Raw genomic sequence first — 111,196 nt, 5'->3', positions numbered from 1 at the left:
GCGGACATATGGTCGAGGCGGGAAGCCTGCAGAACCGTTCGGTCGAATTCGTGCTGTTCCTGACATTGCCCGCAGCGGCCGCCCTTCTCGTCATGGCCGAGCCCATCGTGCGTTTTCTCTACGAGCGCGGCAATTTCTCGCCTTCGGCCACCATCACCGTTGCGCAAATCCTCGGCATATACGGTCTTGGCTTGCCGGCTTTCGTGTTGATAAAAGCATTTATTCCCGGTTTCTTCGCCCGCGAAGACACCCGCACGCCGATGATCTTTGCGGCAATTTCCGTGGTGGTGAACGTCTCGCTCGCGCTGACGCTTTTCCCGCGCCTTGGCGGTCCGGGCATCGCCATCGCTGAAATAACCGCCGGCTGGGTGAATGCCGCCCTGCTGTTCGGCATGCTCCTGTGGCGCGGGCACTGGCAGGTGGATATTCCGCTGCTGACCCGCATTCCGCGATTGCTTCTGGCCTCTGCACTCATGGCCGGCTTCGTGCACTATGCGCTGACCTATCTGAGCTTCGAGCTGTCTTCCGCCTCCTCGATTTTTGTTCGGGCAGGAACGATCATGGCTCTCGTATTCGCAGCCATGCTGGTCTATTTCGCGCTCGCCTTCGTGTCCGGCGGCGCTGATATCGGCATGGTGAAGAGAGCCATCCGCAAGCGCGGCAAGAAGAGCGTCGAAACGGAGGCTGGCTGATGTCCTTTGCTGAAAACCGGCGCATCGCTCTCGTCACCCTTGTTGTGGATGATTACGACCGGGCAAAGGCATTTTATTGCGAGGCTCTCGGGTTCGAGTGCCTTTCCGATCAACCGCTTGGCGATGGCAAGCGGTGGGTGGTGGTGAAGCCGCAAGGGACTGAAGGCGCCGCCCTGCTGCTTGCCCAGGCGGATGGTGAACCGCAGCGGTTTGCCGTCGGCAACCAGACCGGCGGACGGGTCGGATTTTTCCTCCACACCGACAATTTCCAAAGCGACTATGAGACCATGCTTGCGCGCGGCGTGCGCTTTCTGGAGGAACCGCGCCATGAGGTTTACGGTTCTGTCGCAGTCTTTTCCGACCCTTATGGAAATCGCTGGGATCTTCTGGAACCGCGCGGCTAAGATGCCCTGAAACCGCTTGATTGCGAGGGGCTGCGGGTGCATAAGCGCGCGTGCAATTCCAACCATGGGCGGGGCCCTCCACAAGCCTTTTCGAGGACGACAATGAACGCATTCAAGCCGCTGGTTTTCTCGGGCGTCCAGCCGACCGGCAATCTGCATCTCGGCAATTATCTCGGCGCGATCCGCAAGTTCGTGGCGCTGCAGGAAGATAACGACTGCATCTATTGCGTGGTCGATATGCACGCCATCACCGCCCAGCTCGTTCACTCCGACCTGAAGGCGCAGACCCGCTCCATCGCCGCCGCCTTCATCGCGTCGGGCATCGACCCCGTGAAGCATATTGTCTTCAACCAGTCGGCCGTGCCGCAGCATGCGGAACTGGCATGGGTGTTCAACTGCGTGGCGCGCATCGGCTGGATGGAGCGCATGACGCAGTTCAAGGACAAGTCCGGCAAGAATGCCGAGCAGGTCTCGCTCGGTCTGCTGGCCTATCCGAGCCTGATGGCCGCCGACATTCTCGTCTATCGCGCCACCCATGTGCCCGTTGGCGACGACCAGAAACAGCATCTGGAACTCGCCCGCGACATCGCCCAGAAATTCAACATCGATTTCGGCGACCATATCCGCAAGGCGGGTCTCGGGCTCGACATCACGGTGGGCGACGAGCCGGTGCATGCCTATTTCCCGATGGTGGAGCCGCTGATCGGCGGTCCGGCCCCGCGCGTGATGTCGTTGAAGGACGGCACCAAGAAGATGTCGAAGTCCGATCCATCCGACCTGTCGCGCATCAACCTGATGGACGATGTCGATGCCATCTCCAGAAAGATCAAGAAGGCAAAGACGGATCCGGATGCGTTGCCGAGCGAAGTCGAAGGCCTGAAGGGACGGCCCGAGGCTGAAAACCTCGTTGGCATCTATGCCGCGCTCTCCGACAAGACGAAGGCGGATGTTCTTTCCGAATTCGGCGGGCAGCAGTTCTCGGCCTTCAAGCCGGCTCTCGTCGAGCTTGCCGTCAATGTGCTGGCGCCTGTGAACAATGAGATGCGTCGCCTTCTCGACGACCCGACCCATATCGATGCCATCCTCAGCCAGGGTGGCGAACGGGCTCGCGCGATCGCTGAGAAGACGATGAACGAGGTGCGTGACATCATCGGCTTCCTGCGCTGACCACGCACCGCCTGCGAACAACGGCAGGCGGTTTGCGCCTGCCGTGATTTGATATAATCTCCGCCCGAACCGTCGGGCGGTTTCTCGGATCACGGCGGATTGAGGGAGTGCGGAATGGTTTCAACACGGCTGTCGCGTCTGGAAGGGCATCGTCGCAAGTTTCTCGCTGTTATCGATGACACACCGGAATGCGAAAGGGCCGTGCACTATGCCGGTCGTCGCGCCAAGAACTCCAATGGCGGGTTGGTTCTGCTCTATGTGATACCGGAAGGCGATTTCCAGCAATGGCTGGGTGTCGAGCAGATCATGCGGGCAGAAGCGCGCGAGGAAGCGGAAGCCACGCTCGCCAAGATCGCCCAGAAGGTGCGTGAAACAATCGGCATCGAGCCGGAAGCCGTGATCCGCGAAGGTAGCGCCACCGAGCAGATCCATGGGCTGATCGAAGAAGACCGCGATATCGCGATTCTGGTGCTGGCGGCGGGTTCGACGAAGGAAGGGCCGGGACCGCTCGTTTCCTCGATCGCCGGGCGCGGTGCAGCCTTCCCGATCCCCGTCACCGTGTTGCCGGATACACTGACGGATGAGGAAATCGACGCACTCTGCTGATCTGATCTTGGGGCAAGATCTAGGGGCTGACGATTTCTTGAATGTAATTATCATGTCAGGGCTTGAAGTGAAGCTTCGCCGGGCGTATTTTTTTGGAAGAATTCTAAATTACGGGGCGTGAACGGCGACCTCGAAGGAGAAGACGATGTTCATTCAGACGGAAGCCACGCCGAACCCCACGACGCTGAAGTTCCTGCCCGGCAAGGTGGTGCTGGAAAGCGGCACGGCGGAGTTCCTCAACCCCGCACAGGCGCAGGCCTCGCCGCTGGCAGAGCGCCTTTTCACCATTCCAGGTGTCACCGGCGTTTATTTCGGCTTCGATTTCATCACCGTCACCAAGGATGGCGCTGAATGGCAGCACCTGAAGCCCGCCATTCTGGGCTCGATCATGGAACATTTCATGTCCGGCCGCCCGATCATGGGCACCGCGATTGCCGCCGAAGTGTCGGATGAAGAAGGTGAGTTCTTCGAAGAGGGTGACGAAACCATCGTCGCCACCATCAAGGAACTGCTGGATACCCGCGTTCGCCCCGCTGTGGCGCAGGATGGCGGCGACATCACCTTCCGCGGCTTCCGCGACGGCACGGTGTTCCTGAACATGAAGGGTGCCTGCTCGGGTTGCCCGTCCTCCACGGCCACGCTGAAGCATGGCGTTCAGAACCTGCTTCGCCATTTCGTGCCGGAAGTGCGCGAAGTCGAAGCGGTATGACATTTCTAAGCCAGGCCACGCCATGATTGTTCTTTCACTCGACACATCAGGCGTGGACTGTTCTGCCTGCGTTTATGACAGTGCCTCCGACACGGTGCTTGGAGAAATATGCGAAACGATCGGCAAGGGACATGCCGAGCGGCTGATGGCCGTGATCGACGGTGCCTTGCACCAAGCGCATCTGCCGCTGCAAAAGGTGGAGCGCATAGCGGTGACGATCGGTCCTGGCTCCTTCACCGGTATCCGCGTCGGCGTCGCCGCCGCGCGCGGCTTTGCATTGTCGCTCGGCATTGAGGCCGTGGGCGTGACCACGCTTGAGACACTCGCCTTGCACCATCTGTTGGAAAATCCCGGTCGGCCTGTCGCTGTCGGGCTGGATGCCAAACGCGGCGAAACCTATCTCCAGATATTTGCAGTGGATGGATCGCCGCTTGGCGAGGCGGTACTCCTGTCGCTGGACGATGCCAAATCGGTTCTCTCGGGTTTCGGCGGCGCCATCATCGGTTCCGCTGCCCCTCTTTTTGCAGGATCCGAGGCGGGCTCCCGGCCGGATCACTTCCCGATCGCCACCGTTGCGCGCGTCGGCGCACGCAAGCCGGCGGGCCAGAAGAAACCCGCACCGCTTTATCTGCGGGGGCCGGATGCCCGGCCGCAAACCGGTTTTGCGCTGGCACGCCAGGACGTTGCCTGATAGGGCATTCGTCAATACGTGCCAATGATTCCTGTGATGCCCGATTGCTGTTATGTTTGACGAATACCTGAGCTGGAAGCCCTATTTCGAGATCGTGCCGATGCAGCATGAGGATTGCGCCGGCGTAGCGGAACTGCATGCGCTGCGCTTTCCGCGTCCCTGGAATGATGGGGAATTTTCCGGGCTTTTGACGCAAGGGTCGGTTTTCGGTGCTGTCGCCCGGCAGACGAACGCGTTTTTCAGCAGGCCGCTTGGCGGTTTCGTGCTGGCGCGGGAAGTGGCGGGCGAGGCGGAAATCCTGACAGTTGCCGTGGCCGACAAGTTTGCGCGCTCCGGTCTCGGCTGGCGTCTGATGCAATCGGCCGCCCGTGAGGCGATGATGCGCGGCGCCGAAACCATGTTCCTCGAGGTGGACAACAGCAACGCCTCCGCGCTCGGGCTCTACAAAAAGCTCGGCTTTAAAACGGTTGCGGAGCGCAAGGCCTATTACACGGCCAAGGATGGAACGAAGTCGACGGCGCTTGTCATGCGCCGCGATCTTCGCTAGTTCCCGTGCAACAGGCATTTTTCGGCGAAAGCCGCAGAAACCAACCGGAAGACTCAAAAGGCCAGAAGACGTGATAGACCTTTCGAAAACGCTGGAGGAGCTTTGTGCCGAGCGCGGCATGCGGATGACGGATCAACGCCGCGTCATCGCCCGTGTCCTGCAGGAATCCGCCGACCATCCCGATGTCGAGGAGCTTTACCGCCGCTCCTCCGCCGTGGATCCGCGCATATCAATTTCCACCGTCTACAGAACGGTGAAGCTGTTCGAGGATGCCGGCATCATCGAGCGTCATGATTTTCGTGATGGCCGCTCGCGTTACGAGACGGTGCCCGAGGAGCATCACGATCATCTGATCGACCTGAAAAACGGCGTCGTCATCGAGTTTCATTCGCCTGAGATCGAGGCCCTTCAGGAAAAGATCGCCCGGGAACACGGCTTCAAGCTCGTCGATCATCGGCTGGAACTTTACGGCGTGCCGTTGAAGCCCGGCGAACGCTGAGACGCCGGTGAACAGACGGGCGTTTCAATCATGATGTGGCTCCGGACAGCCTATATTGCGGTCGTTCTCCTGATCGTCACGCTCATATTGCTGCCGCTGCAACTCCTGGGCCTCGCCTTCGACTGGCGGCTTCGCCGCCGCATTCCGCGCATCTGGCACCGCATCGCCTGCCATGTTCTCGGCATCCGCGTCCATGTCCACGGAGAGGTGGAACGGGCAAAACCGCTGATGCTGGCGGTCAACCACGCCTCGTGGAAAGACATTCTCGTTCTCGGCAGCATTGCCGATGTCGTGTTCATCGCCAAGACGGAGGTGAGGGACTGGCCGGTTTTCGGCTGGCTTGCCAGGCTGCAGAAAAGCATCTTCGTCCAGCGTGAACAGAAGCGCAGCACGGGCGAGCAGGTGGGCGAGATTGCCGCCCGCATGGCCGACGGCGAGATCGTCGTCCTGTTTCCCGAAGGCACCACTTCGGACGGCAACCGCATGCTCGCCGTCAAATCCTCGCTGTTTGGGGCGGCTTCCACCGCGGCCGAGCAGGTTCCGGGCAAACTTGTTTACGTGCAGCCGGTCGCGATCGCCTATACGCGGGTGCACGGCATGGCCATGGGACGTTATCACCGGGTCATTGCGGCCTGGCCGGGCAGCATAACCCTGGTGCCGCATCTGCTCGGCATCATCAAAGCGGGCGCCATCGACGTCGACGTGACATTCGGTGACAGCGTTCCGTTTCACAACACGGATAACCGCAAGCGCCTTGCGACCGATATCGCCGCTTCAATCCGTTCCATGCTGGCCTTCAGCCTGCGCGGTGGCTGGCGGAAATAGCGGGATCATGGCTTTTCCGGCATTTTTCTGTTTAATCTGGTCGGGAAAAACACTAGATAGCCGCCATGACCCAGGAAACCATCAGCCTCGACGCTCCCGAAATGATCACCCGCGAGGGTTCGAACAGCCGCAAGGTTTTTATCAAGACCTATGGCTGTCAGATGAACGTTTACGATTCCGTCCGCATGAGCGATGCGCTGGCGAAGGATGGTTACGTTCAGACCGAGGATATGGGCGAGGCGGATCTGGTTCTGCTGAATACCTGTCACATCCGTGAAAAGGCGGCTGAAAAGGTCTATTCGGCGCTTGGACGCCTGCGCGACATGAAAAAATCGCGCGAAGAGCAGGGCCGCGAATTCATGATCGGCGTTGCCGGCTGTGTGGCGCAGGCGGAAGGCGAGGAAATCCTTCGCCGTGCGCCCGCTGTCGATGTCGTCATCGGCCCCCAGACCTATCACCGCCTGCCGGACGCCTTGAAGCGGGTGCGCGGTGGTGAACGCGTCATCGAGACCGAATATGCCGTCGAGGACAAGTTCGAGCATCTGCCGGTCGCCGAGAAGGCGACGCTGCGCACGCGCGGCGTGACCGCGTTTCTGACGGTGCAGGAAGGCTGCGACAAATTCTGCACCTTCTGTGTTGTGCCCTATACGCGTGGTTCGGAAGTGTCGCGTCCCGTGCGCCAGATCGTCGATGAGGCGATGAAGCTGGTGGATGCCGGCGTGCGTGAGATCACGCTGCTTGGCCAGAACGTCAACGCCTGGCAGGGTGAAGGCCCGAAGGGTGAAAAATGGGGCCTTGCCGAACTGCTTTACCGGCTGGCGGAAATCCCCGGCCTCGCGCGGCTGCGTTATACCACCAGCCACCCGCGAGACATGGATGATCGCCTGATTGGCGCCCATCGCGATCTGCGTATCCTGATGCCCTATCTGCATCTGCCGGTGCAATCAGGCTCGGACCGCATCCTGAAGGCGATGAACCGCCGCCATACGGGCGAGGAATATATCCAGCTTATCGAAAAAATCCGCGCCGCCCGCCCTGATATCGCCATGTCGGGGGACTTTATTGTCGGCTTCCCCGGTGAGACGGATCGCGATTTCGAAGATACGATGGCGATTGTCGAGCAGGTGAAATACGCGCAGGCCTTCTCTTTCAAATATTCCACCCGTCCCGGTACGCCGGGGCTGACCTTACGGATCAGGTTGCGGAAGAGGTGAAGGCCGAGCGGCTGGAAAGATTGCAGGCCCTGCTGCTGCGGCAGCAGAAGGAATTTGCGGAATCGCTGGTCGGAAAAACCATGGATGTGTTGCTGGAAAAGCCCGGCCGCATGCCTGAACAGTTGATAGGTCGCTCTCCCTGGCTGCAATCCGTGAATCTTGATGCAAAGACTTTGAAAATCGGTGACATTGTTAATGTACGAATCACCGCAACGGGTCCAAACAGCTTGTTTGCCGAGGTGGCAGAGAGTTAGAGTGAGGAGCCGACACTGATTGGGACAGGAGCCTGACCGCTTGAACGCACATGAATTGGTATCACCTTCATCGCGCCAGCCACGCCAAGCCGCGACCGACGCCAATCACTTTGTCCTCACGTTCGAGAATAACAGGATAGCGGGAGAGCTATTCGGTCAGTTCGATCAGAACCTGAAGCTCTTGGAACAGCGCCTCAACATCGATGCACGTCCGCGCGGCAATTCCGTAGCCATCACCGGCGATGTCGTTGCCACCAATCAGGCCCGCCGCGCACTGGATTTCCTTTATGAGCGCCTGCTCAAGGGCGGAACCGCCGAGGTTTCCGACGTGGAAGGCGCGATCCGCATGGCCATGGCCGCAGACGACCAGTTGACCTTGCCGACGATGGAGCGCAAGGCGAAGATTTCCATGGCGCAGATTTCCACCCGCAAGAAGACCATCGCTGCCCGCACGCCGACGCAGGATGTCTATATGCGGGCGCTGGAACAGTCCGAGCTGGTTTTCGGCGTCGGCCCTGCCGGCACCGGCAAGACCTATCTGGCTGTGGCGCATGCGGCGCAGCTGCTGGAGCGCGGCGCGGTCGACCGCATCATCCTGTCGCGTCCGGCGGTGGAAGCGGGCGAACGCCTGGGCTTCCTGCCGGGTGACATGAAGGAAAAGGTCGATCCCTATCTGCGCCCGCTTTACGACGCGCTTTATGACATGATGCCGGGTGACAAGGTAGAGCGCGCCATTCAGGCGGGCGTCATCGAAATCGCCCCGCTCGCCTTCATGCGCGGACGCACACTCGCCAACGCCGCCGTCATTCTGGACGAAGCCCAGAATACGACGACGATGCAAATGAAGATGTTCCTGACCCGTCTCGGCGAGAACGGCCGCATGATCGTGACCGGTGACCCAAGCCAGGTGGACCTTCCGCGCGGGGTGAAGTCCGGCCTTGTCGAAGCCCTGCAAATCCTCACCGATGTGGAGGGCGTGTCAGTCGTCCGCTTCAAGGATGTCGACGTCGTACGTCATCCGATGGTGGCGCGGATCGTCAGGGCTTACGAATCCCACACGGCGGTGCCGGATGAAAGCCTCGTGAAGGGCAGCTGACGCAAGACAATGACAGTTCTGGATATTCAAATCAGCGTCGAGACCGAAGGTTGGTCGTCGGAAGAGGACCTTCATGCCTTCGCCACCAAGGCGCTGGATGCGGCGGTTGATGTTCTGAAGCGGGAAGAGGAGCAACCCTTCCCGAAAATACCGGTGGAACTGTCGCTGGTCTTTACCGACGACGAAAATATTCGGGAAATCAACGCCGAGTGGCGCGACAAGGACAAGGCAACCAACGTCTTGTCTTTTCCTGCTTTTCCGCTGGAACCGGGTGGAATGCCCGGCCCGATGCTGGGTGATATCGTCATTGCCCGTGAGACGGTTGAACGTGAGGCTCTTGAACTTGAGAAGAGTTTCGGGGATCATCTGACCCATCTTCTCGTTCATGGGTTCCTGCATTTGTTCGGTTATGACCACATGGACGAGGAGGAAGCGGAAGAAATGGAGTCGCTTGAGACTCGCATTTTGGCGGTGCTTGGCCTATCTGATCCTTACGCGGGACAGGAACCGCTTTAAATATTGTCTGGAGCCATGAACGAACATTCTGCACGACCTGCCAATGAGGGCAGAGAAAACGGCGAGCAGTCCTCCTCGGAAGAGGGCAGTAGTCACTTACGTCAAGACCTCACTGCAAAGCCGAGATCGACGATCTGGTCGCGCATCGGACGGTTGCTGAAACCGTCACAGGGTGAGCGCCTGCGCGAAGATTTGACCGACGCGCTGATGGCCGACACTGAAATCGGTGCCGCCTTTTCGCCCGAAGAGCGGGCGATGCTGAACAATATCCTGCGTTTCCGGGAGGTTCGGGTCGAAGATATCATGATCCCGCGGGTCGATATTGACGGTCTCGATCAGAATATGACGATCGGCGATGCGCTGATCCTCTTCGAAGAAACGGGGCGTTCCCGCATGCCGGTCTACGAAGAGACGCTGGATGACCCCAAGGGCATGATCCATATCCGCGATCTCCTGGCCTATGTGGCCAAGCAGGCCCGCAACAAACGCCGCGCCGGATCGCGAAGCGTCGCCTATGGCGAGACGAAGGCGCCGCGTTCGCCGCGACCGAATTTCGACCTTGCGCGGGTCGATCTGGAACAGACGGTTGCCGATGCCGGGCTGGTACGTAAAATTCTTTTTGCGCCACCCTCGATGCTGGCCTCCGATCTCTTGAAGACCATGCAGGCGCAGCGGACGCAGCTCGCCCTCGTGATCGACGAATATGGCGGCACGGACGGCCTCGTCAGCCATGAGGACATCGTCGAGATGGTCGTGGGCGATATCGATGACGAGCATGACAAGGACGAAGCGATGTTTTCGCGTGTCTCTGCCGATGTGCTCGTGGCCGATGCCCGCGCCGAACTCACGGAACTTGCCGAGGCAATTGGCCCCGAATTCGATGTGCGTGAGCATCTGGAAGAAATCGATACACTCGGCGGTCTTATCTTCTTCGCGCTCGGCCGCATTCCGGCCAAGGGCGAGGTTGTCAGGGCCGTGCCGGGTTTCGAGTTCCAGATCCTCGATGCGGATACAAGGCGTATCAAGGGTGTCAGGATTGTCCGTGATCACGGTTCGGAAGGTCAGGATGACCGTGCGCCTGGCGAAGCCAATGAGGTGATTGCGCTGCCGGCGCCGGATGTCCGCCTCATCACGCACCAGCAGAACGCCGACTGAGGAGGGCCGACGGGGAGGGTCCCCGTCGCCGCCACCTTTGAATGCCTCAATCAAACAGGTTTGAAAGCCCTTGATGACTGGCGAAAACGCCACGAGATGCTTTGGCCGCCATCCCCCTGTGGACTGCGAATCTTTTTTCCTTTACGTCGAATTTGAGGGAAAATTCCTTTGTGCGGCCTTGCCGGAACGGGCTTTTCCGGACGCGCATAAAACGGAGATTGTATGGAGCGTCTTGCAGGCAGGGTAATGCTGGCCGGTGGCATGAGCCGCGCAGCAATGGCGGTTGCCGCAGGCGCGGTCGGGGCACTGGCCTTGCCTCCGTTCGGCTTTTTCGCGGCACTGTTTTTGTCTTTTACCCTGCTTGTCTGGCTTGTGGATGGCTGCACCGGCAAGCCGGGCGGCGGCATTTTCAGCCGTGTCATGCCGGCGTTCGGCATCGGCTGGTGTTTTGGGCTGGGCTATTTCGTGGCGGGCCTGTGGTGGCTGGGCAATGCGCTCCTGCTGGAAGCCGATGAGTTCGCCTGGGCGCTGCCGCTCGCCATACTCGGCCTCCCGGCGTTTCTGGCACTGTTTTACGGTTTTGCGGTCGCAGCCGCCAATGTCTTCTGGTCGGATGGTGTCGGTCGCATCGCCGCACTTGCCGCCGCATTCGGCTTTTCGGAATGGCTGCGCAGCTTCCTTGCGACCGGCTTTCCCTGGAATGCCATCGGTTACGGTATCATGCCCGTGCCGATCATGATGCAGTCGGCGCATCTGCTCGGCCTTTTTGCAGTGACCACGCTTGCCGTCTTCATCTTTGCGGCCCCCGCCCTGATTGGTACGAAAAAAGGCATGTGGCCCGGCCTGGTCCTGGCGGGTCTGCTGCTCGCCGGTCATTTCGGTTATGGCTTCTACCGCCTTCAGGCACCGGCCGAACCGCCGGCGGATGCGCTGACCGTCAGGATCGTGCAGCCGTCGATCGACCAGTCCCGCAAAATGCTGAATGATGACCGGGCGGAGATTTTCGCAGAGCATCTGCGGCTGACAGCCCTGCCGCCAAGTGAAGGAAAAAAACGACCGGACATCGTCGTCTGGCCGGAAACCTCCGTGCCCTTCATCCTGACGCAGAACCCGGACGCTCTGGCGGAAATCGCCAGGACACTCGAAGATGGGCAGGTGCTGTTCACCGGCGCCGTCAGAATGGAAGATCAGGGAGCCGGCCGGCCGCCGCGCTATTATAATTCGGTCTATGCGATCGACAGTCAGGGCGAGATCATCGGGGCGACCGACAAGGTCCATCTGACACCCTTTGGCGAGTACGTTCCCTTTGAAGGCATCCTGCGGGAATTCGGCATCGACAATGTCATCAGCCTGCCCGGAGGCTTCTCGGCCGCCTCTTCACGCACGCCTCTGACCCTTCCTTCCGGTAAGACCTTCTATCCGCTGATCTGTTACGAGATCATTTTTCCGGGCGAGATGACGCCGGGTCTGGCAGGGTCGGCAGCCATCCTGAACGTGACGAATGATGGCTGGTTCGGCGATACACCCGGCCCTTACCAGCATTTCCTACAGGCCAGAGTGCGCGCCGTTGAGACGGGAGTGCCGGTGATTCGCGGGGCAAATACCGGGATTTCCGCCGTCATTGACCCCTATGGCCGCATTATTGCCGGGTTGGACTACGGCCGGATCGGAATTGTTGACGCCACTTTGAGTGGTGGGTCAAACGACGCATTTACTTACGACACACATCGGACGTATTTCTGGTTGATTTTTTCAATCCTTTTGATGGTTGCGGTATCGACTGCCTGGAGTTTTGCGCGGCGCCAGAATTGACCAGCAACCCCCACAATTGCATAGTGAATACGTCAGTCGTAAAACAAGTTTGGACGCTGTCGAAATGCCGGCTCATTTTTTCGAATGAGTAATGAAGCGAGATATCAACCCTTTCCGAGTGTCAGGACCGCATGATGACCGAGAATAAGAAAAAGCCTAACCCCATCGACATTCATGTCGGAAGCCGAATTCGCCTTCGCAGAACCATGCTTGGCATGAGCCAGGAAAAGCTGGGTGAAAGTCTCGGAATTACCTTTCAGCAAATCCAGAAGTACGAAAAGGGCACGAACCGTGTCGGCGCCAGCCGCCTGCAGAACATATCGGGGATTTTGAACGTACCCGTTTCCTTCTTCTTCGAAGACGCGCCCGGCGATCAGGTTGGCGGCGCGCCCGGCATGGCGGAAGCATCCAGCTCCAACTACGTGGTGGATTTCCTGTCGTCGGCGGAAGGTCTGCAGCTGAACCGCGCATTTGTGAAGATTGCCGACCCAAAGGTTCGCCGTCGTCTCGTCGATCTCGTCAAGGCGCTCGCCGCCGAGGGAGATGCGGAGTAGGCCGCGCTGCGCAGTAAATTTCCGGCACGGGATGCCGGGCACTCAACGGTCCGCAAGGGCCGTTTTTTTGTGCCGAATTGGAAAGGAATTCTCACATAAAGATATATTTATGTGGTTGTGTCCTTGTTTTTCATGGCCGAAATGACTAACAAACTCCAAGACCGTTCTTTGAGGGGAATCCCGCATGCGTGCCAATTATCTGTTCACCAGCGAGTCCGTGGCCGAGGGTCATCCGGACAAGGTTTGTGATCGTATTTCCGATGAAATCGTGGATCTCATTTACCGTGAAGCGACCAAGACGGGTGTCGACCCCTGGACCGTGCGCATCGCATGCGAAACGCTTGCGACCACTAACCGCGTCGTTATCGCCGGTGAGGTGCGGGTTCCCGACACCCTGCTGAAGAAGGACAAGGACGGCAAGGTCCTGAAGGACGCCGCTGGCCATCCGGTCATCAACCCATCGAAATTCAAGTCCGCCGCCCGCAAGGCGATCCGTGACATCGGCTACGAGCAGGATGGTTTTCACTGGAAGACGGCCAAGATCGACGTTCTCCTGCATCCGCAGTCGGCGGACATCGCGCAGGGCGTGGACAATGCTTCCGACAAGCAGGGCGACGAGGGCGCCGGCGACCAGGGCATCATGTTCGGTTACGCCTGCAAGGAAACGCCGGACCTGATGCCGGCGCCGATCTATTATTCTCACCGTATCCTGCAGTTGCTCGCAACCGCCCGCAAAAGCGGTGAAGGCGAAGCTGCTAAACTCGGACCGGACGCCAAGAGCCAGGTGACTGTTCGTTACGTCGACGGCAAGGCTTCGGAAGCCGTATCCATCGTTCTGTCCACGCAGCATCTCGATGCAAGCTGGGACTCGAAGAAGGTGCGCGCCGTCGTCGAGCCCTATATCCGCGAAGCTCTGGGCGACCTGAAGATCGCCGACGATTGCCAGTGGTACATCAACCCGACTGGCAAGTTCGTCATCGGTGGTCCCGATGGTGATGCAGGCCTGACCGGCCGCAAGATCATCGTCGACACCTATGGCGGTGCTGCCCCCACGGTGGCGGTGCATTCTCCGGCAAGGACACGACCAAGGTCGACCGTTCCGCTGCCTATGCCGCCCGCTACCTTGCCAAGAACGTCGTGGCCGCCGGCTTTGCCGATCGTTGCACCATCCAGATCGCCTACGCGATCGGTATCGCCCAGCCTTTGTCGATCTATGTCGATCTGCACGGCACCGGCAAGGTCAGCGAAGATCAGGTCGAAGGCGCCATCCGCAAGGTCATGGACCTGTCGCCGTCGGGCATTCGCCGTCATCTCGATCTCAACAAGCCGATTTATGCCAAGACGTCCTCATACGGCCATTTCGGCCGCAAGGCTGGCCGTGACGGCTCCTTCTCCTGGGAGAAGCTTGATCTGGTGAAGCCGCTCAAGGAAGCTTTGAGCGCCTAACCCTTGTCATTTGACGGCGATTGAGAGATACCGTCACCAACCTTTTGTAACCCGCACAGCGCCTCATGTGGCACTGTGCGGGTTAAGTCTATTTGTTCTTGAGAGTATGACATGACGGAAGAACGGCGTTCGCGCGCGACGGAAGCGTTTTTTGGCAGACGCAAGGGCAAGCCCCTGCGCAATCAGCAAATCGACACGATCGAAAATCTGCTGCCCTTGCTGAAAATCGACCTGGAAAGCGCCCCGCCAAAAAATCTCGTTGCTCTCTTTCCGGCGGATGTGAAATCGGTCCGTCTGGAGATCGGTTTCGGCGGCGGCGAACATCTTGCCCATCGTGCTGTCGAAAACCCCGAGACCGGCTTCATCGGCGTCGAACCCTTCGTCAATTCCATGGCCAAGCTGCTGGCGACCGTGCGTGAAGGCGAGTTGATGAATATCCGCCTTTACGACGATGACGCGACGCAATTGCTCGACTGGCTGCCGGATGCATCGATCGATCACATCGATCTTCTCTATCCCGATCCCTGGCCCAAGAAGAAGCACTGGAAGCGACGCTTCGTTTCCGACGTCAACCTTGCCCGTTTCCATCGCGTGCTGAAACCCGGCGGCAAGTTCTGCTTCGCCTCCGATATCGATACCTACATCAACTGGACGCTGCAGCACTGCGCGCGCCATGGCGGTTTCGGGTGGACAGCGCAAAGCGCCGAGGACTGGCGCACACCCTACGCCACCTGGCCGGGCACGCGCTATGAGAACAAGGCGAAAAGAGAAGGCCGCAGTTCGGCCTACCTCACTTTCATTCGCACTTAACGGCTAGAACCGTCAGATGTTGGCGTCCACTTCGGCGGCAACCGGAATGGAAGGCTGGGCGCCGGCGCGCGTACAGGCGAGTGAGCCTGCTACAGCGGCGCGCTTCAGCGCCTTTTCGAAATCCATCCCCTGATCGAGGCTCGCGGCAAGATAGCCGCAGAAGGTATCGCCAGCGCCAACGGTGTCGACGGGCTCGATCTTGAGGCCGGAGGCCTTGAAGATCTTGCCGTTGCGAATGGCGATCACGCCGTCCGCACCAAGTGTGACGATCAATGTCTGGCCGGTCTTATCATGCAGGGCCTTGATTTCGTTTTCCCGCTCGGAGCCTGAAAGCCCGCTCTTGCCGATCAGCAGTTCAAACTCGGTTTCGTTGGCGATGGCGATATCGGCAAGGCCGGCAAGGCGCGGGCCGTCGGCGGTCAGCGGTGCGGTATTGATGACGGTGGTGATGCGTTTTGCCTTGGCGGCCGTAAGCGCCGCTTCAATGGCGGGCGCAGGCACTTCGAACTGAAGCATCAGAATATCGCCCGCCGACATCTCTGCCACCGCCTTGGCGGCATCGGCTGCGGAGACTTCACCATTGGCGGCGGGAATGACCGAGATCATGTTTTCCCCGCCTTCACCGATCAGGATCATGGCCGTTCCGGTCGGACCCGGTGCAGTCTTGACGAGCGACAGGTCGGTGCCGGCCTCACGCAGCAATGTCAGTGCCGGTGCGGCAAACGTATCGTCGCCCGCAGCGCCCGCCATTTTGACCGTTGCGCCCGCGCGTCGTGCGGCAAGCGCCTGATTGGCTCCCTTTCCGCCCGCCGCGGTGGCGAAGCTCTCCCCCGTCACGGTTTCACCGGGCTTGGGAAGACGTTTGGCGGTGGCGACGAGATCCATGTTGATGGAGCCGAAAACAGTAATCATGGGGGCATGTCCGTATACAATGTAAATAAGGCGGCGACTTTGCCCGAGGGGATCACTCGTCGTCAACCACCCGCAACTTGGTCGTTCCCGCCCTGTTCTCCGCAAAGCGCCGCGCCTGCTCGATTTCCCCATGTGAGGTCTCTTTTTCCGTCGGCGAAAAATCGAGACCCTCGATTTTCTGGCCACGCGCCAGCACCTTGTCGGAGGAGATCAGCATCATGTCGATGTCTTTCTGCGCCAGCCCGAAATGTGCTTGCAGCTTGCGTGTCCTGTCATCCAGCCGCCGCACATCGTCCATCAGGAGAGCGACTTCGCCCTGGATGAGATGCGCCTGCTCGCGCATGCGCTGGTCCTTCAGCACGGACTGGATGACCTGCACCGACAGCATCAGCAGCGATGGTGACACGATAACGACGCGCGCGCGGTGGGCGCGCTGCACCAGATATTCGAAATGCTGATGGATGTCAGCGAAGATCGATTCGGAAGGCACGAAGATGAAGGCCGTATCCTGTGTTTCACCACGGATCAGATATTTTTCCGCCACATCGCGGATGTGGACTTCCATATCCCGACGAAATTGCTGTGTGGCCGCCCGCTTCGCTTCCGGAGACTCGTCAGCCTTGATCGCGTTCCAGGCCTCCAGCGGAAATTTGGCGTCGATGACAAGCGACGGCGCGTTGTTCGGCATCCTGATGATGCAGTCCGGCCGGTAGCCGTTCGAAAGCGTCGGCTGCAGCTGAAAGGCGCCCGCGGGCAGGGCATCGGCAATCAGCGTTTCCATGCGCGCCTGTCCGAAGGCCCCGCGCGTCTGCTTGTTGGATAGGATTGCCTGAAGTCCGACGACGTCCTTGGCCAGATCCTGAATATTGCCCTGCGCGGCATCGATGACGGCCAGGCGCTCCTGCAGGCGGCTCAGATTTTCGTGCGTCGACCGGGTCTGTTCCGTCAGCGTTTCGCCCAGCCGCTGCGACATGCCGTCGAGACGCTGGTTTATCGTCTGGCCCATCTCGTTCTGGCGTGTGCCGAGCGTTTCCGCCATTGCGGCGATCCGGCCGTGCAACTCCGACTGTGTTTTCAGGAGATTGGAGATTTCACCGTCCGCCTCCGCTTTTTTTCCACGGCTTTTCGTGGTCATCCAGACGGCGGACAGGCCGAAAACCAGAGCCGCGAGAAGCGCGCCGAAGCTGATGTCGACGGAACCGGCCCGAAATGCTGGAGCGAGGAGAACGGAGAAATCTATGCTCATGGCTAAATCTATCAGATTTCCAGTGATTCGTAAGATCAAAACAAGAACATTCCTGCGGCGGAAATGAGTCCGATCTAACCGGCGACAGGTGCTGATTTCACCTGCGTGTTTTTTATTTCCTCCGCGCAAGAGATACGTTATGGGAAGCCATGACTATCAAACCGCTTATCATTTTGCCCGATCCCGTGCTGCGCCAGCAATCCAGGCCCATCGAACAGGTGGATGCCGAAGTGTTGCGCCTTGCCGACGATATGCTCGAAACCATGTATGATGCGCCGGGTATCGGCCTTGCCGCCATTCAGGTCGGCGTGCCGCGCCGGATGCTGGTGATCGATGTTTCGCGCGAGGACGAAGAAAAAAAGCCGGTCGTCTTCATCAATCCGGAAATCCTCAAAGTGTCGGACGATATTTCGACCTATGAGGAAGGGTGCCTGTCCATTCCCGATTATTATGCCGAGGTGGAGCGTCCCGCGTCCCTGACGGTGAGATATGTGGACCGTGATGGCAAGCAGCAGACCGTCGATGCGGACGGGCTTCTGGCGACGTGTCTGCAGCACGAGATCGACCACCTGAACGGCATTCTGTTCATCGACCATATTTCGCGGCTGAAGCGCGACATGGTCATCAAGAAATTCACGAAAGCGGCCCGCGCAAAGGTCTGATCCCTCCCTGTTTGGAGACGGAACGGCAAAAAGGACAGGGGGCGACGATGGCTCTTCGCATCATCTTCATGGGCACACCGGAGTTTTCCGTCCCCACGTTGCGCGCATTGGTGGAAGCGGGTCACGAGGTCGTTGCCGTTTATACGCAGCCGCCGCGTCCCGGCGGTCGCCGTGGCCTTGATCTGCAGAAATCGCCGGTGCATCAGGCGGCTGAACTGCTGGGCCTGCCCGTGCTGACGCCGGTGAATTTCAAGGCTGAGGAAGACCGGCAGGAATTCCGGGAGTTCAACGCCGATGTGGCGGTTGTTGTCGCTTATGGGCTGCTATTGCCCGAGGCGATCCTCTCCGGCACGCGTCTTGGCTGTTATAACGGTCACGCCTCGTTGCTGCCGCGCTGGCGCGGTGCGGCCCCCATTCAACGGGCAATCATGGCCGGCGATACCGAGACCGGCATGATGGTCATGAAAATGGAAAAGGGGCTGGATACCGGCCCGGTCGCGCTGACCGCAAAGATCCAGATCGGCGAGAATATGACCGCCGGCGAGTTGCATGACAGCCTGATGCTTGCCGGCGCGCGGCTGATGCGGCAGGCGATGGACAAACTGGAAGCAGACGACCTTCCTCTCACCACTCAGGTGGAAGAGGGCGTGGTATACGCTTCCAAGATCGACAAGGGTGAGACCCGGATTGATTTTTCCCGGCCCGCACAGGATGTGCATAACCACATTCGCGGCCTCTCGCCTTTTCCCGGCGCATGGCTCGAAATGGAAATTGGCGGCAAGGCGGAGCGCGTGAAGGTTCTGGCGTCCGAACTGGCGAGCGGCATGGGGGAGGCGGGCGCGGTGCTCGATGACGCCCTGACCGTCGCCTGCGGCAGTGGCGCCGTGCGGCTCACCCGCCTGCAGAAGGCAGGTGGCAAACCGCTGTCGGCTGCCGATTTCGTTCGCGGCACACCCGTTCCGGCCACAACGAGGCTCGGCTGATGCCGCGTTTCCGCATGACCGTCGAATATGACGGCACGCCTTACTTCGGCTGGCAGAGACAGGATAACGGCCCCTCTGTTCAGGGTGCGCTTGAAGCCGCTGTCCGGTCGCTGACAGGAGAGGGCATCTCCATTCGCGGCGCGGGCCGCACCGATTCCGGCGTGCATGCCGTGGGGCAGGTCATCCATGCCGATCTTTCCCGGGCGTGGGACCCGTACAAGCTGCGCAATGCATTGAACGCGCATCTGGCCATGGCGAAAGAGGCCGTGTCAGTGCTGGATGTAGCAGCGGTGACCGAGGATTTCGACGCCCGCTTCTCCGCGCTGCGCCGCCATTATCTCTACCGCATCATTTGCCGGAAATCCCGGCTGGCGCTGGAGCACAAGCGCGCATGGTGGGTGTCGAAGGACATGGATCACGAACGCATGCATGAAGCGGCCCAGATGCTCGTCGGCCGGCATGACTTCACAACCTTCCGCTCGGTCCATTGTCAGGCGAACAGCCCGGTCAGAACGCTCGACCGGCTGGATGTGACGCGCAACGGTGATCTCATCGAGATACGCGCCACTGCCCAGAGTTTTCTGCACAACCAGATCCGTTCTTTTGCGGGTACGCTGAAACTCGCGGGCGAGGGCACCATGACGCCGGAGGATGTGCGCGCGGCGCTGGAGGCGCGGGATCGCAAGGCCTGTGGGCCCGTCGCCCCGCCGGACGGTCTTTATTTCATGCAGGTCGATTATCCCGACGTCATTCCGCCGCGTGTATATTCAAAAGCCGAAACGGTCGAAGACACGGACTGAAAAGAGATATTTCTCGCTTCTCAGGCCGGATAAACGCCTAGAAAACGCTGCAGCGCCTCGGACAGAAGCATGCCCGGCACAAGCAGGGTCATGACGATCGCCGAGACGAGCAGCGACTGGTCGCGGATGAAGAACCTCACGATCCGCGAAAAGGCGAAGACCAGCGACAAAAGCAGTGCCAGCCAGAGGATGGCGATCAGCCCCTGCAAAGGCGGCAGGAAAAATGCGATCAGGATCAGAGCTGCATAGGCATAGGAAAACGGCAGCGACAGCCAGTTCATGGTGGTGACGAGGGGCACGAATTTTTCCCGTGCGCCGAAGGCGAACAGCAGCATACCGATCAAAAGCAGCGGCACGATCCAGCAGATGGCCTCGACCATGGCGAGGCGGAAGAAAAATATGAACCCCGTCCCGGTGCCAGGCGGATAGCTGGCGAGAAATGCGGCCCGCAGCCATAGCCAGGATACCAGCATGGCGGGCAGGCACCACAGCGCGGAATAGAAGGATCGCCACATGCCGCGCTCGGACAGGTCCAGATAACGCGCGCCGGTATGGTCGCCGAGCAGCAACAGCCAGAGGCCCTTCAGATAGAGCCTTATTTCACTTGCCGTCGGCATGGGCGAACCAGCGTTCGATAAAGGTTTCGTAGATGCGTGTCAGCGTCTCGAGATCGGCGACAGCCACGCGCTCATCGACCATGTGCATGGTCTGTCCGACGAGGCCGAATTCCACCACCGGGCAATAATCCTTGATGAAGCGGGCATCCGATGTGCCGCCGGTGGTCGAAAGCCTGGGTTCCCTGGCTGTCACGGCTTCCACGGCGCCGGAGAGCGACGAGATGAGAGCATTGTTCCGCGTCAGGAAAACATGGGCCGGGCGGTCTGCCCAGACGATGTCGTATTTGACCGGTGCGCGGTCAGGACGAAGCTCGCCTTCGGCTGCGGCTGCATCGAGGCGGCGGATGATTTCCGCACGCAGGCTTTCCACCGTCCAGCTGTCGTTGAAGCGGATATTGAAGGCCGCCGTCGCCCGTGCCGGAATGACATTGGTGGCGGCGTTGCCGGTATCGACAGTCGTCACTTCCAGATTGGAAGGCTGAAAATCATCCGTGCCATGATCGAAAGGCGGATGCATCAGCGCGTGCGTCAGTTGCAGCAGCCCGCGAATGGGGTTGTCGGCGAGATGCGGATAGGCGGCATGCCCCTGCACGCCGTGCACCGTGATGCGACCGGACAGTGATCCCCGGCGGCCGATCTTGATCATGTCACCCAGCTGGTCGGGATTGGTCGGCTCGCCCACCACGCAGGCATCCCATTTCTCGCCCCTGGTGGCGGCCCATTCCAGAAGCTTGGAGGTGCCGTTGATCGACGGGCCTTCCTCATCGCCGGTGATCAGGAAGGAAACGGAGCCCTCAGGCTTTCCATGTTTTTCGATGTATCGGGCAATGGCTGCAACGAAGCAGGCGATGCCGCCCTTCATATCAACAGCACCACGGCCGAACATTTCGCCGCCGGCGATTTCAGCCGAAAAGGGCGGATGGCTCCACGCGGCCTCGTCGCCCACCGGCACGACGTCCGTATGGCCCGCAAACATCAGGTGCGGACCTTCCGTGCCGAGCCGGGCGTAGAGGTTTTCCACGTCCGGGGTCCCCGCTTCGCTCGCCACCATTTTTTCCACCGCAAAGCCGAGCGGCGAAAGCAGGGTGTCGAGCAGGGACAGCGCGCCACCTTCGGCGGGCGTCACCGAAGGGCAACGGATGAGGGCGGTGAGATTGGCAACGGGATCGGTCGTGGTCATGTCAGCAGCTTTTTATCAGTCGCGCAGAAGCTCGTTGATGCCGGTCTTGGAGCGGGTCTTTTCATCGACGCGCTTGACGATGACGGCGCAATAGAGGCTCGGGCCCGGCTCGCCGTTCGGGAAAGGCTTGCCCGGCATGGTGCCGGCAACGACGACAGAATAGGGCGGCACTTCGCCATAGGTGATCTCGCCGGTGGCGCGATCGACGATCTTGGTCGACTTGCCGATAAAGACGCCCATGCCGAGAACGGCGCCCTCGCGCACGATGCAGCCTTCGACGACTTCCGAACGGGCGCCGATGAAGCAATTATCCTCGATGATGGTCGGGCCGGCCTGGAGCGGCTCCAGAACGCCGCCAATGCCGACACCGCCCGAAAGATGGACGTTCTTGCCGATCTGCGCGCAGGAGCCGACCGTCGCCCAGGTGTCGACCATCGTGCCTTCATCGACATAAGCGCCGAGATTGACGAAGGACGGCATCAGCACCACGTTCTTGGCCACATAGGCGGAGCGGCGCACCACGGCGTTCGGTACGGCGCGGAAGCCGGCGGCGCGGAACTGGTTTTCACCCCAGTTTTCGAATTTCGACGGCACCTTGTCCCACCAGGTGGATTCGCCCGGTCCGCCGGTCACGATCTCCATGTCGTTTAGACGGAAGGAGAGGAGCACGGCCTTTTTCAGCCACTGGTTCACCTTCCAGTTTCCATCCGCCTGCTTTTCGGCGACGCGAACCTTGCCGCTGTCGAGAAGTTGAAGAGATGTGTTCACCGCGTCGCGAACCTCGCCCTTCGTCGATACATTCACACCGTCGCGGTTGTCGAAGGCGGTTTCGATGATGGTTTCGAGGGAGGTGAGATCCGTAAGGCTCATGGAAAATTCCTTAAAGTCGCGTGTGTTCGTGGTCACGGATGGTCCCGCGCCGCTGGAAGGCTTTGGCCATTTGATCTAAGGGAGTGTTGGAAAGGCGTCAATGTGATTTGGGTGATTTGGCGCGTCAGACGAAAGGCATGGAAATGACACGACTGAAAAACGGCAAGTTGCGGCGCAAGGATGGGGTCTGGGACCCGTTGAAGCGTAGTGCTGTCGACAAGCAGCAGGCCGAAGTCGTTGAAAAGACGCCGCAGTCGGATTCCCCGTCCTACAGGCTTGCCTATGTGGACATGGATTTTCTCTGCCGCGAGGAGTTGCGCCCCGTCAGACTTCAATTGGAACTTCTGAAGACGGAAATGGCGCTCACCGAACGCGGGATCAAATCCACCGTCGTCATGTTCGGCGGCGCCCGTATTCCTGAACCGGGCGGCGAGGCCTGGGCGGCGCGCAACGAGACGCAAAAGCGCAATCTGGAGCAATCCTCGGTCTATTATGACGAGGCTCGCAAGTTCGCCCGGCTTTGCACCGAATATGCCGCCAAATCCGATCACCTCGAATATGTCGTGGTCACCGGTGGCGGTCCCGGTGTCATGGAAGCGGGCAACCGCGGCGCTGCCGACGTCGGAGGCCCGTCAATCGGCCTCAACATCGTCCTGCCGCACGAGCAGGCGCCGAACCCCTATGTCACGCCGGAATTGAGCTTCAACTTCCACTATTTCGCCATCCGCAAGATGCACTTCCTCATGCGGGCGAAGGCCGTGGTGATCTTCCCCGGCGGCTTCGGCACGCTCGATGAACTTTTCGAGGCGCTGACCCTGATCCAGACGAAGCGCATGGAACCCATTCCGCTCATCCTGTTCGGCGAGAAATTCTGGCGATCCGTGATCAATTTCGAGTTTCTGGCGGATTTCGGCACCATCGCACCGGAGGATATGAGTCTTCTGCATTTCGCTGAAACGGCTGATGACGCCTGGCGGGTCATTTCCGAACATTATGAACATTGAATTTTAGCTTGATGCGGCGCGGCGGTTTTAGGGCTTAATTAGCAAAGATATTCTAGTTTTCCCTCGTCGCGCTGCAGCGCACTGCCCATGCGGGCGGGCCTCCATGACGGAGATTTTTCATCCGTTGACGTCAGTCGTTCTGGCTGGCGATTTGATCGAGGCCAAAATGTTCAATCTCAAAGTGAAGTCGCTTGCGACCAAGCTGATCCTCGTAACCGGCTGTGCAATCACCACGGTTCTCGTCGCATCGAATTCCTTCCTCATTTCCAAGACCAGCGAACGCGTCCACGCGCTGACCATGGATCAGGCCAATACCGAGGCGCGCGCCATCGCCAACGTCATCGCCGCCGATGTGGGTGAACTGGGCAGCGCCGCGCGCTCCATGGCCGGTGTCATTGGCCGCGCGCATCAGGCCAAGTCGATGGATCGCCCCGGCATCGTCAATATTCTCAAGGCCAATGTCGAACAGAATGCCTTCGCTTTCGGAAGCTGGTTCTGCGAGCAGCTCGGCCTTTTCGACGGACAAAGCACGGAGATCGCCGGCAGGCTCGATCTCGGCACCAATGAAAACGGCGCTTTCGCACCCTACTGGTCGAAGACCCAGAAGGGCGACATCGAGTTCTCGACCTTCAAGAACGACTATGCTGCTGAATGGTATTCGCTTGCCGCCAAGTCCGGCAAGGGCGCCATTACCCAGCCCTATCTCGCCGAAGGCACCGAAGTGCCCACGACCATGACCTCGCTTGCCTATCCCGTCATGTCGGATGGCAAGATGATCGGCGTGGCGGGCGTCGATATTTCGCTCGCCTCGCTGTCGCAGAAGCTGCAGGCGCTGCATCCTTTCGAGACCGGCCGTGTGACGCTGGTGTCCCAGGGCGGTCAGTGGCTGGTGCCGCCGACGCCCGAGCAGAACATGAAGGCCTATGACGGAGATGGTGCGAGCACCGTTCAGGCGGCAATCACCTCCGGCAAGCAGGGTCTCATTGAAAATCTCGGTCTTGATAGCGATGCGCCCTATAACCGCCTCGTCTACCCATTCACGGTTCCGGGCCTGAATGCCACCTGGGTGGTTCTGGTGGATATTCCCCATCAGGCGCTGAATGCGCCGGTTGAGGAACAGACCTATCTGATGATCATCGGCGCAATCGTCATTCTCGCCGCCGTCATCACCGCACTTTATTTCGCTGTCCGCTATTTCGTCGGCAACCCGCTCGCCTCGCTGGTATCCGACGTCAGGACGCTGAGTGAGGGCCGTTACGACGTTCCGGTCTCCGGTCAGGACCGCAGGGATGAAACGGGCGCCGTCGCAACCGCACTGGAAGGTTTCAGGGCGAAGCTCGCCGGTATCCGCGAAATGGAAGCGGAAGCTGCTGTCCAGCGCGGCAATGCGGAAACGGAGCGTCAGCGGTCCGAGTTCGAGCGCACTGAGAACAGCCGCATGCAGCAGCACATCGTCGGCGTTCTCGGCGCCGGCCTCAATGCACTTTCGCAGGGCAACCTGACCTACCGGATAAACGACGAGTTCCCCGGTGAATATGCAAAGCTGCGTAGTGACTTCAACTCGGCGCTCGCAAGCCTTGAGGAAACCGTGTCCACGGTCAATGCAACGGTTGTCAGCATCGGCAACGGCACCGGCGAGATTACCCGCGCGGCGAGCGATCTTTCGCACCGTACCGAACAGCAGGCCGCAAGCCTGGAAGAAACCGCAGCCGCTCTCAACCAGCTGACCGCGCAGGTCAATTCCAGCGCGGAAAATGCGGCACAGGCGGCTGGCGCCGTCAGCCATGCCTGTGATGACGCCGGCAAGTCTGGCGAGGTCGTGCAGCAGGCGGTGAATTCCATGGAAGGCATCGCGCAATCCTCGGCGGAAATCTCCCGCATCATCGGCGTGATCGACGAGATCGCCTTCCAGACCAATCTTCTGGCGCTGAATGCGGGCGTTGAGGCTGCCCGTGCGGGTGATGCGGGCAAGGGCTTCGCCGTCGTCGCGCAGGAAGTTCGCGAACTGGCGCAACGCTCCGCGACCGCGGCCAAGGAAATCAAGGGTCTGATCAACACCTCTGCAAGGCAGGTGGGCGAAGGCGTCCAGCTGGTTGGCAAGGCCGGTGAGACGATGAAAAATATCGCCGATCAGGTCTTGCAGATCAACCAGCTGATCAGGCAGATTTCCGCTTCCGCCAGCGAACAGGCCGTCGGTCTGAAGGAAATCAATTCCGCCGTTACCCAGATGGATCAGGTTACCCAGCAGAATGCGGCCATGGTGGAGGAAACCACCGCGGCCAGCGTGACGCTGAACGGGGAGGCCGGGACGCTGAAATCGCTCGTCGCGGGCTTCTCCGTGTCCGGTGGCCATGCAAGCCAGCAATTGCGCGCCACTGCGGCGGCAATGCGCGCACCCGTCGCTCCGGCGCCCGCTGCCGCACCGCGTTCCCGTGCAAGAACCAGCGGCGCAAATGCGCTGGCGCAGGATGACTGGACGGAGTTCTGACGGGTATCTTCCGCTTCAAATGAAAAGGGCCGCTGGTTTTTCCAGCGGCCCTTTTTCCTTGTCCGTGTTCTGGTCAGAGCCGGGCAAAACGCTCGGTCAGCAATTCGAAGAAGCCGTCCGCATCCACATTGCGCATCACGCGGGCATTGGCGGGCCGTTCCGTCACGTGCCACCAGTCCACCACGGTCATGCCCATGGTCAGTTCGGAATTGACCTCGATTTCGACATTGCAGTCGCGGCCCTGAAACAGCTCGGGCTTGACGAGATAGGCAATGACGGATGGGTCATGCAGCGGTCCGCCGTCCGAACCGTATTTCTCGATGTCGAAGCGTTCGAAAAATTCCAGCATCTCCGCCATGGCGATTGCCGGGCGTGTGCCGATATCGCGAATGCGGCTGACACGTGCCTTGGTCGTCAGCAACTGGTGGGTCACGTCGAGCGGCATCACCACGATGGGCATGCCTGAGCGGAAGACGATATCGGCAGCCTGCGGATCGACATAGATGTTGAATTCAGCGGCTGGCGTGATGTTGCCGCCTTCGAAGAAGCCGCCGCCCATCATCACCAGTTCCTTGACGCGGCCGGCGATTTCGGGGGCTTTCTGCAATGCCAGCGCCACATTGGTCAGCGCGCCGAGCGTGCAGAGCGTCACGGTGCCGGCAGGCTCCCGCAACAGCGTTTCGATGATGAAATCGACCGCATGCTGCTTTTGCGCCTCCATCGTCGGCTCATCGAGAACCGGACCGTCGAGGCCGGTGCTGCCGTGAACATGCTCGGCGGTGATGGGCTTGCGCACCAGCGGCCGCTCGGCACCCTCATAGACGGGAATATCGGTGCGTCCGCACAATTCGCAGATGATGCGGATGTTGCGGCTGGTCAGTTTCAGCGGAACGTTGCCGGCAACGGCGCACAGTCCGAGGATGTCGATCTCCTCCGGGCTTGCGAAAGCAAGCATGATTGCCGCCGCGTCGTCCTGGCCCGGATCGGTGTCGATGATGATTTTTCTGCGTTCTGCCATGTCTTGCCCGCCGTTGAGATGAGCGCTTTTTTCGAGCGGCGGACGCTCACTTGTCAAGCCTCATTCCTCTGCGTCCCTTTGCCGGGTGCTTCCGCCTTGCGCATTGCGGTTTCGCTTCCCATATTGCTTGAGCCGGTAGAATTAACCGGTGAGGTTGCCGGAAGCGGGACCGCGAAACGTCGCTTGGTCGCAAGGACAGAGACAATATGAGCCGCATGACGCCATTCACCCACCCGCTTTTGCTGGGTTTTGATGCCATGGAAAAAACGCTGGAGCGTATGGCGAAGGCCAATGACGGCTATCCTCCCTACAATATTGAGCGCCTGCCCGGCGGGCAAGATGTACCGGAACGCCTGCGTATTACCATTGCAGTTGCGGGTTTTTCGGAGGATGATCTGGATGTGACGACGGCTGACAACCAGCTTGTCATTCGTGGTCGCCAGCAGGAGCAGGAAAAGCGGGATTTTCTCTACCGGGGTATCGCTGCCCGGCAATTCCAGCGGGTCTTCGTGCTTGCAGATGGCATGCAGGTCCGGGAAGCGCGCATGCGCAACGGCCTTCTTTCCATCGATCTGGTACGGCCTGAAATTTCAAACGTGGTGAAGAAAATTAATATTTCCGTCTCAGAGTAGAACGTGAACGCCGGAATCGGACATGAATCGCTCGGCGTGAAGAAGGAGGCTGAAATATGCTTTTGAAAGAAGCGCATGCGCGTCTCACCCGGTCCCAGCTCGCTCATATTGGCGAGGGAGAAGTGGGATATATCCGCAAGATCCGTGCGGAGGACGTCAGCCGATGTTTCCCGGAAGCGCCTGATCTCGATCCGCAACTGGATCTCTGGGCGCTGTTTGGCGCGGATGGCACGCCAATCCTCCTGACGGACAACCGCTCCAGTACGTTTTTCAAGGCTGCTGAAGACGATCTCAAGACCGTCAGCCTGCATTGAAGAAAAAAGCCCGCTTTTGAGCGGGCTTTTTCTTTAGCGGGTCAGAGGAATGGGCGGTCTGGCATGTCGTCGATCGAGATGACGCCGTCCTTGTTCTTGTCCAGCCGTTCGAACATTTTTTCACCGGCTGCGGTGAATTCGGCCTTGCTGACCTGACCGTTCTCGTCGGTATCGGCCCAGCGAAGCATCCCCAAGCCCGCACCCTTGCCGCCATGCTTGCCCCAGCCCTGATGGCCGGGACGGCCGCCATGTTCACGGTCAGCGTGTCTTTCGGCGCGCTTGCCTTCGGGGGCCTTGCCGTCTTCAGCCTTGGCATCCTCACGCTCGGGACGTGGATTGGCGGCGCGGAAAGCCTCCATTTTCGCCTGGCGATACTCGCGCATCTCCTTCGGCGTGATCGAACCGTCCTTGTCCTTGTCGATCTCGGTGAAAAGCGCGTCCTGACGGGCGGCAAATTCCTCCTTGGAAATCTTGCCGTCCTTGTTCGTGTCGGCAACCTTCAGCAGGTGGACGAAAGCAGCCTCCTGGCGGATCGGCATGCGATCCTTGGCGCCTTTGCCGGGTGCGGCAAAACTGGCCGTCGCGGCCGTGCTGAGCACAAGGGCCGCGCCAAGAGCAGAGAGGGCGATTTTTCGTGTGGTCATCGTCATTACCTTTCTTTGGTGTCCCTGAAGAAAAGATAGTGACCTCCACCGTGCCTCACCACTTAAACATCCGTAAGGTGGATGAAGCTTCGGTAATATTTGCTGCCCTTATTCCGGAATGAGGTTCAGCCGGCGATGGTTCTCGTCAGGAAGCCCGTGAGATCGTCGGTGATGTAATCGATATGCGCATCCGTCTCGACGGGAATTTCCCAGCGTTCCATGATGACGCCTTCGAGGTTCGACGGCACGAGGAGCACGGTCTTCATGCCGAGAGCCTTGGGTGCCGCAAGATTGCGTGGCAGGTCCTCGAACATGGCGGCTTTTTTTGTGTCGAGTTTTGCCAGCGCCGCGAACTTCTCGTAGGTCGCACTTGCCGGCTTCGGCAGGTAGCCTGCGGCGACGATATCGAAGATGTCCTCGAAATGATCGAGAATGCCAAGTGCACCGGCGGCGGCCTGCGCATGTTTGACGCTGCCATTGGTCAGGATGAATTTGCGGCCCGGCAGCGCCTTGATCGCCTCACCGAGTTCCGGATGCGGCTTCAGCGCCGAATAATCGATGGCGTGCGCGCGTTCCAGAAACTCGTCCGGACTGATGCCGTAGTGGATCATAAGGCCCTGAAGCGTGGTGCCATGCTCATGGTAATAGCGCTTCTGCAAGGCGCGTGCCTCATCGTGGTCGAGCTTTAGAAGCTCCGCCACATAGGCCGTCATGTTGCGGTCGATCTGGGAAAACAGATTGACGTGATGCGGATAGAGCGTGTTGTCGAGATCGAAGACCCATTCGCTCACATGGGCGAAATCGGCTGTCTCGGGCAGGTTTTTCGGCTTTGTGTCCATGGGCTGCTTTATGCCCGTTTCGAATGGCGAAGAAAATCGAAAAGACGACGACAGACGGGAAAATCGGGCTTGGCCTCGGCCTCCAGCGCATGATACCGCCAAGGCATGGAACTCTGGATAGGCATAACCTTCGCAAGCGCGTTCTTGCAGAACCTGCGCTCGACCCTGCAAAAGCACCTCAAGGGCATGATGGGGACCACGGGCGCAACCTTCGTGCGCTTCGTGTTCGGCATGCCTTTCGCTCTTGCCTATCTCGGCTTTATCCATGGCGTGCTTGGCCGGCCGCTGCCGGTGCCGAACATGTCCTTTGCAATCTGGGCGATGGTCGGGGCCATGGCGCAGATTGCCGCCACCTTCCTGCTGGTGCACCTGTTTTCCTTCCGCAATTTTGCAGTCGGCACGGCCTATTCCCGGACTGAGCCGGCACAGGCGGCACTGTTTGCGCTGATTTTCGTCGGTGAAAGCGTCAATGGCGGAACATTGGCGGCAATCGCAGTTTCGGTGGCCGGCGTCATGCTGATTTCGGTGGCGCGCACGGAAGTGACGCCCGCTTCCATTCTGACCTCGATCTTCAGCCGCACGGCGGGCATCGGCCTCGCCTCGGGCGCGTTCTTCGGCCTCTCATCGGTGGCCTATCGCTCCGCCTCGCTGGCGCTGGCACCCAGCCTGCCCGCCCCGGATGCCATGATGCAGGCCGGCTTTACCCTCGTCGTCGTTATCGTGACGCAGACCCTGTCGATGTTCCTGTGGATCGTCTGGCGGCAGAGGGGTGAATTGCAGCGAATTGCCAGAGCGTGGAAACCGTCGCTTGCGGTCGGTTTCGTCGGCGCCACGGCATCATTCGGCTGGTTCACGGCGATGACCTTGCAACAGGCCGCCGTGGTCAAGGCGCTGGCGCAGGTGGAAATGCTTTTCGCCTTCGCCTCGACCGTTTGTTCTTCAAGGAGAAGATCAACCGGCTTGAAATCGCCGGCTGCCTGCTGATCGTCGTCGGCGTATTGTCGCTTCTGGCATTCGGCTGAAAAAGCCGCCTGTGACGGACAGGCTTGCCCATCCGCCACATGAGCTCTATCAGGGCACGATAAGGGTGCCGGCGCCTTCCGTGAAGATTTCCAGAAGGACGGAATGGGCGGTCTTGCCATTGAGGATGACCACGCCCTGAACGCCGGCCTTGATGGCCTCGATGCAGGTCTCGACCTTCGGGATCATGCCGCCGGAAATCGTGCCGTCCTTGATAAGCGCGCGCGCCTGGGAGACCGTCAGCTCCTTGATGAGTTCCTTGTTCTTGTCGAGTACGCCTGGCACATCGGTGAGGAACAGGAGGCGGGTGGCGTTGAGCGCACCGGCAATGGCGCCGGCAAAGGTGTCGGCATTGATATTGTAGGTGGCACCGTCGCGACCGGGAGCGACGGGAGCGATGACCGGGATCATCTCTGACTTGGCGAGCAGGTCGAGCAGGGTCCGGTCGACTTCGACCACTTCACCGACAAAGCCGAGATCGAGAACACGCTCGATATTGCTGTCGGGATCAATCACGGTCTTTTTCGCCTTTTCGGCGAAGACCATGTTGCCGTCCTTGCCGCAAAGGCCGATGGCCCATTCGCCCGTCTGGTTGATGAGCGCGACGATCTCCTTGTTGATGGAGCCGGCCAGAACCATCTCGACGATCTCGACAGTCTTGGCGTCGGTGACGCGCAGGCCGCTTTCGAATTTCGATTCAATGCCCATCTTCGTCAGCATCGCGCCGATCTGGGGGCCGCCGCCGTGCACGACGATGGGATTGATGCCGGACTGCTTCAACAGGGCGATATCTTCCGCGAAAGCCTTTCCGAGTGTCGAATCCCCCATGGCGTGGCCACCGTATTTTACAACGATGGTCTTGTTCTCGTATTTCTGCATGAAGGGCAGAGCCTGTGCGAGCAGCCGCGCCTGAGTTTCGCTTTCGGAAGCAGTCATCTAAAAACCTCGGTCTGTGGTTGCGGCCCTGAAGAGCCTTTCATCGCTCTACAGCATCGGCGCAAAAATCGGAATCGATTTTTGCAGTGCAGGATGCACGGATTGGCCATGTCCAAGCGTTGGCAAGGACAGGTGAATGTCAGCTTTCGACGAATGAAATAACCTCCGGGCCATATTGTGTCGGCCCGTAGTAAAATTCCGCTTTTGGCCGCTTCAGAGCGCGTAATAAGATTGACATAAAGCAGCAATCGGACCAGCCTTGTGGGGAGCAGGGGAGGGGTTATTCAGCAGGGCGACTGCAAAGTCGTGATGCGTCGCGAAAGCGATTCTGGCCTGAACGACCGAGGAGTTTGAAGACCTATGACGGCACCGGATCGAGACAAGCAAAGCGGTTTGCGGGACGAAGTGCTCGCTGGCGAATATGTGCTGGGTGCCCTGCCGCCGGAAAGCATGGCGGAGCTTGCAAAGCGGATCAAGCGCGACCGTCAGTTCGCTGCCATGGTCAGGCGCTGGCGCGACAATCTGGCGGAAACCGAATATCGCGAAAGGGCGACCGTCGCCGCGCTGCTTGATCGGGATCCGGCCCGATCCGGTCTGCCCTTCAAGGGCCAGCCGCTGCGCAATGGCAGCATGTTCACCGCCATGGTGTCTGAGGTCTGGCATTCCGTGCGCTTCTGGCGTCTTCTGGCGTTGACGGCGATGCTCTGGACCGCCGTCCTGCTTTTCACGATCGCCTGAAGGCCTGCGGCCTTTTAGAGAGAAACCGTTCGTACGATTTCCGCGCGCAGGCTATCGAGCCCGAAGGATTTTTCCGAGGATGTGGCGAGAACTTCCGGATAGGCGGCAGGGCGCTTGCGGATTTTCTCCAGCGTTTCATTGATCAGCCGGGGAACGCCGACATCCTTGATCTTGTCTGTCTTCGTCAGCACGACCTGATAGGAAACGGCCGCCTTGTCGAGCAGGCTTAGAACCTCCTCGTCGTTCTTTTTTATGCCGTGGCGGGAATCGATCAGCACGTAAACGCGCTTCAGTGTCGCACGGCCGCGCAGATAATCGAAGACGAGCTTCGTCCAGGCATCGACGTGATCCTTGGGCGCCTGCGCATAACCGTAACCCGGCATGTCGACCAGCGCCATCGGGGGCAGGTCGCCTGCCTCACCGGAATAACCTTCGGGAACGAAGTAGTTCAGTTCCTGCGTGCGTCCGGGCGTGTTGGACGTGCGGGCAAGTCCCTTGTGGCCCACCAGCGCATTGATGAGCGAGGACTTGCCAACATTCGAACGTCCAGCGAAGGCAATCTCCGGCGGGCCTTCGGGCGGCAGGAACTTCATTGCGGGAACGCCGCGAATGAATATCCAGGGTCGCCCGAAAAGGGGCTTTTCGGTTGCCGTGCCGGTGTCACTCATTTCGATTGCACCGGCTTTCGCTTGAACAGCCCTTTGAGATTATCGAACAGTTCGATTTTGGCACCGTGACGCTTCATGATGAGGGCCTGCTGCGAGATCGACAGCGTGTTGTTCCATGCCCAGTAGATAACCAGACCGGCCGGGAAGGAAGCCAGCATGAAGGTGAAGATCAGCGGCATCCAGGTGAAGATCATCGCCTGTGTCGGATCGGGCGGCGTCGGGTTCATGCGCATCTGGAGGAACATGGTGATGCCCATGACCAGCGGCCAGACGCCGATCATCAGGAAGTGCGGCACGTCATAGGGCAGGAGGCCGAACAGGTTGAACAGCGACGTCGGATCGGGCGCGGAAAGGTCGTGAATCCAGCCGAAGAACGGTGCATGCCGCATTTCGATGGTGACGTAGATGACCTTGTAGAGCGCGAAGAAGACCGGAATCTGCAGCAGCATCGGCCAGCAGCCGGCAACCGGGTTGATCTTCTCTTCCTTGTAGAGCTGCATCATCGCCTGCTGCATGGCCATGCGGTCATCGCCATGCTTGGCCTTCAGCTCCTCCATCTTCGGCTGCACGCGCTTCATGTTCGCCATGGAAGCATATTGCTTGCTGGCGAGCGGGAAGAAGAGAAGCTTGACGACGATGGTGGTCAGCAGGATGGCCACGCCGAAGTTACCAAAATAACGGAAGAAGAAATCCATCATTTTGAACATCGGCTTGGTGATGAAGTAGAACCAGCCCCAGTCGATGAGAAGGTCGAACTTCGGAATGGAATATTCGGTCTCGTAGCGGTCAACCAGCGGCACTTCCTTCGCACCGGCGAAGACAAGGCTCTTCATCTCGATGGACTGGCCGGGTTCGACCGTCATCGGATCGCTCTTGAAATCGGCCTGATAGCTCGGCTGATTGCCCTGTATATGCGAATAGCGTGTTTCGAACGGCGTCGTCTGCGGCGGAACGATGGCCGCTGCCCAATATTTGTCAGTGATGCCGAGCCAGCCGCCGGTCGCCTTGGCAACCGTAACCGGTGCTTCCTCGACATCCTTGTACTTCTCTTCCGTCAGGCTGCCATCGCTGCCCGAGACGCCGAGAAAACCTTCATGGATGACGAAGACCGGGGGAACCGCCGGCTTGTTGTTGCGCGTCACGCGGCCATAGGTGGCAAACGAGATCGCCGCCTGCCCGGGGTTCTCGACCTTGTCGGCGACCGAGATCATGTAGTGATCGTCGATCGAAACCGTACGGGAGAAAATCACGCCCTTAGCATTGGTATAGGTGAGGGTAACCGGCGTGGTTTCCGTCAGCTTGTCACCGCTTGCCAGCGTCCAGACGGTCGTCGGACCGGGAACGCCGCCGACTTCCTGTGCAGCGACATAACCGAGTTCGGTGAAGTAACCGTCCTTGGTGTCAGAGGGCGAGAACAGTGTGATGATCGGGCTCGAGTCATCGACGGTCTCATGGTAGTCCTTGAGCCGGATGTCGTCGAAGCGGGCGCCGGTCAGATTGATCGAGCCGGCAATGGCGTTGGTGTCGATGGCAACGCGCTGGGTCTTGGCGATCGCTTCTTCCCGCGTCGCCGTAGCGGCGGCCTGCGGGGAGGATGCGGGCGGTGCGCCTTCCACGGCCACGCCGGGTGCTGCACCCGGTGCCGGCTGTTGCTGCGTCGTCTGCTGCTGCTGCGCCTGGCGGGCCTCTTCGGCGCGACGCTGCTGCTCGATGCGCGGATTCATGTACAGGAATTGCCAGGCTAGGACGATGACAACCGATAGGGCTATCGCGATGAAGTAATTGCGGTTCTTTTCCATCATTCTTTCCTGGAGCGGGTCTCCTGGGACCGTTTCGGTTTCGCCGTTCCTTCAATTCGCTCGATAAGGAGAGACTGAATTTTCGGGAAGGCCGTATCGAGCACATCCCTGCGGGCGACAATCACATAGTCATGGCCGGGCTTCATTGCGGCCCCGGCAGAAAGCCTGACGGCTTCCCTGAGACGGCGGCGCATGCGATTTCGCTCGACCGCGTTGCCTTGTCTTTTCGTTACGGTAAAACCGACCCGAGGTTCGGCCTCCGGGGTCTTTCGGTCAAGCACTTCCAGAAGAAAGGTGCTCCCCCGCCGTTTTTCCCCCGCCTGAACGGCAAGGAACTCCGACCGGTTTTTAAGCCGGCCGGGTCGTTTTTTTGTCTCACTCACGTGCCCGCGACTTTCATCGGGCCACAGAGGCGGCAATTAAGCCGACAGACGTGCGCGGCCGCGCGCACGGCGGGCTGCGAGAACCTTGCGGCCGCCGGCGGTAGCCATGCGGGCACGGAAACCATGACGACGCTTGCGAACAAGCTTGGACGGTTGGTAGGTACGCTTCGACATTTATTTAATACCGCGGTGTGCGGCCCTTCTTGAATTTGCAACTATTTGCAAGAGCGTTTCGTTTTTTGCACGGCTAACCCCGCCTGGGCGAGCTTTCAATGGCCGAGCGTGCGCGGCTTATAAGGGCATAGGCCGAACAAAGTCAATTGCCGAAGGGGTTTTCGCGCTTCACCTTTTGCGGAAAACGCACGGCCATGTCCCTCGCTGGCCGCCAATAGAGGCCGATTCCTACGCGCAATCGGTAAAATCCGAAATTCTTTCTTAACGCGGCATTGATAAATGTTGTGATGCGAAAAGTTATGCCAGCTTCCCATTTTTATCACGCGGCTGGCTTTTGTTGGGGGAACGAAGTTGAGAATTCGCGGTCGTATTAATCTTCTTGTCGGGCTGATGAGCCTTGTGGCCTGTACCATTGGCGCGCTGTCCATATACGCGGTCAGCGAATTCCAGGTGCGCACGATCGGATACGAAAAGGCAGCGGAACGCGCCTATAAGGGCGAGGCGCTCAACCGTCTTGTCACCGCGGTCGTCATGGAGGCGCGCGGGGTCTACGCTGCGCCCGATATCGAAAAGGCGGCACCTTTCGCCGACGGCATCGTGAAGAACCTCGACGCCATGGAAAAGCTGATCGCGACATGGACACCTCTCGTTCCGGCGGAACAGAAGGCGGCCTTCGACAATCTTTCCAGCCGCTTTAAGGAGTTCAAGGCCTTCCGTCTGGAAACCGCGAGGCTTGCCCGGGAAGCCGGCCCGCAGGCCGCCAACCAGCAGGGCAACAACGAGGCGAACCGGGCCAACCGTAAAGCCTATCAGGCCGAAATCGATGCCGTCGTGAAGAATGACATCGCCGGGCTGGAGGCTGTCAGGGCCGGCATAGACGATTTTGTAACAACCACCTTCTGGCTGGTCATCATCGTCACCGGCAGCGGTATATTGGCCGGTGCGGCGTTTGGTCTCTACATCGGAACGCGCCAGCTGAGCGCGCCCATCCGCAAGGTTTCGGAAGTGATGAACGCGGTTGCGGACGGAAATCTGGACGCAGATGTGCCTTATCTCGGCCAGAACGATGAAATCGGCGAAATGGCAGCGGCAGTCGAGGTCTTCAAGAAGAATGGCCGCGAAGTTCGCCGCATGAATGCCCAGGAAGCCGCCATGCGCGCCAAGAGCGATGACCTGCAGGCCGGCATGGCCGTCGTCGTCGACGCGGCAGCGGGGGGCGATTTCAGCCGCCGCATCAGCAAGGATTATGGTGACGAAAACCTCAATCGTTTCGCGGCGACCATCAATGCCCTGCTCACCGGGGTGGACAATGGCGTCTCCGAGACCAGCCGCGTCATCGAAGGTCTGGCGCGGGGCGATCTGACTGAAAAGATGGACGGCGATTTCCGCGGTGTCTTTGCCGAACTCCAGGCGAACGTGAACGAGACGCTGGCTAAGCTGCGCGAAACGATGCGGGAAGTGCGCAGCAGCACGGAAGGCATCAGCGGCAACGCCAACGAACTGCGCTCGGCGGCTGACGACCTGTCCAAGCGGACGGAACAGCAGGCGGCTGCGCTTGAGGAAACCTCCGCTGCGCTGGACGAGATCACCGCCGTCGTTCGCAATTCGACCGATCGCGCGCAGGAAGCCAGCACTATGGTGGCCGAGACCAAGCAGAAGACGGAGGAATCCGCCAATGTCGTGCGCGATGCCGTCTCCGCCATGGATCGCATCGAGCATGCGTCGCGCGAAATCAGCCAGATCATCAATGTCATTGACGAGATCGCCTTCCAGACCAACCTTCTGGCGCTGAATGCGGGCGTCGAGGCGGCGCGTGCAGGCGAAGCGGGCAAGGGCTTTGCCGTCGTCGCGCAGGAAGTGCGTGAGCTGGCGCAACGCTCGGCAACGGCTGCCAAGGACATCAAGGCGCTGATCACCAAATCCGGTGAGGAAGTCGGCCGCGGCGTATCGCTGGTGCAAAGAACCGGCAGCGCGTTGAGCGAGATCGAGACGCGTGTTCTGGCAATCAACGATCACATCCATTCGATCGCTACTGCTGCGCGGGAACAGTCCACCGGGCTGCACGAAGTAAACACGGCAATCAACCAGATGGACCAGGTGACGCAGCGCAATGCCGCCATGGTCGAGGAGACATCGGCCGCAACCCACAAGCTGAGCGGCGAGGCGGAGCATCTTGTGACGCTGGTCTCGCGCTTCAAGGTGGGCGTTGAAGACGTTCACGTCCGGCCGCGCACGGAACAGCCGATGCGGCCCATGGCGGTCTCCGCCAGAACAGCGCCGGTGACCTCCCCGGCGCGCAAATTGATGAACAGCGTTGGCCGCGCCCTCAATGCCCAGCCGGCCGCCGCACCGGCACAGGGAGACTGGCAGGAGTTCTGAGTGGACCCGGTTCACCGGTTCTCGCCAGACTAGCTCCGTTTCGAACGCCGCCCGCCCGGGCGGCGTTTGTTTTTCGTGCAATGAAAACGTTTGTTTCGCAGCGCATTGGAAAAAAATCAGTTAGGTCCTATTATTATACGTGCATATAAACCGAGCCGTTCAACCGAAGCGGCGGCGCGCATACAGGATCAGGGCCCGGTGTTTTCTAAAGGCGTAGACAGCTTGGACCGCACGGAGGACAATCCGGTGCACTGCATGCCGGGATTGACCGCAGGTCTTTCAGGACGCCTGCTGCTGCTGACGGTCATTTTCGTGATGATCGCCGAGGTGCTGATCTTCGTGCCTTCGGTCGCCAACATGCGCCTTTCCTGGCTGCGGGACCGTCTGAACACGGCAGCCGCTGCCGGTGCGGTGATTGACGGGCTGCAGGCCGAATTGCCGCGAAGCGTGCAGAACGATACGCTGATGGCAACGGGGGCAAAGCTTATCGCGCTGCGCAAGGACGGCACGTCGCGTCTGCTCGCCGTGGCGGAAACGCCGCCAGGGGTCGACGAACAATATGATCTTTCCGATGTCTCGCAACTGGCGGCGGTGCGGGATGCCTTTTCCACATTGCTGTTCGGTGGCAACCGCGTCATTCGCGTTTTCGATGTCGTCGGCGACAGCGACACCATCATCGAACTCGTTCTCGGCGAAAACAAGCTGCGGGCGGCGATGCTGGCCTATGCCCGAAACGTTTTCCTGATTTCCATCGTCCTGTCGCTGATCACCGCCGGGCTCATTTTCATCTCCATCAACCGCATCATGATCCGGCCCATCCGTCGCCTGACGCTCGGTATGCAGCATTTCTCCGAAGACCCCGGCAATCCGGAGCGGATTTTCGTGGCCGAGGACGGAACCGATGAACTGGCGGTTGCGGGCCGGCACCTGGCCGACATGCAGACCGAATTGCAGAAAACGCTCAGGCAGCAGAAGAACCTAGTGGATCTCGGCCTTGCTGTCTCGAAGATCAACCATGACATGCGCAACATCCTGTCATCCGCGCAGCTGATGTCTGACCGCCTGGTGGACGCAAAGGACCCGATGGTCAGAAGTTTCGCGCCAAAACTGCTGCGCACCATCGACCGCGCGGTGGCCTATACGGGCGAAGTTCTGGCCTATGGGCAGGCGACGGAAGGCGCGCCGAAACGCAAGACGGTGCATTTAAGCCTTCTGGTCAGGGATGTGCGTGACATTCTGGCGCTCGAGCCGGAAAGCGGTATAGAGTTTCAGGACAGCGTGCCCACCGACCTAACGGTCGATGCGGATGCCGAGCAGCTGTTCCGGGTGATCCACAATCTCTGTCGCAATGCCGTTCAGGCTCTGCAATCGGATGTCGCCAACGCGGCACCCCGATATCTTTCGATCTCGGCCCAGAGGGCCGGCAGCGTTGTCAGCATCGTCATAGATGACAATGGACCGGGAATGCCGCGCAAGGCAAAAGAGAACCTGTTCTCCGCTTTCAGGGGCTCGGCCCGTTCCGGCGGCACCGGCCTCGGCCTCGTCATTGCGCGGGAACTGGTGCTTGCCCATGGCGGCACGATCGCGCTTGTTGAAAAGCCCGGTCCGGGGACGCAGTTCCGCATAGAGATCGCCGACCGTGCAGCCTCCGTACACGCGGCAAGAACCGCCTGAACATCGCACTCCGGGGCAGGCTGATGCGATCGCCGCATCAGCGTGAATATGGACGAGCAGGAGCGCCTTTAAAACAGGCTCCATGGAATTTCTTTTATAATCAATATGATGCGTGAATTGCTGCGGAAAAATGACAATTTCGAAACGAAATCGCTTGCAATCGGAATGAGGACGTTTTAGAGGATCGCCACGCCACCGGAAACGACCGGAACGGCACGCACCCGTAGCTCAGCTGGATAGAGCACCAGACTACGAATCTGGGGGTCAGGAGTTCGAATCTCTTCGGGTGCGCCATTTCTCTTCCCTTAAAAATACAATGATACGCGCCGTGCGCTCCATGATTTTATCGTGCGTTTGAGACCGGCATCTTTGTCGCTGTCTAGAGAGCCGGCAAGGCGGAACAGATTCCCGAACTTCCCCAATATGTGTTAAAGTCCCCGGGTCATTGGATGACCTCAGGTGAAAACCATGCGGGAAACGGACAAGGTATTTGCCGGCTCCATTCCGGAAAACTACGACCGCTACATGGTGCCGTTGATTTTCGAGCCGTTCGCCCATGATCTGGCACGGCGTGCGGCGTCATTGATGCCGATCGATGTTCTGGAGATCGCCGCAGGCACCGGGGTCGTCACCCGTGAGCTGGCACCTAAACTGCCGCCCGCCGCGCACTATGTCGTGACCGACCTCAACCAGCCGATGCTTGATTTCGCCGCGGCGCGACAGACGCCCGACAATCGCATTCATTGGCGTCAGGCAGATGCCCAGGTGCTGCCATTTGAGAATGCGGCTTTCGACCTCGTCTTCTGCCAGTTTGGTGCGATGTTTTTTACCGACCGCCTTGCCGCCTACCGCGAAGCAAGGAGGGTGCTGAAACCCGGCGGACACTATTTATTCAACGTGTGGGATCGCATCGAAGAAAATCACTTCGCAGATGACGTAACGAATGCCCTTGCGCACCTGTTTCCAGATGATCCGCCACGCTTCATGGCCCGCACCCCGCACGGCTATCACGATACGGCCTTGATTCGCAGCGAGCTGGAAAGTGCCGGTTTTTCCCGCGTGGTGATCGAGACGATAGCAGCACAAAGCCGTACATCGTCACCGCGCATTCCCGCCGTCGCCTATTGTCACGGAACTGTTCTTCGAACTGAAATCGAAACGAGAGCGCCGGGAAAGCTCGACGCGGCGACAGACTGCGCCGCATCCGCGATTGAAGCAAGGCACGGCAGCGGTGAGGTTGCCGCCAAAATTCAGGCTCATGTGATTCTGGCTACCGCTTGAAACAACGGCGCCGCGGGCGCAGCCAAGGCCGGTGAATAGGCCTCATATCCGGACATGAGAGACCACCCCCTCATATTAGTGGTTTTTCATGAAGGTCGGTATCGCAGGGCTTGCCGACAAGCCGAGATTGCCGGGCCTTCCGGTGTCACCGAACTTTCCGCAAACCTTCGTCATATTGTCATACAATATAAGCATATGCGCTCCAGAAAAGGAGCGCAGAATGACGCCACAATCTCTTGAACTTTCGGGTATCGGCAAAGGCTTCGGGGCTGACGATGTTCTGAAAGAGATCGAACTCTCCATCCGTCCCGGAGAGTTTTTATCCCTCGTCGGCATGTCGGGCTGCGGCAAGTCAACACTTCTGCGCATCATCGCAGGACTGGAAACGCCAGATCGCGGCTCGGTTTCGATCGGTGGTCAGGATGTGACGGAGCTCGATCCGAGCGACCGCAATCTGGCAATGGTATTCCAGTCCTACGCGCTTTATCCGCACATGAATGTCCGCCAGAACATCGCAACGCCGCTCAGGATGCGACGCCTGCCCTTTGCTGCGCGTCTGCCGCTGATCGGGCGGATGATGGCGCCAGCTGAAACGCTTCGCGAGATCGACGCTGCGGTTGAACAGGCGGCCGAGACCCTGCAGATCGCGCATTTGCTGGATCGCAAGCCGGCACAGCTTTCCGGTGGCCAGCGCCAGCGCGTGGCGCTTGCCCGGGCGCTGGTGCGCTCCCCGGCGGCCTTCCTGATGGACGAGCCGCTCTCCAACCTTGATGCCAAGCTTCGCGCCCATATGCGTGAGGAACTCGCGGGGCTGCACCGCCGGCTGGGGGCGACCTTCATCTACGTCACGCATGACCAGATCGAGGCCATGACCATGTCCGACCGCATTGCGCTGATGTCGGAAGGCCGCATCGAACAGCTCGGCACGCCGGATGAGCTTTACCGCAAGCCGGCGACACTGACGGTCGCGCGCTTTATCGGCACGCCGTCGATCAATCTGCTGCCGGTCGAAATCGATGCGCAGGGCAAGGTAACGGCTTTCGGACGCGATCTTGGCGTGGATGCGTCGGGCCGCGATGCCGGTCCGGCGACGCTTGGTCTTCGCGCCGAAGATTTGCGTCCGGGTGCCGAAGGTTTCTCGGTGCGTGTAGTGCGCACCGAAACTCACGGGGCTGACCGTTTCGTTAACTGCCGCCTTCTGAGCGATGAGACAGTGGCCGTCACCTTGCGCCAGGGCGCGGGAGAGGCGCTGGGTGCCGACGCGGATGGCGTGATGAACCTCGGTTTTGCGCCGGAACGTGTCCATCTCTTCGCCGCCGACGGCCTGCGTCGCAAAACGACAGTGCGTGAACGGGTGCCGGCATGACGGCGGTCGATTTCTCCACGCCCGCGCCTGCAAAGGCCCGGCGACGCCTGTCGAAGGCGGACCGGCGCATGATCCGGCGCGGCCTGATGTTCGCAGCCCCCGCAAGCCTGCTGCTGCTGGCGATCTATATCATTCCAATGCTTGTTCTCGCCGGTTTTTCCGTCACCGATTATCAGCTTGGCGCGCTCTCCACGCAATTCGTCGGCGTCGGAAATTTCATCAAGGCGTTTGGGGACCCGGTTTTCCTGCGCGCGCTGATGAATACCGCCATCTACGCCATCATCGTCATTCCCTTCGGTGTGTTTCTGGCGCTCGGCGTCGCCCTTCTCGTCTACAATCGCAAACGCAGCCGGGCTTTCTGGGAAGTGGCCTATTTCCTCCCCGTCACCGCAACCCTCGTCGCCATGGCAACCGTGTGGCAGTTCCTGCTGCATCCTTCGCTCGGCCCGGTGAATGCGGCGATCAAATGGCTGGGTTTTGAGCCCGTCGCTTTCCTCTCCAACCCTGTTCTGCTTATTCCTACCATGGCGCTGATAGGCATCTGGCAGGTTCTGGGTTTCAACATGGTGCTGTTCCTTGCGGGCCTCACCGCCATTTCGAAGGATCTGCATGAGGCCGCACGGCTCGACGGCGCCAAGAACCCGCTTGACCGGTTCCTGACGGTGACGTGGCCGATGCTCGGACCGACGACGATGTTCGTGGTGGTCACCACCTCCATCTCGGCCTTCAAGGTGTTCGAGACGGTCGCGGTGTTGACCAAGGGCCGATTCGGTTCGGAAACCCTGCTCTACGTTCTTTATCTTGAAGGTTTTGAATATTCCAACACGGGCTACGCAGCAGCGCTGACCCTTATTTTTCTCGCGATCGTGTTGATCCTGTCGATCGGCCAGACGCTGCATATGGACCGGAAGGTGCACTACTGATGTTCGGGTTCCGGAAATACTTCCCGCATCTTGTGCTCGCGCTCGGTGCTTTCGTCATGCTTCTGCCGTTCTACTGGATGCTATTGACCTCCATCCGCTCACCGTCAGAGGTTTTCAGCGTCTCGTTCTGGCCGATCCCCGAGAAGTTCGACGCTGTTGAGAGTTACTCCCGCGCAGCGGGCCAGGTGCCCATGGCGCGCTTCATGCTGAACGGCGTCATCGTATGTTTCGGCATCCTGTTCGTGCAGATCCTGACGTCGGTTCCTGCGGCCTATGCGCTGGCGAAGCTTCGTTTTCCAGGGCGCAAGCTGTTGCTGGCGCTGATCGTCGCCGCGCTCTCCGTGCCCATCCAGGCGCTGGCGCTGCCGCTGTTCGTCGGTCTGGCGAAGGCGCAGTTGCTGAATACCTACTTCGCGATGATGATGCCGTTCTTCCTGTCGGTCTTTGCCATCTTCATGTTCAACCAGTCTTTCCGCAGCTATCCCGATGAAATCATCGAGGCGGCGCGCATGGATGGCTTCTCCGAGATGGAAATCTGCTGGGGACTGGTTCTGCGCGGCTCTCTTCCCTCGCTGGCTGCATTTTCAGTCTTTTCGCTGGTGGCGCACTGGAACGATCTCTACTGGCCGATGATCGTTATTTCGGACACCAGATTGGCCCCTCCGCCTCTCGGTATGATGTTCTTCGCGGATATCGAATCCGGCGCGAACTACGGCGCGCTGATGGCGGGCGCCACACTCATTACCGCGCCGATGGTGCTGTGCTTCCTCCTCGCACGGCGGCATTTCATCGCCGGTATTACCATGACCGGCGTCAAGTGACGCCGTTCACACTCCTCCTACTCCCAACCCATTTCTGGAGACTGACATGAAAATCAACCGACGCGCTGTGATGAGCGGTCTGGCACTCGGCATGGCTTTTGCGGGCTTCGCAAAGCCGGTTCTGGCCAACGAAATCACGCTCAACGTTCTCTACAACCTGCCGGGCTTCACGAAGTTCCATCAGCCGCTGGCCGATGAATTCATGAAGAAAAACCCTGATGTGAAGATCAATTTCCTCGCTCCGGCAGAAGGTTACAACCAGGGCCAGCAGCAGGTGCTGCGCTCAGCCGTCACCGGCAATCTGCCGGACGTTTATTTCTCGGGCTACAACCTGACGGCGGAACTCGTTCACGCGCTGGCGCCCCGCAACCAGATCACCGATCTCGGCCCGTTCATCCAGGCTGAAGGCGGTCAGGCTTTCCTCGACAAGAACTACAGCCCGAAGATGGCGGCACTCGGCCAGATCGACGGCAAGCAGTATGGTCTGCCGGTCAACGCGTCCTCGCCGATCATCTACATCAACTCCGAACTCGTGACCAAGGCTGGTGGCGACCCGGACAAGATGCCGACGACCTTCCCGGAACTCATTGCTCTTGCCAAGAAGATCAAGGCTCTCGACCCGAAGCTGGCCGGCATGAGCTATGACATCAATGGCTGGGGTGACGACTGGTTGTGGCAGGCGCTCGTCTTCGAACAGGGCGGCAAGCTCGTTGATGACAAGACGAAGACCGTTGCCTTCGACAATGAAATCGGCCTCAACGCTCTGAAGATGGCGCGCCAGTTCGTCACCGAAGGTGGCCAGAACCTGCTCGACTGGGACCAGTCCCGCCAGCAGTTCGGTGCAGGTCTCACCGGCTTCATCTTCTCGACCCCGGCTCACGTGCAGACGATCCAGGGTCTGGTTGGCGACCGCTTCAAGCTGAAGACGGCGACCTTCCCGCTCGACAACAAGGAAAAGGGCGGCGTTCCGACGGGTGGCAACTCTGCCGTCATCCTGACGCAGGAAAAGGCCAAGCAGGATGCAGCCTGGAAATACCTGAAGTGGATCACCGGCCCCGAGGCGCAGAACACCATCGTTCGCATCACCGGCTACCTGCCTACGAACAAGCTCGCAACCGGCCCTGACTTCCTGGCTCCTTATTACGCCGAGAACCCGAACGTAAAGACCGCTTCGCTGCAGGCTGACCGGTCCTTGCCCTGGGGCGCTTATCCGGGTGGTGAATCCGTCCGCATCTGGCGCACACAGCGCGACATCATCGGCACCGTAATGCGCGGCGAAGTGACGCCGGAAGCCGGGCTCAAGCAGATCGTCGAGCAGACCAACGCCCTGATGAAATAAGAAAAACCATCGAAAAGGCTGCGGGGAAATTCGTTCCCGCAGCCATTTTGCGCAGAAAGACTGACGATGAAGATCATCCAGATCACTGATACCCATCTTGTGCCGCCGGGCATTGCGGTGAACCGCGTGGACCCTGAAAAGCAGCTGCGCGCGGCGATTGCCGATATTGTCGAAAAACACGCCAATGCCGACCTTCTGGTCATGACGGGCGATCTCTGCAATCACGGTGAACCCGAGGCCTATGAACTGCTGCGTGACATTCTCGCGCCCGTATCCTTGCCGGTGCGGCTGATGCTCGGCAACCACGATCGCCGTCCGGAATTTACGGCGGCCTTTCCGGAACAACCCCGGGATGACAACGGCTATATCCAGTCCTTCATCGATACGGACTTCGGCCGCCTGCTGTTTCTAGACAGCCATGAGCCCGATGTGATCGGCGGGATGTATGGCGCGGATCGTCTGACATGGCTGGACAATACGCTTGAGAGCGCTGGCGAGCTGCCTGTGACGGTTTTTATCCATCACCCACCCATGGATTGCGGCATCAGGCATTTCGAAAACATCGGCATGCATGACGACGGTGCGGTCATGCGTCGCCTCGCCGCCCATCAGGCCGGCGTGCGCCATATTGTTTTTGGTCACATACACGTCCCAATGGCGGGTACCAGCGCGGAAGGCATTGCCTATAGTTCCGGTCAGGCCTGTTCGCATCGGTTCATCACCGATGTTGACGCTCTCGAACCGCTGTGGACGGGCGGCAACCCCTGTTATCGGGTCATCAATCTAGGTGCTTTTGGCTTGCGTGCCTATGATGCCGAGGTAGGGCAGTTCGTGCTCGGTCAGGCCCTCGTCTGTGAAGGCCCCTGAACCCAGGCAATAGCCGAGACAGTTCTCCCGATGTGATGAGGCGGTCCGCGCGCCTCATCACCTGTTGCCGGCGGCGATGCTTGGCAGGCATCGTTCGTCCAGAATGCTGTGAATGCTGTAAATATCCCGCAGCCTGTCGCGCCGATGCGCCACTTGCGGTCTGTTGAGCAGGATTTGATGCGTCAAGGCCATAGTCCCTGTCGCACCCTTGATCTATGTCAGTTTCATCGTTGAAAGTACGCGCCATAGTCACTGGAGAGGTGGCAAGTCTGGTGACGTGCCATCGTGAGTTCAGATCATGGAGAAGTGCATGCTTGAAAAGCGTATCCGCAACGCATCCCTCTTGAACAGGATCGTCAGCGCCGAAGAGGCCGCCAGTCTCATTCAGGATGGCATGACGGTGGGCATGAGCGGTTTTACGCGGGCCGGCGAAGCAAAGGCGGTGCCGCTGGCGCTGGCCGAACGCGCCAAGACGAACCCCATGAAAATCACCCTGATGACCGGCGCTTCCCTCGGCAACGATCTCGACAAGACCATGGTCGAGGCCGGTATGCTGGCCCGCCGCATGCCGTTCCAGTCCGATCCGGCTTTGCGCAAGGCGATCAATGACGGCAGGGTGATGTTCATCGACCAGCATCTTTCCGAAACGGTCGAGCAATTGCGCGGCGGCCAGATCCACGGGGTGGATATCGCGATCGTCGAAGCGGTGGCGATTACGGCGGATGGCGGCATCGTGCCCACGACATCCGTCGGCAATTCGGCAAGCTTCGCCATTCTGGCCGACAAGGTCATCGTCGAGATCAACCTGTCGCAGCCCGAGGTGCTGGAGGGATTGCACGACATTTTCATTCCCGCCAAACGCCCGACCCGCATGCCCATTCCGGTGGTGGCAACCGATAGCCGTGTTGGCCTGCCGTTCATTCCGGTGCCGCCGGAAAAAATCGCCGCCATCGTCCTGAGTGATAAGAGCGACAGTTTTTCAACGGTGCTGCCGCCGGATGACGAGACCAAGGCCATTGCCGGTCATCTCACCGAATTCCTGCTGAACGAGGTGCGTCATGGCCGCATGACCCATGAACTCCAGCCGCTCCAGGCCGGCATTGGCACCATCGCCAATGCCGTGATGCATGGTTTCATCGATACGCCGTTTCACGATCTCAAAATGTATTCCGAGGTCCTGCAGGACTCGACCTTCGAGCTTTTTGACGCAGGCAAGCTGGTTTTCGCCTCCGGTTCGTCGATCACGCTCTCCTCCGCCATGAATGAACGGGTCATGCCGCGACTGGCGGACTACAAGAGCAGGCTGATCCTGCGTCCGCAGGAGGTCAGCAACCATCCGGAAGTCATCCGCCGCCTCGGTATCATCGGCATCAATACGGCGCTGGAATTCGATATTTACGGAAACGTCAATTCCACCCATGTCGGCGGCACGCATATGATGAACGGCATCGGCGGTTCGGGCGATTTTGCCCGCAACGCCTATATGTCCATCTTCGTCACCAAGTCGATCGCCAAGGGCGGCGCCATTTCCAGCGTCGTGCCCATGGTCAGCCATGTCGACCATACAGAGCACGATGTGGATATTCTCGTCACGGAAATCGGGCTGGCTGATCTGCGCGGTCTCGCTCCACGCGAACGCGCGGCTGTCATCATCGCCAATTGCGTGCATCCGCATTATCGCGATGCGCTGACGGATTATTACCAGCGTGCGGTAGCACGCGGCGGTCATACGCCGCACCTCATCGAAGAGGCGCTGTCATGGCACAATGCCCTTCGTGAGAAGGGCACAATGCTGCCGCAGCGATAAGGCCCGTGCATTTCCATCGCGATGCTTGTCTGTTTACCGTGAGAGGGCGGATTGGGTCCGTTTGGACACACCGGGGCGGAAACTGGCAATGATTACGCGATGGTTGCTGGCGCAGCGGTTCCGCCTTCGGTAGAAAAACGTCTCCCCCGGCTGTTATCGGGCTGCCTCTGGGTTGTAGGAGAGTGACGTGATGCCCATCCGCTTCGTGGCCGTAATCGCCATTGTCGCCCTGCTTGCCGGGTGCGGCGGGCGTCCCATCGGGGTCATGACGCCGACCGGGCAGACCGTGGCGGGAACAACGCCTGTCAATCTGCTGGTTGCCACGACGCGCGCTCCATCGGAAAACGCCGCCGTGCTTTTCGGCGGCGAGCGCGGAACGGGCCTGAAGGTCGATGCCGTCACCATCTCCATTCCGCCCAATGCAAACCGCAAGGTCGGACAGGTGCAATGGCCCAAAAAGCTGCCGCCCAACCCGCTGAAGGATTTCACCACGGTGGCGGTGGAGCCAATTCGCTCCGAAGCCGAAACAAGAAGCTGGATCAGCAAACACATCCAGAAGGACCGGCGGGTGCTGGTTTTCGTGCACGGTTTCAATAATCGTTACGAAGAATCCGTCTATCGTTTTGCCCAGATCGTCCATGATTCCGGCACGGATGTCGTCCCGGTCGTCTTCACCTGGCCATCGCGGGCGAGCATTTTCGACTATAATTACGACAAGGAAAGCACCAATTACTCGCGCGATGCGCTTGAGGAAATGCTGACCCGGCTTGCGAAGGACAGGTCCATCAGCGAAGTCACCGTCATGGCGCACTCGATGGGCACATGGCTTGCGGTGGAAGCGCTGCGCCAGATGGCAATCCGCAACGGTCGGGTCGATCCGAAGATCAGCAATGTCATTCTGGCCGCACCGGATCTCGATGTGGACGTGTTCAGCCGGCAATTTACAAGCCTTGGCAAGACGCCGCCGAAATTCACTCTGTTCGTTTCGCAGGATGACCGCGCACTCAGCCTGTCGCGGCGCATCTCCGGCAATGTCGACCGGCTGGGCCAGATCGACCCATCGGTCGAGCCCTATCGCAGCCAGCTTGAAAAAGCCGGGATTACCGTTCTGGATTTGACCAAGCTGCAATCCGGCGACCGGTTGAACCATGGCAAATTTGCCGAAAGCCCGGAGGTTGTGCGCCTGATCGGCGACCGCCTCATCGCCGGGCAGACGGTGACGGATTCCGATGTCGGTCTGGGCGAGGCGCTGGGTGCCGTTAGCATCGGCGCTGCGCAAACGGTTGGAACGGCCGCGAGTGTCGTGGTCAGCGCACCGATTGCGGTGTTCGATCCGCGCACGCGTGAGAATTACGGCAGGCAGGTGGAAAGGCTCGGCCGCTCCGTTGAAAACACCGTCGGGTCGGTGGGAGATACGGCCGGTTCCGTGGTGGATGATCAGGCGCTTCAGTCATCGCGAGTGAATTGCGAAGCCGCCGCCAATCGCAACCGGGCGGAATGCCGTCACCGTTAGATCGTGACTAAGAACGGGATTGCGAAAAACGCTTAGGGTTTTCGCCATCTCATCTCCTCAGATTTGTATACAACTTGTATTTTTATCTGTATGGTCCGGTTAACAGCTCAACTTCCGGAGTAATATCCCATGCGTTGGAAACGCACCCTGCAGCTTCTCGATGTCCATTGCGAAGGCGAAATCGGCCGTGTTGTTACCGGTGGCGCGCCGAAAATTCCCGGCAATACCGTCGCAGAGCAGCTTCACTGGATGAACACCGATCCGAAAGGCGAGGCCTTGCGCCGCTTCCTGACGCTGGAGCCGCGTGGCACACCCATGGGGTCGGTCAATCTTCTCTTGCCGCCGAAGCATCCGGATGCGCATGCCGCTTTCGTCATTCTCCAGCCTGATCAGGCGCATGCGAGCTCCGGTTCCAATTCCATCTGCGCCACGACAGCGCTTCTGGAAAGCGGCATGGTGGAGATGCAGGAGCCGGAAACCGTCATCATCCTGGAGACGGCCGCCGGTCTGGTGAAAGCCACTGCCACCTGCCGCGACGGGCGTTGCGAAAAGGTCAAACTGACCATGGTGCCGTCCTTCGTGCATGAGCTGGATGTGACTATCGACACGCCCGAATGGGGCAAGGTGACGATGGACATTTCCTATGGCGGAATCTTTTACGCGCTGGTCGATGTGCGTCAGATTGGCTTGACCATCGACAAGGCCAATGCGGCGAAGCTGGTTGCGGCCGGTATGATTTTGAAAGATCTCGTCAACCGCGAAATGACCGTCGTTCATCCGGAAATCCCTGCCATTTCCGGTGTGGCCTATGTGATGTTCCGCGATGTGGATGCGGATGGCTCCATCCGCACCTGCACGACCATGTGGCCGGGCCGGGCGGATCGTTCGCCCTGCGGCACCGGTAATTCCGCCAATCTTGCAACGCTTTACGCGCGCGGCAAGGTAAAGGTGGGAGACGAGTACAAGTCTCGTTCGATTATCGGTTCGGAATTCGATGTCGGCCTTTCCGCCGTAACGGAAGTCGCGGGCCGTCCGGCCGTCATTCCCACCATTGCCGGGCGTGGTTTCACCTTCGGCCTGCACCAGGTGGGTCTCGATCCCTTCGACCCCTTGGCTGATGGCTTCGCCATGACCGATGTCTGGGGGCCGGAAGCCGGCAACATCTGAGGCAGGCTTTAAAAAAATGACATTTACAGCCGCCCGATGACCTCTGGCGGCTGTTTTCCCGCGACGAAAGATGCTAAGCGGGCGCAATTCCATCATGCTCCGAGGTATCCCGATGAAGTCGCTCACCCTGCGCCGCCCTGATGACTGGCACCTGCACCTGCGTGATGGGGCAATGCTGGAAGGCGTGATCGGGGATACGAGCCGCCATTTCGCCCGCGCCATCATCATGCCGAACCTCGTGCCGCCCGTCGTCACCACGGCCGATGCCCGCGCCTATCGCGACCGCATCGTCAAGGCCATTCCGGCGGGCGATCGCTTCGAACCGCTGATGACGCTTTATCTGACCGAGGACACGCAGGCCGACGACGTGGAAGAGGGCAAAAAAAGCGGTCTCATCACCGCCGTCAAGCTTTACCCGGCGGGTGCGACGACCAATTCCCACGGCGGTGTGCGCGATTTCAACAAGGCCATGCCGGTGCTGGAACGCATGGCGAAGATCGGCCTGCCGCTGTGCGTGCATGGCGAGGTGACGACGCCAGAGGTTGACATTTTCGACCGCGAGAAGGCATTCATCGATACGGTTCTGGAGCCTCTGCGCCAGCGTCTGCCTGAGCTCAAGGTGACGATGGAGCACATCACCACCCGCGATGGCGTCGACTACATCAGGTCGTCCAAGGCCAATCTGGCCGGTTCCATCACCACCCATCATCTCATCATCAACCGCAACGCCATTCTGGTCGGCGGTATCAAGCCGCATTATTACTGCCTGCCCGTCGCCAAGCGCGAAGAACACCGGCTGGCGCTGCGGGCTGCCGCGACTTCGGGCGATGCGCGCTTCTTCCTCGGCACGGATTCCGCTCCGCATGTGGATCCGCTGAAGGAATGCGCCTGCGGCTGCGCCGGCATCTATACCTCGATCAATACCATGAGCTGTCTTGCCCATGTCTTCGAGCAGGAAAACGCCCTCGACAGACTGGAAGCCTTCGCTTCCCTCAACGGTCCCGCCTGGTACGGGCTGGCGCCGAACGAGGAGACGATCACGCTGGTGAAGCGCGAGGAGCCGGTGTCGTTTCCCGAGAAGATCGAGACGGGCGCCGGGCCGGTGACCGTATTTGATCCGATGTTCCCGCTTCATTGGGACGTGAGCTGATTTTTTTGACCGCCGGCAATGCCGGCGGTTTTGTTATGATCCACAGGCATCCGCCCATAAATTACGGTGCCGCCTGCGGATGCCTGCAATGCTGAACCGAGATGTTGTGCTTTCCGAAAACCGGCCCCGGTTTTCGGAGCGATAAACCAAGGCCGAAAAAGGAGAACGCCTATGAACCATTTCACATTCACTGACCGCGCCGTTGTTGCAGAGCTGGTTGCGAAGATGTTGTGGGAAATCAAGGCGGTCCATTTCAATTCCGAAAGCCCCTACACCTTCGCGTCCGGCATGAAGAGCCCTGTTTACATCGACATGCGCAAGCTCATCTCCTTCCCGCGCATTCGCTCCGCTGCGATGGATTTTGCCGCAGCGGCGGTGATGCGCGAGGCCGGCTTCGAGAAATTCGACTGTGTGGCAGGGGGGGAAACAGCTGGCATTCCTTTCGCCGCTTTCCTCGCCGAGCGCCTTGGCCTGCCGATGATCTATTGCCGCAAGAAGCCGAAGGGCCATGGCCGCAACGCCCAGATCGAAGGTCACATGCCGGAAGGCGCGCGCGTTCTCGTCATCGAGGATCTGACGACGGCCGGCGGCTCGATGTTTACCTTTATCGACGCCATCCGCGCGGCGGGCGGTATCGTCGATCACGGCATCGCACTGTTTTATTACGGCATCTTCGAAGAGGCTGAAGCGCGCTTCGCCAACGGCAATGTCAAGCTGCATTACCTCACCACCTGGCGCGATGTTCTGGCTGTCGCCCGCGCTGAAAAACTGTTCGATGAAAAGACGCTATCTGGCGTAGAGGCCTTCCTCGATAACCCGTTGCCATGGTCGGCGAAACACGGCGGTGTCAGCGAATTGCCGCAATCCTGATTTCGGATGTGGCCAGCCCGGCTTTGTGGCTGGCCTTCCGATCGATCTTCGTCTAAATCGATTTAAGTCCATTTGATTTGCTGTTTGAGGAGGACCGTAATGATCCTGTGTTGTGGTGAAGCCCTGATCGACATGCTGCCCCGGCAGACGACGCTGGGTGAGGCGGGTTTTGCCCCCTATGCAGGTGGAGCGGTCTTCAACACGGCAATTGCACTCGGCCGTCTCGGCGTCCCGTCCGCATTCTTCACGGGTCTTTCCGACGACATGATGGGCGATATCCTGCGGGAAACCCTGCGCGCGAGCAATGTCGACTTCAGCTATTGCGCAACGCTTTCGCGGCCGACCACCATCGCTTTCGTCAAGCTCATCGATGGCCACGCGACCTACGCCTTTTATGACGAGAACACCGCCGGCCGGATGATCACCGAGGCCGAGCTTCCGGCACTGGGTGCGGATTGCGAAGCGTTGCATTTCGGCGCCATCAGCCTCATTCCGGAACCCTGCGGCAGTACCTATGAGGCGCTGCTGATGCGCGAGCATCAAAGCCGCGTCATTTCGCTCGATCCGAATATCCGCCCCGGTTTCATCAAGGACAAGCAGGCGCATATGGCCCGCATCCTGCGTATGGCGGCGAAGTCTGACATCGTAAAATTCTCCGATGAAGACCTTGAATGGTTTGGAGTGGAAGGCGACGAGGAGACGCTCGCACGCCACTGGTTGCATCATGGCGCAAAACTCGTCGTCGTCACCCGTGGAGCCAAGGGTGCCGTTGGTTATTCCGCCAATTTCAAGGTGGAAGTGGCTTCCGAGCGGGTGGAAGTGGTCGATACGGTGGGTGCTGGCGACACCTTCGACGCCGGCATTCTCGCTTCGCTGAAAATGCAGGGGCTTCTGACGAAGGCGCAGGTCGCTTCGCTGACGGAAGAGCAGATCAGAAAGGCTTTGGCGCTTGGCGCAAAGGCTGCTGCGGTCACCGTGTCGCGAGCAGGCGCGAACCCGCCTTTCGCGCATGAAATCGGATTGTAAAGGGCAGGGTTGAACCGCTTTGAAAAGGTGGTTCAACACTCTTGGCGGCGCAAGGGCCGTAAAAAACCGTTATTTGGATATCAAGAAGCTTGTGTCCGCCGGTTTTTCACGAAACAAGCATCGCATGAGCGTTCCGACAACCCATCCTTTCGATTTCGACCCGACCTATGGCATGCAGCGCGAGCAGCTGCTGGCGATTACCCCGCCTGAAGCGCCGCCCGGCTTCGATGATTTCTGGAAGAAGCGCTATCGCCGCGCACTCGCCACGGATCCGCGGCCGGTGCTGCGCAAGAGCAGGCTCAGCCATCCCCGCTGGCATGTTCTCGATATTACCTACACCTCGACTGGTGGCTTCCGCATCGGCGGATGGATGCTTCTGCCGCGTGAGGGGCAGGTGCGTCGCGGCCTCGTCGTCGGCCACGGTTATGGCGGGCGCGGAGAGCCCGATTTTGATGTGCCGGTGGAAGAAACTGCCGTGCTGTTTCCCTGCTTTCGCGGCATTTCCCTGAGCGCCTGCCCGCCGATTTCGTCCGATCCCGCCCTTCATGTCCTCTACAACATCGACAGGAAAGACGACTATATCATCGGCGGCTGTGTCGATGATCTGTGGATCGCCGTTTCCACTCTTGTCACGCTTTATCCCTGGCTGGAAGGGCAGGTGGGATATAGCGGCATCAGCTTCGGCGGCGGCATTGGTGCCCTGGCGATCCCATATGACGAGCGCATTGACCGGGGCCATCTGGTGGTGCCGACATTCGGACACCGGCCGTTCTGGCTGACGCTGCCCACCGTCGGCAGCGCGGATGCGGTCCAGACCTATCAGAAGACCCATGCCAATGTGCTCGAGACGCTGCGCCTGTTCGACGCCGCCTGTGCCGCGTCGCGCATAAAAGTGCCGATGCTGGTCGTACCCGCTCTTTTCGATCCGGCAGTGGCGCCGCCCTGCCAGTTTGCGGTGGCCAATGCTCTGCCGCAATCAAAATTTAATGAAATCTTCATCCTCGATGCCGGCCATTTCGATTACCCTGACAGCGCATCGCAAGATGCGGTCCATAAGGACAAGGTCAGACGGTTTTTCAAGGTGCCATGAAACGCGAATATCTCCGCTGGTATAGTCAAAGGCTCCATCGCGACATGGAGCTGTTAATATTCGGACACTCTGGCGCCAAGGTGCTGATGTTTCCCACCCGGGACGGGCGCTTCTTCGAATATGAGGAACTGGGCCTTGTCGGTAGTCTGGCCGACAAGTTGGAGGCGGGTCAACTTCAGCTCTATTGTATAGAGGGGCTGGCCAGAGAGACCTTCTATGCGGCCGGGCACCATCCCGCCGATCGCATTCGCCGGCATGCCGCTTTCGAAGAGTATATTCTGAACGAAGTGCTGCCGCTGATGGCCGAGAAAAACCCGAATAGTGACACGATCGTGCAGGGCTGCAGTCTCGGTGCATTTCAGGCCGCCAGCCTCGTCTTTCGCCATCCGCATCTTTTCCGCAAGCTCGTCGCCTTTTCCGGTCGTTACGACCTGACGATGAAGGTGGAATCCTTCGGTGATCTGTTCGACGGTTATTACGATGACGATGTCTATTTCCACATGCCGAGCCATTTCCTGCCCGGCCTTGCCTGCCCATGGCGGCTTGATCACCTGCGTCGTATGGACATGGTCTTCACCATCGGCGATGCCGACCCGTTTCTCGACAATAATCATCATCTGAGCCGGGTGCTTGCGGACAAGCAGGTGGGCCATCAGATGCATATCTGGGACGGGCGTGCGCATCGGGCAGGCGCATGGCGCAAGATGGCGGCGCTGTATATTTGAGCGCACGCTTTGCTTCTAGGTCGCTGGTTTAAGTCCAAGCGCGTGTATTGGTGACTTCGCCTCAAACGCGACGTCATCCTCGGGTCAAGCCCGAGGATGACGGAAGTGGCTGTTTTGGCTTTATTCTCAGCCGGAGAAGGTGGCTGGGGCGAGGACGTTACCCCACCAGTCCCGCCAGCGCTTTCACCAGCCCCTGCGTCGAGCTGTCATGGCCGGCAGCACTCTCATTGCCTTCAACGACGGGAAGCAGGCCGGTCGCCAGTTCCTTGCCAAGCTCCACGCCCCACTGGTCGAAGGAGTTGATGCGAAACAGCACGCCTTCCACGAAGACGCGGTGTTCGTAGAGCGCGATCAGGCGGCCGAGCGCAAATGGCGTCAGCTTGTCGTAGACGAAGGTGATGGACGGACGGTTGCCGGTGAAAACGCGGTGCGGCGCGATGAAATCGGCGAATTTGTCTTCCATGCCCTTGGAGGTGAGCTGGGCTTTCGCCTCGGCGAGCGTGCGGCCTTTCATCAGGGCTTCCGATTGTGCCAGGCAATTGGCGATGAGAAGCTGGTGCTGATGGCGCAGTTCGGGCTCAAAACCGTTGGCGGCGATCATGAATTCCGCCGGTATGACGCTCGTGCCCTGATGGATGAGCTGGTAGAAGGCGTGCTGACCGTTGGTGCCGGGTTCGCCCCAGACGACCGGACCGGACTGGCCTTCAACAGGCGTGCCGTCGATCGTCACGCCCTTGCCGTTCGATTCCATGTCGAGCTGCTGCAGATAAGCGGGGAAACGCGACAGGCGCTGGTCATAGGGCAGGATCGCCCGCGTGGAATAGTTCAGCACGTTGCGGTGATAAAAACCGATGAGGCCGAGCAGCATCGGCAGGTTTTCACGGATCGGCGCTTCGCGGAAGTGCTTGTCCATGGCATGCGCACCATCCAGGAACTTGCCGAAATTATCCGGCCCGATGGCGATCATCAGCGGCAGGCCGATGGCCGACCAGATCGAATAACGTCCGCCCACCCAGTCCCAGAAACCGAAGATGCGGTCGCTTTCGATGCCGAAGGCGGCGACCTTGTCCAGCGCGGTCGAAACGGCGGCGAAATGGTGCTTGACGGCGCCTTCACCCAGCTTTTCGGCGATGAAGCGGCGCGCGGTGGCGGCATTCGTCATGGTTTCGATAGTGGTGAAGGTCTTCGACGCGACGATGAAGAGCGAGGTCTCGGGATCGACGAGCTTCAGTGTGTCGGCAATATGTGCGCCATCGATGTTGGAAACGAAATGCGCGCGCGGGCCATCATGGAAAGGTGCCAGCGCCAGCGTCGCCATGACCGGGCCGAGATCGGAGCCGCCAATGCCGATATTGATGACATCAGTAATCTTCTTGCCAGTCGCGCCTTTCAGTGAACCGGAACGGATCGCATCGGCAAATTTGCCCATGGCCACCAGAACGGCGTTCACATCAGGCATCACGTCCTTGCCGTCAACGAGAACCGGCGTGTTGGAGCGATTGCGCAGCGCGGTATGCAGCACGGCGCGATCTTCGGTGAAGTTGATCGCCTTGCCGGAAAACATCTCCTCGCGCTTGGCTGCGACTCCGCCGTCGCGCGCGAGCTGTTCGAGAAGCGTCACGATCTCCTCGTTAACAGCGCATTTGGAATAATCCATCAGCAGGTCATCGAATTTGGCGCTGAAACGGCTGAATCTCTTGTCGTCGGCCGCAAAAGCGGCGCGAAGATCGGTTGCGGCTGTGCTGCTTGCCGTTGCTTTCAGTTTTTCGATGGTGGCCTGCATCTTGTGCTCCTCGGCTTCCTGGAAGGATGAGGAAACTATTCTTTTTCAGGCGACCAAATCAAGGCGACTTCGATAAAAGAAAGAGATGAGGACAAAAGAAAAGAGCCGGTCGCCCGGCTCTCGTCCTTCAGTTCAGATTGCGCAGTTCGCGCCGCAAAATCTTGCCGACATTCGATTTCGGCAGCTCGGTCCGGAACTCGATGATCTTCGGCCGTTTGTAGTTGGTAAGGTTCTTGGCGCAGAAGGCCTTGAGTTCTGCCTCCGTCAGCGACTGGTCCTTCTTGACGACGAAGAGCTTGACGGTTTCGCCGGAATGTTCGTCCGGAACGCCGATGGCGGCGCATTCCAGCACGCCGGGATGGCTGGCGGCCACTTCCTCGACCTCGTTCGGATAGACGTTGAAACCGGAAACGAGGATCATGTCCTTCTTGCGGTCGACGATCTTGGTGTAACCGCGATCGTCCATGAAACCCATGTCGCCGGAGCGGAAGAAGCCGTCTGCCGTCATCGCTTTGGCGGTTTCATCCGGCCTCTGCCAGTAACCGGCCATGACCTGCGGCCCGCGAATGCAGATCTCGCCGACTTCGCCGGAAGGCAGGCTGTTACCCTCTTCATCGCGAATGTCGATTTCTGTCGAGGAGATCGGCAGGCCGATGGTGCCGCTGAATTCCGTGGCGTCCAGCCGGTTGACGGTGGCGACGGGCGAGGTCTCGGAAAGACCGTAACCTTCTGCGATCGGGCAACCGACCATGGAGAGCCAGCGTTCGGCCACTGGCCGTTGCACAGCCATGCCGCCGCCAAGCACGAGGATCAGTGACGACAGGTCGAGCTTGCGGAAATCTTCATTGTTCATCATCGCGTTGAACAGCGTGTTGATGCCGGGGAAAATATGCGGGCGATAGTGCGACAGTTCCTTGACGAAGCCGGGAATGTCGCGCGGATTGGCGATCAGCAGATTATGGCCACCCAGCGCAATGCCCATCAGCGAATTCACCGTCAGCGCGAAAATGTGGCAGAGCGGCAGCGCGCAGATGAAATTGAGAACCTCGGGCCGGTCCTTGCCGCTGAAGGCGGCGTCCAGCCAGAGGCTGATCTGGGCCTTGTTGGCCAGAAGATTGGCGTGGGTAAGGATAGCGCCTTTGGAAATGCCGGTGGTTCCGCCGGTATATTGCAGGAAGGCGATGTCCTGCGCGTTGAGGCTGGCGGGCTTCAGCGGAAGTTCCTGCCCTTCCTTCAGCACGGCCTTGAAACTGATGGAGCCGGGGATGGCATAGGCGGGCACGAGCTTTTTCACCTTGCGGACCACAAGATTGACGATATGTCCCTTAAGGCCGAGCAGATCGCCCATGGCGGCAACAACCACGTGACGGACAGCGGTTTTCGGCACCGCCTGCTGCGCCACATGCGCAAAATTCTCCAGCACGAAAAGCGCCTTTGCGCCGGAGTCCTTCAGCTGATGTTCCAGTTCGCGCGGCGTATAGAGCGGATTGACGTTCACCACGATCATGCCCGCGCGCAAGATCCCGTAAACGGCGACGGGGTTCTGCAGGATATTCGGCATCATCACGGCAACGCGGTCGCCTTTTTCCAGCCCTCTGGATTGCAGCCATGCGGCAACGGCGCGGGTTTCAATATCCAGTTCCCGATAGGTCAGGGATTTTCCCATGCTGGAAAAGGCTTTGCGGTCGGCAAACTGCACGCAGCTCTTTTCGAGAAGTTCGACAAGGGAGGAATAGGCGGATGCGGGGATTTCGGCAGGGACGCCCTGCGGATAGGATGACAGCCAGCGCTTCTGGACGCTGACATTTTCCGGTTGTCCCAGGGACAATTCACTCATGCTTCTCCTCCCAGAGTCTTCTATGCGCCGGGCGTTCGACGGAACGCGTGAAGGGCGCTTTAGGCTGCCTTGATCGTCACGAGGTTCCCGCATCTGCCGGCACTAGGGCCGGATTGAGGGAACCACTTATGGCGTCACCGGATCGACCGCTCCTCCCGCTCCCCGGTGACGAATGATAGACGCGTAATCCCGTGACGTCCATCGTGTTGGCAAAGCCTATTTAACTCTAACGTAAACGTCAATATTGCTGCCCAACATCTCGCGGCCTCGTGAAAGGAAGCCGCATTTTGCCCCGGTTTTTTGACTTTAATCCTGATTTGAGCGATCAACATAATTCGTAGAGCAGGGCAGGATTGGAAATGGCAGGCAGCGCAGCGCTTGAACTGAAATCGGTGGGGAAAAGATTCGGTGATACGGACGTTTTGTCCGATATCGATCTGTCCGTCGAACGCGGCGAAATCATTTGTCTGGTGGGACGGTCCGGCTGTGGAAAATCGACCTTGCTGCGCATTGTTGCGGGCGTGGAGACGCCGGACCACGGCAACGTTTCCCTGAACGGCTCGCTCGTTGCCGGTTCGGGTGTTTTCGTCGAGCCGGAAAAGCGCAATATCGGCTTTGTCTTTCAGGATTATGCGCTTTTCCCGCATCTTACCGTCGAACAGAATGTAATGTTCGGCCTGAGGTCGCTGCCAAAGGCGGAGGCGCGTCGCCGCGCTGGCGAAATGATCGAACATGTCCACCTGCAGGAGCTTGCGAAGCGCTATCCGCATACGCTTTCGGGCGGTGAGCAGCAGCGCGTGGCACTTGCCCGCGCCCTTGCCCCGCAACCGGGCCTGTTGTTGATGGACGAGCCCTTTTCCAATCTGGACCGGGGTCTGCGAGACAATGTCCGTGAGGAAACGCTTGGTCTTCTGCGGGAACTCGGCACGACGGCGATCATGGTCACCCACGATCCGGAAGAGGCGCTTTCGGCAGGCGACCGCGTGGTGCTGATGCAGCGTGGGCGGATCGTGCAGAGCGGTACGGGCTACGAAATTCACGATAATCCCAAAACCCGCTACGCCGCCGATTTTTTCTGCGCCTTCAACAAGATCGAAGGCCACGTCAGGCACGGGCGCGTCGAAACACCGCTCGGGCCCCTGGGCGATGCTTCCGATCTGCCGGAAGGCCTTGCCGCCGTCGCCTATGTGCGTCCCAACGCGATTTCGATCATTGAGGATAGCACCGCGAAAGAGGGGATCGCCGGCGAAATATCGAGCCGTGTTTTTCTCGGTGAGATCGAGCAGCTTGGTATAGCCGTGCCCGGCCTGCCGGCGGATTTGCGCGTCAGAACGATGCAGCGTACGCCGACCAAGACCACGGCCGTGCGTTTCGGCATTGATCCGAAGGGCGTTCTGATATTTACTTGAGGTTGAATGAGCGGATTTGCATGTTTGTTTATGCCCCATTTTCAACTCTTGGTGATCAAGTCCCGTCTGAAAATGGCCAAATAAAACTTGATTTAACCCATCAGGTATGATGTTTGCTCCCCCATATTGCCGCCATCGGAGAGGGAGACGACATATGACGAAATTTTCCAAAATTGCCCTGCTTGCCAGCACCGTTGCTTTTGCAGCCGGATCGGTCAGCGCTGCGGAACTGAACATCTACACCACCAGAGAGCCGGGCCTTATCCAGCCCCTGCTGGAATCCTTCACGGCTTCGAGCGGCGTTAAGGTCAACACCGTGTTCCTGAAGGATGGTCTTGCCGAGCGCGTTCTGAGCGAAGGCGCAAGCTCGCCGGCCGACGTTCTGATGACCGTGGATGCAGGCAACCTTGTCGATCTCGCCGAAAAGGGCGTTACCCAGCCGGTCGAATCCGAAACCCTGAGCAAGTCCATCCCGGCTGAACTTCGCGACGCCAAGGGCCATTGGTTCGCGCTTTCCATGCGCGCCCGCGTTCTTTATGCGGCGAAGGATCTCGACCTCGCCTCCTTCAACTATGAAGATCTGGCGGATGCGAAGTGGAAGGGCAAGGTCTGCATTCGCGCCGGCCAGCATCCTTACAACACCGCGCTTTTTGCTGACTACATCGCCCACTATGGCGGCGCCGACACTGAAAAATGGCTTGCCGGCGTCAAGGAAAACCTGGCCCGCAAGGCAGGCGGCGGCGACCGTGACGTTGCCAAGGACATCCTCGGCGGCATTTGCGATATCGGCATTGCCAACTCCTATTATGTCGGCCTGATGCGCTCGGGCAAGGGCGGCGAGGAGCAGGTGAAGTGGGGCGACGCCATCAAGGTGGTTCTGCCGACATTCAAGAACGGCGGTACGCAGGTGAACATCACCGGCGCGGCCGTTGCCAAGAACGCTCCGAACAAGGCAGAAGCCGTCAAGCTTCTCGAATACCTCGTCTCGGACGAAGCCCAGAAGATCTACGCCGAAGCCAACTATGAATATCCGGTCAAGCAGGGTGCGGCTCTCAATGAGATCGTCGCTTCCTTCGGTGACCTGAAGGTCGACAACAAGTCGCTGACGGAAATCGTATCGCATCGCAAGCAGGCGAGCGAACTAGTCGACAAGGTCGGTTTCGACAAGTAAAGGCCAATTGGCAACAGAGGTGGAAGGCGCTCGCAGCCGCGGGCGCCTTTCCCTGTATTTTCAAGAAGCTCATGAATCCAGACGCCGCCCAGCCTTTGACGTCCCGCGCAGGAACACGGTTTTCATCCTCCTTCTGGTGGCTGTGCCTGTCCCTGGCTGCGGTCTGTGGCGCCATGGTGCCGGTTCTGGCGCTCGTCTCGCAGGCCGTGCAGGGTTCTCAGGGCCTGTGGGCGCATCTCGGCGCGAGCGTCATTCTGACGGCTTTGCCGGACACCGTGATCCTTCTTGCAGGCGTCGGGCTGCTGGCTGGTATTGTCGGCACATATGCGGCCTGGCTTGTCACCGCCTATGATTTTCCCGGACGGAAAATACTCGAATGGGCGCTGCTGCTGCCGCTGGCGATGCCGACCTACATCGTCGCTTACGCCTATCTCGATATTCTGCACCCGATCGGGCCGGTGCAGGGCGCACTCCGTTGGCTGCTTGGTTATTCCAGCCCGCGCGAATTCCGCCTGCCGGATATAAGGTCGATGACGGGCTGCATCATCCTGCTCGGTTTCGTGCTGTTTCCCTATGTCTATATTCCAGTCCGCGCTATGTTCCTGACGCAGGCGGGCAACCTGCTCGAAGCTGCCCGCACGCTGGGTGTTTCCAGACGTGCGGCTTTCTTCAAGGTCGCCGTGCCGCTGGCGCGCCCTGCGATCGCGGTCGGCATCAGCCTTGCCTTGATGGAGGCGCTGAATGATATCGGCGCATCGGAATTTCTCGGTGTCCGCACGCTCACCGTTTCGGTCTACACCACCTGGGTCACGAAATCGGACTTGCCGGGTGCGGCGCAGATCGCGCTTTCCATGCTGTTCATCGTGGTCGCGCTTGTGGCGTTCGAGCGATGGGCGCGGCGCAAGCAGCGTTATGCGGTCTCGGCGCAGAAAAGCAGGGAGCTGGAGCCGGTGCGGCTTGCCGGCCTGAAAGCCTTTGGCGCTCTTGCTCTCGGCAGTCTGCCGGTCGTAATCGGTTTCGTGGCGCCGGCGAGCTATCTGGTGATCGAGGCATGGAAGCGGTTCCGGTTCAGCGGCCTGTCGTCCCGTTTCACTGAGGAGGCTCTGAATACCATCCTCTTCGCAGGACTTGCGACGGCGATCACCCTCATCCTCGGCCTTGCGGTGGCTTACGCGATGCGCCTTGCTCCGGGACGCCTTTCGCTCTGGTCCTATCGGCTTTCCACGGTGGGTTACGCTGCTCCCGGCACGGTCATTGCCATTGGCGTGCTGATCGCGCTTGGCGGCTTTGACAGGTTCGTTGACCAGACAATGCGCGAGTGGTTCGGCATATCCACCGGCCTCATTTTCATCGGCAGTGGTGCCGCCCTGATCTACGCCTATTCGGCGCGTTTCCTCACCATTGCGGCGGGCGGCGTCGATGCCGGTCTGAGCCGCATCCCGCAATCCTTCGATCACGCTTCGCGAACGCTTGGACGATCGGCAACGCAGACATTCCGACAGATCCATCTGCCGCTTTCAAAGGCATCGCTGGCCGCCGCCGCCTTGCTTATCTTCGTTGATTGCGTCAAGGAGCTTCCGGCCACGCTCCTGTTGCGGCCGCTTAATTTCGAGACTTTCGCAACCCATCTTTATGGTGAAGCGGCGCGCGGTACTTACGAGGAAGCGGCAATCGCGGCACTGGCGATCGTCGTCATTGGCATCCTTCCGGTCATGCAGCTTGCAAGGATTGGGCGGCGCAAGGGCTGACATCTACATCTGGCCCCATAAATGACGGGCGCAAAACTGTGCGAGAAGCCAATAAGCTTCAAATCCCCCAGAAAACGACAAGCATCCCGCCTTAATCCTGATGTAAATACTCAGCTTAATTGAGGTGCTGCGGCCTGCCGTATATAAACGTCGGCCGTGATCTGTTTCGGGGCATATCTTGAAAAATTTGCATGAGATGTTTTTGGGCCGCCTGGCTCTGGGAACGGCTGCCATTGTTTTGATGACGCCGGTGGTGGGTCAAGCGCAGCAGACGACGGTTCTGCGTGAGATCACAGTCGAGGGGCAGGGCACGGAAAACGCCACGGGTCCGGTCCGGGGATATGTCGCGAAAAAAAGCGCGACGGGATCGAAAACCGATACGGAAACGAAGGATATTCCACAATCCGTGTCGGTCATCGGTCGCAGGGAAATGGACGATCGCGGCGTTGTGACCAAAATCGACGAGGTTCTGCGCTACACGCCCGGCGTGACGGCGGAGCCTTTTGGCACGGATCCGGATACGGACTGGTTTTACATTCGCGGTTTCCAGGCAACCCAGACCGGCGTGTTTCTGGATGGGCTGAACCTGTTCAGCTACGGTTTCGGCGGTTTCCAGATGGACGCCTACGGTCTGGAGCGGGTGGAGGTGCTGAAGGGACCGGCTTCGGTGCTTTATGGCGGTGCCAATCCCGGCGGCATCGTGCAGATGGTTCGCAAGCGCCCGCAGGACGAGCCGGTCCGCGAAACGGAAATCGGCATCAATAATTTCGGCAACGCCTTCTTCGGTTTTGATCTTGGCGATAAGGTCGACGGTGAGGGCGTGTGGAAATACCGCGTCACCGGCAAGGTCTCGGGCGGCGATAATTACACCGACTATTCCGAGGATCTCCGTGGCTTCATCATGCCGCAGATCACCTTCGAGCCGGATGCGCAGACGAGCGCCACGCTGTACGGATATTTCTCGGCGCTGGATCAGGTTCATGTCGGCAATGGCTTCCTGCCCTATGTCGGCACCGTGGTTGACGCACCGTTCGGCAAGCTTGACCGCAAGGCGTTTTACGGCGAGCCCGACCTTGATAGTGGCCGCGTCTACCAGTCAATGGTGGGTTACGAAGTCAGCCATGAATTCGACAATGGCTGGAAGATCAGCCAGAACGCCCGCTACGGCCACCTCTACAAGCATGAAACCGGGCCCTATCCGGGCGGTTGGGCGAATGCCGACGCCAATGGCCAGCCGATCCTCGATGCCACCACCAATGACTATATGCTGACCCGCTTTGGTTATGATGGCCTGTCCAAGGTGGACAGTTTCGGCGTCGACAATCGTGTCGAAGGCCAGTTCGATACCGGCGCGGTCAGCCATTCTCTGCTCTTTGGCCTCGACTATAAATATTACAAGCTGGATCAGGTGCAGGCCTGCTGCGGATCGAATGCGATCGGCGCGCTCAACCCGGTCTACGGTTCGACGCAGGGAACGAATTTCGTCTACGCCAACAACGTCGTGACGCAACAGCAGATCGGCATCTATGCGCAGGACCAGCTGCGTTTCGGTGATGGCTGGCTGGTCACGCTGAACGGCCGCTATGACTATGTCGATACGGAACTGAACAACAGGCTGCCGGCTGCCGTGTCGCGCCGCTCCAATGACGATGCGCTGAGCGGTCGCGCCGGTCTCGCCTTTGAATTCGACAACGGCCTGACGCCCTATGTCTCGGCCGCCACCTTCTTCAATCCGCTTATCGATACGCTTGCGGATGGCAGCTCCGCCGTACCGGAGGAGGGACATCAGTTCGAGGCCGGTATCAAATATGAGCCGACCTTCTTTGACGGCAGCATCACCGCCTCTGTCTTCAAGCTGGTGAAGGACAACGCCATTGTTTCCTATACGGCCGGCGGCGTGACCACGAGCGGCCAGTTCGGACAGGTGGAGTCCACCGGTTTCGAGCTGGAGGCAAAGGCCAATCTCAGCGACAACTGGAAGACCATCGCCTCCTATTCCTATACCGATCTCGATATCACCAAGGATGCCAATCCCAACCTGATCGGCAAATCGCCGTGGATCGTGCCCGCTCACACCGCGTCGCTTTGGGTGGATTACGCCTTTACCGATGATACGTTTGAAGGCCTCAGCATTGGCGGCGGCGCACGTTACCAGGGCAAGTCCTGGGCCGATGCGGCAAACACGCTGCGTGTGCCGGATGCTGCGGTCTTCGATGCCGCGATCCGTTACGAGAAGAACGACTGGACGGCCTCCGTCAATGTCGCGAATGTTTTCGACAGGGAATATGTCAAGAGCTGCGCCGGGGTCTCCGTTTGCGGCTGGGGTGACAGCCGCACGATAACCTTCAAGCTTGCCAAGAAGTGGTAATCGCCGGCCGGCAGTTGCGGGAAAAATAGTTTGCCACTATAAACATGAATAATCTTATCATGTTTATAGTGGCGCCCTTGCGCCTTGCGGGATCAAGAGGCCATGGCTTTCCGCGTTCGGATGGAAAACGAGATCGAGGGCTTTGCCGTCATCGGCGGCCCGCGCTCAAGGGTGTGGAACGGCATCGTCGCCGATCTCTGGGACGTGCATTGCGCGCCGAGGGCGGGTGGCCGTTATGTCGGCAAGGACCCGCGTTTCGTTTTCCTGCTCGATATGGATGGGGCGGATGGTGGCCGGTTCATGATGAACCGCTGCCGCCGCGACAATTACGGCTCGTCCGAAGCGAACCGGATTTCCTTCGTGCCCGCCGATCTGGATGTGCATGCGGAACTCAGCAATGTTTCCTTCGTGCGCCATCTCGATCTGCACTTTGATGCGGGGTTGCTGGGTGCGCGACTGGTGCAGGGGTTCGATCCGCACGGGCTGCTTGATCCGCATCTGATGTTCGAGGATGAACGCCTGCTTGCGCTAGCGCGGCTGATCGCCGCCGAATGCGATAATCCAGACCCTTTGCATGATCTATACGGCGAAAGCCTCGTGCTGGCGCTGTTGACGGATTTCCTCAAGGTGAAGCGCGAGCCTGTCAAAAAGCGCAGCAAGCTTGCCTCCTGGCAATTGCGGGCGGCGACGGACTACATTCGCGAACATTGCCTGCGCTCGATAAGGCTGGAGGAACTCGCGGAGCTCACCAACCTGTCGCAATCCCATTTCAGCCACGCCTTCAAGGCGTCGACAGGCGTGCCGCCGCATCAATGGCAGATGCAGGCACGCATCGATCGCGTCAAGGATCTGATGATGCGAACGGATATGGCGCTCACCGACATCGCCATTGCAGCCGGCTTTTCGGACCAGGCGCATTTCTCGCGCGTCTTCCGCAAGATGGTCGGCGTTTCCCCTTCGGTCTGGCAAAAGATCAGGCAATAGTGCCCATTCGTTCCATGTCTGTGCGAAAAAAATCCTGTTTCGGGGCTTAAAAAGCTTCGGAACGAATTGTCCCTGCGGTGGTTTACCAGACGTACCATTTACGAGGAAAACCAAGGAGGAAGATGTCATGTTGCATCAGGAACCCCGTGCCGGACAGGACCCCTATGTCAAGGACACGCCGAGCCTTATCGCCAGCGACAAGGTTGAAGGAACGCGCGTTTATGGCGCGGATAGCAAACACATCGGCTCGATCCAGCGCATCATTCTGGAGAAGCGTGGCGGCCGTGTCGCCTATGCGGTATTGAGCTTCGGCGGCTTTCTGGGCATTGGCGATGACTACTACCCGCTGCCGTGGGAAAAGCTTCATTACGACGACGAGCTGGACGGCTATCGCATCGATCTCACCAAGGAAGAGATCGAAAACGCGCCGCACTTCGCCAATCTTGATGACAACGACCTGCTGAACGCCAAGGACCGCAAGGTCTATGACTATTACGGCGTTGCGCCCTACTGGATGTAAGGCTTCGCAGCACCATAGAGCAGGCATTTCCGGTTTCCTTCAGTCCCGGAAATGCCGCATACAAAAACGGCTCCTGTTCAGGAGCCGTTTTTCGCGTGGCCGCATGTCAATGTGGATTTTTCTGCATCTCTGAAACCGCATCGGTAAAGCACTTGCGGGCTTCCTCAGGTGACTTTCGTCCATCAAGGGCGGCGCGGCAGGCGCTTCTGGCTCTCACGAAACTCAATCCGCGTATTTTATTAGGCCAGCCTTCGGTCAATAATATCAGGGCCTCAAAGGGGCCGGCGACGACACTCTTGCCGTTCGCCTCGAGATTGACCTCGACAGGTTCTGTCCATCTCTCGTTCTTCATCGTGCACCTCCCAGAGCAACGCGATCCCGAAATACACTCGACAGCGGAGCAACCCATGAACGCAGTCGTGTGTTACTGCCGCTTAGGATAAGCGCAAGCGATCGAATTGACAACGGTGATCAGCGGAAGCCGAAAAACGACAGGATCGCCAGAACGATAACGACGAGGCCGACGATGTAGATGATCTGGTTCATGATTTTCTCCTTGGCTGGTGTCATCACCATAACGTGAGGGAGAAGACGAGGTTCCAGCTCCGAAAGAATTTAATCACGTACTAAAATATTGCGGACGTCCCTTTGTGCGCGGCCGTGACGCCGCGCACAGACAATTGCCATGACCGTTACCTGCGCAAGATCACCCAGATGGCGTGAATGATGCCCGGCACGTAGCCGCACAGCGTCAGGAGAATATTCAGCCAGAAATGCAGGCCAAGTCCAACCTGAAGGAACACGCCGACCGGGGAAGAATGATGGCGATAAGAATACGAATGACATCCACGATAACAGGCTTTCCTTTTGACCATAACTTACCGGTCAACGTGTGGCGGGGCGTTTGGTTTCAAATGCGTCTGCGATCGCAGGCCGCCTGATAACGGCAGACAAGCCGACAGCGCCGGCTGAAATCCGCTTGAGGTATAAATTGTCATTTAGGGAGATAAAATGGTGCCGCTTACGTGACTCGAACACGTGACCCCGTCATTACGAATGACGTGCTCTACCAACTGAGCTAAAGCGGCCCGATTGTGACCCGTTTGTTACGGATCAGCTTCATGGCGGGCTGATACAGGCAATGCCGATGGATTTCAAGCCTTGAATGTGCAGGTTTTGAAAATTCCGTAAAAAGCTTTGCCTGTCCATTGTTTACCTGCGGCTTCAGGTTTTGCCGCATATGCGCTTTTTGGCTTCCTCATATTCATTGGCCAGACGATCGACGAGATCGGCCACCGGCTCGATGGACTTGATCGCGCCGATGCCCTGGCCTGCGCCCCAGATATCCTTCCAGGCCTTTGCACCGCCAGTGGCGGTTTCAAAATCCATTTTCGAAGGGTCCGCTTCGGGCAGGTTGTCCGGGTCCATGCCGGAGGCCACGATCGAGCTTTTCAGGTAGTTGCCGTGCACGCCCGTGAAATAGTTCGAATAGACGATATCCTTGGCTTGCGCTTCCACGATCGCCTGCTTGTAACCATCGGAGGCGCGGGCCTCCTGCGTCGCGATGAAGGGGGAGCCGATATAGGCCATATCCGCGCCCATGGCCTGTGCGGCAAGGATGGAGCCGCCATTGGCGATGGCGCCGGCGAGCAGCAGGGGGCCATCGAACCATTCGCGGATTTCCTGAACGAGCGCGAAGGGCGAAAGCGTGCCTGCATGTCCGCCTGCACCCGTTGCCACCGCGATCAGCCCGTCCGCTCCCTTGCGGATGGCGGAGCGGGCGTGGCGATCGTTGATGACGTCATGCAGAACGATGCCGCCATAGGAATGCACGGCCGCGTTGACCTCCGGTACTGCGCCGAGCGAGGAAATCACCACCGGCACCTTGTATTTGACGCAGAGGCCGAGATCGTGTTCTAGCCGCCGGTTGGACATGTGCACGATCTGGTTGACCGCGAAGGGTGCAGCCGGGCGATCGGGGTTGGCCTTGTTGTGGGCGGCCAGCTCCTCGGTGATCATTGCCAGCCATTCATCCAGCTGGCTTTCTGGCCGCGCATTCAGCGCGGGGAAAGCACCGATGACACCCGCCTTGCATTGAGCCAGTGTCAGTTGCGGATGCGAAATAATGAATAGCGGTGACGCTATGACCGGAAGACGCAGATTGTCTTTCAGCACGGACGGCAGCATGTCTCCTCCCACGGATTACGTTTACGCGCACGTAAGTCAATATCGCGTTCGGTAGCGGATTGAAAGCGAAAACGGTGTGGTGCCGGGCTCTCAAATCTGCGTTCGCAGCGCCACAATGGATCGATTTTCCCCAAAGCAATCCGGTCTTTATAACAAAATAACAAACGGTGCTTGCGGAGGCGCGGCATAGCCGTTACCGAATCGTGAATGTATGGCGCAACGCCGCATATTTTTTGCAAGGCGCAATAGAACAAGGATCGGTCGTGAGCGGACTGGAAACGGCAATCAGAAATGCTCTGGAAAAATCGGACAGATCGAACGCCGAAGTTCGTGCACGGATTTACCAATCCTCCCGTCAGGCACTGGAAGCGGGCCTGCGCAAGCAGGGCATAGACGATCCGCAGGTGGTGGCCCAGCAGCGCCAGCGGCTCGAGAGCCTGATCCATATTATCGAGAATGAAGAGCGCAACCGTCTTCTCGACCGGGTGGAGCAGCAATTGCGGCCGCCTCTGCCGGAAAATCCGGTGCAGGATGATCACTCGGTCGATCCTGCCTCACAACCCCAGCATCATGGCGATATGGCTATCGAACCGGAATTGCGCGGCGAAACGCGCGACGCGCGGCCGGTTGCTGCTGAAAACCTGAGCGCCGGCCGGCGCAATGGAAAGACGCCAAAGAGAGGCTCCAGCGCAGCCGACGCCTCGCTTGCCTTTCGTCCGGAAGGTGCTGTTGGCCGGCGCAAACGCCGCGGGCTTTTTGCCCGACTTTTCATATATTTGACACTCCTGGCGTTTATCGGTTTCGGCGCCTGGTGGGCCTATTCTTCCGGCCTGCTGCTGTCGCCGGAGCAGCGCGATACCAGCGTGCCCAATCCGCCGGCGCAGGTGCAGGCGGAGGACTTCACCGGTGCGGAGCCAGCGCCGAGCCTTTCCGCCGGCCGTGGTTTTTCCGATGACTGGGTTGAAATATTCAATGCCGAGCGCGGCAGTTCCGGGATTTCGGCAGGCGCGCGCGCCACTGTCGAGAATATTGCCACGCCGGCCGGCAAGGCGATAAAGGTGACGTCGAGAAGCGTCTCACAGGATGGCGCGGTCAGCATCGAGGTTCCGGTGGAGGTGATGCGGGATATGGCGGGCAAATCCTCGACCATATCAATCACGCTGCAATCATCCAGCGACCGGCAGACGCAGGTTTCCGTCGCCTGCGATTTCGCAACCCTTGGCGATTGCTCCCGTCACCGCTTCACGGCCACGGCCGAGCGTGCGGATATGCTGCTGAATGCGACATTTGAACGTTCGCTAGCCCCCAATGCGCCGGGCAAGGTCTTCATCAACAGCGATATTGATGGCAACAGCCGCCCGGTCAATCTTTATTCCGTGCGCATTCTGCCAGGTCAGTAAGAAGCGACCCGGTAAGATAAGATAGAGTGACAAGCGCCGCGGCCTTTGGGCGCCTGTCACCGTCTCCCGATCCTATTTGAGAAAGCCGGGGCCTGATCCCAGTATCTTGCCGTCGATCTCGCCGATTGCCTTCTTGTCCTTGCCGTCATAGTCGAGTGCATTGAGAATGTGCCGGATGAGGTTCACCCTTGCGCGGCGTTTGTCGTTGGCGCGCACCACTGTCCAGGGGGCAGCGTCGGTATGGGTCTTTTCCAGCATCTCGTCGCGCTTGTCCGTGTAGTCATCCCATTTCGTCAGTGCGGCAATATCCATGTCGGAAAGCTTCCAGCATTTCAGCGGGCTGTGGCGACGATCGTGAAAACGCTCGATCTGCGTTTCCCGGCCGATGTCGAGCCAGAACTTGAACAGATGAACGTCCTCATGGACCAGCATCTTTTCAAGGCGCGGCGTTTCCTTGAGGAAGCGCTTGTGCTCTTCCGGGGTGCAAAAACCCATGACCGGCTCCACCCCGGCGCGGTTATACCAGGAACGGTCGAACAGAACGAATTCACCCGCTGTCGGAAAATGCGAGATATAACGCTGGAAATACCATTGGCCGCGCTCGGTTTCCGTCGGTTTCGTCAGCGCCACGATACGGGCATAGCGGGGGTTGAGATATGCCCGGGTAGCGAAGATCGCGCCGCCCTTGCCGGCCGCATCGCGGCCCTCGAACACGGCCATCACCCGTTTGCCGGTGGCCTGCAACCAGAACTGTACCTTGACCAGCTCCACCTGCAGCGCTTCGAGGACTGCATCATATTCCTCGCGCTTCATCTTTTTGTCGTAAGGAAAATCACCAGCGGAAAGCTTGTTTTCCTCCACCCAGTCTGGAAGAACCGGATCGTCTATATCGAAGCTGCGCAGCTTGCCGCCAACCGTCAGCTCCACCGAGCGCTTCTTCGTTTCCGCGTCCATATTTTCCTCCGGCTGTTGTTGTGTAAAGGCAACTCGCCGCCAATGAGTTCATATCCACCGGCAGAATTCAAGTGAAAGAGGGTGGGTTGGCCTGGGTGCGACGGCGCAAGCGATTGCGGCACCTATTTTGCGCATATACGTTGTGGAAAATGCGCGGCGATGAATCTCTGTCATGAAGCTGGCCTATGAGGTTTCGGTGCGCTGTCAGGTGGAAGTGGAAAGTGGGCTGAAATGGCAGTCATGGAAGGCGATAGCGGATTAAGGCTTTTGGCAAAAAAGCTTCGCCGAAACTGGTTGCCCGTTCTGGTCGTCAGCATGCTTGCCGTCGTGGCCGTCTCGGAGCTTCACACACCCTATATGCCCGCTGTCCTGTGGCTCTGCGCCATCATCGCCATTCTGGCCGTTCGGGAAAGGTCGGCGGGTGCGAGGGACGAAAACGCGGCTGTAGAAACGGATGAGCCGGAAGTGCCCGGTGAAAACGTCATTTCCGGCGTCCGCGCGGGCCTTGCCGTCCTGGATACGCCGGTCTTCATCCTCGATAAGAATGCCAGCGTGCTGTATCAGAACGGCGCAGCGGAGCGCGCCTTCGGCCAGCTTCCGGCCGGCGCGCATATTTCCGCCCGGCTGCGTTCGCCGGGTCTGCTGGATGTCATTCGCGAAACCATCACCACCGGCCAGCCCAACCAGGTCGAGCATTCCGAGCGGTTTCCATCCGAGCGGGTCTTCATCGTCCGTATCGCCCGTGCCGATGCGGGGGAAGTTGCGGGACCGCCATTCTACATCCTGTCGTTCCGCGACGTTTCAGAGCTTCGCCGCATCGACCGTATGCGCAGCGACTTCGTCGCCAATGCCAGCCATGAATTGCGCACGCCGCTCGCCTCCCTTCGCGGTTTCATCGAGACAATGCAGGGGCCGGCGCGCAACGATCCGAAAGCGCAGGAACGGTTCCTCGCCATCATGCTGGATCAGGCAACCCGCATGAGCAGGCTGGTGGACGACCTCATGTCGCTTTCAAGGCTGGAATTGCGGGCGAATATCGCTCCGGACCAGAAGGTCGATCTCGTGCCCGTCATCGGCCATGTGCGCGATGCGCTGCTGCCGCTCGCCGACGAGCTCGATGTCGATATCATCCTGCATCTGCCCGACCGGCCGGCGGAAGTGCAGGGCGATCGTGACGAGCTGGTGCAGGTGTTCCAGAACCTCGTTGAAAATGCTTGCAAATATGGGCAGGAAGGCAAGGTCGTGGATGTCTGGCTGCGCGCCGAACCCGGCAAGCCGGTGGAGGTGAGCGTCATCGACAAGGGCCCGGGCATTCCCGCCGAACATGTGCCGCGCCTGACGGAGCGGTTCTATCGCGTCAGCGTCGCCGACAGCCGGTCCAAAAAGGGAACGGGCCTAGGGCTTGCCATCGTCAAGCACATCCTCACCCGCCACCGCGCCCGCCTCATCATTAAATCGGAACTGGGCAACGGCACGGACTTTACCGTCAGATTTTAACATAAAAGGCATAAGGCCTTTAATTTCGAAAAATTCTATAAGCAAAATCAGTAATTTAGATTGTCACAAATCTTTCACTGAAGTGACATAAAAGGATGTGGCTACGGTGGTTAAGAAAAGGTCGCCGAGCGCATGCTAAGAGCGATTGCCGCAATCGGCTGCGTCCACAAACAAGCCCACGACGGGAGAGACAAATGAACATCGTAAAATTTTCCGCAGCAGCTCTGGTGGCTTCTGTCGCCTTCGCTGGCGCCGCCGCTGCTCGCGACCAGATTCAGGTTGCCGGTTCTTCCACTGTTCTGCCCTATGCCAAGATCGTTGCCGAGACATTTGCTGAAACCTTCCCGAACTTTAAGGCTCCGGTTGTTGAGTCCGGCGGCACGGGCGGCGGTCTGAAGGCGTTCTGCTCCGGCGTTGGTGAAGGCACCATCGACATCGCCAACGCTTCGCGCAAGATCAAGACCGACGAACTGGCCGCCTGTAAGGCTGCTGGCGTTGCCGACGTTCAGGAAGTGAAGATCGGTTACGACGGTATCGTCTTCGCGATGGACGCATCCAACAAGGACATCAAGCTTGAGCCGAAGGATCTCTACCTCGCTCTCGCCGCTGAAGTCGTCAAGGACGGCAAGCTCGTTGCCAACCCCTACAAGAAGTGGTCGGAAGTCAACAAGGAACTGCCTGATGTAGCAATCGCTGCTTACATCCCGGGTTCCAAGCACGGCACGCGCGAAGTCTTCGAAGAGAAGATCATGGCTGACGGCTGCAAGGAAGCAGGCGCCACCGACGCCATCAAGACGCTGGTCCCCGATGCCAAGCAGGCTGCTGCAAAGTGCATCGCAGTCCGTAAGGACGGCGCCGCAGTCGACATCGACGGCGACTACACCGAGACGCTTGCTCGTATCGATGCCAACAAGACCGGCCTCGGCGTTTTCGGCCTCGCATTCTATGAAAACAATGCTGACCGTCTGAAGGTTGCGACTGTTTCGGGCGTTGTTCCGTCCACCGAAACCGTTGCCAGCGGCAAGTACCCGGTTTCTCGCCCGCTGTTCTTCTACGTGAAGAAGGCTCACCTGGGCGTTATCCCGGGCCTCAAGGAATATGTCGAGTTCTTCGTTTCTGACGAAATGATCGGCCCGGATTCCCCGCTCGCCAACTACGGCCTCGTTGCCGCTCCGGACAAAGAACGCGAAGAAATCCGCGCCAAGTTCGCTGCCGGCGCTTCGATGTAATAAAGAAAGAGGGGTGCGGCCTGCCGCGCCCCTCATTCCACTCCGCTGCCTTTCCGCCTCGGCGACGGTCTCCGGTTGACAGTTCCAATTCATCGTCGTCCACATAATTGTTGATCGATTACAGATGGATAGGATGTATCAACCTTGACGCTTGCCGGACTTTGATACAGTCAGGCGGCAAGCATTTCTGGATGGTCCAGCAGTCTCGTTTTGATGACTTTTTGATTTGCCCGATATCGCATCGTGCTCTTGGGGCACGCCGAGGGAACTCTAATGAACACATCGATCCTTTTGCTGATACTGGCGCTGATCGGCATCGGCAGCTATCTGCTCGGCAGCCGCCGTGCCGTTGCCCTGTCTGGCGGGCGCCCCGCCACCATGCATTCCCGTGCCGGTTATCACGGTTCCTACGCGGTGGTCTGGGCGGTGCTGCCCGCGGCGCTCATTCTCTGCGCCTGGCTTGTCATCAGCCCGCTGATCATTACGTCTTCCGTGCGCGCTGAATTTCCTGAAGATGTGCGCGCCCAATCCGAAGCGCAGCAGAGCCTGACATATGGTATGGTAACGTCGATCGCCCGAGGTCTGCAGCGGCTGACGGCGGAGGAGACGGCGCAGGTTGATGCGGATGCCGCCACGGTGCGGCCGCTTCTGGCGTCGAAGGGCGTTGCCATAGCCGGCGATCCCGAGCGCTACATGGTCGATGCCGCCCAGACGCTGAACGCGATGACGTCCACCAGCCGTATTGCGATGATCGCAATCGTGCTGCTGGCCGCTTTCGGCGGTGCAGCTTATGCGCTGCGTTCGATCGCTCCGCGCTTCCGGGCGCGCAACAGGGTCGAGAAGGTCATTCTCGCGGCCCTGCTCGTTGCCTCCTCCATTGCCATTCTGACGACCGTCGGCATCGTCCTGTCGATGCTGACGGAAGCCATCCAGTTCTTCACCATGGTTCCGGCACACCAGTTCTTCTTCGGAACGGTATGGGATCCGCGTTTCGCGGCGGCGGGTGCAACGGACTCGTCCGGCCAGTTCGGCCTGATCCCGCTGCTCGCCGGCACGCTTTACATCGGTTTCGTCGCCATGCTGGTGGCGGTCCCGGTCGGCCTGTTTTCGGCGATCTACATGTCGGAATACGCCTCGCCACGCCTTCGCTCCGTGGCAAAGCCGCTGCTCGAGGTGCTCGCCGGCATTCCCACCATCGTCTACGGCTTCTTCGCGCTGACGACGGTTGGTCCGTTCCTCAGAGACATTTCCACGCAGATCAACGGCCTGGCGACGGGTAACTACGCCAACTTCATCCAGGCGCAGAGCGTCATTACCGCCGGCTTCGTCATGGGCATCATGCTGATCCCCTATGTCTCGTCGCTGTCGGATGACATCATCACCGCCGTGCCGCGTTCGCTGCGTGACGGTTCGCTCGGTCTCGGCGCCACGCGGTCTGAAACCATCAAGAAGGTCATCGTTCCCGCCGCTCTTCCCGGCATCGTCGGCGCCGTGCTGATGACGGCATCGCGTGCGATTGGCGAAACCATGATCGTGGTTCTCGCGGCCGGCGTTGCCGCCCGCCTGCAGCTCAACCCCTTCGAACCGATGACCACCGTAACGGTCAAGATCGTCAGTCAGCTGACCGGCGACCTTGAATTCACCTCGCCGCAAACGCTGGTTGCCTTCGCGCTGGGCATCACACTTTTTGCCATCACGCTTTGCCTGAATATCTACGCGCTTTACATCGTGCGCAAATACCGGGAGCAATATGAATGACCGACATCGTTTCTCCCGCAGCCGGCGCTGCCGGCACCAACAAGGCCGCACGTCGTGATATCGGCATCAAGCGCCGCTACGCCGCCGAACGCCGTTTCCGTGCCTATGGCATGGCAGCGATTTCCTTCGGCCTCCTGTTCCTCTTCCTGCTGCTCTGGTCGGTCGTCTCCAAGGGCTACACCGCCTTCCAGCAGACGATGATCACCGTTCCGGTCGAGTTTTCCGAACTGATCATCGATCCGAAGAATGAGCGGGCCGCAAATCCTGCCAAGCTGATGACGGCCAATTATCCCGTCCTCGCTCGCGATGCGGTCGCCAAGGTTCTTGGCGTTGCGCCGACGGACCGTGCCGGTCTTCGCGCCGTCAACACCATGATCTCGGACAGCGTTCGGACACAGCTACGCGATATCGTCGTTGCCGATCCGGCCATTATCGGCACCACGCGCACCGTCACGCTTCTGGCGTCTGGTGATGTCGACAGTGCCTTCAAGGGCCAGGTGGACATGACGGTGGATGAAGCCAACCGCCGTATCTCGAACCAGCAGCTCGGCTGGATGAACCAGCTCGCCGAAAGCGGGCAGCTCGGCAAGCATTTCAATACTGGCATCTTCGTCAACGGCAATTCGAGCCGTCCGGAAGCGGCGGGTGTCGGCGTGGCGCTGATCGGCTCCTTTTACATGATGCTGATCGTGCTTGTGCTGTCGCTGCCGATCGGCGTTGCAGCCTCCATCTATCTTGAGGAATTTGCCCCGAAGAACCGCCTGACGGATCTCATCGAGGTGAACATCAACAATCTGGCGGCTGTTCCTTCGATCGTTTACGGTCTGCTCGGCCTTTCCGTTTTCATCAACTTCATGGGCTTTCCGCGCTCCGCCTCTCTGGTCGGTGGCCTTGTCCTGACGCTGATGACGCTGCCGACGATCATCATCGCGACCCGTGCCGCATTGAAGGCCGTGCCGCCGTCGATCCGCGCTGCCGCACTCGGTCTGGGCGCATCCAAGATGCAGACGATCTTCCACCACGTCCTGCCGCTCGCCATGCCTGGCATTCTGACCGGCACCATCATCGGCCTCGCCCACGCACTGGGCGAAACGGCGCCGCTGCTTCTGATCGGCATGGTGGCATTCGTTGCGAATTATCCGACAACGCCGATGGATCCGTCCACGGCTCTGCCGGTGCAAATTTACATGTGGGCGAACGAAGCCGAACGCGCCTTTGTCGAGAGGACATCTGGCGCTATCATCATCCTGCTTCTGTTCCTCATCGTCATGAATGTTGGCGCAATCCTGTTGCGTCGCCGCTTTGAGCGGCGCTGGTAGAGGGAGCTAGAGCAATGAACATGTTGTCGGAAGCAGCAGTTGAAAAGGCGCTGGACAAGAAAATGAATGAAGTCTCATACAAGATGATCGGCAAGGACGTTTCGGTTTATTACGGCGAAAAGCGCGCGCTTTACGACGTGAACCTCAACGTCCGTGAAAACACGGTGACTGCGCTTATCGGCCCGTCCGGTTGCGGTAAATCCACTTTCCTGCGCACCTTGAACCGCATGAACGACACGATCGACGGTTGCCGGGTCACCGGCAAGATCACGCTCGACACGGACGATATCTACGATCAGGCGATCGACGTCGTCGAATTGCGCGCCCGCGTCGGCATGGTGTTCCAGAAGCCTAACCCGTTTCCCAAGACCATCTATGAAAACATCGCCTACGGCCCGCGCATCCATGGTCTCGCCCGCAACAAGGCGGATATGGACCAGATCGTCGAGCAGAGCCTGCAGAAGGCGGGTCTCTGGAACGAGGTGAAGGATCGCCTGCTGGAGTCCGGCACGGGTCTCTCCGGTGGCCAGCAGCAGCGTCTGTGCATCGCGCGCGCGGTTGCCGTCAGCCCGGAAGTCATCCTGATGGACGAACCCTGCTCGGCGCTCGATCCGATCGCGACCGCAAAGGTCGAGGAACTGATCCACGAACTGCGCACCAACTACACGATCGTCATCGTCACGCACTCCATGCAGCAGGCGGCGCGTGTTTCGCAGCGTACGGCCATGTTCCATCTTGGTCATCTTGTCGAAGAAAATGAAACGGACAAGATGTTCACCAATCCGGATGACCAGCGCACGCAGGATTACATCATGGGCCGCTTCGGCTGATCCCCGGCCGGCGCTTTCTCGAAACCGAACAAGACTGGTGCCTCTGCCGTGCCCGCTTCCGGGTACGCGCATGCAGGCCAAGCCGGAGGACTAGACCGTGACACAGACAACGACCCATTCGCATATCCTGTCCGCCTATGACGACGAATTGAAGTTTCTGACGCGCCGCATCGCCGAAATGGGCGGTCTTGCCGAGCAGATGTGCGGCGACGCCGTGCGTGCGCTCGTCAATTCCGATGCCGCACTCGCGCAGAAGGTCATTTCCGACGATACAATTCTCGACCATGCCGAACGCGAAATCGGCGACAAGGCCATCGTCACCATCGCCAGACGCCAGCCTGTGGCGGCCGACCTTCGCGAGATCATCGGCACCCTGCGCATCGCCGCCGATCTCGAGCGCGTCGGCGATCTGGGCAAGAACACCGCAAAGCGCGTCATTGCGGTTGCCGGAACCGGCGTGCCGCGCAAGCTCGCGCGCGGCATCGAACATCTGTCGGAGCTGGCGCTGGTGCAGCTCAAGGAAGTCCTCGACGTCTATTCCACCCGTTCCGCCGAGAAGGCCAATGCCATTCGCGAGCGCGACGAGGAAATCGACGCCATGTACACGTCGCTCTTCCGGGAGCTTCTGACCTACATGATGGAAGATCCGCGCAACATCACCACCTGCACGCATCTTCTGTTCTGCGCCAAGAACATCGAGCGCATCGGCGACCATGCCACGAATATTGCCGAGACGATCTATTACATGACCACCGGCAGCCAGCCGGAGGGCGAGCGTCCGAAGGACGACAGTTCCAACACCCTCGGTTCGGTGACCGAGTAACAGACAAGCAGAAGCTTGCGGAGTTCAATATATGGTGCCCAAGATTGCAGTTGTGGAAGACGAGGAAGCGCTGAGCGTCCTGCTTCGTTACAATCTCGAGGCTGAGGGATACGACGTCGACACGATACCCCGTGGCGACGAGGCGGAAATCAGGCTGCAGGAGCGTATTCCGGATCTTCTCATCCTGGATTGGATGCTGCCCGGCGTGTCCGGTATCGAACTCTGCAGGCGATTGAGAATGCGGCCGGAAACCGAACGCCTGCCCATCATCATGCTGACGGCGCGCGGAGAGGAAAGCGAGCGGGTTCGCGGTCTTGCCACCGGTGCCGATGATTATGTCGTCAAGCCGTTTTCGACGCCGGAACTCATGGCCCGCGTCAAGGCCATGCTGCGCCGGGCCCGGCCCGAGGTTCTGTCATCGGTGCTGAAATGCGGCGATATCGAACTCGATCGCGAAACCCATCGCGTTCACCGCAAAAGCCGCGAAGTTCGCCTCGGCCCGACGGAATTCCGCTTGCTGGAGTTCCTGATGACATCGCCGGGCCGGGTGTTTTCCCGCTCGCAATTGCTGGATGGCGTCTGGGGTCACGATATCTATGTCGATGAGCGCACTGTCGATGTGCATGTCGGCCGTCTGCGCAAGGCTCTGAATTTTTCGCACATGCAGGATGTTATCCGCACTGTGCGTGGCGCCGGATATTCGATGGAAGCCTGAGCGAAGCGGAGCCGATAGTTTCGCTGGCAACATGGTGCCGCAAAAAAGCAGGCCCGAAATCGGAAACGGTTTCGGGCTTTTTCTATATCAACATCCACAAAACTCAATGCCATTCTCCGTTTTCACGGAGGATCGGCAGCCAGTTGAAACCAGGATCGAAGGGTGACGCCCAATCGCGAGGGAGTGGCAAGGGTTCGGCGCGCTGTCATCAAGCTGACCGCGGAGCCGGCCTGTTTTTCGTCATAAAAAAAACGGGCCCGAAGGCCCGTAATTTTGAGTGTTGAAATGCGTGCCGCAACACTCAAGCCTTGCGGCGCTCGCTCACCGGCTGGTAGGCGAGTTTCGCATGGAACTTGCAATAGGGCGAAGATTCCAGCGCTTCACAACCGCAGAAATGGAAGTCGTCCTTCAGCGGATCGCCAACCGGCCACTTGCAGGTGCGCTCGGTCAGTTCCGTCAGCGTCAGGCGACGGGAAATCGGCGTGACAACGTTTTTGGAAGGAACGTAATCGAGAACCTGTGCGGTCTCGATGTCGATCTCCTCGTGCAGCGCCGTTGCCGCGTTCGAACGGGTGAGAACCCGCGCCGGGGCTGCGTTGGCGCGGCCTGCGAAAGTCGTCGTGCGCGGAGCAGGTGCAGCGGTGCGCTTGGGCGCGGAACGTGCCGAAGTGACCGGACCGCCAGCCTTGACGCGCCCCGGCAGGTTGAGACGATGGACCTTGCCGATTACGGCATTGCGGCTGACACCGCCCAGCTGCGCTGCTATCTGGCTGGCGCTAAGCCCTTCGGACCACAATTTCTTGAGTTTTTCGACTCGCTCGTCTGTCCAGTTCATGCCGCTTCTCCGCTTGTCGCGTGTATTTTCGGCAGAATCCCTCTCCGTCTCGCGGGCGTGCCGCAAGCGTGGTTTCCGCCGGATTTTTGGTGACTAGTTCCGCCGCAATGCAGTCTAGTAATTAGCGATTAACCTAGTGCCACGCAGAGTCCGTGGCAAGAGTCGGGGAATCATCTGGAATCGATTTTCCGGTTTTCCCCAACTTGCTGGCGAGTTGAGTCTGAAAGGCAACACCTTGGGGCTCACCGGCCGCCACCTACTAGGGCTTGAGAAGCCCGGGAAACGCGGACTTTTGTTGACATCGGCAAACGAAGTGACAATAGTGCCCCTGCCGCCGCGAGGCGGCATTTTTGATTTTCAGGCGAGGGATAACCCTTGAAGCCTATTGACAACCGTTGACAGCGCATCTGCGCAAGGAGTGATACAGCCATGGCCGAAGCCGCCGCGCCATTGTTTGATACGTTTTCCAGAGCCCCCTGCGCTTTGAGCGCGGTGAGGGCGTCTGGCTGTTCACGGAAAGCGGCGAACGATATCTCGATTTTGCGGCCGGTGTCGCCGTCAACTCGCTGGGCCATGCCCATCCGCACCTTGTGGATGCGATCAAGACGCAGGCCGAGAAGGTCTGGCACGTCTCGAACCTCTACGAAGTGCCGGGACAGGAAAAACTCGCCAGGCGCCTGACGGAAGCGACTTTCGCAGACAAGGTGTTCTTCACCAATTCCGGCGCGGAAGCACTGGAATGTGCAATCAAGACCGCGCGCCGTTATCACTATTCGAAAGGCCATCCGGAAAAGTTCCGTATCGTCACCTTCGAAGGCGCCTTCCATGGCCGTACGCTTGCGACGATCGCCGCCGGCGGCCAGCAGAAATATCTCGAAGGTTTCGGTCCCAAGGTCGAAGGTTTCGATCAGGTGCCGTTCGGCGATGTCGATGCCCTGAAGGCAGCCATCACGGCCGAGACGGCCGCACTTCTGATCGAGCCGATCCAGGGCGAGGGCGGTATCCGCGCGCCCAGCAAGGAATTCCTGCAACTCCTGCGTAGCCTGTGCGACGAGCACGGCCTGCTCCTGATTTTCGATGAGGTCCAGACGGGCGTCGGCCGCACGGGCAAGCTCTTTGCCTATGAGCAGACCGGTGTTGCGCCCGATATCATGGCAGTCGCCAAGGGTATTGGCGGCGGTTTCCCGCTTGGCGCATGCCTTGCAACGGCGGATGCCGCTTCCGGCATGACGGCGGGCGTACACGGCACCACCTATGGCGGCAATCCGCTGGCCATGGCGGTCGGCAATGCCGTGCTCGATGTTGTTCTCGCCGACGGTTTTCTCGAAAAGGTCCGTGATGTCGCGTTGGTTTTCCGCCAGGGCCTCGCCTCGCTCAAGGATCGTTATCCTGACGTGATCGAGGAAATTCGTGGCGAAGGCCTGCTTCTGGGCATCAAGGCGAAGGTCCCTTCGGGCGATCTGCTGCAGGCCATGCGCGCCGAACATCTGCTTGGCGTGCCTGCGGGCGACAATGTCATCCGCCTTCTGCCGCCGCTCGTCACCACGGCGGAAGAGGCCCGCGAGGGTCTTGCGCGTGTCGATGCGGCCGCCGCCTCCCTGACAGCGAAACAGGCGAAAATCGCCTGAGTAAATCAAGGGCGGGCCTCTGTTCAGGGGCTCGCAAGCATGGGACATATCAGCATGGTTTCACCAAAACATTTTCTGGACCTCTCGGCCGTCGGGTCGGAGGACTTGCGGACAATTCTTGATGATGCGCGCACGCGCAAGATTGCCACCAAAACCGGCACGGCGGCAAAGCCGCTCGCCGGCAAGATGCTGGCGATGATCTTCGAAAAGCCGTCCACCCGCACCCGCGTCTCCTTCGATGTCGGCATGCGCCAGCTCGGCGGCGAGACCCTTTTCCTGTCGGGCACGGAAATGCAGCTCGGCCGCGCCGAAACGATTGGCGATACGGCCAAGGTGCTGTCGCGTTATGTCGACGCCATCATGATCCGCACGACAGATCATTCGCGCCTGCTCGAGCTTGCCGAACACGCCACCGTGCCGGTCATCAATGGTCTGACGGACGACACCCATCCCTGCCAGATCATGGCGGATATATTGACGTTCGAGGAACATCGCGGCCCGGTCAAGGGCAAGACCATTGCCTGGACGGGCGACGGCAACAATGTGCTGCATTCCTTCGTGGAGGGCTCCGCCCGTTTTGGCTATCGCATGGCGATGGCGGTGCCGATGGGGTCCGAACCGCATGACAAGTTCCTGAACTGGGCGCGCAACAATGGCGGCGAGATCGCGCTGTACCACGATGCCGATAAGGCAGTGGCGGGAGCGGATTGCGTCGTTACCGATACCTGGGTGTCAATGAACCAGGAGCACAAGGCGCGCGGCCACAATATTTTCCAGCCCTATCAGGTCAATGAAGCCCTGATGGCGAAGGCTGATAAAGACGCGCTGTTCATGCATTGCCTGCCGGCACATCGTGGCGAGGAAGTGACTGATGGCGTGATCGACGGGCCGCAGTCGGTCGTCTTCGATGAGGCGGAAAACCGCCTGCATGCGCAGAAGTCCATCATTGCCTGGTGCATGGGCGTCATCTGACGGCTCTTGCCCTTCCTGCCAAACGGTGAGGAAGGGTGCTTGAACTTGGCTCGGCACATTACCATCTGTGGGACTTCGAAAAGGCTCGTCGGTTTTGCTGGCGGGCCACAATCACGATTTGCACGATTTTTCCCGGAGGCGGTTTCGCTTCCCGAATCTCTGTGCGACAAGCGGAAAAAGCACATTCAGAAAGCCGGACTTTTGGACGGTTGCGGCGCAACGGCTGCGCCAAGGAGTTATGATATGGCAGATGTAACAGTTGAACTGGACGATCTCGATTTGGCTGGCGACGACAAGGTCGTGCCCTTTCAGGTCGAAGGTCTGGATGTGCGCGGCCGCGCCGTGCAGGTTGGGCCGCTGTTGAATGCCATTCTCGAAAGGCACGACTATCCTGCGGTGGTCGCCCGCCTTCTCGCGGAAGCCACCGTTCTGACGGCGCTGATCGGCACCTCGCTTAAATTTTCCGGCAAGCTCACCGTTCAGACCAAGGGTGACGGCCCGGTTGACCTTCTGGTGGCGGATTTCACCGCCCCTGAAAGCATGCGTGCCTATGCCCGTTTCGATGAGGAGCGGCTGGCGGAGGCGATTGCGGCGGGAGCGACCTCTCCGGAACAGTTACTGGGCACCGGCATTCTGGCCTTCACCATCGATCAGGGCGCGGGAATGCAGCCCTATCAGGGCATCGTGCCGCTGGACGGCTCGTCGCTGGAAGAAATCGCTGGGGTTTATTTCCGTCAATCGGAACAGCTTCCCACCCGCGTGCGCCTTGGCGTCGCCGAATTCTTCGACCGTGACGGCGAAGGAAAGCCGCGCCACGGCTGGCGTGCCGGCGGCGTGATTGCGCAATTTCTGCCGCAGGCGCCTGAGCGTCTTCGCATGCGTGATCTTCACGGAGGCGACGGTGATGAGGGCAATTACGACGTGGCTGAGGATGATGCCTGGACCGAGGCGGTCACGCTGTTGAACACGGTGGATACCGACGAGCTGACCGATCCGCAGGTGCCGGTGGAGCGTCTGCTCTACAGGCTTTTCCACGAAAGTGGCGTGCGCATCTACGATCCGCAGGCGATTTTTGACCGCTGCAGCTGCTCGCGCGAAAAGATCAAGGGCGTGCTCTCCGGTTTCACCGCCGAGGAGATCAAGGCAAGCGAAGAAGACGGCGCAATTGCCGTGACCTGCGAGTTCTGCTCCACGACCTATCGCTATGATGTCAGCGAGTTTGAAAACGTCTGACGAGGAGGGCCGTACCTTCGCACACCGTCATCCCGGCCTTGAGCCGGGATCCAGCGCGATCAAGTCTTTGATCGCATAAGACTCTTTCACGGCGCAGACGCGCCGTGGCTGGATGCCGGATCTAGTCCGGCATGACGGAAGAGAGATTTTTTACCTTGCCGACGACACTCTCAGCTGCGCTTTTAACGCGCGGCTCTCGCGTTCCTGCGATTTCATCAGTTCAAGACCCGCATCAGGCCGGGTGAATCCAGTGAGAAGGCGGGTATGGTGACATTGAACACCTCGCCTTTGTCCGTTTCCATTTCATAATGGCCAAACATCAGGCCGGACGGCGTATCCAGCGGACATCCTGACGAATATTCGTAGCTGTCGCCGGGGTTCAGATGCGGCTGCTCGCCGACGACGCCGGGGCCGTAGACTTCATCCACCTGTCCGTTCTGATCGGTGATGTGCCAGTAGCGGTTGACGAGTGTTACCGGAATATCTGAGTTGTTCGAGATCACGACTTTATAGCCCCAGACGTAACGGTCGTCATCCGGGTCGGATTGTTCCTCGAGATAATACGGATCGACCGTAACCTCGATATCCCTTGTCAGAGCACGATACATACGCGCCACACCTCGATATTATGCCTGCCGCCGATATCCTACACTATAGGTTCTGGCTATCGTCAAGAAAATGAACGACTTGACGGGCAGGCGGCATCTTCTGTTGCGCTGTTTTCTACCGTTAGGGATAACGGTAAAGGTAAATATTGGTTGCCTGATGCCGGGCTTCACCCTTGCGGCGGGAGCCTTTCGGACGCCATGGCCGGACATTGAAGACGGGCCATGGCGATGTGCAGACTGAATTTTTAAGCCGAAACGGCTGCCAGACCCTTCGCCAGATCCTCCAGCAGATCGTCCGTATCCTCAATGCCGCAGGAAAGACGCAAGGTGCCGCCGGAAATGCCGAGTTCGGCGCGCGCCTCATCGGTCAGGTTCTTGTGCGTCGTGGTGCCGGGGTGCGTAATGAGGCTCTTGGCATCGCCGAGATTGTTGGAGATCTTCACGATTTCCAGCGCGTTCTGCAGCGCGAATGCCGCATCCTTGCCACCCTTCAGTTCGAAAGCCACGAGCGTCGAGCCGCCGGACATCTGCCGCGCGATGATGTCGGCCTGCGGGTGATCGGCGCGGCCGGGATAGATGACCTTGGCAACCTTGCCGCTATCGGCGAGGAAATCGGCGATTTTGCCGGCATTGGCCGTCTGCTGCTTGACGCGCAGCGGCAGGGTCTCGATGCCCTTCAGCAGCGTCCAGGCATTGAACGGCGACATGGCCGGGCCGGTATGGCGGAAGTAATCCTGCAGCTCTTCCTCGATCCACTTCTTGTCGGAAAGGATCACGCCGCCAAGGCAACGGCCCTGACCGTCAATATGCTTCGTTGCCGAATAAACAACGATGTGGGCGCCGAGTTCGAGCGGCTTCTGGAAGAGCGGCGTTGCAAACACATTGTCCACCACCACTTTCGCGCCGATCTGGTTGGCAAGCTTCGCCACGCCGGCAATGTCGATGATTTCAAGCGTCGGATTTGTCGGGCTTTCAAGGAAGAACAGCTTGGTGTTCGGCTGGATCGCCTTTTCCCAATTGCCGAGATCGCGTCCGTCGATCAGCGTGCATTCGATGCCGTATTTCGGCGCAAGCGTTTCGACCACCCAGCGGCAGGAGCCGAAGAGGGCACGGGCAGCAACGATATGATCGCCGGCGCGCAGCTGGCACATGATGGCGGCGGTGACGGCGGCCATGCCGGAGGCGAGCGCCCGGGCGTCTTCCGCACCTTCCAGCAGGCACATGCGCTTTTCGAACATGTCATTGGTCGGGCTTGCATAGCGGGCGTAGATAAATCCATCCGTTTCACCCTTGAAGCGCGCTTCGGCGGCCTCGGAGTTTTCGTAGACGAAACCCTGGGTCAGATAGATCGCTTCCGACGTTTCACCATAGGGTGAGCGTAGCGTACCGCCGTGAACGAGCTGGGTTGCCGGGCGCCATTTATTGCTCATGTGATCACCTTCAAAACAAAAAAACCGGCCGCAAAAGCAGACCGGTTCCTAGCACCCGGTCTTTTTAGCCACTTGTTTAACGTGGCTGCAAGCCGACCGGCCAAATCACCACGGGATAAGCTTGCCATACTGCCGTTACCGGCTTGCGTCAATGCTTTCCTTTTGGTTTTGTCGCCGTAAAAAGGAATGATGACCATGATCAGAACGACGGGCATTTTGGCGGATGGCGCAATCAGGGCGCTGTTTGCGGGCGGCAAGCTGAAAAGCGAAGCCGATCTCGATGCTGACCAGGTGCAGCCCGCCAGCCTTGATCTGCGGCTCGGCTCGAAGGCCTATCGCGTGCGCGCCAGTTTCATGCCGGGCCCCGGAACCCGCGTCATCGACAAGCTCAACCGCTTCAGCCTGCACGAGGTCGATCTCACCCAGGGGGCGGTGCTGGAGACTGGCTGCGTTTACATCGTTCCCCTGATGGAAAGCCTGGAGCTGCCGGCGGACATGTCGGCCTCGGCCAATCCCAAAAGCTCGACCGGACGTCTTGATATCTTCACCCGCGTCATGACCGACAACGCGCAGGAATTTGACAAGATACCGGCGGGATATTCGGGCCCGCTCTATCTGGAAATCAGCCCGCGCACCTTCCCGTGGTCGTGCGTCGCGGATCGCGCCTGTCGCAGATCCGCTTCCGCGTTGGTCACTCGCTGCTCAACGAAAGCGAGCTGCTGAAACTGCACGAGACGGAAATGCTGGTCGCGAGCGACACCCCGAACGTGACCGGCGGCGGCATCGCGCTTTCCATCGACCTCATGGGTTTTGGCGAGAACGGCCTGATCGGATATCGCGGCAAGCATCATACCGCCGTGGTCGATGTCGACAAGAAGGCCCAGCACGACGTTCTCGATTTCTGGGAGCCGCTGCATGCGCGCGGCCGCGCGGAACTGATCCTCGATCCCGATGAATTCTATATTCTCGTCTCACGCGAGGCCGTGCATGTGCCCCGCTTTATGCGGCAGAAATGACACCCTTTGACCCCTTGGTGGGCGAGTTCCGCGTCCACTATGCCGGCTTCTTCGATCCCGGCTTCGGCCACGCGCAGGCCGGCGGCACGGGCAGCCGCGCCGTTCTCGAGGTGCGCAGCCACGAAGTGCCCTTCATACTGGAACACGGCCAGATCGTCGGCCGCCTGGTTTACGAGCATATGCTGCAAAAACCGGAGGGCCTCTATGGTAGCGGCCTCGGCTCAAACTACCAGGCTCAGGGCCTGAAACTCTCCAAGCATTTCCGCGCGGAATAATGACCCCTCCGGGTGCTTGACACCCGGATGGAACTATCCGATGTCTTGTCTGCGGCGCGGGTGTAGCTCAATGGTAGAGCAGCAGCTTCCCAAGCTGATGATGGGGTTTCGACTACCCTCACCCGCTCCAATGAATTCAATAACTTAGAGGATGCGACGTGTCACCCGTGTCACGTCATGTCACTTTCGCTTTTCAGAGCGCATTTCCGCGATTCGTCTGCTCGACTGCAAACCGTCGCCGCGGCTATACCTTTTCGTCATTTTCGGCGTGCTGTGTGTCGCCAGTTCCTGGGCGGCTTCAAGCGACCCTGTTGCCTCTACGGTCTCCGAAACAGCACCAGCGCGCGAATCCATCGACCAAACATAATCAGGCACGCCGGCCGCTTTCCGCACTTTACTGAACTTGGTCGTGTAGTGATTATCCCGGTATGGCTTGCCGGTGTCCTCATCAATCACAACTGGCCCGATTTCGGGTATCGTGTACGCCTTCAGTGCCTCCGTCACTAGCGGCATAACGTTTAGGTCGCGAGAGGCGAGGGCGCCCGTCTTGCTGGTCTTGATGGACAGAATCATGTCTTTCGAGATATCCCCAGCCGTCAGGCCGCGCCAGCGGAACGGACCACCTTCAGGCGGCGGCGACCACTCCCCGATAACATCGATGCGGCGCAAGGCCGTTTCGAATTTCAGCGCCTCGACAAACCCGATAGACGGGCATTTCATTTCGGCGCTTTTCTTCACGATGGCCTCGCATTGCGCATAGGTCATTGCGACGGTTCGACCACCTGGCTGTTCGAACTGCATGTCCGACAGGATAGACCGTGCTTGAGCGCAGCCGTGCAAGCGTTCTCCCGCGCCATAGGACAAGATAACCCGCAAGAGCTTTATCGCTCCAGCGGCTCGCCTGTGTCCCTTCTTGCGCCATTCCCCAAACCACTTCTTGAAGTCTGAAGCTTTCAGCACGTCGATCCGACGCGAGCCGATATTCTTTTCCAGAACGCGCAAGCTCGGCTCATAGTCCCTTATGCGCGTCGAGTGTTTGACGCTGTGCAAGGAACTGGTGGTGTCGAACTTGTAAGCATCGATGAGCGCTTTTATCGTCCCGTCAAACGTCGGTGGGGCGCCAAGCGTTGAAAGTTCGCTGCGCAGCTGGTCGGTCAGACGCCGGCACTCGGCGGCGATCTGGTCTTCCGTTAAATCGTCATCAAGACGAACGGCCGAAAGCGCCGCGGGCGAACCCTTCACGGCGCGTTTCGGATCCCAATAATGGACCCTCGATCCATCTTTGTTGTCCCGGTATTTATAACCGGGCCGGTCAGTCCTCATCAAAATTGTCCTTTCCGTCTGGGGCAAGAGCGCCCAGAGGCAGGATGCGGGTGTTGCCGACGCGCTCGTCAAGCCCGTCTTGCCTGTGGATAGTGGGAATAACGGTAACAACCAGCGTCCTTAGATCAACTTGGACTGCCGCGCCCTCGCTGCGGGCGGCCCTGATGATCCTTTCCATGTCAGCCTGTCTGAAAGCGCCGTGGCTCAATCGATCGCCTCCCCATTGCCTTGAAGGCTCAGAACAAAAGCCGCCAGTTCTTCGACCTTCATGTCTTCGCATTCCGCCTCGTACTGGACGAGAAGGCACATACGGTTGTGCGCCTCGTCGTCGTCTTTGGGCTTCCGGTGGTTCAGCGTCTCGATCAGCCGGGTTCGTTCGGAGTGCATGAACTCTAACATCGTGCTGAGGTACTCACCTGCGGGTTTTAGGCCCCTGTCAGTCTTGCTCCTGGGCTGGTTCATGACGCCGGAAAGCCCAGTTATCGCGAGCGACAGCGCTTCGTACACGGCATTGAACTGACGGCCCTCGAAAGCCGTCATATCCAGTTCGTTGAGCCAGTCCTGCTCGGGGCGAAGGAATTGATCAGGGATACCGTTGATCGCCGTAATCATGCTTCTTCTCCCGCATTGATGAGGGTTGCGAGGAAGACGGACTGATCCTGGCCGTTCATGGACGATCCGTAGACCTTCTTGATGTGCGCGGCCTTCATGCGGGCATCGGCAAGCGTCTTGATCGGGTGAGCGATGATGGCTTCGTTCAGATCGTTTTCCAGACCGGAAAGGCGATCCTGCTCTTTGCCGAGATCATGGAAGCCGCTTGATGTGGCCCATTCCTGATAGCGAGCTTCACGGGCATCGAATATCGCAAGATAACGCTCACGATCGGCTTCGACCCGGGCAAATCTCGGAGCAAACGTCGCCGGATTTTGAACCAGTTCAGCGTTAGCTTCCAACAACCGATTTTCACGGTCGAACAGTTCGTTCACGCCTTCCCGCGTCATCACCATCTTTTGACGAAGCATATGCCAGCGGTAGGAGTGCGTCAGTTCTGCGCTTTCCAACATCGCGACCGGCGGGCGCTCAGGGCTTTCCCAAAGAGCCTCGGACAGGCCGTCAACGCGGTCGGCTTCTGCGGTGACTTCGTTGTAGGCGGCGATCAGCGCCACCAGCGTCGACGGTTCGGTCTGGGCGGTTGTTATGCCCTCGCAGGCCACGGCGGCGACAGGGAGGGCGGCAGCAGCTACGCCGCCGAGGAAAATGCGACGGGTCGTTTTCATGCCGAATGCTCCTCAGTGACCGGGATTTTGATGAGGGTATGGACGCCATCGTGATTGATGGTGATGCGCTCGACGGCCAGATCGGGGTTGTCGCGAATGATCTGCCCTGCCTGACGCAGGAGATCGGAAAGGCGTGCCTTCGCGGTCTGGGCTTCCAAGTAGGCAAGCGCGCCCTTCACAAGTGCGGCGCTGACCACGGAGCATTCGAAATCCTCGTTTTCCTTGTCAGCAAGTCGAAGCGCGGCCACTAGGCCATCAAAGGACGTTAGCTTTGCCGAGCTCTCGAAAAACGCATTCATGGCGGCGTGCATTTCGACTTCCTCGGGGCTGTCTTCGAGGGGGCCTTTGCGATTGTTAGCCGCTTCAATTGCTGCGTTGTGACGCGCAATCATCGCTTCCAAGGTGACTTCGGGATTGGTGGCAGTTGAAACTACAGGCGCAGTTGTGCTATTCCCTTGATTGCTCATTGGGGCAAATCCTTATGTGTCGTGAATATTGATGACAGCGGGTGGCCGGGATTGGGTCGCCAAACTTTCGTCCCTTGACCCGCTGTCGTTACTCTCCGGTCGTAGCCGGAACTTCCTCTTCCAATTTCAGAGCCTTCTCGACCAGTTGCCGGATTGCCGTTGCACGGCTGTTTATCCGATTGGCAAAGCGCCAGCTGTCAACCTTATCGATCCAGTCGGCGGAAACCGCCATCTGGAACCGTTCTGTCTTAGGTTCGTCTTTCGACATCATTAACCTCCATCAGTTCCATTGGTTTTATATTAACCATCAATTCCGATTTCCGTCAATCTGGAAAGTGATGGAAGTTCCATCTATTGTGGAACTCGTGGATTTCTGCCAAAACGTTACGTAACGAAACCACTTAAGGCATTGAAAACGCTCATGACCGATAAAGAACTCAAAACCATAAAATTCCAGATGATGCTTTCAGAGAGCGAGGCAGAGGCTATCGATGACTGGTCATTCAAGCTTCGGATACGGTCGCGCGCTGAAGCGATACGGCGCCTTTGCCAAATCGGCATGACAGCTGATGAGAACGTTCGGGCGGTGCTGAAGGAATCGGAGAAGTCCGTTACTAACCGCGTGGATGAATTGAAAGTTCTGGTGGAACTTCTCCAGGAAGACCCTGACACCCTCGACGCGCATGAGGTGCGGATATTAGCTGCCGAGATTGGTAAATCCGCCATGGATGACCAAATGGCGTTGAAGGAAGCAATCATGCACTTGAGCGAGCCGATCATTGCCATCCGCAATGCGAAATCCGCCGATGTCGCCATTGCCGACGCCGAAAAAGCAACAGAGCGGCTGACGAAGATGATCGCGGAACTGAAGGTAAAGGCGAACAAGGGTAAGAAGCGATAGGCCATCACGCGGCGTCCCGTGCTTCCTTAGTCCCAAGCCCGCCCAGTGTGCAGAGTTCGGCCACCTTGCTGCCGGCTTCAGTAAGCTGAACGGCTTTGTACATCCTTCCCTGCTGCCCTTCAGTGATCTCCATAAGCCCCCGGCGAAAGAGGCTATCCACTCCATAGTTCGAAGTGTCGAGGGATCGCCCTCCAGCCGCAGACATGAGGGCATTTACCATCCGGCTGGATAGATCGATGCGAAACGCCGATCCCGTCACGTAATTGGCGAAGACGCTGTTAGTCACGAACGTTTCTCCTCGATCAGCAACGTTTTGACGTTGTCGATTTGCAAGACGGGCATGAGCGATTCCGCGGTTGGCATGCTTTCGAGGAACTGGCGGGCGTCATCGGTCGATAGGCCTCCGACCATGATTTTCTCTTGAGTTTCAAGGGATCGTCGCTCGATCGCCGTGCTTGCGGCTTTCAGCATGGCCTCGACAGCCTTCGTGGCAACGCGGCGCATCTCGGCCCGTTCTTCCTTTGTGGCCTGCCGGCCACTTTCGCGCCAGCCAAGATTGATATCCGGCGCGAATTCCTTCGGAATCCCAAGTCGCTCACATTCGGCGGCAACTTTTGCTCGCGCCTCATCTATCGCAATCTTTGCCGCCTTGACGGACTCGGCCCAGATTTCGTTTTGATCGTAGTGATAGCGGGTATCAAGCTGCTTCTCAAAGTCAGCCATCAGCTGCGCCGCGCGCGCTTTGGCATCGCTCTTGGCAACCCGCTCGCGCTGGCGGGCAATCTTGACCAGCGTGTCGCGGTCGGCGCGTGTCATAGGTTCGGTCATTTGCTCATCCCTTTAGATTTAGTTTACCCTGGCCCTGACGCTCGGCCGCGTAACTCAAAGCGGTATTCAAGAGCCCGTTCTTCATGCAGATGCGCGCTTTGTCAGGGTCGAAAAGACGCACTGCGGAATTTCCACGATCAGCCTTCAAGCCGCCGTCGATGCAGCATCCCATTTCAGCAAGACGATTCCCGAACCAAACAGTGGATCCACGAAGGCGCGGCGTGAGGTTAAAGTCATCCCATATGCGCTTTGCGGTGACGCCGTGGCGTAGGAGCAGGTTCCGCTCTGCCAGTTTGGCGGTGATCAACGTTTCGGCCATCTGCCCAGCAATAAGCGGCATTGCCTTTTCGATCTCGGTGACTTTGTGGGCAAGCATCTTGGCGATGCCATCAGTTCGCCGGATCAGTTCCAGAACGTCGGCTGGAATGCCCGAGGCGACTTTACCTTCCATCTTTTCCCTAGCTGCAGTGTTGCACCACATGTGAAAGTCGTGGTCGAGGTATTGGGCGTAGGCCATGCCCGCCTGCCAGTGGGCGAATGTCGCTCCACCCTTGCCTTTCTTGGTTTTTATAACCTGTGTGTGGCTCAGGTTATGGGCGAGGCCGACGGCAGCGATGAAGTTCCGGCCGTCAAAGCGCACCCAGTTGAACGGCTCCTTATTCGCGGGAGATCCGCAAGCCTTCCACATGTCTGTCAGGCAAAGGTCGTCGCCTTTGTCAGCGATTTTGTGTCCGTTGTAGGAGAGAGGCGACGGCGTTTGAGCGTTCATCAGTTCGCGCTCCCCTATTGAACCATAGGGCGGTTGATCTGCATCGCCTCAACGATGACCATCAACTCCTTCAGAAGCGCGGCGCGCATCGTCGGAACGACGAGGCTGTCGATCTCGTCTGCATCCGCTCCATGTTGCATGAAGTGGTTGCGCATCTGAGCGTCGGCTTCGGCCAGCTCAAGTGTGATCCCGACGGCAATAACATTTGCCTGATCGCGCCCCCATTTTTCGAGGGCGGCTCGGAAATCGTCTCCAAGAGGATCGGTCTGCATCTTTGCTCCATTGGTTTGGTGGAGCAAAATATCCGTCAAACGGAAAGCGTATGCAAGAAAAATATCTGTTTGACGGATAGAATATAAATGTTGACCAACGCGACGTCCTGAAATATCCGCGCATGGGCTGCGCGCGCGTGCTGATTATGGCTCTAATTCGGTATTTTCCTCAGCGCCGGCGTATGCTTGATCGTTCCTCGGGGTAGGACTGCGAAAATTTCCCCGATCCACTCAAGCCGCACGTCCTCGATCGGAGCCGCATTGAATGACATAAGCGTTATCGGAGAGCCCTTAACCACAGTCTTCAGGAAGCGCCGGCCGTCCGACGTTCGAACCGCTGCGTCTTCGCCGTAGAAATATTCCAACGGCTTTCGTTGCTCACGGTAGCAAACGATGACATAGCCGTCTTTGTACACGGGAAGCATACTCGCGCCCCGAACTTCAAAGGCAATCATGTCAGCCGGTAGGTCGAAGGGGATCACGATCTGATCAAGCCCTTCCGGCGGTATTTGCTCGAAATCGGGCATAATCTCAGCGCCAGCGCCGATATAACCCACGAGCGGCACAACGTTGTCGCCGCCTATTTCGTCACGGTAGAGGGCATTGATTTCCTCTGCACGCTTGCTCTCTGGTTCCACGCCCGAAACCCACCGGGCGACAGATGATTGTGACACGCCCAGGTGCTCAGCGAGCTTGGACTGGTTCCAGTGCTTGAGGCGTAGGATCGCCTTAACCTTTTCAATTGTTTTCATAATCTCAGACTTATCCGCTTTGCGGATGAAAATAAATAGCGTCGAACGGATAAGGTTAATTGACAGTTTAATCCGTTTGACGGATAGTTTGCCCGTTATGAACCCAATCAAATTCATCCGCACCCACATTCTGAAGGTCAACCAGGCCGATTTCGGAAAGATCATCAACTCCGCGCAGGCGGCAGTTTCGCGACTGGAGACTGGCGAGGTATCGCCAACTCTCGAACAGATCAGTCTCATCCGGGGCGAGGTTAAGCGCCGAGCTTTGAGCTGGGACAATGAATGGCTTTTCGGAGCGATCCCGCAGGACGCCCAAGAGAACCGGCGGATTCGGTCATGAGCGCCACCACCGCCGCCATCTGGCTCTCCAACCTTTCAACGTGGCCACCGGAACCCGCCCAAGTGTTGGCGACACGGTTTTGCCTTTCCATGTCTCAGGCACGCGAAGCCGTCGAGGAAGCCCGCAACATGAAGATGGTGCGGAGGGCTTTTGCATGAGCAAGCGCGACTTCACAAAGGTATCCCCGAACGTCTGGCAATCCTCGCGCTTCCGTAAGCTCGTCAGCGATGCCCAGCTTCTCTACCTGTATCTGCTGACGTGCGATCACCAAAACAGCGCTGGCTGCTTCCGTCTGCCCGATCTGTACGCTTGCTCTGATCTGGGATGGGAAGCCCCGCGGTTTCAGGCGGCGCGGTCGGCGCTAATCGAAGGCGATATGATCAGCTACGACAGCGATAGCTTTGAAATCTTTGTCCATCGCTGGTTCAAGCATAGCCCCCGATGAATGAAAACCACTCTGAGGGTACGCAGCGGCTCATCTCAAACATTGAGAGCGACACCGTAAGGGCTCGCGTCGAGGAAGAGTTTGAGGAGTCCAACGAACTCCGTCTGAAGCGGGCTGCTGAAAAGTCCGCACGCGATGCGGAACGTGAGGCGGCAAAAATGCGTGGGCCTCTCCCCCGACCGAGCGAAAGGGGGCTGTACTGATGAGACAGTCAAAATACCCTTTCGATACCGTATCCATACCGTGTGGAAATAAAGAGAAAGAGAAAGAGACCCAGACAAAGACCGAGACTGAAAACCGAGAAAAAGAAAAAAAACGAGAAAAGACCGAAGACAAAAGAAAAAGACCGTCATTTTTCGAAAGCGAAATCTTTGCCTGTGAGGTTTACAGATGAATCGCAGAGCAAGAAGGATCGCTGCAAAGAATGGCCTAGAGTGGGGAGTGGTTAAGCCACAAGGCACGTATCAAGAGCTCGGTGACAATGACGGACGCGACTTGCTCATGCAGGTCTTCAAGGCCGTAGCTGGTGAATCCTGCATCGAAGCGTTCGATGACGAAACGCTTTTCAACAGCACCATGTCTCTCATTGAGCATGGCTTTCTCAAAATCTGGTTTGCCATCGACGTGGATCAAATCCGCGTGCGCTTTGACATGCCCCACGTCGATCAACTGAAGGGGGGATTCTCATGATCCTACGCCCGATCTGTGATTATTTGGATTCCGATGGCCGTCGTTTCGTGTTTACCGGCTTCGGTGAATCAAACGGCCTTGCTTACGGCTTGGCTCTTGATCCCCGCCCCAAGCGCTGGCGCCATAAACGAGCCGCCTATGACCAGACGCTTGGCGATCTGATGGGCGAGAATGCCGTTCTTATCTGCCCTTGGCCCGCTAACGACTGGGCCATCGTGTCCTTCTTCAAATTCGCCCCAGATGAAAACCGCACCGGCTTCAAGTGCCGCGTCTATGGAGAGCACATCGCATGAAGATCGATAAAAAAAATAAGCCCACTGAGTTGGAAGTTATCCCTCATCAAAACCCTGTCACTGTCGAACTATGGGATGGCTTCATCTCCATTACCGAGAAGGGTTTGATGGAGGGTGATGTCAGCATCAGCATAGCCGGCAAGAGCAACCTCGACCTGTTGATTTCGGGCCTGCAGAAAGCTCGGGGGATGATGGAATGAGCGAGCATTGCGCTGAGGAATTCGAAATTCACGCCCAGGAAGCAACCACGGTAAAGGTTCTCGACCCTTTCCACGTGATGATCGAGCAGGAAGACGAAAACGCCCATGGCGGTCTCGTATCGATCAGCATTCGCGGCCCCCACAACCTCGACCAGCTTCTTTCTATCCTTACGAAAATCCGGAGGGAAATGTGATGATCCATAAACTTTCAACGGAATCTCATGGTGATCTCACTCCCGAAAGCCGCGCCGCTGTCGTTTCGGAAATATTCTGCTTCATGGCGACCAAGACGGAACCGGTACCATATGGCCGCATCCTTGAGCACGTCATGGAGACCTTTGAGGCTAAGGAAGAGCTCGTCTCCCTGTACGTCATGAACTCCGTTTTGCTGCTGATTAGCAACGGTCTGTTGTCGTCTAACACCTTCGAGCGGCCCGATGAGCACACAGAGTGGTTCATGGTTGAGCAGAAGACCACTGTCGGCCCTACGCGCCGGATGACGGCTATCTGCTACGGGGAGATAAACTGATGGGGACACTTGTTCATATTGAACCCGGCCATTGGGTTCTGTCGTTCCATCAGCCTTACGGCCTCTATGACGATAAGACGATGGAATCCCGCCTTGAGGAAATGGCTTTCCGCCACTGGATGGACGGCACCAGCGCCGACGAAATGTTCTTCGTCATGCAGGTGCGGAAGGTAATGCCGAACACATTCACTGTGTCAGGCAATGGCCGGTATATCAGCGAGGGCGAACGCCTATATCGCTGCAACGTCGTCGCCGCATTCGAAGCCAAGGAGGCTGGAATCGCCCTGCGCGATAAGCTGTTCGGCATTGGCGAAGATGTGGGCGACCGTATCGAAAAGGAAATGTATCGCCGCATCGAGAAGTTTTCCGAACGCGAGCGAGCCAAGGGCCTGAAGCGTGTTCATCGGTGCCTCCCTCAGTTTTTCGGGAGTGGCGAATGACAGATTTCCATACCATTGCCGACCGCGTAGTCGAGGAACTGCAAAAGCGCGGCCTGCCGGAAACCGATGACGCGACCGCGGAGCGCGTGGCTATCATCATTGCGAGCGAGTTCCCAACAGCCGCGGCCGAGCATGTGAGGTTGGCCATCAGCGCGGTCAACACTCGCATCATGTCCGGCGAATTGCGAGCGGTGGAAACGCTGCGCGCCATTAAGCCCGTAGGCACAAGCGGCCTCGATGTCGGTGAACCCGAGAACATCGAACCGATCTGCATGAGCGTCGATCCTGCAACTCTGTTTGTCGATCCCATGTATCAGCGCTCGATAGGCGAACGCGGCTTGAAGCAAATCCGGCGCATCATTGAAGGCTGGGACTGGAACAAGTTCAAGCCGCCCGCCTGCGCTTATGCGATGCATTGCGGCCAAACCGTTCTCAAGGTCTTCGATGGCCAGCATACGGCCATCGCTGCCGCCAGCCACCCTGGAATTACTGAGATCCCGGTGATGATCCACGAGGCCAAGGAGACTGCAGCGCAAGCCGCCGCCTTTGTCGGGCAGAATACAAACCGGCTCACCGTCACGGCTTTGCAGCTTCATCATTCGTCGCTGATCGCCGGCGACATGGATGCCCAGACCGTCGCCCAGGTATGTGAACGTGCTGGCGTCCGCATATTGCGGTTCTCTACCAAAAATTTCGAGCCGGGCGACACGGTGGCAATCAATGCGATTTCCCAACTGGTGGACAAGCGCGGCGCGATGAAAGCCCGCATCATCCTTGAGGTTCTGACGAAGGCCGAAATGGCGCCGATCGTCACGCCGCAAATCAAGGCCGTCGAGTTGCTGCTGACCGATGAGGAATATTGCCACGACATCAACGCCGAGAACCTGACAGCCGCGATTGCCGCCGATTGGTTCGCAGATCACGACGCCGCCAAGCAGCTGGCGCTAACCCACAAATGGCCGTTCTGGAAGGCACTTGCCATCACATGGTTCAGAAAGACCAAGAAGACGAGGAAGGTGGCATGAACAAGCCCGATGACATTCCCCAAGACATCTGGGATAAGGCGGTAGCCGTGACCTCAGTTATGCCGGCGTCGTTCGGCTGGCGAAAAATCACTGAGGCGGTCGCCGTCGCCCTGCTGGCAGAGCGCTCGCGCTGCGCATCGATCGTCAAGCTTCTCCCGCTCGGCCCGTTCAAGACGGCTGACGACGCTGTGAAGGCAGCGGAGACGCAGGCCGTCATTGCTGACGCCGTGATGAAAGCGGGGTTGGCGCCATGAACTTGAATGGTAACGCGGCTCTCGCCGTCATCGTCGTGGCAACGCTGCTCTTCTGGGCGTTCAAACTCTGGATGGAACACGGGAGGAGGAAATGATCCTGCTCGAAATCATCAAGACCCGTATCGCGTTGGCGCGGCGCATCAAGTTGCTTGAGGCGACGTTGAAAGACACGCAATGCCCGCGTCCTGCGAACGGCCAGCCACGGGACCAGAGCGCCGGCGACTGCATCAAGCTCGGTCTTTGCGGCTGCCACGTTGGATGCGCGCTCGGCGTGCAGCATAATGACGGGGGCGTGGCATGACATACACCTTCCCTCCATCGCTGCACCCGCTGCGCGACTATCTCAAGGGTCAAGGCGCTGACACCCGCGCTTTTGCATCCGCTCGACAGGCGGCATTTATGGCACAGCAGTTGCTCGGCACCCGCGTCAAGTTTCCCGATAAGGGCGCCGACATGACTTCGACGCTTTTCATGATCCAGAAGGCCGTCACCGAAAAGGATATTCTGGTGCGGAATATCCCTGCCGCGATCGATGGGAAAGCGAAGAAGATGAAATCCGCAAGTGGCTTATCGAAGCGCGAAGTTCGCCACCTCTCGAAAGAGGACTGGAACAAGCGGAATCGCAAAGAGCGCATCAAAGAAAGGTTTCCGGCCGAGAAGTTTAGCGAGGGCCTTCACATTTTCTGCGACGGCGCTTCTGTTCCTAATCCCGGCGTCGGTGGATGGGGCGTTGTCGTCTATGAGGATGGGGCAGAAATCGCGTCGGCTTTTGGCGGTGATCCAGATACCACAAACAATCAGATGGAGCTTACCGGCCTCCTCAATGCCCTAGAGCAGGCATGGAAGCACATCACCGAGTGGCCAGAAGTGACGATTTGGTGCGATAGCCAGTATTGTGTCAAAGGCGTCAACGAGTGGATGCCTGGCTGGAAGGCAAAAGGCTGGCAGCGGGGCGGAGCAAACGCCGAGCCACAGAACCGCGTCGTTATGAACGTCGACCTCTGGAAAGCCATTGATGAAAAGATGCAAGAGTTTCCAAAATTTGGAAAGATTCATGTCCGCTGGGTGAAAGGTCATCACGGCGTTGCCGGTAACGAGCGCGCCGACCAGCTGGCCGAACAGGGGCGACTTGAAGCCGAAGAACGCGGCAGGAGCGAAGACGAGCTTTCGCTGCTGGATCAGGTCAATGACCTCGATGCCCGCTTCAAGCAGATCATGGGGGCGGTGTGAAGCATACCGTCAACATCTTCAAGGTGGCCCGAGAATGCGGCGTCATCCTGCGCGACTGGCGGCACCACAGCCCGACCAGCCGCAAGGGGCGAGAATGCTTCTGCAAGCCGACTGTGCGCGAGATCGGCCAGCTGCATGGCGAGGATCATCTGCGCCTTGTCCTGATGCTGATCACCGGCAACCCGCGAAACTCTGGCGAGCTCTATGCCGATGTCATCAAAGCGGTGTCCCGGCTGCTAGCCGCAAATCCAGACCTGATGCGCCGGCCGTCGCTGGTGCCAGACTTCAATCAAATAGACTTGAGCGCCGTTCGGCGTGGTGCTCGATCAACGGCGAGGAAATACGGAGTGGCTGCAAGCGACGAGATCCTTGGAGCCCTGAGAATGCATTTCGGCCTTTGGCCATATCGAGGAGCGGCAGCATGACGGTATTCGCGGAATGGACATATGAGCAGGTGCGGGCGCAGATCATCGAGGCGGCTCACACGCTACGCGCCTCTCCTGCCGACGCTGGGCCGGGACTGAAGACCGGCGCCATGGCATCGGTGCTGCACGAGATGGTCGGTGCGTTCGGTGAGAGCGAACATAACGTGCGCCGTGCGCCGCCGTCGGCAGGAGCGATAAGCCGGATGCATCAGGTCTGGGACTGGATAAACGCCTACCTCGATGAGGAAGGGCGGAAGATGATTTACGAATATTCGTTCATCAAAATCCGAAAAGGCATGTACCTTGAGGCCTACCTTCGGAAAATCGACATGTCGAGACGAACTTTCGACCGCCGAATTCAGGCGTATTGTCAACAGATTGCGGACAACCTCAACCAAAAGCATCAAATCCGGTTGACGACCTCGCTGGACGGCGTGGCGCAAATCGACATAGAACACGCATCAACAACGGTAGCTTCAAAGAAATGCGCCACGGACTGGCGAGACGAAGAAGTCGCCGGCCAGAAGGGAAAAGTGAGGGCTGATAACCTCGCTTACGCCCAATGGCGCAACGAACGCCGCCGGCAGCTTCTGGAGCGTGCCGAACGGTAGGCCGCAATCGACCCTTCTCCGCGGAGAATTCGAACACCGGGACACCGGGCGCGGCGTAAATTCGCCGCCAGCGTGAAGCTCGAAAGCGCGAGGCGGCATAAAGACGGTGAGGCTCAGCGGGCGGATCGAAGCCAGTCGTGGCCACCAAGCCAGGTTAGTAGGGAATGGCCATCGAACACCCGGCAGCTATTCGCCCAACAGGGCAACGGAATGCGAGGCGGTCCAAGCGCGGGAGACTTGGGTAAGGGTCACTGCAGAAGACATTTCCGGTGAGATCACGACGCAAAAACTCGCCGTCTTGCATGTATATCGGCAGAGCGTGCGGCATGTAGCCCATAGGGTGAAGCGACGTAGTTTCTGCGGATAACCCAGAGGATAGACAGGCTCCCGTAGCTCAGTCGGATAGAGCGCCGTCGAAACAGAGTTGGTGGAGGTCGCGGGATCGAGGCCCGTCGGGAGCCTGCCTCTGGGGCAAATCAGATCGTCAGTGAGAGCCGGGAAGGCGAAGCGACGAGACCGGGCGGCGGTCCTCATCCGAGCGGGATGTAATCTTGAGGTAAAGACAGTCCCGCTAGTCGGTTAAACGGCAGACGAAAGCCCAGGTAGGCTGCCACCCTTCGGGGCCGATTATGGTGCGCCCGTACATTTCACCAGCCCCGCCCGTAACAAGGTGGGGCTGATCGATTCCGAGAGTGGCCTAGGACAAAGGGCGGCCCTGCGGGTGACCTAGCGGGTTTCGCCGACCCGGCCCAAAGCGGCGGAGGATTTCATGAAGGCTCTGACGCCAAAGACAGAAGCAGAGCAGACGGTGGACGATTTAGTGATGCTGGTTCGAAAACTAGTCCGCAAGCTGCCGAAAGACGCAGAATTGCGGGCTAAGGCGCTGGACTACTTATCGCGCAAAGGCCTCATGGGTAGTCCACTGCGCTGATCGTCTGAACCCCATTCACCCGCCCACATGGAGAGAGCGATGACCGCCGAGGTATTGCAGCACTGTGAGACGTGCGCAGGGACAGGTTTTGCTGATCGGGTCCACCGCGGAACGTTTCGGCCGGGCAACTGCGACGAATGCCGTGGCAGAGGTTGGGTGCCCGCTGTGCCTGCTCCGTATTATCACAGCTTCTTTCGGTGGGCTTGGTTGAGAGTGACCGGCTACCGCGACGCATACGGGCGCAAGGCCGCTCTTTTCCTCCCATGGGACTGACCACATGACCACCACCGAGAAAGAGCGGGAGAGGGTTATTCGTCGACAAGCTTCACGGTGACATCAAATACCTTTTTGAACTTTTTCAGAAAGGCCCCGCACTTTGCGCATTTCGCTTCGATGGTGTCTTGGTTGGCCGGGCCGAAGTTTGAATATTGAACGTCAATTTCGTTCGTTGCTCCACAGGCAGAGCACTTAATCATGAGCGTGTCCTTGTGACTTTGGTTCGTGTTCAAGAAGCACAGAGACTAGCTCATTTCAAACCTTAAGGGGTAGAACCAAATGGCTGAACTCGTCGACCTGGCCCGCACAAAGGCCGAAAAGAAGGCTGAAACCGACCGTTGGGAGAAAGCCTCCGCGGAGGACCGGCCCGATTACCCGTATGGCCTGAACCTGTTTCTCGATTATGAGACGCTGAAGAAGCTCGGCATGACGGATCACGACTTCGACGCCGGCCTGCCCGTGACGATTCATGCGGAAGCGATGATCTCGGAGGATCGTGTGGAAGTCATCAACGGCGAAAAGCGCCATTCGATATCGCTTCAGGTTCAGAAGATGGCGATCGGCCAGGGCGCCGACAAAGATGTCGCTGAAAAGTTCTACAAGAAGGCCTGACAATGGGTGAGGTCGTTTACAAAGACGGCGACCGCATCCTTTCAGAGCGCGGCCAGAACCAAGACTGCATCGAATGTCTCGAAGGGCTGCTGGAAAAAGCCAAGGGTGGCGAGATCTGCGGCGTCGCGGTTGCCATCCAGTATTCGGACAGGTCAACGGGCGAGACTGTTGCCGGCTTCATCTGGAACCGGTGTGTCATCGGCTCTCTGGCATTCCTGACGAAGCGCCTGACGCAAGATTAACAGCACACATTTCAAGGAAGCTGCGCGATGGTCGAACGCAATCAATACGGCACAGAGCCGGGACGTCTCTTCAGCATCGCCAAGAGCGATACCGTCGATCTCGAAAACGATACTCGTGCGCTGATCATCGGCACAGAGGGCGATATCAAAATCACTGACGACAAAGGCGCGGTAGGCACTTTCACCATGCCTGCCGGCGTCTTCCCCATTCGAATTCGTCGCGTGTGGTCTACAGGAACAACCGCAGGCGGCCTTGTCGGGATTTACTGAACATGGCGCGTCAGACCTCGTACAAGCCCGAGTATGCGGAACAGGCTGAAAAGCTCTGCGAGCAGGGGCTTACGGATAAGCAGCTTGCCGAATTCTTCGGGGTGTCTGATCGCACTATCCAGCGCTGGAAGATAGAGTACCCGGAATTCTGTCAGTCCTTAAAGGTTGGCAAGGACATTTCGGACGAGGCCGTCGAGCGCAGTCTGTTTCAAAGGGCTATCGGTTATTCTCATCCTGATGTCGATATCAAGGTCATTGATGGCCAGGTGGTGAAGACCGAAGTCACCAAGCACTACCCGCCTGATACGGTCGCAGCCATCTTCTGGCTGAAGAACCGGAAGCCAAAGGATTGGCGCGACAAGCAGGAAGTCGAGCTTAACGTCAACGGCTCGCTCGCTGAGCGTCTCAATCGAGCCAAGGCAAGGAAGCCTGAACAGAAATGATACCAGCACAGAAGCGCGACCCGGATGAAGACATTCTGGACGCCGCCGCTGAATATCAGTTCGACCCGCAAGGATGGTCCCTGTTCGCGTGGGATTGGGGTCAGGGCAATCTGAAGGACATGGAAGGGCCGCGCGAGTGGCAGGCGGATATCAACGAAGAGATACGCCAGCACCTTAACAGCGAGAACCGATACCAGCCTTTGCAGATCGCCGTTGCAAGCGGTCACGGTATCGGCAAGTCGGCAGAAATGGGCATGCTCGCAAATTGGGCCATGTCCTGCTTTGCTGATTGCAAGATTGTCGCCACCGCAAACACTGAAAGCCAGCTGCGAACGAAGACGTCGCCGGAAATCGGCAAGTGGTTCCGCTCATCGATCACGTCGCACTGGTTTGATGTGCAGGCCATGTCGGTCAAGGCGCGAGACGCGGAGCATTCAGACCTGTGGCGACTCGATTTCGTCGCGTGGTCTGCCCACAACACGGAAGCCTTTGCCGGTCTGCACAACAAGGACAAGATAATCGTCCTGATGTTCGACGAGGCCTCAAAGATTGCGGATAGCGTCTGGGAAGTGGCGGAAGGCGCGCTGACTGACGAAAACACGATCATCATCTGGATTGTCTTCGGCAACCCGACGCAGAACACCGGGCGATTCCGCGAGTGTTTCCGTCGCCATCGTCGGCGCTGGATAAGGCGACAGATCGATAGCCGGTCGGTGCCAGGCACCAACAAGAAGAAGCTTGACCAGTGGGTCGAGGACTATGGCGAAGACCATGATTTCGTAAAGGTGCGAGTGCGCGGCATGTTTCCATCGGCTTCAGCAAAGCAGTTCATATCGGTCGATGATGTGGACGCTGCCCAGAAAGTCCACCTGCGCAAAGAGCAGTATGACTTCGCTCCGAAAATCATCGGCGTTGATCCCGCTTGGACAGGTGACGACGAACTGGTCATCTACTTCAGACAGGGGCTTTACTCGAAGCTGCTGCTGACCATGCCGAAGAACGATAACGACATCCTGGTCGCCAACCATGTGGCGCGCTTCGAGGACGAACTTGAAGCGGATGCGGTCTTCATCGACCTTGGCCATGGAACAGGCATCTATTCGGCGGGCATCACGCTCGGCCGCACATGGCAACTTGTGAGCTTCGCAGAAAAGAGCGTGGACCGCGGCTGCCTGAACAAGCGTGCCGAGATGTGGAAGGGAATGCGCGACTGGATCAAAACAGGTGGCGCGATCGATCCGAAGGACGACGTTCTCTATCAAGACCTGATCGGCCCGGAACTGATTGCGCGCGTTGACGGCAAGCTCCAGCTGGAGAGCAAGGAAGACATGAAGGCGAGAGGCCTGCCGTCTCCAAACCGTGCTGACGCGCTCGGCCTGACCTTCGCGCGCCCTGTGGTGGCAAGGGAACGCGGCGATGAACGCTACAATCACAGCCGTGACACCAGCTACGGCGGCTCATCCCAGAGCGACGATTACAACCCCTATTCTTGAGGTCCGAACATGGAACCTGATGATTTTGACCTGCTGCTTCAACGGCAGCATGAGCGCCTCTGCTCGCTTGAACGCGCCAAGAACGCCGCCACGAACGGACGACTGTTCGCCGGCATGGTGTTCCTGCTGATCTTGGCTGTTGCTGCAACCGGCTCGCATCCGGTCCTGTGGCTTGCTGTGCTGCCTTTGGCGTCCATCGGCGCCGCTTACCTTGCCGATGTCATTGGCCCGCGCTGGGAGCGTCCTCTGTCGATTGTTGCGCTGGCGTTCGCCGTCTTCTCCCTCCTCGTTTTTCTCTACCTGTAAGGAAGCCAACATGTGCGTTTTCTCAAGCAAGGCAGCAGCGCCGGCCGCTACTCCCGCTCTTCCTGTCGAATACGCTGCCCAGCGAGCACCGACGAAGGATGCTTCAGCTGCTGCTGCGAACAATGCGAAGGACAAGCTGAAGTCAGCCGCGCCGACGATGCTGACCGGCAACGAAGGCGTCGGCGCCGTGGATGCTACAGGCAAGAAGATGCTGCTGGGTGCCTAATATGGACGATGCAATCCGGTCGCGGCACGAACGGCGCTTAGCCGCCCTCAAGAAAGAACGAAACGACTATGAGGCGCTGTGGCAGGAACTGAACGACTTCATCGCTCCCGGCAGATACCGCAAAGGCGACGCCAAGGAAACGAAGGGCCGGCCGCAGAATAGCCGGATCGTCGATAACTCGCCCTTGCTGGCCCACCGTGTCGCGAGATCCGGCATGCAAGCGGGTCTCACGTCTCCAACCCGCCCGTGGATGCGATACAGCACCTTCGACGACGACATGAAGGAATTCGGGCCGGTCAAGAATTACCTGTACCAGTCCACCCGTAAGGCTCGGGACAAGCTGGCCGTCTCGAACATCTACAATTGCCTTCACAGCGGGTACGGCGACGAACTGCTGTTCGGGCAGTTCTGCATGATCCTCACGACCAACAAGGGCGCTCTGCATGGCATCATGCCGGTTGCTGGTCAGTACTGGCTTGCAGCGAGCGGTCAGCAGCGTGTCGATACCTGCTATCGCCGGGTATGGATGACTGTTGAACAGGTCGTTGGCCGCTTCGTTGTTCAGGCGAATGGCGATATGGACTGGTCGAAGACGTCCACGACGATCAAGAACTGCTGGGATAAGGGCAGCTACGACGATTGGGTCGAGGTCTTCAACGCGATTGAGCCGCGCCATGACCGAAACCCCAATATCCCGACGAAGGCCCACAAGCCGTTCATGTCGAACTATTGGGAGGCAGGGGGGCCGAGCAAGGTGATGCTGGAAATCAGCGGGTTCGACCGCAATCCAATCATAGCGCCTCGCTGGGACATCGTGGGCGAAGACGTCTATGCCGCCTACTGCCCCGGCATGGATGCGTTGCCTGACGTGAAGATGCTCCAGAAGGAGCAAATCTGGAAGGGGCAAGGTATCGAGCACCAGGTTAAACCGGCTGTGGTTGCCCCGACGGCGCTCCGCAACAAGCGGAACTCATCCCTTCCGGGTTCTGTCACTTATGTGGATGAAACGAACCAGAACGCCGCCTATCGCCGCGCCTTCGACGTCAACATCTCCGTGGGAGACTTGGCGGCCGATATCAAGGACGTCGATAACCGCATCAACCGGGCTTTCTTCGCTGACCTGTTCATGGCGATTTCGAACATGCAGGGCATTCAGCCAAAGAATGTCTATGAGCTTACCCAGCGCAAGGAAGAGCAGCTTCAGCAGCTTGGCCCGACCGTAGAACGCCAGCACCATGAGCTTATCATGCCGCTGGCCGATTGGGTGTTCGGCACGCTCGATGACCTCAACGAACTGCCGGAGCCTCCGCAAGAACTGGAAGGCGTTGAACTCAAGATCGAAAACATCTCGACGCTGGCCCAGGCGCAGCTTGCTGTTTCCACAGGCTCTATCGAACGGTTCCTTGCCTTCGTCGGGAACATCAGTGGGGGCAATGCGCAAGCGATGGACAAGGTCGATTTCGACCAGGCTATCGACGAATACGGCGATGCTGTCGGTGTAGTGCCGACCATCGTTCGCGCAGATGACGAAGTCCGGAAGATTCGGGCTGATCGCGCCGAACAGCAACGCGCAGCGGCTTCCGCTGAAATGGCCTCCAAGATGGCACCTGTCGTCAAACAGGGTGCCGAGGCCGCGCAGTTGCTCGCTGAAACTGACGAGACGGGCGGGCCAGCCGCGTTGCTGAGCCGTCTAGGGGTCGCAGGATGACGAAAACAAGGGACGAAACAGAACTCGAACTGTCAACGCAGTTCGTGCTGGAGCACCCGCGCGCTCGCGAATTCATCTGGTGGATCATTGCACAGTGCGGCGTCTACAGCGCTGCGCCTGTGGTCAATGGCGAAACCGGTATTTCCATCGGCCGCCGCGTGATCGGCGTGACCATCATCAATCAACTCAACACCGTCGAGCCCACTGCCTACGCTCAAATGATGATCGAGGCACATAACCGCTCGGAGAAACGATCGAGGGAAGAGCATGAAACATCTTCTGAGGAATAGCGTCGCCTTTGCTCCCGCAGATGAGGGGCTTCCGGTGCCGGCGCTGGTGGCGATAGCGCGGCAGAGGCTGCCAAGGGCGCTGACACGATCCTCTCTGGCGTTCCCGCCGCTGTCGAAGGCGACAACGGCTCTGCTGACAGCGATAAGGCCAAGGCCGCCGCTTCCGACTGGAAGGAGTACGTTCCTGATAGCGCCAAGTCCGCCGAAGACAATGCCAAGCTGAAGGCGGAACACGACAAGACGAAGCCACAGGAAGCCGACGACAAGAACAAGGCGGCTGCCGATCCTGCTGACACTGTTCCCGAAGACGGTAAGTACACCATTGCTCTGGGCGACGGCATCGAGCTCGACGAAGCCCTTCTGGAGAAGGCCTCTCCCGTCATGAAGGAAATCGGCCTCACCAACGCACAGGCGACGAAGCTTGCCGGCGTTCTGGCTGAACAGCGCAAGACTGAATTCGACGCTCTCAACGAGCGACACCAGAAAATTACAGAGGACTGGCAGAAGGAAATTCGCACCGACAAGGACTTCGGCGGCGACCACCTGAAGGAAAACGTCCTCAAAGCAGATCGTGTGATTGCAACGTTCGGTGACGATGCGTTCCGCCGCGATCTGGTTGAACTCGGGATTGGCAACCATCCCGGTCTATTCCGGCTACTGGCCCGTGTCGGCAACGCTCTCAGTGATGACAAGCCCCTCACGTCGGAAACTCCAGCCGCCTCTGCAAAGTCTCCTGAAGAGGCGATGTACGGCGCAACCACTCCAACCCAACGAGGTTAAGACATGGCCACTGTCGGCAACATGTATCCCACGCTCTCCGACCTGAAAAAGCAGGAATGGGGCGATGACATTGCAACCATCATCGACATGCTCGTCCAGTTCAACAGCATGTACGAAGACGCTCCCATTCTCGAATGCAACATGGGCACGTCGCACCTGACCACCGTTCGCACCGGCCTGCCGGTTCCGACCTGGCGCAAGCTCTACAAGGGCGTAATGCCTACGAAGGGCACCACGGCGCAGGTCAAGGATGCGACCGGTATGCTGGAAGACTGGTCCGAAGTTGACGCAAAGCTCGTCGACATCGCCAAGAACCCGGCGAAGTTCCGCCTGAATGAAGCCAAGGCTCATATTGCCGGTATGGCAAACATGCTCGGCTCCACCGTCTACTACGGCGATACCGACGTCATGCCGGAACGCTTTACGGGCCTTCATCCCCGCTTCAACTCGAAGACTGCAGCCAACGGCCGGCAGATCATCGACGCAGGCGGTACCGGATCGGATAACACCTCCATCTGGTTCGTCACCTGGGGCGAGGACTCGGTTCACCTTCTCTATCCGGAAGGCACCAAGGCTGGTCTTCAGCGCGAGGACAAGGGCAAGACCACGAAGGAACTGCCTGACGGTTCGCTTTATGATGTCTACCGCGAGAAGTTTTCGCAGGACATCGGCCTGTCCGTCCGCGACTGGCGCGGCGTTGCCCGCATCGCGAACATCGACGTGTCCGACCTTCGGGCGAATGCCACGGCCGGTGGCGCCGACCTCATCAATCTGATGATCGATGGCTACTACGCCTTGCAGAACCCCAACCAGCCGAACGGCAAGACGGTCATCTACGCGCCGAAGACGGTGCAGACCTTCCTGCACAAGCAGGCCATGAACAAGACCAACGTGAACCTCACGCTCGACCAGAGCCAGGGCAAGCCGGTTGTTTCGTTCCTCGGCCTTCCGATCCGCCGGGATGACAACATCCTCGAAACCGAAAGCCAGATCGTCTAACGGCGGTCGAAGAAGGGTTGAAACAATGATTTTCGACGCACAGAACCTCTTTTCGGATGCGCAGGTCATCACGGCCTCTGCACCGTCCACGAACGTCATCGACTTCGGCGCCAGCGGTAAACCCGTTGGCGCTGCTGCAAACATCCGCAAGGATCTCGGCCGCGGCGGCAAAGTCTCGCTTCGTGTCCAGATGGTCGAAGCTGCACTGGCTGCCGGTGCCGCAACGCTCACCGTGGAATTGCAGACCGATGACAACGAAGCCTTCTCGTCTCCGAAGACCGTCTGGACCTCGGGAGCGATTGGGAAGGCGTCCTTGGTCGCCGGCTACGTCTTCCCGATCGACTATCTGCCCCGTGGCACAGACGAGCGCTATGCCCGCCTGAACTACACCGTCGCAACCGGCCCGCTGACCGCTGGCAAGATTACGGCCGGCGTCGTCGCTGCCGGGGAGGACAACAACTATGACTAAGCTCGTGCGCGCCCTGCGGGCAGGTGTTTACGGCCATCTCCGTGAAGAAGGCGATATCTTCGAAGTAGCGGAGGATCGCCATTTCTCCAAAGCCTGGATGGAGGAGGTCTCGAAAAACGAAGCGGCAAAACAGCGCAAGGCGGAACAGGCGGTGCCGGAAGCTGAGCGCGGCGTTGCCACTTCTACCATTGCCGACAACGCTGTGATTGAAGCCCTCAAAGCCGACCTGGCTGCAAGGGATGCGGAAATCGATCGTCTGAAACGCGGCAAGAAGGCTCCCGCGGAGCCGAAGACCGCATCGTCCAGCGACGAACCCGAGAAGACGCCAGCCGAAGTCCTTGCCATGGGCAGCGACGGCAACGTCGAATTCATGACGTTCAAGGCCGCCGCTCGCAAGATCCTCGGGGATGCGCTCCCTGCGACGAAGGCTGAAATCATCGCCGCGCTTGAGGACAAGGCAACGCAGCCCTGACCGCTGCCGAACCATCACAACAACCAGAAAGCCCGGCTTCTCGTCGGGCTTTTTTCATTCTTGGAGATAGGTCGTGGCTTCAGTCGTCAGCATTTGCAACACAGCGCTTTCGCATATCGGTAAGGCGACAATCTCCGATATCAACGAGCAGTCGGAAGAAGCCAACCAGTGCAAGCTGCACTATGGGCTGACCCGTGACACGATGCTGCAAGGCTTCAACTGGCAATTCGCCAACAGGAAGCTCGTGCTGGCCGAAGTTGCCAACCCATGGCCGGAAAGATGGGAACGCGCCTACACGCGCCCTACGGACTGCCTGAAGCCGATCCGCATCATTCCTGAAGTCGATCCCCGCATGAGCACCGATGAAATCCCTTATGAGGCCGGGGAAGGCTTGATTTTCACCAGCCAGTCGGCTGCCAAGCTCGAATACACTCGCCTTATCGACGATCCGGCCCGGTTTCCTCCGCTCTTCCTTGACGCTCTCTGCTGGGCGCTGGCGACGAAGATTTGCCTTCCGCTGACCAAGGATCAATCGCTACGCAAAGATGCATTCCAGATCGCCGCACAGACGCTGAACGCGGCACAGGTGTCAGACGCGAACGAACAGCAGGACAGCTACGATTATCCGTCCACCTTTATCCGCGCGAGGGGCTGAGCCATGGCAATCTTGCGCACGATGCAGCCTGCTTTCACTGCCGGCGAACTTAGCCCGGCACTGTGGGCGCGTGTGGACCTTTCCAAGTATCAATCCGGATTGAAGATTGCGAAGAACGTCTTCGTGCATCCGCACGGCGGCGCATCGAACCGAACGGGACTGGAGTTCATCGGCAGGGTAAGAGGGTCAGGTTTCTCCGTGCTGATCCCCTTCGTCTACGACGCCGAAACCGACCAGACCTATAATCTCGAATTCTCGCACCTGAAAATGAGGGTTTATCGCGCTGGTGCACCTATCCTCCGTTCTGCAAAGAACATCACCGCAATCACGACGGCAAACCCGGCTGTAGTCACTTCTGCTGCCCATGGTTACGCGAACGGGCAAGAGGTGTTTCTTGCAGGCGTTGGTGGCACCACGGCCTTGAACGGGCGGAACTTCATCATTCGCAACGCGACGACCAACACCTTCACGCTTGAAGATTTGCTCGGCAACGCCGTCAGCA

General features: G+C 58.9%; 118 protein-coding genes, 4 tRNA genes, 6 pseudogenes and 1 riboswitch (2 of these 129 cut by a window edge). Of the genes and pseudogenes, 94 read left to right on the top strand and 34 right to left on the bottom strand.

Features of this window, described 5'->3' with window-relative positions:
- From murJ to trmB, 17 genes and pseudogenes are all read left to right on the top strand, one after another.
- On the top strand, positions 1–692 hold the final stretch of the coding sequence (murJ, locus tag G3A56_RS09735; protein ID WP_003493523.1) for a murein biosynthesis integral membrane protein MurJ. It extends 898 nt beyond the left edge of the window; the window shows 692 of its 1,590 coding nt (coding positions 899–1,590); its start codon lies off the left edge, out of view; it ends in the stop codon at positions 690–692.
- The gene (locus G3A56_RS09730) at positions 692–1,096 is read left to right on the top strand and encodes a VOC family protein (RefSeq protein ID WP_082183584.1); all 405 of its coding nucleotides are present in this window, start codon (positions 692–694) and stop codon (positions 1,094–1,096) included. The genes murJ and G3A56_RS09730 overlap by 1 nt, the downstream gene beginning before the upstream one ends.
- 102 nt (positions 1,097–1,198) lie before the next feature.
- Positions 1,199–2,263 (top strand): tryptophan--tRNA ligase, encoded by a 1,065-nt coding sequence (trpS, locus tag G3A56_RS09725; protein WP_082183600.1) that lies wholly within the window; start codon positions 1,199–1,201, stop codon positions 2,261–2,263.
- Between the two features lie 114 nt (positions 2,264–2,377).
- Complete coding sequence (locus G3A56_RS09720) at positions 2,378–2,869, top strand: universal stress protein (RefSeq protein WP_003493529.1); 492 nt, start codon at positions 2,378–2,380, stop codon at positions 2,867–2,869.
- A 145-nt stretch (positions 2,870–3,014) separates the two neighbouring features.
- The gene (locus G3A56_RS09715; RefSeq protein ID WP_003493531.1) at positions 3,015–3,578 is read left to right on the top strand and encodes a NifU family protein; all 564 of its coding nucleotides are present in this window, start codon (positions 3,015–3,017) and stop codon (positions 3,576–3,578) included.
- Positions 3,579–3,600: 22 nt separating this feature from the next.
- Positions 3,601–4,269: a tRNA (adenosine(37)-N6)-threonylcarbamoyltransferase complex dimerization subunit type 1 TsaB gene (gene tsaB, locus G3A56_RS09710; protein WP_082183601.1), complete on the top strand. Its 669-nt coding sequence runs from the start codon at positions 3,601–3,603 to the stop codon at positions 4,267–4,269.
- A 52-nt stretch (positions 4,270–4,321) separates the two neighbouring features.
- On the top strand, positions 4,322–4,816 hold the full coding sequence (locus G3A56_RS09705) for a GNAT family N-acetyltransferase (RefSeq protein ID WP_082183603.1): 495 nt from the start codon (positions 4,322–4,324) through the stop codon (positions 4,814–4,816).
- A gap of 70 nt (positions 4,817–4,886) precedes the next feature.
- Positions 4,887–5,315 carry a Fur family transcriptional regulator gene (locus tag G3A56_RS09700; protein ID WP_003493538.1) on the top strand — a complete coding sequence of 143 codons (429 nt, stop codon included), beginning with the start codon at positions 4,887–4,889 and terminating at the stop codon, positions 5,313–5,315.
- 30 nt (positions 5,316–5,345) lie between these two features.
- Positions 5,346–6,140: a lyso-ornithine lipid O-acyltransferase gene (olsA, locus tag G3A56_RS09695; protein ID WP_003493540.1), complete on the top strand. Its 795-nt coding sequence runs from the start codon at positions 5,346–5,348 to the stop codon at positions 6,138–6,140.
- A gap of 65 nt (positions 6,141–6,205) precedes the next feature.
- Positions 6,206–7,608 (top strand): annotated as a pseudogene (miaB, locus tag G3A56_RS09690) (tRNA (N6-isopentenyl adenosine(37)-C2)-methylthiotransferase MiaB).
- Positions 7,609–7,648: 40 nt separating this feature from the next.
- On the top strand, positions 7,649–8,704 hold the full coding sequence (locus G3A56_RS09685; RefSeq protein ID WP_035241524.1) for a PhoH family protein: 1,056 nt from the start codon (positions 7,649–7,651) through the stop codon (positions 8,702–8,704).
- A 9-nt stretch (positions 8,705–8,713) separates the two neighbouring features.
- Positions 8,714–9,220 carry an rRNA maturation RNase YbeY gene (gene ybeY / locus G3A56_RS09680; protein WP_082183604.1) on the top strand — a complete coding sequence of 169 codons (507 nt, stop codon included), beginning with the start codon at positions 8,714–8,716 and terminating at the stop codon, positions 9,218–9,220.
- Between the two features lie 15 nt (positions 9,221–9,235).
- The gene (locus G3A56_RS09675; RefSeq protein ID WP_082183606.1) at positions 9,236–10,375 is read left to right on the top strand and encodes a hemolysin family protein; all 1,140 of its coding nucleotides are present in this window, start codon (positions 9,236–9,238) and stop codon (positions 10,373–10,375) included.
- A 222-nt stretch (positions 10,376–10,597) separates the two neighbouring features.
- The gene (lnt, locus tag G3A56_RS09670; RefSeq protein ID WP_082183607.1) at positions 10,598–12,187 is read left to right on the top strand and encodes an apolipoprotein N-acyltransferase; all 1,590 of its coding nucleotides are present in this window, start codon (positions 10,598–10,600) and stop codon (positions 12,185–12,187) included.
- A 134-nt stretch (positions 12,188–12,321) separates the two neighbouring features.
- Positions 12,322–12,741, top strand: coding sequence for a helix-turn-helix domain-containing protein (locus G3A56_RS09665; protein WP_035241980.1), 420 nt, complete (start codon positions 12,322–12,324; stop codon positions 12,739–12,741).
- Positions 12,742–12,925: 184 nt separating this feature from the next.
- Positions 12,926–14,187 (top strand): annotated as a pseudogene (metK, locus tag G3A56_RS09660) (methionine adenosyltransferase).
- Positions 14,188–14,298: 111 nt separating this feature from the next.
- On the top strand, positions 14,299–14,997 hold the full coding sequence (gene trmB, locus G3A56_RS09655) for a tRNA (guanosine(46)-N7)-methyltransferase TrmB (protein ID WP_082183609.1): 699 nt from the start codon (positions 14,299–14,301) through the stop codon (positions 14,995–14,997).
- Between the two features lie 12 nt (positions 14,998–15,009).
- On the opposite strand, the gene G3A56_RS09650 is transcribed toward trmB, so the two are convergent.
- Positions 15,010–15,909 carry a ribokinase gene (locus tag G3A56_RS09650; RefSeq protein ID WP_082183611.1) on the bottom strand — a complete coding sequence of 300 codons (900 nt, stop codon included), beginning with the start codon at positions 15,907–15,909 and terminating at the stop codon, positions 15,010–15,012.
- Positions 15,910–15,961: 52 nt separating this feature from the next.
- Positions 15,962–17,155, bottom strand: a complete 1,194-nt coding sequence (locus G3A56_RS09645) for a DNA recombination protein RmuC (RefSeq protein WP_164056343.1) — start codon at positions 17,153–17,155, stop codon at positions 15,962–15,964.
- 149 nt (positions 17,156–17,304) lie between these two features.
- Here G3A56_RS09645 and def point away from each other — a divergent pair, with 149 nt between their 5' ends.
- Genes def through truA form a run of 3 tightly spaced genes read left to right on the top strand, consistent with a single transcriptional unit; the run spans position 17,305 to position 19,600 of the window.
- Positions 17,305–17,817 carry a peptide deformylase gene (gene def / locus G3A56_RS09640; RefSeq protein WP_003493564.1) on the top strand — a complete coding sequence of 171 codons (513 nt, stop codon included), beginning with the start codon at positions 17,305–17,307 and terminating at the stop codon, positions 17,815–17,817.
- Positions 17,818–17,864: 47 nt separating this feature from the next.
- Positions 17,865–18,800 carry a methionyl-tRNA formyltransferase gene (fmt, locus tag G3A56_RS09635; protein WP_082183614.1) on the top strand — a complete coding sequence of 312 codons (936 nt, stop codon included), beginning with the start codon at positions 17,865–17,867 and terminating at the stop codon, positions 18,798–18,800.
- On the top strand, positions 18,800–19,600 hold the full coding sequence (gene truA / locus G3A56_RS09630; protein ID WP_082183615.1) for a tRNA pseudouridine(38-40) synthase TruA: 801 nt from the start codon (positions 18,800–18,802) through the stop codon (positions 19,598–19,600). Before fmt ends, truA begins: the two co-directional genes overlap by 1 nt.
- 20 nt (positions 19,601–19,620) lie before the next feature.
- Here the strand turns inward: truA and G3A56_RS09625 are convergent, their stop codons facing one another.
- Genes G3A56_RS09625 through dapD form a run of 3 tightly spaced genes read right to left on the bottom strand, consistent with a single transcriptional unit; the run spans position 19,621 to position 22,267 of the window.
- Positions 19,621–20,217, bottom strand: a complete 597-nt coding sequence (locus G3A56_RS09625; RefSeq protein ID WP_003493571.1) for a hypothetical protein — start codon at positions 20,215–20,217, stop codon at positions 19,621–19,623.
- Positions 20,201–21,397, bottom strand: coding sequence for a succinyl-diaminopimelate desuccinylase (gene dapE, locus G3A56_RS09620; protein ID WP_082183616.1), 1,197 nt, complete (start codon positions 21,395–21,397; stop codon positions 20,201–20,203). The genes G3A56_RS09625 and dapE overlap by 17 nt, the downstream gene beginning before the upstream one ends.
- 15 nt (positions 21,398–21,412) lie before the next feature.
- Positions 21,413–22,267 carry a 2,3,4,5-tetrahydropyridine-2,6-dicarboxylate N-succinyltransferase gene (gene dapD / locus G3A56_RS09615; protein WP_003493576.1) on the bottom strand — a complete coding sequence of 285 codons (855 nt, stop codon included), beginning with the start codon at positions 22,265–22,267 and terminating at the stop codon, positions 21,413–21,415.
- Positions 22,268–22,410: 143 nt separating this feature from the next.
- On the opposite strand from dapD, the gene G3A56_RS09610 reads away from it, so the two are divergent.
- A complete protein-coding gene (locus tag G3A56_RS09610; RefSeq protein WP_164056651.1) occupies positions 22,411–23,271 on the top strand; it encodes an LOG family protein in 861 nt (286 codons plus the stop codon).
- 166 nt (positions 23,272–23,437) lie between these two features.
- The gene (locus G3A56_RS09605) at positions 23,438–25,759 is read left to right on the top strand and encodes a methyl-accepting chemotaxis protein (protein ID WP_082184575.1); all 2,322 of its coding nucleotides are present in this window, start codon (positions 23,438–23,440) and stop codon (positions 25,757–25,759) included.
- Between the two features lie 73 nt (positions 25,760–25,832).
- On the opposite strand, the gene G3A56_RS09600 is transcribed toward G3A56_RS09605, so the two are convergent.
- Positions 25,833–26,777, bottom strand: coding sequence for a nucleoside hydrolase (locus tag G3A56_RS09600; RefSeq protein ID WP_082183618.1), 945 nt, complete (start codon positions 26,775–26,777; stop codon positions 25,833–25,835).
- Between the two features lie 206 nt (positions 26,778–26,983).
- Here G3A56_RS09600 and G3A56_RS09595 point away from each other — a divergent pair, with 206 nt between their 5' ends.
- Both G3A56_RS09595 and G3A56_RS09590 read left to right on the top strand, forming a co-directional pair.
- Positions 26,984–27,409, top strand: a complete 426-nt coding sequence (locus G3A56_RS09595) for an Hsp20 family protein (protein WP_003493589.1) — start codon at positions 26,984–26,986, stop codon at positions 27,407–27,409.
- A gap of 56 nt (positions 27,410–27,465) precedes the next feature.
- Complete coding sequence (locus G3A56_RS09590) at positions 27,466–27,723, top strand: BQ00720 family protein (protein WP_003493591.1); 258 nt, start codon at positions 27,466–27,468, stop codon at positions 27,721–27,723.
- Between the two features lie 41 nt (positions 27,724–27,764).
- Here the strand turns inward: G3A56_RS09590 and G3A56_RS09585 are convergent, their stop codons facing one another.
- Together G3A56_RS09585 and G3A56_RS09580 are read right to left on the bottom strand one after the other, a co-directional pair.
- The gene (locus G3A56_RS09585; RefSeq protein WP_082183620.1) at positions 27,765–28,373 is read right to left on the bottom strand and encodes an EF-hand domain-containing protein; all 609 of its coding nucleotides are present in this window, start codon (positions 28,371–28,373) and stop codon (positions 27,765–27,767) included.
- A gap of 119 nt (positions 28,374–28,492) precedes the next feature.
- Positions 28,493–29,206 (bottom strand): pyrimidine 5'-nucleotidase, encoded by a 714-nt coding sequence (locus G3A56_RS09580; RefSeq protein ID WP_082183621.1) that lies wholly within the window; start codon positions 29,204–29,206, stop codon positions 28,493–28,495.
- On the opposite strand from G3A56_RS09580, the pseudogene G3A56_RS09575 reads away from it, so the two are divergent.
- Positions 29,205–30,228, top strand: a pseudogene (locus G3A56_RS09575) (DMT family transporter). The gene G3A56_RS09580 and the pseudogene G3A56_RS09575 overlap by 2 nt on opposite strands.
- Before the next feature lie 49 nt (positions 30,229–30,277).
- Here the strand turns inward: G3A56_RS09575 and argB are convergent.
- A complete protein-coding gene (gene argB, locus G3A56_RS09570) occupies positions 30,278–31,162 on the bottom strand; it encodes an acetylglutamate kinase (protein WP_003493597.1) in 885 nt (294 codons plus the stop codon).
- Between the two features lie 360 nt (positions 31,163–31,522).
- Between argB and G3A56_RS09565 the strand changes: the two genes are divergently transcribed.
- Positions 31,523–31,900, top strand: coding sequence for a hypothetical protein (locus G3A56_RS09565; RefSeq protein ID WP_003493600.1), 378 nt, complete (start codon positions 31,523–31,525; stop codon positions 31,898–31,900).
- Positions 31,901–31,914: 14 nt separating this feature from the next.
- Here the strand turns inward: G3A56_RS09565 and yihA are convergent, their stop codons facing one another.
- The 4 genes from yihA to rpmH are packed head-to-tail and all read right to left on the bottom strand — an operon-like array spanning position 31,915 to position 34,924.
- Entirely contained in the window at positions 31,915–32,568 is a 654-nt protein-coding gene (yihA, locus tag G3A56_RS09560) for a ribosome biogenesis GTP-binding protein YihA/YsxC (RefSeq protein ID WP_003493602.1), read from the bottom strand.
- Positions 32,565–34,367, bottom strand: coding sequence for a membrane protein insertase YidC (yidC, locus tag G3A56_RS09555; protein WP_082183622.1), 1,803 nt, complete (start codon positions 34,365–34,367; stop codon positions 32,565–32,567). The genes yihA and yidC overlap by 4 nt, the downstream gene beginning before the upstream one ends.
- Positions 34,367–34,750: a ribonuclease P protein component gene (gene rnpA / locus G3A56_RS09550; RefSeq protein ID WP_003493608.1), complete on the bottom strand. Its 384-nt coding sequence runs from the start codon at positions 34,748–34,750 to the stop codon at positions 34,367–34,369. The genes yidC and rnpA overlap by 1 nt, the downstream gene beginning before the upstream one ends.
- A 36-nt stretch (positions 34,751–34,786) precedes the next feature.
- Positions 34,787–34,924, bottom strand: coding sequence for a 50S ribosomal protein L34 (gene rpmH / locus G3A56_RS09545; protein ID WP_003493611.1), 138 nt, complete (start codon positions 34,922–34,924; stop codon positions 34,787–34,789).
- Positions 34,925–35,275: 351 nt separating this feature from the next.
- Here rpmH and G3A56_RS09540 point away from each other — a divergent pair, with 351 nt between their 5' ends.
- The 17 genes from G3A56_RS09540 to G3A56_RS09460 all read left to right on the top strand — a co-directional run bounded on the left by G3A56_RS09540 (position 35,276) and on the right by G3A56_RS09460 (position 54,922).
- Positions 35,276–37,303 (top strand): methyl-accepting chemotaxis protein, encoded by a 2,028-nt coding sequence (locus tag G3A56_RS09540; protein WP_082183624.1) that lies wholly within the window; start codon positions 35,276–35,278, stop codon positions 37,301–37,303.
- Between the two features lie 255 nt (positions 37,304–37,558).
- Positions 37,559–38,977 carry a sensor histidine kinase gene (locus G3A56_RS09535; RefSeq protein ID WP_164056649.1) on the top strand — a complete coding sequence of 473 codons (1,419 nt, stop codon included), beginning with the start codon at positions 37,559–37,561 and terminating at the stop codon, positions 38,975–38,977.
- 217 nt (positions 38,978–39,194) lie between these two features.
- Positions 39,195–39,271: transfer RNA gene (locus tag G3A56_RS09530), tRNA-Arg, on the top strand.
- 174 nt (positions 39,272–39,445) lie between these two features.
- Positions 39,446–40,258 carry a class I SAM-dependent methyltransferase gene (locus G3A56_RS09525; protein WP_082183640.1) on the top strand — a complete coding sequence of 271 codons (813 nt, stop codon included), beginning with the start codon at positions 39,446–39,448 and terminating at the stop codon, positions 40,256–40,258.
- Positions 40,259–40,478: 220 nt separating this feature from the next.
- Positions 40,479–41,624: an ABC transporter ATP-binding protein gene (locus tag G3A56_RS09520; protein WP_164056342.1), complete on the top strand. Its 1,146-nt coding sequence runs from the start codon at positions 40,479–40,481 to the stop codon at positions 41,622–41,624.
- Entirely contained in the window at positions 41,621–42,547 is a 927-nt protein-coding gene (locus G3A56_RS09515) for a carbohydrate ABC transporter permease (protein ID WP_003493623.1), read from the top strand. Before G3A56_RS09520 ends, G3A56_RS09515 begins: the two co-directional genes overlap by 4 nt.
- A complete protein-coding gene (locus G3A56_RS09510) occupies positions 42,547–43,368 on the top strand; it encodes a carbohydrate ABC transporter permease (protein WP_082183641.1) in 822 nt (273 codons plus the stop codon). Before G3A56_RS09515 ends, G3A56_RS09510 begins: the two co-directional genes overlap by 1 nt.
- Positions 43,369–43,414: 46 nt before the next feature.
- Entirely contained in the window at positions 43,415–44,707 is a 1,293-nt protein-coding gene (locus G3A56_RS09505; RefSeq protein ID WP_035241546.1) for an ABC transporter substrate-binding protein, read from the top strand.
- 66 nt (positions 44,708–44,773) lie between these two features.
- The gene (locus G3A56_RS09500; RefSeq protein ID WP_082183643.1) at positions 44,774–45,574 is read left to right on the top strand and encodes a phosphodiesterase; all 801 of its coding nucleotides are present in this window, start codon (positions 44,774–44,776) and stop codon (positions 45,572–45,574) included.
- 310 nt (positions 45,575–45,884) lie between these two features.
- Positions 45,885–47,381 (top strand): succinyl-CoA:acetate CoA-transferase ScpC, encoded by a 1,497-nt coding sequence (scpC, locus tag G3A56_RS09495; protein WP_137067520.1) that lies wholly within the window; start codon positions 45,885–45,887, stop codon positions 47,379–47,381.
- 190 nt (positions 47,382–47,571) lie between these two features.
- Positions 47,572–48,894 carry an alpha/beta hydrolase gene (locus G3A56_RS09490; protein ID WP_082183644.1) on the top strand — a complete coding sequence of 441 codons (1,323 nt, stop codon included), beginning with the start codon at positions 47,572–47,574 and terminating at the stop codon, positions 48,892–48,894.
- 129 nt (positions 48,895–49,023) lie between these two features.
- A complete protein-coding gene (locus G3A56_RS09485; RefSeq protein ID WP_082183646.1) occupies positions 49,024–50,061 on the top strand; it encodes a 4-hydroxyproline epimerase in 1,038 nt (345 codons plus the stop codon).
- 112 nt (positions 50,062–50,173) lie between these two features.
- Positions 50,174–51,211, top strand: a complete 1,038-nt coding sequence (gene pyrC / locus G3A56_RS09480) for a dihydroorotase (protein WP_082183648.1) — start codon at positions 50,174–50,176, stop codon at positions 51,209–51,211.
- A gap of 171 nt (positions 51,212–51,382) precedes the next feature.
- On the top strand, positions 51,383–52,081 hold the full coding sequence (locus tag G3A56_RS09475) for an orotate phosphoribosyltransferase (protein WP_003493644.1): 699 nt from the start codon (positions 51,383–51,385) through the stop codon (positions 52,079–52,081).
- A gap of 99 nt (positions 52,082–52,180) precedes the next feature.
- Positions 52,181–53,107 carry a carbohydrate kinase family protein gene (locus tag G3A56_RS09470; RefSeq protein WP_082183650.1) on the top strand — a complete coding sequence of 309 codons (927 nt, stop codon included), beginning with the start codon at positions 52,181–52,183 and terminating at the stop codon, positions 53,105–53,107.
- A gap of 124 nt (positions 53,108–53,231) precedes the next feature.
- A complete protein-coding gene (locus G3A56_RS09465; RefSeq protein ID WP_082184580.1) occupies positions 53,232–54,197 on the top strand; it encodes an acetylxylan esterase in 966 nt (321 codons plus the stop codon).
- Positions 54,194–54,922, top strand: coding sequence for an esterase family protein (locus G3A56_RS09460; RefSeq protein ID WP_035241549.1), 729 nt, complete (start codon positions 54,194–54,196; stop codon positions 54,920–54,922). Before G3A56_RS09465 ends, G3A56_RS09460 begins: the two co-directional genes overlap by 4 nt.
- A 157-nt stretch (positions 54,923–55,079) precedes the next feature.
- Here the strand turns inward: G3A56_RS09460 and pgi are convergent, their stop codons facing one another.
- Both pgi and G3A56_RS09450 read right to left on the bottom strand, forming a co-directional pair.
- Complete coding sequence (pgi, locus tag G3A56_RS09455) at positions 55,080–56,705, bottom strand: glucose-6-phosphate isomerase (RefSeq protein ID WP_082183651.1); 1,626 nt, start codon at positions 56,703–56,705, stop codon at positions 55,080–55,082.
- Positions 56,706–56,832: 127 nt separating this feature from the next.
- Positions 56,833–58,542, bottom strand: coding sequence for a long-chain fatty acid--CoA ligase (locus G3A56_RS09450; protein WP_082183652.1), 1,710 nt, complete (start codon positions 58,540–58,542; stop codon positions 56,833–56,835).
- A gap of 359 nt (positions 58,543–58,901) precedes the next feature.
- Here G3A56_RS09450 and G3A56_RS09445 point away from each other — a divergent pair, with 359 nt between their 5' ends.
- From G3A56_RS09445 to G3A56_RS09420, 6 genes are all read left to right on the top strand, one after another.
- Positions 58,902–59,951, top strand: a complete 1,050-nt coding sequence (locus tag G3A56_RS09445; RefSeq protein WP_082183653.1) for an ABC transporter ATP-binding protein — start codon at positions 58,902–58,904, stop codon at positions 59,949–59,951.
- Between the two features lie 154 nt (positions 59,952–60,105).
- Complete coding sequence (locus G3A56_RS09440) at positions 60,106–61,122, top strand: extracellular solute-binding protein (RefSeq protein WP_082183654.1); 1,017 nt, start codon at positions 60,106–60,108, stop codon at positions 61,120–61,122.
- Between the two features lie 71 nt (positions 61,123–61,193).
- Positions 61,194–62,870, top strand: coding sequence for an ABC transporter permease (locus G3A56_RS09435; RefSeq protein WP_082183655.1), 1,677 nt, complete (start codon positions 61,194–61,196; stop codon positions 62,868–62,870).
- Positions 62,871–63,048: 178 nt separating this feature from the next.
- Positions 63,049–65,238, top strand: coding sequence for a TonB-dependent siderophore receptor (locus G3A56_RS09430; RefSeq protein ID WP_082183657.1), 2,190 nt, complete (start codon positions 63,049–63,051; stop codon positions 65,236–65,238).
- 102 nt (positions 65,239–65,340) lie between these two features.
- Positions 65,341–66,222 (top strand): helix-turn-helix transcriptional regulator, encoded by an 882-nt coding sequence (locus G3A56_RS09425; RefSeq protein ID WP_164056341.1) that lies wholly within the window; start codon positions 65,341–65,343, stop codon positions 66,220–66,222.
- 127 nt (positions 66,223–66,349) lie between these two features.
- Complete coding sequence (locus G3A56_RS09420; RefSeq protein WP_003493666.1) at positions 66,350–66,742, top strand: PRC-barrel domain-containing protein; 393 nt, start codon at positions 66,350–66,352, stop codon at positions 66,740–66,742.
- Between the two features lie 106 nt (positions 66,743–66,848).
- On the opposite strand, the gene G3A56_RS09415 is transcribed toward G3A56_RS09420, so the two are convergent.
- The 4 genes and pseudogenes from G3A56_RS09415 to G3A56_RS09400 all read right to left on the bottom strand — a co-directional run bounded on the left by G3A56_RS09415 (position 66,849) and on the right by G3A56_RS09400 (position 68,929).
- Positions 66,849–67,094, bottom strand: coding sequence for a DUF982 domain-containing protein (locus G3A56_RS09415; RefSeq protein ID WP_082183658.1), 246 nt, complete (start codon positions 67,092–67,094; stop codon positions 66,849–66,851).
- Positions 67,095–67,434: 340 nt separating this feature from the next.
- Positions 67,435–67,592: pseudogene (locus G3A56_RS09410) on the bottom strand (YqaE/Pmp3 family membrane protein).
- Between the two features lie 162 nt (positions 67,593–67,754).
- Positions 67,755–67,830 (bottom strand) — tRNA-Thr (locus tag G3A56_RS09405).
- 136 nt (positions 67,831–67,966) lie between these two features.
- Entirely contained in the window at positions 67,967–68,929 is a 963-nt protein-coding gene (locus G3A56_RS09400; protein ID WP_082183660.1) for an NAD(P)H-dependent flavin oxidoreductase, read from the bottom strand.
- 263 nt (positions 68,930–69,192) lie between these two features.
- Between G3A56_RS09400 and G3A56_RS09395 the strand changes: the two genes are divergently transcribed.
- The gene (locus G3A56_RS09395; protein ID WP_082183661.1) at positions 69,193–70,329 is read left to right on the top strand and encodes a hypothetical protein; all 1,137 of its coding nucleotides are present in this window, start codon (positions 69,193–69,195) and stop codon (positions 70,327–70,329) included.
- 72 nt (positions 70,330–70,401) lie between these two features.
- Here the strand turns inward: G3A56_RS09395 and ppk2 are convergent, their stop codons facing one another.
- On the bottom strand, positions 70,402–71,283 hold the full coding sequence (gene ppk2 / locus G3A56_RS09390; protein WP_082183663.1) for a polyphosphate kinase 2: 882 nt from the start codon (positions 71,281–71,283) through the stop codon (positions 70,402–70,404).
- 240 nt (positions 71,284–71,523) lie between these two features.
- Between ppk2 and phoR the strand changes: the two genes are divergently transcribed.
- From phoR to phoB, 7 genes are all read left to right on the top strand, one after another.
- Positions 71,524–72,780, top strand: coding sequence for a phosphate regulon sensor histidine kinase PhoR (gene phoR / locus G3A56_RS09385; protein WP_409528191.1), 1,257 nt, complete (start codon positions 71,524–71,526; stop codon positions 72,778–72,780).
- Positions 72,781–72,974: 194 nt separating this feature from the next.
- Positions 72,975–74,009, top strand: coding sequence for a substrate-binding domain-containing protein (locus G3A56_RS09380; protein ID WP_003493680.1), 1,035 nt, complete (start codon positions 72,975–72,977; stop codon positions 74,007–74,009).
- Positions 74,010–74,282: 273 nt separating this feature from the next.
- Positions 74,283–75,767, top strand: coding sequence for a phosphate ABC transporter permease subunit PstC (gene pstC / locus G3A56_RS09375; protein ID WP_082183666.1), 1,485 nt, complete (start codon positions 74,283–74,285; stop codon positions 75,765–75,767).
- Positions 75,764–77,086, top strand: a complete 1,323-nt coding sequence (gene pstA / locus G3A56_RS09370) for a phosphate ABC transporter permease PstA (protein WP_003493684.1) — start codon at positions 75,764–75,766, stop codon at positions 77,084–77,086. Before pstC ends, pstA begins: the two co-directional genes overlap by 4 nt.
- Before the next feature lie 14 nt (positions 77,087–77,100).
- The gene (gene pstB, locus G3A56_RS09365; protein WP_003493686.1) at positions 77,101–77,916 is read left to right on the top strand and encodes a phosphate ABC transporter ATP-binding protein PstB; all 816 of its coding nucleotides are present in this window, start codon (positions 77,101–77,103) and stop codon (positions 77,914–77,916) included.
- Positions 77,917–78,013: 97 nt separating this feature from the next.
- Positions 78,014–78,739 carry a phosphate signaling complex protein PhoU gene (gene phoU / locus G3A56_RS09360; RefSeq protein WP_003493688.1) on the top strand — a complete coding sequence of 242 codons (726 nt, stop codon included), beginning with the start codon at positions 78,014–78,016 and terminating at the stop codon, positions 78,737–78,739.
- 31 nt (positions 78,740–78,770) lie between these two features.
- The gene (gene phoB, locus G3A56_RS09355; RefSeq protein WP_003493692.1) at positions 78,771–79,454 is read left to right on the top strand and encodes a phosphate regulon transcriptional regulator PhoB; all 684 of its coding nucleotides are present in this window, start codon (positions 78,771–78,773) and stop codon (positions 79,452–79,454) included.
- 301 nt (positions 79,455–79,755) lie between these two features.
- Here the strand turns inward: phoB and G3A56_RS09350 are convergent, their stop codons facing one another.
- A complete protein-coding gene (locus G3A56_RS09350) occupies positions 79,756–80,289 on the bottom strand; it encodes a GcrA family cell cycle regulator (protein WP_082183667.1) in 534 nt (177 codons plus the stop codon).
- Positions 80,290–80,718: 429 nt separating this feature from the next.
- Between G3A56_RS09350 and G3A56_RS09345 the strand changes: the two are divergent.
- The 3 genes and pseudogenes from G3A56_RS09345 to G3A56_RS09335 all read left to right on the top strand — a co-directional run bounded on the left by G3A56_RS09345 (position 80,719) and on the right by G3A56_RS09335 (position 84,122).
- Positions 80,719–81,917: pseudogene (locus G3A56_RS09345) on the top strand (acetylornithine transaminase).
- A gap of 54 nt (positions 81,918–81,971) precedes the next feature.
- Positions 81,972–82,889, top strand: coding sequence for an ornithine carbamoyltransferase (argF, locus tag G3A56_RS09340; RefSeq protein ID WP_035241990.1), 918 nt, complete (start codon positions 81,972–81,974; stop codon positions 82,887–82,889).
- Positions 82,890–83,132: 243 nt separating this feature from the next.
- A complete protein-coding gene (locus G3A56_RS09335; protein WP_035241561.1) occupies positions 83,133–84,122 on the top strand; it encodes an Hsp33 family molecular chaperone in 990 nt (329 codons plus the stop codon).
- 215 nt (positions 84,123–84,337) lie between these two features.
- Here G3A56_RS09335 and apaG read toward each other — a convergent pair whose 3' ends face one another.
- The gene (gene apaG, locus G3A56_RS09330; protein WP_003493702.1) at positions 84,338–84,730 is read right to left on the bottom strand and encodes a Co2+/Mg2+ efflux protein ApaG; all 393 of its coding nucleotides are present in this window, start codon (positions 84,728–84,730) and stop codon (positions 84,338–84,340) included.
- Between the two features lie 245 nt (positions 84,731–84,975).
- On the bottom strand, positions 84,976–86,160 hold the full coding sequence (locus G3A56_RS09325; RefSeq protein WP_082183672.1) for an O-succinylhomoserine sulfhydrylase: 1,185 nt from the start codon (positions 86,158–86,160) through the stop codon (positions 84,976–84,978).
- Positions 86,161–86,203: 43 nt separating this feature from the next.
- Positions 86,204–86,282, bottom strand: a riboswitch (SAM riboswitch).
- 73 nt (positions 86,283–86,355) lie between these two features.
- On the opposite strand from G3A56_RS09325, the pseudogene G3A56_RS09320 reads away from it, so the two are divergent.
- Together G3A56_RS09320 and G3A56_RS09315 are read left to right on the top strand one after the other, a co-directional pair.
- Positions 86,356–87,451, top strand: a pseudogene (locus tag G3A56_RS09320) (2'-deoxycytidine 5'-triphosphate deaminase).
- Between the two features lie 56 nt (positions 87,452–87,507).
- Positions 87,508–87,581 (top strand) — tRNA-Gly (locus tag G3A56_RS09315).
- Positions 87,582–87,631: 50 nt separating this feature from the next.
- On the opposite strand, the gene G3A56_RS09310 is transcribed toward G3A56_RS09315, so the two are convergent.
- The 6 genes from G3A56_RS09310 to G3A56_RS09285 form a co-directional block, all read right to left on the bottom strand.
- Positions 87,632–88,693 (bottom strand): site-specific integrase, encoded by a 1,062-nt coding sequence (locus tag G3A56_RS09310; RefSeq protein ID WP_164056340.1) that lies wholly within the window; start codon positions 88,691–88,693, stop codon positions 87,632–87,634.
- 70 nt (positions 88,694–88,763) lie between these two features.
- Positions 88,764–88,982, bottom strand: coding sequence for a hypothetical protein (locus G3A56_RS09305; RefSeq protein ID WP_136882423.1), 219 nt, complete (start codon positions 88,980–88,982; stop codon positions 88,764–88,766).
- Entirely contained in the window at positions 88,979–89,386 is a 408-nt protein-coding gene (locus G3A56_RS09300; protein WP_164056339.1) for a hypothetical protein, read from the bottom strand. The genes G3A56_RS09305 and G3A56_RS09300 overlap by 4 nt, the downstream gene beginning before the upstream one ends.
- Positions 89,383–90,051 (bottom strand): hypothetical protein, encoded by a 669-nt coding sequence (locus G3A56_RS09295; protein ID WP_164056338.1) that lies wholly within the window; start codon positions 90,049–90,051, stop codon positions 89,383–89,385. Before G3A56_RS09295 ends, G3A56_RS09300 begins: the two co-directional genes overlap by 4 nt.
- Positions 90,048–90,518: a hypothetical protein gene (locus G3A56_RS09290; RefSeq protein WP_164056337.1), complete on the bottom strand. Its 471-nt coding sequence runs from the start codon at positions 90,516–90,518 to the stop codon at positions 90,048–90,050. Before G3A56_RS09290 ends, G3A56_RS09295 begins: the two co-directional genes overlap by 4 nt.
- Positions 90,519–90,606: 88 nt before the next feature.
- Complete coding sequence (locus G3A56_RS09285) at positions 90,607–90,786, bottom strand: hypothetical protein (RefSeq protein WP_164056336.1); 180 nt, start codon at positions 90,784–90,786, stop codon at positions 90,607–90,609.
- A gap of 153 nt (positions 90,787–90,939) precedes the next feature.
- Here G3A56_RS09285 and G3A56_RS09280 point away from each other — a divergent pair, with 153 nt between their 5' ends.
- Positions 90,940–91,419: a hypothetical protein gene (locus G3A56_RS09280; RefSeq protein ID WP_164056335.1), complete on the top strand. Its 480-nt coding sequence runs from the start codon at positions 90,940–90,942 to the stop codon at positions 91,417–91,419.
- Positions 91,420–91,423: 4 nt separating this feature from the next.
- On the opposite strand, the gene G3A56_RS09275 is transcribed toward G3A56_RS09280, so the two are convergent.
- From G3A56_RS09275 to G3A56_RS09255, 5 genes are all read right to left on the bottom strand, one after another.
- Positions 91,424–91,705 (bottom strand): hypothetical protein, encoded by a 282-nt coding sequence (locus G3A56_RS09275; RefSeq protein ID WP_164056334.1) that lies wholly within the window; start codon positions 91,703–91,705, stop codon positions 91,424–91,426.
- Complete coding sequence (locus G3A56_RS09270) at positions 91,702–92,247, bottom strand: hypothetical protein (RefSeq protein ID WP_164056333.1); 546 nt, start codon at positions 92,245–92,247, stop codon at positions 91,702–91,704. Before G3A56_RS09270 ends, G3A56_RS09275 begins: the two co-directional genes overlap by 4 nt.
- Before the next feature lie 4 nt (positions 92,248–92,251).
- Positions 92,252–93,016, bottom strand: a complete 765-nt coding sequence (locus G3A56_RS09265; protein ID WP_164056332.1) for a KilA-N domain-containing protein — start codon at positions 93,014–93,016, stop codon at positions 92,252–92,254.
- 14 nt (positions 93,017–93,030) lie between these two features.
- Positions 93,031–93,288 carry a hypothetical protein gene (locus G3A56_RS09260; RefSeq protein ID WP_164056331.1) on the bottom strand — a complete coding sequence of 86 codons (258 nt, stop codon included), beginning with the start codon at positions 93,286–93,288 and terminating at the stop codon, positions 93,031–93,033.
- Between the two features lie 152 nt (positions 93,289–93,440).
- Positions 93,441–94,205, bottom strand: coding sequence for a LexA family transcriptional regulator (locus tag G3A56_RS09255; RefSeq protein WP_164056330.1), 765 nt, complete (start codon positions 94,203–94,205; stop codon positions 93,441–93,443).
- A gap of 171 nt (positions 94,206–94,376) precedes the next feature.
- Between G3A56_RS09255 and G3A56_RS09250 the strand changes: the two genes are divergently transcribed.
- From G3A56_RS09250 to G3A56_RS09100, 31 genes are all read left to right on the top strand, one after another.
- Positions 94,377–94,538 carry a hypothetical protein gene (locus tag G3A56_RS09250; RefSeq protein ID WP_164056329.1) on the top strand — a complete coding sequence of 54 codons (162 nt, stop codon included), beginning with the start codon at positions 94,377–94,379 and terminating at the stop codon, positions 94,536–94,538.
- On the top strand, positions 94,535–94,825 hold the full coding sequence (locus G3A56_RS09245) for a hypothetical protein (RefSeq protein WP_164056328.1): 291 nt from the start codon (positions 94,535–94,537) through the stop codon (positions 94,823–94,825). The genes G3A56_RS09250 and G3A56_RS09245 overlap by 4 nt, the downstream gene beginning before the upstream one ends.
- A 390-nt stretch (positions 94,826–95,215) precedes the next feature.
- A complete protein-coding gene (locus tag G3A56_RS09240) occupies positions 95,216–95,515 on the top strand; it encodes a hypothetical protein (protein WP_164056327.1) in 300 nt (99 codons plus the stop codon).
- Entirely contained in the window at positions 95,512–95,808 is a 297-nt protein-coding gene (locus G3A56_RS09235) for a hypothetical protein (protein ID WP_164056326.1), read from the top strand. The genes G3A56_RS09240 and G3A56_RS09235 overlap by 4 nt, the downstream gene beginning before the upstream one ends.
- Positions 95,805–96,008 carry a hypothetical protein gene (locus G3A56_RS09230; protein ID WP_164056325.1) on the top strand — a complete coding sequence of 68 codons (204 nt, stop codon included), beginning with the start codon at positions 95,805–95,807 and terminating at the stop codon, positions 96,006–96,008. The genes G3A56_RS09235 and G3A56_RS09230 overlap by 4 nt, the downstream gene beginning before the upstream one ends.
- Complete coding sequence (locus G3A56_RS09225) at positions 96,005–96,202, top strand: hypothetical protein (protein ID WP_164056324.1); 198 nt, start codon at positions 96,005–96,007, stop codon at positions 96,200–96,202. Before G3A56_RS09230 ends, G3A56_RS09225 begins: the two co-directional genes overlap by 4 nt.
- Positions 96,202–96,537 carry a hypothetical protein gene (locus G3A56_RS09220; protein ID WP_164056323.1) on the top strand — a complete coding sequence of 112 codons (336 nt, stop codon included), beginning with the start codon at positions 96,202–96,204 and terminating at the stop codon, positions 96,535–96,537. The genes G3A56_RS09225 and G3A56_RS09220 overlap by 1 nt, the downstream gene beginning before the upstream one ends.
- Complete coding sequence (locus G3A56_RS09215; protein WP_210255061.1) at positions 96,537–96,977, top strand: hypothetical protein; 441 nt, start codon at positions 96,537–96,539, stop codon at positions 96,975–96,977. The genes G3A56_RS09220 and G3A56_RS09215 overlap by 1 nt, the downstream gene beginning before the upstream one ends.
- A complete protein-coding gene (locus tag G3A56_RS09210; protein WP_164056322.1) occupies positions 96,974–98,002 on the top strand; it encodes a DUF6551 family protein in 1,029 nt (342 codons plus the stop codon). Before G3A56_RS09215 ends, G3A56_RS09210 begins: the two co-directional genes overlap by 4 nt.
- Complete coding sequence (locus G3A56_RS09205) at positions 97,999–98,256, top strand: hypothetical protein (RefSeq protein ID WP_164056321.1); 258 nt, start codon at positions 97,999–98,001, stop codon at positions 98,254–98,256. The genes G3A56_RS09210 and G3A56_RS09205 overlap by 4 nt, the downstream gene beginning before the upstream one ends.
- Positions 98,257–98,347: 91 nt before the next feature.
- Positions 98,348–98,557 carry a hypothetical protein gene (locus tag G3A56_RS09200; RefSeq protein WP_164056320.1) on the top strand — a complete coding sequence of 70 codons (210 nt, stop codon included), beginning with the start codon at positions 98,348–98,350 and terminating at the stop codon, positions 98,555–98,557.
- Positions 98,554–99,486: a ribonuclease H family protein gene (locus G3A56_RS09195; RefSeq protein ID WP_164056319.1), complete on the top strand. Its 933-nt coding sequence runs from the start codon at positions 98,554–98,556 to the stop codon at positions 99,484–99,486. Before G3A56_RS09200 ends, G3A56_RS09195 begins: the two co-directional genes overlap by 4 nt.
- Positions 99,483–99,911, top strand: a complete 429-nt coding sequence (locus G3A56_RS09190; RefSeq protein ID WP_164056318.1) for a hypothetical protein — start codon at positions 99,483–99,485, stop codon at positions 99,909–99,911. The genes G3A56_RS09195 and G3A56_RS09190 overlap by 4 nt, the downstream gene beginning before the upstream one ends.
- Positions 99,908–100,522: a DUF6362 family protein gene (locus tag G3A56_RS09185; RefSeq protein WP_164056317.1), complete on the top strand. Its 615-nt coding sequence runs from the start codon at positions 99,908–99,910 to the stop codon at positions 100,520–100,522. The genes G3A56_RS09190 and G3A56_RS09185 overlap by 4 nt, the downstream gene beginning before the upstream one ends.
- Positions 100,523–100,905: 383 nt before the next feature.
- A tRNA-OTHER gene (locus G3A56_RS09180) sits at positions 100,906–100,983 on the top strand.
- Positions 100,984–101,291: 308 nt separating this feature from the next.
- Positions 101,292–101,453 (top strand): hypothetical protein, encoded by a 162-nt coding sequence (locus G3A56_RS09175; RefSeq protein ID WP_164056111.1) that lies wholly within the window; start codon positions 101,292–101,294, stop codon positions 101,451–101,453.
- A 555-nt stretch (positions 101,454–102,008) separates the two neighbouring features.
- A complete protein-coding gene (gene gp10 / locus G3A56_RS09170; protein ID WP_164056316.1) occupies positions 102,009–102,341 on the top strand; it encodes a capsid staple protein in 333 nt (110 codons plus the stop codon).
- Positions 102,342–102,343: 2 nt separating this feature from the next.
- A complete protein-coding gene (locus tag G3A56_RS09165; RefSeq protein ID WP_164056315.1) occupies positions 102,344–102,583 on the top strand; it encodes a hypothetical protein in 240 nt (79 codons plus the stop codon).
- Between the two features lie 27 nt (positions 102,584–102,610).
- On the top strand, positions 102,611–102,853 hold the full coding sequence (locus G3A56_RS09160; protein WP_164056314.1) for a spike base protein, RCAP_Rcc01079 family: 243 nt from the start codon (positions 102,611–102,613) through the stop codon (positions 102,851–102,853).
- Positions 102,854–102,855: 2 nt separating this feature from the next.
- Positions 102,856–103,296, top strand: a complete 441-nt coding sequence (locus tag G3A56_RS09155) for a helix-turn-helix domain-containing protein (RefSeq protein ID WP_164056313.1) — start codon at positions 102,856–102,858, stop codon at positions 103,294–103,296.
- On the top strand, positions 103,293–104,789 hold the full coding sequence (locus G3A56_RS09150) for a terminase (RefSeq protein WP_246230955.1): 1,497 nt from the start codon (positions 103,293–103,295) through the stop codon (positions 104,787–104,789). The genes G3A56_RS09155 and G3A56_RS09150 overlap by 4 nt, the downstream gene beginning before the upstream one ends.
- Before the next feature lie 9 nt (positions 104,790–104,798).
- On the top strand, positions 104,799–105,095 hold the full coding sequence (locus tag G3A56_RS09145; protein WP_164056312.1) for a hypothetical protein: 297 nt from the start codon (positions 104,799–104,801) through the stop codon (positions 105,093–105,095).
- Between the two features lie 10 nt (positions 105,096–105,105).
- Positions 105,106–105,321, top strand: a complete 216-nt coding sequence (locus G3A56_RS09140) for a hypothetical protein (protein WP_164056311.1) — start codon at positions 105,106–105,108, stop codon at positions 105,319–105,321.
- Between the two features lies 1 nt (position 105,322).
- Positions 105,323–107,029: a portal protein gene (locus G3A56_RS09135; RefSeq protein ID WP_164056310.1), complete on the top strand. Its 1,707-nt coding sequence runs from the start codon at positions 105,323–105,325 to the stop codon at positions 107,027–107,029.
- A complete protein-coding gene (locus tag G3A56_RS09130; protein ID WP_164056309.1) occupies positions 107,026–107,319 on the top strand; it encodes a hypothetical protein in 294 nt (97 codons plus the stop codon). Before G3A56_RS09135 ends, G3A56_RS09130 begins: the two co-directional genes overlap by 4 nt.
- Before the next feature lie 381 nt (positions 107,320–107,700).
- A complete protein-coding gene (locus G3A56_RS09125) occupies positions 107,701–108,099 on the top strand; it encodes a hypothetical protein (protein ID WP_164056308.1) in 399 nt (132 codons plus the stop codon).
- Between the two features lie 3 nt (positions 108,100–108,102).
- The gene (locus G3A56_RS09120; protein ID WP_164056307.1) at positions 108,103–109,098 is read left to right on the top strand and encodes a major capsid protein; all 996 of its coding nucleotides are present in this window, start codon (positions 108,103–108,105) and stop codon (positions 109,096–109,098) included.
- A gap of 25 nt (positions 109,099–109,123) precedes the next feature.
- Positions 109,124–109,567: a Bbp16 family capsid cement protein gene (locus G3A56_RS09115; protein ID WP_164056306.1), complete on the top strand. Its 444-nt coding sequence runs from the start codon at positions 109,124–109,126 to the stop codon at positions 109,565–109,567.
- On the top strand, positions 109,560–110,039 hold the full coding sequence (locus tag G3A56_RS09110) for a hypothetical protein (RefSeq protein ID WP_164056305.1): 480 nt from the start codon (positions 109,560–109,562) through the stop codon (positions 110,037–110,039). The genes G3A56_RS09115 and G3A56_RS09110 overlap by 8 nt, the downstream gene beginning before the upstream one ends.
- Positions 110,040–110,112: 73 nt before the next feature.
- Complete coding sequence (locus G3A56_RS09105) at positions 110,113–110,694, top strand: phage connector family protein (RefSeq protein ID WP_164056304.1); 582 nt, start codon at positions 110,113–110,115, stop codon at positions 110,692–110,694.
- Between the two features lie 3 nt (positions 110,695–110,697).
- Positions 110,698–111,196, top strand: the beginning of a protein-coding gene (locus tag G3A56_RS09100) for a hypothetical protein (RefSeq protein ID WP_164056303.1). 1,649 nt of this gene lie beyond the right edge of the window; the window shows 499 of its 2,148 coding nt (coding positions 1–499); the start codon lies at positions 110,698–110,700; its stop codon lies beyond the right edge, outside the window.

Source organism: Rhizobium oryzihabitans, assembly GCF_010669145.1.
Classification (GTDB): Bacteria; Pseudomonadota; Alphaproteobacteria; order Rhizobiales; family Rhizobiaceae; genus Agrobacterium; species Agrobacterium oryzihabitans.
This window is presented reverse-complemented; position numbering and strand designations above follow the sequence as displayed.

What these genes read in the sequence shown, in the direction of transcription:
- G3A56_RS09730 (WP_082183584.1), top strand. Translation starts at nt 692, where the DNA reads ATGTCCTTTGCTGAAAACCGGCGCATCGCTCTCGTCACCCTTGTTGTG.
- trpS (WP_082183600.1), top strand. Translation starts at nt 1,199, where the DNA reads ATGAACGCATTCAAGCCGCTGGTTTTCTCGGGCGTCCAGCCGACCGGC.
- G3A56_RS09720 (WP_003493529.1), top strand. Translation starts at nt 2,378, where the DNA reads ATGGTTTCAACACGGCTGTCGCGTCTGGAAGGGCATCGTCGCAAGTTT.
- G3A56_RS09715 (WP_003493531.1), top strand. Translation starts at nt 3,015, where the DNA reads ATGTTCATTCAGACGGAAGCCACGCCGAACCCCACGACGCTGAAGTTC.
- tsaB (WP_082183601.1), top strand. Translation starts at nt 3,601, where the DNA reads ATGATTGTTCTTTCACTCGACACATCAGGCGTGGACTGTTCTGCCTGC.
- G3A56_RS09705 (WP_082183603.1), top strand. Translation starts at nt 4,322, where the DNA reads ATGTTTGACGAATACCTGAGCTGGAAGCCCTATTTCGAGATCGTGCCG.
- olsA (WP_003493540.1), top strand. Translation starts at nt 5,346, where the DNA reads ATGATGTGGCTCCGGACAGCCTATATTGCGGTCGTTCTCCTGATCGTC.
- ybeY (WP_082183604.1), top strand. Translation starts at nt 8,714, where the DNA reads ATGACAGTTCTGGATATTCAAATCAGCGTCGAGACCGAAGGTTGGTCG.
- G3A56_RS09675 (WP_082183606.1), top strand. Translation starts at nt 9,236, where the DNA reads ATGAACGAACATTCTGCACGACCTGCCAATGAGGGCAGAGAAAACGGC.
- lnt (WP_082183607.1), top strand. Translation starts at nt 10,598, where the DNA reads ATGGAGCGTCTTGCAGGCAGGGTAATGCTGGCCGGTGGCATGAGCCGC.
- G3A56_RS09665 (WP_035241980.1), top strand. Translation starts at nt 12,322, where the DNA reads ATGACCGAGAATAAGAAAAAGCCTAACCCCATCGACATTCATGTCGGA.
- trmB (WP_082183609.1), top strand. Translation starts at nt 14,299, where the DNA reads ATGACGGAAGAACGGCGTTCGCGCGCGACGGAAGCGTTTTTTGGCAGA.
- G3A56_RS09650 (WP_082183611.1), bottom strand. Translation starts at nt 15,909, where the DNA reads ATGATTACTGTTTTCGGCTCCATCAACATGGATCTCGTCGCCACCGCC.
- G3A56_RS09645 (WP_164056343.1), bottom strand. Translation starts at nt 17,155, where the DNA reads ATGAGCATAGATTTCTCCGTTCTCCTCGCTCCAGCATTTCGGGCCGGT.
- def (WP_003493564.1), top strand. Translation starts at nt 17,305, where the DNA reads ATGACTATCAAACCGCTTATCATTTTGCCCGATCCCGTGCTGCGCCAG.
- fmt (WP_082183614.1), top strand. Translation starts at nt 17,865, where the DNA reads ATGGCTCTTCGCATCATCTTCATGGGCACACCGGAGTTTTCCGTCCCC.
- truA (WP_082183615.1), top strand. Translation starts at nt 18,800, where the DNA reads ATGCCGCGTTTCCGCATGACCGTCGAATATGACGGCACGCCTTACTTC.
- G3A56_RS09625 (WP_003493571.1), bottom strand. Translation starts at nt 20,217, where the DNA reads ATGCCGACGGCAAGTGAAATAAGGCTCTATCTGAAGGGCCTCTGGCTG.
- dapE (WP_082183616.1), bottom strand. Translation starts at nt 21,397, where the DNA reads ATGACCACGACCGATCCCGTTGCCAATCTCACCGCCCTCATCCGTTGC.
- dapD (WP_003493576.1), bottom strand. Translation starts at nt 22,267, where the DNA reads ATGAGCCTTACGGATCTCACCTCCCTCGAAACCATCATCGAAACCGCC.
- G3A56_RS09610 (WP_164056651.1), top strand. Translation starts at nt 22,411, where the DNA reads ATGACACGACTGAAAAACGGCAAGTTGCGGCGCAAGGATGGGGTCTGG.
- G3A56_RS09605 (WP_082184575.1), top strand. Translation starts at nt 23,438, where the DNA reads ATGTTCAATCTCAAAGTGAAGTCGCTTGCGACCAAGCTGATCCTCGTA.
- G3A56_RS09600 (WP_082183618.1), bottom strand. Translation starts at nt 26,777, where the DNA reads ATGGCAGAACGCAGAAAAATCATCATCGACACCGATCCGGGCCAGGAC.
- G3A56_RS09595 (WP_003493589.1), top strand. Translation starts at nt 26,984, where the DNA reads ATGAGCCGCATGACGCCATTCACCCACCCGCTTTTGCTGGGTTTTGAT.
- G3A56_RS09590 (WP_003493591.1), top strand. Translation starts at nt 27,466, where the DNA reads ATGCTTTTGAAAGAAGCGCATGCGCGTCTCACCCGGTCCCAGCTCGCT.
- G3A56_RS09585 (WP_082183620.1), bottom strand. Translation starts at nt 28,373, where the DNA reads ATGACGATGACCACACGAAAAATCGCCCTCTCTGCTCTTGGCGCGGCC.
- G3A56_RS09580 (WP_082183621.1), bottom strand. Translation starts at nt 29,206, where the DNA reads ATGGACACAAAGCCGAAAAACCTGCCCGAGACAGCCGATTTCGCCCAT.
- argB (WP_003493597.1), bottom strand. Translation starts at nt 31,162, where the DNA reads ATGACTGCTTCCGAAAGCGAAACTCAGGCGCGGCTGCTCGCACAGGCT.
- G3A56_RS09565 (WP_003493600.1), top strand. Translation starts at nt 31,523, where the DNA reads ATGACGGCACCGGATCGAGACAAGCAAAGCGGTTTGCGGGACGAAGTG.
- yihA (WP_003493602.1), bottom strand. Translation starts at nt 32,568, where the DNA reads ATGAGTGACACCGGCACGGCAACCGAAAAGCCCCTTTTCGGGCGACCC.
- yidC (WP_082183622.1), bottom strand. Translation starts at nt 34,367, where the DNA reads ATGGAAAAGAACCGCAATTACTTCATCGCGATAGCCCTATCGGTTGTC.
- rpmH (WP_003493611.1), bottom strand. Translation starts at nt 34,924, where the DNA reads ATGTCGAAGCGTACCTACCAACCGTCCAAGCTTGTTCGCAAGCGTCGT.
- G3A56_RS09535 (WP_164056649.1), top strand. Translation starts at nt 37,559, where the DNA reads ATGCCGGGATTGACCGCAGGTCTTTCAGGACGCCTGCTGCTGCTGACG.
- G3A56_RS09525 (WP_082183640.1), top strand. Translation starts at nt 39,446, where the DNA reads ATGCGGGAAACGGACAAGGTATTTGCCGGCTCCATTCCGGAAAACTAC.
- G3A56_RS09520 (WP_164056342.1), top strand. Translation starts at nt 40,479, where the DNA reads ATGACGCCACAATCTCTTGAACTTTCGGGTATCGGCAAAGGCTTCGGG.
- G3A56_RS09515 (WP_003493623.1), top strand. Translation starts at nt 41,621, where the DNA reads ATGACGGCGGTCGATTTCTCCACGCCCGCGCCTGCAAAGGCCCGGCGA.
- G3A56_RS09510 (WP_082183641.1), top strand. Translation starts at nt 42,547, where the DNA reads ATGTTCGGGTTCCGGAAATACTTCCCGCATCTTGTGCTCGCGCTCGGT.
- G3A56_RS09505 (WP_035241546.1), top strand. Translation starts at nt 43,415, where the DNA reads ATGAAAATCAACCGACGCGCTGTGATGAGCGGTCTGGCACTCGGCATG.
- G3A56_RS09500 (WP_082183643.1), top strand. Translation starts at nt 44,774, where the DNA reads ATGAAGATCATCCAGATCACTGATACCCATCTTGTGCCGCCGGGCATT.
- scpC (WP_137067520.1), top strand. Translation starts at nt 45,885, where the DNA reads ATGCTTGAAAAGCGTATCCGCAACGCATCCCTCTTGAACAGGATCGTC.
- G3A56_RS09490 (WP_082183644.1), top strand. Translation starts at nt 47,572, where the DNA reads ATGCCCATCCGCTTCGTGGCCGTAATCGCCATTGTCGCCCTGCTTGCC.
- G3A56_RS09485 (WP_082183646.1), top strand. Translation starts at nt 49,024, where the DNA reads ATGCGTTGGAAACGCACCCTGCAGCTTCTCGATGTCCATTGCGAAGGC.
- pyrC (WP_082183648.1), top strand. Translation starts at nt 50,174, where the DNA reads ATGAAGTCGCTCACCCTGCGCCGCCCTGATGACTGGCACCTGCACCTG.
- G3A56_RS09475 (WP_003493644.1), top strand. Translation starts at nt 51,383, where the DNA reads ATGAACCATTTCACATTCACTGACCGCGCCGTTGTTGCAGAGCTGGTT.
- G3A56_RS09470 (WP_082183650.1), top strand. Translation starts at nt 52,181, where the DNA reads ATGATCCTGTGTTGTGGTGAAGCCCTGATCGACATGCTGCCCCGGCAG.
- G3A56_RS09465 (WP_082184580.1), top strand. Translation starts at nt 53,232, where the DNA reads ATGAGCGTTCCGACAACCCATCCTTTCGATTTCGACCCGACCTATGGC.
- G3A56_RS09460 (WP_035241549.1), top strand. Translation starts at nt 54,194, where the DNA reads ATGAAACGCGAATATCTCCGCTGGTATAGTCAAAGGCTCCATCGCGAC.
- pgi (WP_082183651.1), bottom strand. Translation starts at nt 56,705, where the DNA reads ATGCAGGCCACCATCGAAAAACTGAAAGCAACGGCAAGCAGCACAGCC.
- G3A56_RS09450 (WP_082183652.1), bottom strand. Translation starts at nt 58,542, where the DNA reads ATGAGTGAATTGTCCCTGGGACAACCGGAAAATGTCAGCGTCCAGAAG.
- G3A56_RS09445 (WP_082183653.1), top strand. Translation starts at nt 58,902, where the DNA reads ATGGCAGGCAGCGCAGCGCTTGAACTGAAATCGGTGGGGAAAAGATTC.
- G3A56_RS09440 (WP_082183654.1), top strand. Translation starts at nt 60,106, where the DNA reads ATGACGAAATTTTCCAAAATTGCCCTGCTTGCCAGCACCGTTGCTTTT.
- G3A56_RS09435 (WP_082183655.1), top strand. Translation starts at nt 61,194, where the DNA reads ATGAATCCAGACGCCGCCCAGCCTTTGACGTCCCGCGCAGGAACACGG.
- G3A56_RS09425 (WP_164056341.1), top strand. Translation starts at nt 65,341, where the DNA reads ATGGCTTTCCGCGTTCGGATGGAAAACGAGATCGAGGGCTTTGCCGTC.
- G3A56_RS09420 (WP_003493666.1), top strand. Translation starts at nt 66,350, where the DNA reads ATGTTGCATCAGGAACCCCGTGCCGGACAGGACCCCTATGTCAAGGAC.
- G3A56_RS09415 (WP_082183658.1), bottom strand. Translation starts at nt 67,094, where the DNA reads ATGAAGAACGAGAGATGGACAGAACCTGTCGAGGTCAATCTCGAGGCG.
- G3A56_RS09400 (WP_082183660.1), bottom strand. Translation starts at nt 68,929, where the DNA reads ATGCTGCCGTCCGTGCTGAAAGACAATCTGCGTCTTCCGGTCATAGCG.
- ppk2 (WP_082183663.1), bottom strand. Translation starts at nt 71,283, where the DNA reads ATGGACGCGGAAACGAAGAAGCGCTCGGTGGAGCTGACGGTTGGCGGC.
- phoR (WP_409528191.1), top strand. Translation starts at nt 71,524, where the DNA reads ATGGAAGGCGATAGCGGATTAAGGCTTTTGGCAAAAAAGCTTCGCCGA.
- G3A56_RS09380 (WP_003493680.1), top strand. Translation starts at nt 72,975, where the DNA reads ATGAACATCGTAAAATTTTCCGCAGCAGCTCTGGTGGCTTCTGTCGCC.
- pstC (WP_082183666.1), top strand. Translation starts at nt 74,283, where the DNA reads ATGAACACATCGATCCTTTTGCTGATACTGGCGCTGATCGGCATCGGC.
- pstA (WP_003493684.1), top strand. Translation starts at nt 75,764, where the DNA reads ATGACCGACATCGTTTCTCCCGCAGCCGGCGCTGCCGGCACCAACAAG.
- pstB (WP_003493686.1), top strand. Translation starts at nt 77,101, where the DNA reads ATGAACATGTTGTCGGAAGCAGCAGTTGAAAAGGCGCTGGACAAGAAA.
- phoB (WP_003493692.1), top strand. Translation starts at nt 78,771, where the DNA reads ATGGTGCCCAAGATTGCAGTTGTGGAAGACGAGGAAGCGCTGAGCGTC.
- G3A56_RS09350 (WP_082183667.1), bottom strand. Translation starts at nt 80,289, where the DNA reads ATGAACTGGACAGACGAGCGAGTCGAAAAACTCAAGAAATTGTGGTCC.
- argF (WP_035241990.1), top strand. Translation starts at nt 81,972, where the DNA reads ATGGTTTCACCAAAACATTTTCTGGACCTCTCGGCCGTCGGGTCGGAG.
- G3A56_RS09335 (WP_035241561.1), top strand. Translation starts at nt 83,133, where the DNA reads ATGGCAGATGTAACAGTTGAACTGGACGATCTCGATTTGGCTGGCGAC.
- apaG (WP_003493702.1), bottom strand. Translation starts at nt 84,730, where the DNA reads ATGTATCGTGCTCTGACAAGGGATATCGAGGTTACGGTCGATCCGTAT.
- G3A56_RS09325 (WP_082183672.1), bottom strand. Translation starts at nt 86,160, where the DNA reads ATGAGCAATAAATGGCGCCCGGCAACCCAGCTCGTTCACGGCGGTACG.
- G3A56_RS09300 (WP_164056339.1), bottom strand. Translation starts at nt 89,386, where the DNA reads ATGATTACGGCGATCAACGGTATCCCTGATCAATTCCTTCGCCCCGAG.
- G3A56_RS09295 (WP_164056338.1), bottom strand. Translation starts at nt 90,051, where the DNA reads ATGAAAACGACCCGTCGCATTTTCCTCGGCGGCGTAGCTGCTGCCGCC.
- G3A56_RS09290 (WP_164056337.1), bottom strand. Translation starts at nt 90,518, where the DNA reads ATGAGCAATCAAGGGAATAGCACAACTGCGCCTGTAGTTTCAACTGCC.
- G3A56_RS09285 (WP_164056336.1), bottom strand. Translation starts at nt 90,786, where the DNA reads ATGTCGAAAGACGAACCTAAGACAGAACGGTTCCAGATGGCGGTTTCC.
- G3A56_RS09280 (WP_164056335.1), top strand. Translation starts at nt 90,940, where the DNA reads ATGACCGATAAAGAACTCAAAACCATAAAATTCCAGATGATGCTTTCA.
- G3A56_RS09270 (WP_164056333.1), bottom strand. Translation starts at nt 92,247, where the DNA reads ATGACCGAACCTATGACACGCGCCGACCGCGACACGCTGGTCAAGATT.
- G3A56_RS09265 (WP_164056332.1), bottom strand. Translation starts at nt 93,016, where the DNA reads ATGAACGCTCAAACGCCGTCGCCTCTCTCCTACAACGGACACAAAATC.
- G3A56_RS09260 (WP_164056331.1), bottom strand. Translation starts at nt 93,288, where the DNA reads ATGCAGACCGATCCTCTTGGAGACGATTTCCGAGCCGCCCTCGAAAAA.
- G3A56_RS09255 (WP_164056330.1), bottom strand. Translation starts at nt 94,205, where the DNA reads ATGATCTTTCCGAAATCGGCCTGGTTGACCTTCAGAATGTGGGTGCGG.
- G3A56_RS09250 (WP_164056329.1), top strand. Translation starts at nt 94,377, where the DNA reads ATGAGCGCCACCACCGCCGCCATCTGGCTCTCCAACCTTTCAACGTGG.
- G3A56_RS09245 (WP_164056328.1), top strand. Translation starts at nt 94,535, where the DNA reads ATGAGCAAGCGCGACTTCACAAAGGTATCCCCGAACGTCTGGCAATCC.
- G3A56_RS09240 (WP_164056327.1), top strand. Translation starts at nt 95,216, where the DNA reads ATGAATCGCAGAGCAAGAAGGATCGCTGCAAAGAATGGCCTAGAGTGG.
- G3A56_RS09235 (WP_164056326.1), top strand. Translation starts at nt 95,512, where the DNA reads ATGATCCTACGCCCGATCTGTGATTATTTGGATTCCGATGGCCGTCGT.
- G3A56_RS09230 (WP_164056325.1), top strand. Translation starts at nt 95,805, where the DNA reads ATGAAGATCGATAAAAAAAATAAGCCCACTGAGTTGGAAGTTATCCCT.
- G3A56_RS09225 (WP_164056324.1), top strand. Translation starts at nt 96,005, where the DNA reads ATGAGCGAGCATTGCGCTGAGGAATTCGAAATTCACGCCCAGGAAGCA.
- G3A56_RS09220 (WP_164056323.1), top strand. Translation starts at nt 96,202, where the DNA reads ATGATCCATAAACTTTCAACGGAATCTCATGGTGATCTCACTCCCGAA.
- G3A56_RS09215 (WP_210255061.1), top strand. Translation starts at nt 96,537, where the DNA reads ATGGGGACACTTGTTCATATTGAACCCGGCCATTGGGTTCTGTCGTTC.
- G3A56_RS09210 (WP_164056322.1), top strand. Translation starts at nt 96,974, where the DNA reads ATGACAGATTTCCATACCATTGCCGACCGCGTAGTCGAGGAACTGCAA.
- G3A56_RS09205 (WP_164056321.1), top strand. Translation starts at nt 97,999, where the DNA reads ATGAACAAGCCCGATGACATTCCCCAAGACATCTGGGATAAGGCGGTA.
- G3A56_RS09200 (WP_164056320.1), top strand. Translation starts at nt 98,348, where the DNA reads ATGATCCTGCTCGAAATCATCAAGACCCGTATCGCGTTGGCGCGGCGC.
- G3A56_RS09195 (WP_164056319.1), top strand. Translation starts at nt 98,554, where the DNA reads ATGACATACACCTTCCCTCCATCGCTGCACCCGCTGCGCGACTATCTC.
- G3A56_RS09185 (WP_164056317.1), top strand. Translation starts at nt 99,908, where the DNA reads ATGACGGTATTCGCGGAATGGACATATGAGCAGGTGCGGGCGCAGATC.
- G3A56_RS09175 (WP_164056111.1), top strand. Translation starts at nt 101,292, where the DNA reads ATGAAGGCTCTGACGCCAAAGACAGAAGCAGAGCAGACGGTGGACGAT.
- gp10 (WP_164056316.1), top strand. Translation starts at nt 102,009, where the DNA reads ATGGCTGAACTCGTCGACCTGGCCCGCACAAAGGCCGAAAAGAAGGCT.
- G3A56_RS09165 (WP_164056315.1), top strand. Translation starts at nt 102,344, where the DNA reads ATGGGTGAGGTCGTTTACAAAGACGGCGACCGCATCCTTTCAGAGCGC.
- G3A56_RS09160 (WP_164056314.1), top strand. Translation starts at nt 102,611, where the DNA reads ATGGTCGAACGCAATCAATACGGCACAGAGCCGGGACGTCTCTTCAGC.
- G3A56_RS09155 (WP_164056313.1), top strand. Translation starts at nt 102,856, where the DNA reads ATGGCGCGTCAGACCTCGTACAAGCCCGAGTATGCGGAACAGGCTGAA.
- G3A56_RS09150 (WP_246230955.1), top strand. Translation starts at nt 103,293, where the DNA reads ATGATACCAGCACAGAAGCGCGACCCGGATGAAGACATTCTGGACGCC.
- G3A56_RS09145 (WP_164056312.1), top strand. Translation starts at nt 104,799, where the DNA reads ATGGAACCTGATGATTTTGACCTGCTGCTTCAACGGCAGCATGAGCGC.
- G3A56_RS09140 (WP_164056311.1), top strand. Translation starts at nt 105,106, where the DNA reads ATGTGCGTTTTCTCAAGCAAGGCAGCAGCGCCGGCCGCTACTCCCGCT.
- G3A56_RS09135 (WP_164056310.1), top strand. Translation starts at nt 105,323, where the DNA reads ATGGACGATGCAATCCGGTCGCGGCACGAACGGCGCTTAGCCGCCCTC.
- G3A56_RS09130 (WP_164056309.1), top strand. Translation starts at nt 107,026, where the DNA reads ATGACGAAAACAAGGGACGAAACAGAACTCGAACTGTCAACGCAGTTC.
- G3A56_RS09125 (WP_164056308.1), top strand. Translation starts at nt 107,701, where the DNA reads ATGAAGGAAATCGGCCTCACCAACGCACAGGCGACGAAGCTTGCCGGC.
- G3A56_RS09120 (WP_164056307.1), top strand. Translation starts at nt 108,103, where the DNA reads ATGGCCACTGTCGGCAACATGTATCCCACGCTCTCCGACCTGAAAAAG.
- G3A56_RS09115 (WP_164056306.1), top strand. Translation starts at nt 109,124, where the DNA reads ATGATTTTCGACGCACAGAACCTCTTTTCGGATGCGCAGGTCATCACG.
- G3A56_RS09110 (WP_164056305.1), top strand. Translation starts at nt 109,560, where the DNA reads ATGACTAAGCTCGTGCGCGCCCTGCGGGCAGGTGTTTACGGCCATCTC.